Origin of the sequence: Rhodococcus sp. PvR099, assembly GCF_017833315.1 — a bacterium.
Taxonomy (GTDB): domain Bacteria; phylum Actinomycetota; class Actinomycetes; order Mycobacteriales; family Mycobacteriaceae; genus Rhodococcus_G; species Rhodococcus_G oryzae.
Genome location: NZ_JAFIBV010000001.1, coordinates 5391749 through 5505896, shown reverse-complemented (window position 1 = coordinate 5505896; position 114148 = coordinate 5391749). Strand labels below are relative to the sequence as shown.

Annotated in this window: 107 protein-coding genes, 1 pseudogene and 2 riboswitches (2 of these 110 cut by a window edge); of the genes and pseudogenes, 46 read left to right on the top strand and 62 right to left on the bottom strand. The window is 69.0% G+C overall.

Translation table 11 applies throughout. From position 1 onward, the window contains the following. On the top strand, nucleotides 1–356 hold the 3' portion of the coding sequence (locus JOE46_RS25415) for a phospho-sugar mutase (protein WP_374102910.1). 1150 nt of this gene lie to the left of the window's left edge; 356 of the gene's 1506 nt are visible here — the last part of the coding sequence; the start codon falls outside the window, past its left edge; its stop codon occupies nucleotides 354–356. Nucleotides 357–359: 3 nt separating this feature from the next. On the opposite strand, the gene upp is transcribed toward JOE46_RS25415, so the two are convergent. Then, the gene (gene upp / locus JOE46_RS25410) at nucleotides 360–989 is read right to left on the bottom strand and encodes a uracil phosphoribosyltransferase (protein ID WP_209928806.1); all 630 of its coding nucleotides are present in this window, start codon (nucleotides 987–989) and stop codon (nucleotides 360–362) included. Between the two features lie 98 nt (nucleotides 990–1087). Between upp and JOE46_RS25405 the strand changes: the two genes are divergently transcribed. From JOE46_RS25405 to JOE46_RS25385, 5 genes are read left to right on the top strand one after another with little or no spacing between them, the layout of a single operon-like run. Continuing rightward, entirely contained in the window at nucleotides 1088–1411 is a 324-nt protein-coding gene (locus JOE46_RS25405) for a type VII secretion target (protein WP_209928804.1), read from the top strand. Nucleotides 1412–1413: 2 nt separating this feature from the next. Continuing rightward, nucleotides 1414–2631, top strand: a complete 1218-nt coding sequence (locus JOE46_RS25400) for a C40 family peptidase (protein WP_209928802.1) — start codon at nucleotides 1414–1416, stop codon at nucleotides 2629–2631. Next, a complete protein-coding gene (locus JOE46_RS25395) occupies nucleotides 2628–2984 on the top strand; it encodes a hypothetical protein (protein ID WP_097210480.1) in 357 nt (118 codons plus the stop codon). The genes JOE46_RS25400 and JOE46_RS25395 overlap by 4 nt, the downstream gene beginning before the upstream one ends. A gap of 19 nt (nucleotides 2985–3003) precedes the next feature. Next, on the top strand, nucleotides 3004–3309 hold the full coding sequence (locus JOE46_RS25390; RefSeq protein WP_097210479.1) for a YbaB/EbfC family nucleoid-associated protein: 306 nt from the start codon (nucleotides 3004–3006) through the stop codon (nucleotides 3307–3309). Between the two features lie 10 nt (nucleotides 3310–3319). Further along, a complete protein-coding gene (locus tag JOE46_RS25385) occupies nucleotides 3320–4591 on the top strand; it encodes a primosomal protein (RefSeq protein ID WP_209928801.1) in 1272 nt (423 codons plus the stop codon). Nucleotides 4592–4595: 4 nt separating this feature from the next. Here JOE46_RS25385 and JOE46_RS25380 read toward each other — a convergent pair whose 3' ends face one another. From JOE46_RS25380 to JOE46_RS25370, 3 genes are read right to left on the bottom strand one after another with little or no spacing between them, the layout of a single operon-like run. Continuing rightward, nucleotides 4596–5687, bottom strand: a complete 1092-nt coding sequence (locus JOE46_RS25380) for an adenosine deaminase (RefSeq protein WP_209928799.1) — start codon at nucleotides 5685–5687, stop codon at nucleotides 4596–4598. Then, a complete protein-coding gene (locus tag JOE46_RS25375; RefSeq protein ID WP_209928798.1) occupies nucleotides 5684–6985 on the bottom strand; it encodes a thymidine phosphorylase in 1302 nt (433 codons plus the stop codon). The genes JOE46_RS25380 and JOE46_RS25375 overlap by 4 nt, the downstream gene beginning before the upstream one ends. Then, nucleotides 6982–7401: a cytidine deaminase gene (locus tag JOE46_RS25370; RefSeq protein WP_097210659.1), complete on the bottom strand. Its 420-nt coding sequence runs from the start codon at nucleotides 7399–7401 to the stop codon at nucleotides 6982–6984. Before JOE46_RS25370 ends, JOE46_RS25375 begins: the two co-directional genes overlap by 4 nt. A gap of 268 nt (nucleotides 7402–7669) precedes the next feature. Between JOE46_RS25370 and sdhC the strand changes: the two genes are divergently transcribed. From sdhC to JOE46_RS25350, 4 genes are read left to right on the top strand one after another with little or no spacing between them, the layout of a single operon-like run. Further along, nucleotides 7670–8074, top strand: a complete 405-nt coding sequence (gene sdhC / locus JOE46_RS25365; RefSeq protein ID WP_072753666.1) for a succinate dehydrogenase, cytochrome b556 subunit — start codon at nucleotides 7670–7672, stop codon at nucleotides 8072–8074. 1 nt (nucleotide 8075) lies between these two features. Next, nucleotides 8076–8516: a succinate dehydrogenase hydrophobic membrane anchor subunit gene (locus JOE46_RS25360; protein ID WP_077040953.1), complete on the top strand. Its 441-nt coding sequence runs from the start codon at nucleotides 8076–8078 to the stop codon at nucleotides 8514–8516. Between the two features lie 15 nt (nucleotides 8517–8531). Then, nucleotides 8532–10283 (top strand): succinate dehydrogenase flavoprotein subunit, encoded by a 1752-nt coding sequence (gene sdhA, locus JOE46_RS25355; protein ID WP_077040952.1) that lies wholly within the window; start codon nucleotides 8532–8534, stop codon nucleotides 10281–10283. Beyond that, nucleotides 10283–11059: a succinate dehydrogenase iron-sulfur subunit gene (locus tag JOE46_RS25350; protein ID WP_077040951.1), complete on the top strand. Its 777-nt coding sequence runs from the start codon at nucleotides 10283–10285 to the stop codon at nucleotides 11057–11059. The genes sdhA and JOE46_RS25350 overlap by 1 nt, the downstream gene beginning before the upstream one ends. Nucleotides 11060–11111: 52 nt before the next feature. Here JOE46_RS25350 and JOE46_RS25345 read toward each other — a convergent pair whose 3' ends face one another. Next, entirely contained in the window at nucleotides 11112–12227 is a 1116-nt protein-coding gene (locus tag JOE46_RS25345; RefSeq protein WP_097210475.1) for a CapA family protein, read from the bottom strand. A 52-nt stretch (nucleotides 12228–12279) separates the two neighbouring features. Next, nucleotides 12280–13017 (bottom strand): GntR family transcriptional regulator, encoded by a 738-nt coding sequence (locus JOE46_RS25340; RefSeq protein WP_097210474.1) that lies wholly within the window; start codon nucleotides 13015–13017, stop codon nucleotides 12280–12282. A gap of 179 nt (nucleotides 13018–13196) precedes the next feature. Between JOE46_RS25340 and iolC the strand changes: the two genes are divergently transcribed. From iolC to JOE46_RS25315, 5 genes are read left to right on the top strand one after another with little or no spacing between them, the layout of a single operon-like run. Beyond that, nucleotides 13197–14174: a 5-dehydro-2-deoxygluconokinase gene (gene iolC, locus JOE46_RS25335; RefSeq protein WP_280923558.1), complete on the top strand. Its 978-nt coding sequence runs from the start codon at nucleotides 13197–13199 to the stop codon at nucleotides 14172–14174. Beyond that, nucleotides 14167–15060, top strand: coding sequence for a 5-deoxy-glucuronate isomerase (gene iolB, locus JOE46_RS25330; RefSeq protein ID WP_097210658.1), 894 nt, complete (start codon nucleotides 14167–14169; stop codon nucleotides 15058–15060). The genes iolC and iolB overlap by 8 nt, the downstream gene beginning before the upstream one ends. 2 nt (nucleotides 15061–15062) lie before the next feature. Then, the gene (gene iolD / locus JOE46_RS25325; RefSeq protein WP_374102909.1) at nucleotides 15063–16979 is read left to right on the top strand and encodes a 3D-(3,5/4)-trihydroxycyclohexane-1,2-dione acylhydrolase (decyclizing); all 1917 of its coding nucleotides are present in this window, start codon (nucleotides 15063–15065) and stop codon (nucleotides 16977–16979) included. Between the two features lie 34 nt (nucleotides 16980–17013). Continuing rightward, the gene (locus tag JOE46_RS25320; RefSeq protein ID WP_209928795.1) at nucleotides 17014–17919 is read left to right on the top strand and encodes a sugar phosphate isomerase/epimerase; all 906 of its coding nucleotides are present in this window, start codon (nucleotides 17014–17016) and stop codon (nucleotides 17917–17919) included. Between the two features lie 16 nt (nucleotides 17920–17935). After that, nucleotides 17936–18976: a Gfo/Idh/MocA family protein gene (locus JOE46_RS25315; RefSeq protein ID WP_209928794.1), complete on the top strand. Its 1041-nt coding sequence runs from the start codon at nucleotides 17936–17938 to the stop codon at nucleotides 18974–18976. A gap of 14 nt (nucleotides 18977–18990) precedes the next feature. Here the strand turns inward: JOE46_RS25315 and JOE46_RS25310 are convergent, their stop codons facing one another. Then, complete coding sequence (locus JOE46_RS25310) at nucleotides 18991–19737, bottom strand: trans-aconitate 2-methyltransferase (RefSeq protein WP_209928792.1); 747 nt, start codon at nucleotides 19735–19737, stop codon at nucleotides 18991–18993. A gap of 119 nt (nucleotides 19738–19856) precedes the next feature. Beyond that, nucleotides 19857–20444 (bottom strand): TetR/AcrR family transcriptional regulator, encoded by a 588-nt coding sequence (locus JOE46_RS25305; protein WP_097210469.1) that lies wholly within the window; start codon nucleotides 20442–20444, stop codon nucleotides 19857–19859. A gap of 96 nt (nucleotides 20445–20540) precedes the next feature. Here JOE46_RS25305 and JOE46_RS25300 point away from each other — a divergent pair, with 96 nt between their 5' ends. Next, the gene (locus tag JOE46_RS25300) at nucleotides 20541–22214 is read left to right on the top strand and encodes a PQQ-binding-like beta-propeller repeat protein (RefSeq protein WP_209928790.1); all 1674 of its coding nucleotides are present in this window, start codon (nucleotides 20541–20543) and stop codon (nucleotides 22212–22214) included. 118 nt (nucleotides 22215–22332) lie between these two features. Here JOE46_RS25300 and JOE46_RS25295 read toward each other — a convergent pair whose 3' ends face one another. The 4 genes from JOE46_RS25295 to JOE46_RS25280 form a co-directional block, all read right to left on the bottom strand. Further along, complete coding sequence (locus JOE46_RS25295) at nucleotides 22333–22581, bottom strand: helix-turn-helix transcriptional regulator (RefSeq protein WP_097210467.1); 249 nt, start codon at nucleotides 22579–22581, stop codon at nucleotides 22333–22335. Continuing rightward, nucleotides 22571–23413 (bottom strand): ABC transporter permease, encoded by an 843-nt coding sequence (locus tag JOE46_RS25290; protein WP_209928788.1) that lies wholly within the window; start codon nucleotides 23411–23413, stop codon nucleotides 22571–22573. Before JOE46_RS25290 ends, JOE46_RS25295 begins: the two co-directional genes overlap by 11 nt. Next, nucleotides 23410–24339 (bottom strand): ABC transporter ATP-binding protein, encoded by a 930-nt coding sequence (locus JOE46_RS25285; protein ID WP_209928786.1) that lies wholly within the window; start codon nucleotides 24337–24339, stop codon nucleotides 23410–23412. The genes JOE46_RS25290 and JOE46_RS25285 overlap by 4 nt, the downstream gene beginning before the upstream one ends. A 91-nt stretch (nucleotides 24340–24430) precedes the next feature. Beyond that, a complete protein-coding gene (locus JOE46_RS25280; protein ID WP_209928784.1) occupies nucleotides 24431–24736 on the bottom strand; it encodes a hypothetical protein in 306 nt (101 codons plus the stop codon). 112 nt (nucleotides 24737–24848) lie between these two features. Between JOE46_RS25280 and JOE46_RS25275 the strand changes: the two genes are divergently transcribed. After that, on the top strand, nucleotides 24849–26141 hold the full coding sequence (locus tag JOE46_RS25275) for a D-alanyl-D-alanine carboxypeptidase family protein (RefSeq protein ID WP_209928782.1): 1293 nt from the start codon (nucleotides 24849–24851) through the stop codon (nucleotides 26139–26141). A gap of 18 nt (nucleotides 26142–26159) precedes the next feature. Here JOE46_RS25275 and yhjD read toward each other — a convergent pair whose 3' ends face one another. From yhjD to JOE46_RS25205, 14 genes are all read right to left on the bottom strand, one after another. After that, nucleotides 26160–27188, bottom strand: coding sequence for an inner membrane protein YhjD (gene yhjD / locus JOE46_RS25270; RefSeq protein ID WP_097210462.1), 1029 nt, complete (start codon nucleotides 27186–27188; stop codon nucleotides 26160–26162). Nucleotides 27189–27194: 6 nt separating this feature from the next. Next, complete coding sequence (trpS, locus tag JOE46_RS25265) at nucleotides 27195–28283, bottom strand: tryptophan--tRNA ligase (protein WP_245221169.1); 1089 nt, start codon at nucleotides 28281–28283, stop codon at nucleotides 27195–27197. Between the two features lie 42 nt (nucleotides 28284–28325). After that, nucleotides 28326–28805 carry a barstar family protein gene (locus tag JOE46_RS25260; RefSeq protein WP_097210461.1) on the bottom strand — a complete coding sequence of 160 codons (480 nt, stop codon included), beginning with the start codon at nucleotides 28803–28805 and terminating at the stop codon, nucleotides 28326–28328. Beyond that, nucleotides 28805–29200: a ribonuclease domain-containing protein gene (locus JOE46_RS25255; RefSeq protein ID WP_209928780.1), complete on the bottom strand. Its 396-nt coding sequence runs from the start codon at nucleotides 29198–29200 to the stop codon at nucleotides 28805–28807. Before JOE46_RS25255 ends, JOE46_RS25260 begins: the two co-directional genes overlap by 1 nt. Then, the gene (locus tag JOE46_RS25250; RefSeq protein ID WP_209928779.1) at nucleotides 29190–31307 is read right to left on the bottom strand and encodes an MMPL family transporter; all 2118 of its coding nucleotides are present in this window, start codon (nucleotides 31305–31307) and stop codon (nucleotides 29190–29192) included. The genes JOE46_RS25255 and JOE46_RS25250 overlap by 11 nt, the downstream gene beginning before the upstream one ends. A gap of 37 nt (nucleotides 31308–31344) precedes the next feature. Then, entirely contained in the window at nucleotides 31345–32148 is an 804-nt protein-coding gene (locus JOE46_RS25245; RefSeq protein WP_097210458.1) for an exodeoxyribonuclease III, read from the bottom strand. A gap of 36 nt (nucleotides 32149–32184) precedes the next feature. Further along, nucleotides 32185–33237, bottom strand: coding sequence for an NAD-dependent epimerase/dehydratase family protein (locus JOE46_RS25240; protein ID WP_307861337.1), 1053 nt, complete (start codon nucleotides 33235–33237; stop codon nucleotides 32185–32187). Further along, complete coding sequence (locus JOE46_RS25235; RefSeq protein WP_209928778.1) at nucleotides 33222–33473, bottom strand: hypothetical protein; 252 nt, start codon at nucleotides 33471–33473, stop codon at nucleotides 33222–33224. The genes JOE46_RS25240 and JOE46_RS25235 overlap by 16 nt, the downstream gene beginning before the upstream one ends. Beyond that, complete coding sequence (locus tag JOE46_RS25230) at nucleotides 33470–35164, bottom strand: fatty acid CoA ligase family protein (protein WP_209928777.1); 1695 nt, start codon at nucleotides 35162–35164, stop codon at nucleotides 33470–33472. Before JOE46_RS25230 ends, JOE46_RS25235 begins: the two co-directional genes overlap by 4 nt. Continuing rightward, nucleotides 35161–36063, bottom strand: coding sequence for a hypothetical protein (locus JOE46_RS25225; RefSeq protein WP_209928774.1), 903 nt, complete (start codon nucleotides 36061–36063; stop codon nucleotides 35161–35163). The genes JOE46_RS25230 and JOE46_RS25225 overlap by 4 nt, the downstream gene beginning before the upstream one ends. Before the next feature lie 5 nt (nucleotides 36064–36068). Continuing rightward, complete coding sequence (locus tag JOE46_RS25220; RefSeq protein WP_077040928.1) at nucleotides 36069–37118, bottom strand: 3-oxoacyl-ACP synthase III family protein; 1050 nt, start codon at nucleotides 37116–37118, stop codon at nucleotides 36069–36071. A gap of 61 nt (nucleotides 37119–37179) precedes the next feature. Further along, the gene (locus JOE46_RS25215) at nucleotides 37180–37893 is read right to left on the bottom strand and encodes a formyltransferase family protein (protein ID WP_097210455.1); all 714 of its coding nucleotides are present in this window, start codon (nucleotides 37891–37893) and stop codon (nucleotides 37180–37182) included. Beyond that, nucleotides 37890–40910: a non-ribosomal peptide synthetase gene (locus JOE46_RS25210; RefSeq protein WP_209928773.1), complete on the bottom strand. Its 3021-nt coding sequence runs from the start codon at nucleotides 40908–40910 to the stop codon at nucleotides 37890–37892. The genes JOE46_RS25215 and JOE46_RS25210 overlap by 4 nt, the downstream gene beginning before the upstream one ends. Nucleotides 40911–41057: 147 nt before the next feature. After that, nucleotides 41058–42275 carry an NADP-dependent isocitrate dehydrogenase gene (locus JOE46_RS25205; protein WP_097210453.1) on the bottom strand — a complete coding sequence of 406 codons (1218 nt, stop codon included), beginning with the start codon at nucleotides 42273–42275 and terminating at the stop codon, nucleotides 41058–41060. 321 nt (nucleotides 42276–42596) lie between these two features. Here JOE46_RS25205 and hutU point away from each other — a divergent pair, with 321 nt between their 5' ends. From hutU to hutG, 3 genes are read left to right on the top strand one after another with little or no spacing between them, the layout of a single operon-like run. After that, a complete protein-coding gene (gene hutU, locus JOE46_RS25200) occupies nucleotides 42597–44291 on the top strand; it encodes a urocanate hydratase (RefSeq protein ID WP_209928772.1) in 1695 nt (564 codons plus the stop codon). Nucleotides 44292–44301: 10 nt separating this feature from the next. Then, nucleotides 44302–45477: an imidazolonepropionase gene (gene hutI, locus JOE46_RS25195; protein ID WP_209929256.1), complete on the top strand. Its 1176-nt coding sequence runs from the start codon at nucleotides 44302–44304 to the stop codon at nucleotides 45475–45477. Then, nucleotides 45474–46436, top strand: a complete 963-nt coding sequence (gene hutG / locus JOE46_RS25190) for a formimidoylglutamase (protein WP_209928771.1) — start codon at nucleotides 45474–45476, stop codon at nucleotides 46434–46436. The genes hutI and hutG overlap by 4 nt, the downstream gene beginning before the upstream one ends. A gap of 10 nt (nucleotides 46437–46446) precedes the next feature. On the opposite strand, the pseudogene JOE46_RS27160 reads toward hutG, so the two are convergent. The 6 genes and pseudogenes from JOE46_RS27160 to JOE46_RS25160 form a co-directional block, all read right to left on the bottom strand. After that, a pseudogene (locus tag JOE46_RS27160) lies at nucleotides 46447–47346 on the bottom strand (IS5 family transposase). Nucleotides 47347–47620: 274 nt separating this feature from the next. Continuing rightward, nucleotides 47621–48244, bottom strand: coding sequence for a hypothetical protein (locus JOE46_RS25180; RefSeq protein ID WP_209928769.1), 624 nt, complete (start codon nucleotides 48242–48244; stop codon nucleotides 47621–47623). A 5-nt stretch (nucleotides 48245–48249) separates the two neighbouring features. Beyond that, nucleotides 48250–48465 carry a transposase gene (locus JOE46_RS25175; protein WP_209928768.1) on the bottom strand — a complete coding sequence of 72 codons (216 nt, stop codon included), beginning with the start codon at nucleotides 48463–48465 and terminating at the stop codon, nucleotides 48250–48252. 52 nt (nucleotides 48466–48517) lie between these two features. Continuing rightward, nucleotides 48518–49531, bottom strand: coding sequence for a DUF4231 domain-containing protein (locus JOE46_RS25170; RefSeq protein ID WP_209928767.1), 1014 nt, complete (start codon nucleotides 49529–49531; stop codon nucleotides 48518–48520). 102 nt (nucleotides 49532–49633) lie between these two features. Then, nucleotides 49634–51181: a histidine ammonia-lyase gene (gene hutH, locus JOE46_RS25165; RefSeq protein WP_209928766.1), complete on the bottom strand. Its 1548-nt coding sequence runs from the start codon at nucleotides 51179–51181 to the stop codon at nucleotides 49634–49636. 77 nt (nucleotides 51182–51258) lie between these two features. Continuing rightward, nucleotides 51259–52650, bottom strand: coding sequence for an amino acid permease (locus JOE46_RS25160; RefSeq protein WP_209928764.1), 1392 nt, complete (start codon nucleotides 52648–52650; stop codon nucleotides 51259–51261). Nucleotides 52651–52831: 181 nt separating this feature from the next. Then, a riboswitch (SAM riboswitch) is annotated at nucleotides 52832–52949 on the top strand. 135 nt (nucleotides 52950–53084) lie between these two features. Between JOE46_RS25160 and JOE46_RS25155 the strand changes: the two genes are divergently transcribed. The 3 genes from JOE46_RS25155 to JOE46_RS25145 all read left to right on the top strand — a co-directional run bounded on the left by JOE46_RS25155 (nucleotide 53085) and on the right by JOE46_RS25145 (nucleotide 56999). Beyond that, nucleotides 53085–54395, top strand: a complete 1311-nt coding sequence (locus JOE46_RS25155) for a bifunctional o-acetylhomoserine/o-acetylserine sulfhydrylase (protein WP_097210446.1) — start codon at nucleotides 53085–53087, stop codon at nucleotides 54393–54395. Nucleotides 54396–54484: 89 nt separating this feature from the next. Next, nucleotides 54485–55576, top strand: coding sequence for a homoserine O-acetyltransferase (locus JOE46_RS25150; protein ID WP_209928762.1), 1092 nt, complete (start codon nucleotides 54485–54487; stop codon nucleotides 55574–55576). A gap of 262 nt (nucleotides 55577–55838) precedes the next feature. Then, nucleotides 55839–56999, top strand: coding sequence for a homoserine O-acetyltransferase (locus JOE46_RS25145; protein ID WP_097210653.1), 1161 nt, complete (start codon nucleotides 55839–55841; stop codon nucleotides 56997–56999). Between the two features lie 78 nt (nucleotides 57000–57077). Here the strand turns inward: JOE46_RS25145 and JOE46_RS25140 are convergent, their stop codons facing one another. Further along, complete coding sequence (locus tag JOE46_RS25140) at nucleotides 57078–57389, bottom strand: DUF3017 domain-containing protein (RefSeq protein WP_097210444.1); 312 nt, start codon at nucleotides 57387–57389, stop codon at nucleotides 57078–57080. 9 nt (nucleotides 57390–57398) lie between these two features. Continuing rightward, the gene (locus tag JOE46_RS25135; RefSeq protein ID WP_179800460.1) at nucleotides 57399–58259 is read right to left on the bottom strand and encodes a bifunctional methylenetetrahydrofolate dehydrogenase/methenyltetrahydrofolate cyclohydrolase; all 861 of its coding nucleotides are present in this window, start codon (nucleotides 58257–58259) and stop codon (nucleotides 57399–57401) included. A 32-nt stretch (nucleotides 58260–58291) separates the two neighbouring features. On the opposite strand from JOE46_RS25135, the gene JOE46_RS25130 reads away from it, so the two are divergent. Both JOE46_RS25130 and JOE46_RS25125 read left to right on the top strand, forming a co-directional pair. After that, entirely contained in the window at nucleotides 58292–58813 is a 522-nt protein-coding gene (locus JOE46_RS25130) for a GNAT family N-acetyltransferase (protein WP_179800459.1), read from the top strand. A 97-nt stretch (nucleotides 58814–58910) separates the two neighbouring features. Continuing rightward, nucleotides 58911–59300 carry a helix-turn-helix domain-containing protein gene (locus tag JOE46_RS25125; RefSeq protein WP_307861335.1) on the top strand — a complete coding sequence of 130 codons (390 nt, stop codon included), beginning with the start codon at nucleotides 58911–58913 and terminating at the stop codon, nucleotides 59298–59300. On the opposite strand, the gene JOE46_RS25120 is transcribed toward JOE46_RS25125, so the two are convergent. The 5 genes from JOE46_RS25120 to JOE46_RS25100 all read right to left on the bottom strand — a co-directional run bounded on the left by JOE46_RS25120 (nucleotide 59297) and on the right by JOE46_RS25100 (nucleotide 65491). Beyond that, nucleotides 59297–59905 carry a pentapeptide repeat-containing protein gene (locus JOE46_RS25120; protein WP_097210441.1) on the bottom strand — a complete coding sequence of 203 codons (609 nt, stop codon included), beginning with the start codon at nucleotides 59903–59905 and terminating at the stop codon, nucleotides 59297–59299. The two genes, JOE46_RS25125 and JOE46_RS25120, sit on opposite strands and share 4 nt — an antisense overlap. An 83-nt stretch (nucleotides 59906–59988) precedes the next feature. Then, on the bottom strand, nucleotides 59989–60399 hold the full coding sequence (locus JOE46_RS25115; RefSeq protein WP_143548384.1) for a pyridoxamine 5'-phosphate oxidase family protein: 411 nt from the start codon (nucleotides 60397–60399) through the stop codon (nucleotides 59989–59991). Between the two features lie 120 nt (nucleotides 60400–60519). Then, complete coding sequence (locus tag JOE46_RS25110; RefSeq protein WP_245221168.1) at nucleotides 60520–62841, bottom strand: arylsulfatase; 2322 nt, start codon at nucleotides 62839–62841, stop codon at nucleotides 60520–60522. Between the two features lie 303 nt (nucleotides 62842–63144). After that, nucleotides 63145–64275 carry a type I restriction endonuclease gene (locus JOE46_RS25105; protein ID WP_209928759.1) on the bottom strand — a complete coding sequence of 377 codons (1131 nt, stop codon included), beginning with the start codon at nucleotides 64273–64275 and terminating at the stop codon, nucleotides 63145–63147. Between the two features lie 160 nt (nucleotides 64276–64435). Further along, the gene (locus tag JOE46_RS25100; protein WP_209928758.1) at nucleotides 64436–65491 is read right to left on the bottom strand and encodes an AraC family transcriptional regulator; all 1056 of its coding nucleotides are present in this window, start codon (nucleotides 65489–65491) and stop codon (nucleotides 64436–64438) included. A gap of 714 nt (nucleotides 65492–66205) precedes the next feature. Here JOE46_RS25100 and JOE46_RS25095 point away from each other — a divergent pair. The 6 genes from JOE46_RS25095 (at nucleotide 66206) to JOE46_RS25070 (ending at nucleotide 72829) form a co-directional block, all read left to right on the top strand. Continuing rightward, nucleotides 66206–67096, top strand: coding sequence for a TauD/TfdA family dioxygenase (locus JOE46_RS25095; RefSeq protein WP_097210437.1), 891 nt, complete (start codon nucleotides 66206–66208; stop codon nucleotides 67094–67096). A gap of 81 nt (nucleotides 67097–67177) precedes the next feature. Then, nucleotides 67178–67768 carry a hypothetical protein gene (locus JOE46_RS25090; RefSeq protein ID WP_097210436.1) on the top strand — a complete coding sequence of 197 codons (591 nt, stop codon included), beginning with the start codon at nucleotides 67178–67180 and terminating at the stop codon, nucleotides 67766–67768. 193 nt (nucleotides 67769–67961) lie between these two features. Beyond that, nucleotides 67962–69515 (top strand): long-chain fatty acid--CoA ligase, encoded by a 1554-nt coding sequence (locus tag JOE46_RS25085; RefSeq protein WP_209928757.1) that lies wholly within the window; start codon nucleotides 67962–67964, stop codon nucleotides 69513–69515. A 77-nt stretch (nucleotides 69516–69592) separates the two neighbouring features. Beyond that, nucleotides 69593–70528, top strand: a complete 936-nt coding sequence (locus JOE46_RS25080; RefSeq protein ID WP_179800457.1) for an alpha/beta fold hydrolase — start codon at nucleotides 69593–69595, stop codon at nucleotides 70526–70528. Between the two features lie 13 nt (nucleotides 70529–70541). Beyond that, the gene (locus tag JOE46_RS25075) at nucleotides 70542–71870 is read left to right on the top strand and encodes an MFS transporter (RefSeq protein WP_209928756.1); all 1329 of its coding nucleotides are present in this window, start codon (nucleotides 70542–70544) and stop codon (nucleotides 71868–71870) included. A 494-nt stretch (nucleotides 71871–72364) separates the two neighbouring features. Beyond that, nucleotides 72365–72829 (top strand): tRNA (cytidine(34)-2'-O)-methyltransferase, encoded by a 465-nt coding sequence (locus JOE46_RS25070; RefSeq protein WP_097210650.1) that lies wholly within the window; start codon nucleotides 72365–72367, stop codon nucleotides 72827–72829. Here the strand turns inward: JOE46_RS25070 and JOE46_RS25065 are convergent. From JOE46_RS25065 to JOE46_RS25055, 3 genes are read right to left on the bottom strand one after another with little or no spacing between them, the layout of a single operon-like run. Further along, on the bottom strand, nucleotides 72826–73611 hold the full coding sequence (locus JOE46_RS25065; RefSeq protein ID WP_097210432.1) for a trans-aconitate 2-methyltransferase: 786 nt from the start codon (nucleotides 73609–73611) through the stop codon (nucleotides 72826–72828). The genes JOE46_RS25070 and JOE46_RS25065 overlap by 4 nt on opposite strands. Nucleotides 73612–73614: 3 nt before the next feature. Continuing rightward, nucleotides 73615–73851 carry a DUF167 domain-containing protein gene (locus tag JOE46_RS25060; protein WP_097210649.1) on the bottom strand — a complete coding sequence of 79 codons (237 nt, stop codon included), beginning with the start codon at nucleotides 73849–73851 and terminating at the stop codon, nucleotides 73615–73617. 8 nt (nucleotides 73852–73859) lie between these two features. After that, nucleotides 73860–74747: a LysR family transcriptional regulator gene (locus JOE46_RS25055; protein ID WP_077040915.1), complete on the bottom strand. Its 888-nt coding sequence runs from the start codon at nucleotides 74745–74747 to the stop codon at nucleotides 73860–73862. A 91-nt stretch (nucleotides 74748–74838) separates the two neighbouring features. Here JOE46_RS25055 and JOE46_RS25050 point away from each other — a divergent pair, with 91 nt between their 5' ends. Continuing rightward, nucleotides 74839–75927 carry a TDT family transporter gene (locus JOE46_RS25050; RefSeq protein ID WP_209928755.1) on the top strand — a complete coding sequence of 363 codons (1089 nt, stop codon included), beginning with the start codon at nucleotides 74839–74841 and terminating at the stop codon, nucleotides 75925–75927. A gap of 19 nt (nucleotides 75928–75946) precedes the next feature. On the opposite strand, the gene JOE46_RS25045 is transcribed toward JOE46_RS25050, so the two are convergent. Together JOE46_RS25045 and JOE46_RS25040 are read right to left on the bottom strand one after the other, a co-directional pair. Further along, nucleotides 75947–77074, bottom strand: a complete 1128-nt coding sequence (locus JOE46_RS25045) for a hypothetical protein (protein WP_257017076.1) — start codon at nucleotides 77072–77074, stop codon at nucleotides 75947–75949. 195 nt (nucleotides 77075–77269) lie between these two features. Beyond that, entirely contained in the window at nucleotides 77270–77539 is a 270-nt protein-coding gene (locus JOE46_RS25040; protein WP_027501746.1) for a metal-sensitive transcriptional regulator, read from the bottom strand. A gap of 111 nt (nucleotides 77540–77650) precedes the next feature. After that, a riboswitch (TPP riboswitch) is annotated at nucleotides 77651–77747 on the top strand. Between the two features lie 104 nt (nucleotides 77748–77851). Between JOE46_RS25040 and JOE46_RS25035 the strand changes: the two genes are divergently transcribed. The 5 genes from JOE46_RS25035 (at nucleotide 77852) to JOE46_RS25015 (ending at nucleotide 81731) form a co-directional block, all read left to right on the top strand. After that, a complete protein-coding gene (locus JOE46_RS25035; protein WP_245221167.1) occupies nucleotides 77852–78550 on the top strand; it encodes a TenA family protein in 699 nt (232 codons plus the stop codon). Next, nucleotides 78547–79569, top strand: a complete 1023-nt coding sequence (locus JOE46_RS25030; protein WP_373560227.1) for an ABC transporter substrate-binding protein — start codon at nucleotides 78547–78549, stop codon at nucleotides 79567–79569. Before JOE46_RS25035 ends, JOE46_RS25030 begins: the two co-directional genes overlap by 4 nt. Next, nucleotides 79547–80317 carry an ABC transporter permease gene (locus JOE46_RS25025; RefSeq protein ID WP_097210429.1) on the top strand — a complete coding sequence of 257 codons (771 nt, stop codon included), beginning with the start codon at nucleotides 79547–79549 and terminating at the stop codon, nucleotides 80315–80317. Before JOE46_RS25030 ends, JOE46_RS25025 begins: the two co-directional genes overlap by 23 nt. After that, complete coding sequence (locus JOE46_RS25020) at nucleotides 80310–81173, top strand: ABC transporter ATP-binding protein (RefSeq protein ID WP_097210428.1); 864 nt, start codon at nucleotides 80310–80312, stop codon at nucleotides 81171–81173. Before JOE46_RS25025 ends, JOE46_RS25020 begins: the two co-directional genes overlap by 8 nt. Nucleotides 81174–81266: 93 nt before the next feature. Next, on the top strand, nucleotides 81267–81731 hold the full coding sequence (locus JOE46_RS25015; protein WP_245221166.1) for a hypothetical protein: 465 nt from the start codon (nucleotides 81267–81269) through the stop codon (nucleotides 81729–81731). On the opposite strand, the gene JOE46_RS25010 is transcribed toward JOE46_RS25015, so the two are convergent. From JOE46_RS25010 to JOE46_RS24995, 4 genes are all read right to left on the bottom strand, one after another. Continuing rightward, nucleotides 81732–83369 (bottom strand): FAD-dependent oxidoreductase, encoded by a 1638-nt coding sequence (locus JOE46_RS25010; protein ID WP_097210427.1) that lies wholly within the window; start codon nucleotides 83367–83369, stop codon nucleotides 81732–81734. It lies immediately after the preceding gene. An 87-nt stretch (nucleotides 83370–83456) separates the two neighbouring features. Continuing rightward, nucleotides 83457–84287 (bottom strand): DUF4349 domain-containing protein, encoded by an 831-nt coding sequence (locus JOE46_RS25005; protein ID WP_097210426.1) that lies wholly within the window; start codon nucleotides 84285–84287, stop codon nucleotides 83457–83459. A gap of 72 nt (nucleotides 84288–84359) precedes the next feature. Further along, nucleotides 84360–87668, bottom strand: a complete 3309-nt coding sequence (locus tag JOE46_RS25000; protein ID WP_097210646.1) for an error-prone DNA polymerase — start codon at nucleotides 87666–87668, stop codon at nucleotides 84360–84362. 118 nt (nucleotides 87669–87786) lie between these two features. Then, nucleotides 87787–88788: a zinc-binding alcohol dehydrogenase family protein gene (locus JOE46_RS24995; RefSeq protein ID WP_097210645.1), complete on the bottom strand. Its 1002-nt coding sequence runs from the start codon at nucleotides 88786–88788 to the stop codon at nucleotides 87787–87789. 123 nt (nucleotides 88789–88911) lie between these two features. On the opposite strand from JOE46_RS24995, the gene JOE46_RS24990 reads away from it, so the two are divergent. After that, nucleotides 88912–91023: an MMPL family transporter gene (locus tag JOE46_RS24990; protein WP_097210425.1), complete on the top strand. Its 2112-nt coding sequence runs from the start codon at nucleotides 88912–88914 to the stop codon at nucleotides 91021–91023. A 60-nt stretch (nucleotides 91024–91083) separates the two neighbouring features. Here the strand turns inward: JOE46_RS24990 and JOE46_RS24985 are convergent, their stop codons facing one another. Continuing rightward, nucleotides 91084–91572, bottom strand: coding sequence for a GNAT family N-acetyltransferase (locus JOE46_RS24985; protein ID WP_245221165.1), 489 nt, complete (start codon nucleotides 91570–91572; stop codon nucleotides 91084–91086). A 95-nt stretch (nucleotides 91573–91667) separates the two neighbouring features. Between JOE46_RS24985 and JOE46_RS24980 the strand changes: the two genes are divergently transcribed. Beyond that, nucleotides 91668–93647, top strand: a complete 1980-nt coding sequence (locus tag JOE46_RS24980) for an SDR family oxidoreductase (protein ID WP_097210424.1) — start codon at nucleotides 91668–91670, stop codon at nucleotides 93645–93647. A 15-nt stretch (nucleotides 93648–93662) separates the two neighbouring features. Here JOE46_RS24980 and JOE46_RS24975 read toward each other — a convergent pair whose 3' ends face one another. Genes JOE46_RS24975 through JOE46_RS24960 form a run of 4 tightly spaced genes read right to left on the bottom strand, consistent with a single transcriptional unit; the run spans nucleotide 93663 to nucleotide 95948 of the window. After that, nucleotides 93663–93839 (bottom strand): DUF1737 domain-containing protein, encoded by a 177-nt coding sequence (locus tag JOE46_RS24975; protein WP_097210643.1) that lies wholly within the window; start codon nucleotides 93837–93839, stop codon nucleotides 93663–93665. Between the two features lie 29 nt (nucleotides 93840–93868). Beyond that, nucleotides 93869–94756: a sucrase ferredoxin gene (locus JOE46_RS24970; RefSeq protein ID WP_097210423.1), complete on the bottom strand. Its 888-nt coding sequence runs from the start codon at nucleotides 94754–94756 to the stop codon at nucleotides 93869–93871. A gap of 21 nt (nucleotides 94757–94777) precedes the next feature. Further along, the gene (locus JOE46_RS24965; protein ID WP_097210642.1) at nucleotides 94778–95383 is read right to left on the bottom strand and encodes a YdeI family protein; all 606 of its coding nucleotides are present in this window, start codon (nucleotides 95381–95383) and stop codon (nucleotides 94778–94780) included. Between the two features lie 49 nt (nucleotides 95384–95432). After that, nucleotides 95433–95948 (bottom strand): hypothetical protein, encoded by a 516-nt coding sequence (locus JOE46_RS24960; RefSeq protein WP_097210422.1) that lies wholly within the window; start codon nucleotides 95946–95948, stop codon nucleotides 95433–95435. Between the two features lie 24 nt (nucleotides 95949–95972). On the opposite strand from JOE46_RS24960, the gene JOE46_RS24955 reads away from it, so the two are divergent. Continuing rightward, nucleotides 95973–96794, top strand: coding sequence for an AraC family transcriptional regulator (locus JOE46_RS24955; RefSeq protein WP_097210641.1), 822 nt, complete (start codon nucleotides 95973–95975; stop codon nucleotides 96792–96794). A 38-nt stretch (nucleotides 96795–96832) separates the two neighbouring features. After that, entirely contained in the window at nucleotides 96833–97405 is a 573-nt protein-coding gene (locus JOE46_RS24950) for a hypothetical protein (protein ID WP_097210421.1), read from the top strand. 15 nt (nucleotides 97406–97420) lie between these two features. On the opposite strand, the gene JOE46_RS24945 is transcribed toward JOE46_RS24950, so the two are convergent. Genes JOE46_RS24945 through JOE46_RS24930 form a run of 4 tightly spaced genes read right to left on the bottom strand, consistent with a single transcriptional unit; the run spans nucleotide 97421 to nucleotide 102806 of the window. Further along, entirely contained in the window at nucleotides 97421–98164 is a 744-nt protein-coding gene (locus JOE46_RS24945) for an alpha/beta fold hydrolase (protein WP_097210420.1), read from the bottom strand. Nucleotides 98165–98223: 59 nt separating this feature from the next. After that, complete coding sequence (locus JOE46_RS24940; RefSeq protein WP_097210419.1) at nucleotides 98224–100386, bottom strand: copper-translocating P-type ATPase; 2163 nt, start codon at nucleotides 100384–100386, stop codon at nucleotides 98224–98226. Between the two features lie 57 nt (nucleotides 100387–100443). After that, the gene (locus JOE46_RS24935; RefSeq protein ID WP_269588387.1) at nucleotides 100444–102012 is read right to left on the bottom strand and encodes a DNA polymerase Y family protein; all 1569 of its coding nucleotides are present in this window, start codon (nucleotides 102010–102012) and stop codon (nucleotides 100444–100446) included. Beyond that, nucleotides 102009–102806 (bottom strand): hypothetical protein, encoded by a 798-nt coding sequence (locus JOE46_RS24930; RefSeq protein WP_097210639.1) that lies wholly within the window; start codon nucleotides 102804–102806, stop codon nucleotides 102009–102011. Before JOE46_RS24930 ends, JOE46_RS24935 begins: the two co-directional genes overlap by 4 nt. Nucleotides 102807–103016: 210 nt before the next feature. On the opposite strand from JOE46_RS24930, the gene JOE46_RS24925 reads away from it, so the two are divergent. Next, nucleotides 103017–104222 carry a serine/threonine-protein kinase gene (locus tag JOE46_RS24925; protein ID WP_179800456.1) on the top strand — a complete coding sequence of 402 codons (1206 nt, stop codon included), beginning with the start codon at nucleotides 103017–103019 and terminating at the stop codon, nucleotides 104220–104222. A 27-nt stretch (nucleotides 104223–104249) separates the two neighbouring features. Here the strand turns inward: JOE46_RS24925 and JOE46_RS24920 are convergent, their stop codons facing one another. Both JOE46_RS24920 and JOE46_RS24915 read right to left on the bottom strand, forming a co-directional pair. Continuing rightward, complete coding sequence (locus JOE46_RS24920) at nucleotides 104250–104906, bottom strand: response regulator transcription factor (RefSeq protein ID WP_097210418.1); 657 nt, start codon at nucleotides 104904–104906, stop codon at nucleotides 104250–104252. Next, nucleotides 104903–106276 (bottom strand): ATP-binding protein, encoded by a 1374-nt coding sequence (locus JOE46_RS24915; RefSeq protein WP_097210417.1) that lies wholly within the window; start codon nucleotides 106274–106276, stop codon nucleotides 104903–104905. Before JOE46_RS24915 ends, JOE46_RS24920 begins: the two co-directional genes overlap by 4 nt. Nucleotides 106277–106420: 144 nt before the next feature. Between JOE46_RS24915 and JOE46_RS24910 the strand changes: the two genes are divergently transcribed. From JOE46_RS24910 to JOE46_RS24895, 4 genes are all read left to right on the top strand, one after another. Then, nucleotides 106421–107830 (top strand): PspC domain-containing protein, encoded by a 1410-nt coding sequence (locus JOE46_RS24910; RefSeq protein ID WP_097210416.1) that lies wholly within the window; start codon nucleotides 106421–106423, stop codon nucleotides 107828–107830. Next, complete coding sequence (locus JOE46_RS24905; RefSeq protein ID WP_097210415.1) at nucleotides 107823–108038, top strand: hypothetical protein; 216 nt, start codon at nucleotides 107823–107825, stop codon at nucleotides 108036–108038. Before JOE46_RS24910 ends, JOE46_RS24905 begins: the two co-directional genes overlap by 8 nt. Before the next feature lie 32 nt (nucleotides 108039–108070). Beyond that, nucleotides 108071–108967, top strand: coding sequence for an aminoglycoside phosphotransferase family protein (locus JOE46_RS24900; RefSeq protein ID WP_179800455.1), 897 nt, complete (start codon nucleotides 108071–108073; stop codon nucleotides 108965–108967). A gap of 113 nt (nucleotides 108968–109080) precedes the next feature. After that, nucleotides 109081–109485 carry a PspC domain-containing protein gene (locus JOE46_RS24895; protein WP_179800454.1) on the top strand — a complete coding sequence of 135 codons (405 nt, stop codon included), beginning with the start codon at nucleotides 109081–109083 and terminating at the stop codon, nucleotides 109483–109485. 58 nt (nucleotides 109486–109543) lie between these two features. Here the strand turns inward: JOE46_RS24895 and guaA are convergent, their stop codons facing one another. The 3 genes from guaA to JOE46_RS24880 all read right to left on the bottom strand — a co-directional run. Further along, a complete protein-coding gene (gene guaA / locus JOE46_RS24890) occupies nucleotides 109544–111130 on the bottom strand; it encodes a glutamine-hydrolyzing GMP synthase (protein ID WP_097210412.1) in 1587 nt (528 codons plus the stop codon). Nucleotides 111131–111250: 120 nt separating this feature from the next. Continuing rightward, entirely contained in the window at nucleotides 111251–113020 is a 1770-nt protein-coding gene (locus tag JOE46_RS24885) for a GMC family oxidoreductase N-terminal domain-containing protein (protein ID WP_097210411.1), read from the bottom strand. Nucleotides 113021–113150: 130 nt separating this feature from the next. Next, nucleotides 113151–114148: the 3' portion of a GuaB3 family IMP dehydrogenase-related protein gene (locus JOE46_RS24880; RefSeq protein ID WP_097210410.1), read on the bottom strand. Its footprint extends 142 nt past the window's final position; only the last 998 of its 1140 coding nucleotides appear in the window; its start codon lies off the right edge, out of view — the gene reads right to left on this strand; it ends in the stop codon at nucleotides 113151–113153.

Sequence of the window (114148 nt, the reverse complement as noted above, 5' to 3'; positions counted from 1 at the left end):
ACTACGCGGTCGAGTTCGGGGTGCACGCGGGCGACCAGGTGTCGCGGCGGGTCGGGCACCAGGGTGAGCTCGCGGACCTGATGGCCCGCCTGCGTGCCGACCTGCCGCGGTCGCTGGCCGGCGACGTGGTCACCGCCGAGGACCTGCTGGCCCGGCGCGGCGCGCTGCGCACCGACGCGGTCGTGCTGCGCGGTGAACGCACCCGAATGGTGGTGCGGCCGTCCGGAACCGAGCCCAAGCTCAAGTGCTACCTGGAGGTCGTCGTGGACGTCGACGACCGCGCCGGCCTTGACCGAGCGCGGGCCGAGGCCGCGCGCCGACTGAGCGAGCTGCGCGACTACGCGCGCGAACTCTGACGCTCAGATCCAGCGCGGGCCGAACTGTCGGTCGCCCGCATCGCCGAGACCGGGGACGATGTACGCGTCGTCGTTGAGTCCCTCGTCGATGCTCGCGGTGACCAACCGGACCGGGAATCCCGAGTCCTTCAGGGCCGTGACGCCTTCCGGGGCGGCGACAACGCACACCGCGGTGATGTCGGCCGCTCCCCTGGTGACGAGGAGTTCGATGGTGCGCACCATCGAGCCGCCGGTGGCGAGCATCGGGTCGAGCACGTACACCGGGATCCCGGACAGGTCGTCGGGCAGCGATTCGAGGTACGGCACGGGCTGATGGGTCTGCTCGTCACGGGCCATGCCGACGAAGCCGACCTGCGACTGCGGGATCAACGAACTCGCCTGCTCGACCATGCCGAGCCCGGCACGCAGCACCGGCACCAGCAACGGCGGCGTGGCCAGCCGGACCCCGCGGGCGGGTGCGACCGGGGTCTGCACCTCGAACACCTCGATCTCGGCGTCGCGGATGGCCTCGTAGATGAGCATCTGGGTCAGCTCGCGCAGCGCGGAGCGGAAGGTCGGGTTGTCGGTGCCCGCGTCGCGCATCGTGGTCAGCAGCGAGGCGGCGAGCGGGTGATCAACCACATGGGTGTCCATGGCGAAAAGAATATGCGGGGAATTCGCGTCGATGGAACCGGAACGACGTCGGCGGCGTCCAACCATGTAACGCACAGTTCTGACCCCGGGGGAACGACATGAGTGAATTTTCGGCCGTGACCGAGGGCATCCGCGCCTACGGCGCGACGGCCTCGTCGATGGCGGCGCAGGTCGAGACCGCCGCGATGGGGACGGCGGCGGCGGGCCCCGTTCTGCTCGGACCCGCCTTCGGGCTGATCGGCGGCGATTTCGTCGCCGCCTTCGCGACGGCGCACGGCGGCCACGCGGCCGCGCTGACGAACCTCGCGCGGACACTCGGCAGCATGAGCGAGGCCGCGCACGCCTCGGCCGCGGCGTACGACTCCGCGGACCTGGGCGCGGCCACCGGCCTCAGCGCCACGGGCAACGGACTGGAGGCCTGAGCATGATCGGGATCGACCTCCTCGCCCGCCCCATCATCGAACTCGTGGAGACGTTCGGCACCGGCGTGATGCCGTCCGGCGGACCGGCCGATGCCATGAAGATCGCCTCGATCGCGCTGGACTCCGCGTACGCGGTCGGCAAACTCGGCATCGCCGAACTCGGCGGCGTGTGGACCGGTGTCGCGTCCGATGCCGCCGTGGCGAAGGCGGACCAGGCCCAGGCCCAGCAGGTTCAGCTCTCCGACCGGGGCAACGAGATCGCCGGGGTCCTCACGGTCGCGTCCCGCGACGTGAACACCGGGATGGTCGAACTCGAGGGCATCCTGCAGTCGTTCATCTCGGTCGCCGTCGCGGCGGGCCCCACGCTCACCACCCCGCCCGGCCAGATCATGATCATCGCCGCCGCGATCGATCACCTCTCCCGTGGGCTGACGGTCGTTGCCCGCGTCCGTGCCGAGCTGACCGCGCACACCGCGAAGATGACGGCGCTGACCGCACCCGAGCAGTCAACGGATCCCGCGGACCCCGGTGCCGCGCAGGCCCCGATCCGCCCCACGGCATCCGCGGGCGCCGGCACCACTCCCGCGTCCTCGCTGCAGCAGCGCGGCGACGCCTTCAGCGGCTTCGGCAACAGCTTCGGCAACGCCGCCTCGTCCGCCCCGAGCAACGCCTACTCCGGCTTCAGCGGCGCGATGGGTCAGCCCGGACGCGGGCTCGGCGGCGGCAACCCGCTCGGGCGGGGCGCGGGCACCGCTCCCCCCGAGATCGGCAAGGCCCCCACCCGCCAGCGAACCGGCAGCAGCTCGGACCCGCTGGGCAGCAGCGAGGGCGTCGAGATCTTCCTGCCCGACGGCAGCACCGCGATGGCACCGAACCGGGAGGCCGCGGACGCGGTCCGCAACGCGCTCAGCCAGCAGGGCGTGCCCTACGAGTGGGGTGGCACCACTCCCGGCCAGGGCCTGGACTGCTCCGGGCTCACCCAGTGGGCGTACGGCGAAGCAGGCGTGGAGATCCCCCGGCTCGCCCAGGAACAGAACGTGGGCGTCCCGGTGAGCCAATCCGACCTGCAGCCCGGCGACCTCGCCGTCTGGGACGGCCACGTCGCGATGGTGATCGGAAACGGTCAGATGGTCGAGGCCGGGGATCCAGTGCAGGTGAGTTCGGTCCGCACCGAGAACATCGGCATGGGCTTCCATGGCTTCTACAGGCCGACCGAATGAACGCCGACGAGGTCGCGGTCGCGACGGCCGAGGAGGTCGCTGTCGCGACGGTGGGAAACCGCGCGGGAACCGTCACCGTGCGCGCCACCGATCAGGGCATGCCCCTGGCGATCCACATCGACCAGCGCGAACTCCGTTATGGCGGAACGCAACTTGCCGCCTCGATCCTCGAGGTCTGCACGCGCGCCACGGCGGAGGCGAAGGTCCGCAGACGCGCCGACCTGACCGAGCAGGGCGTGCCCGCCGAGGTGCTCGACGCGCTCGGCCTGCCGACCAGGAACGAGTTGGCCGCCGCCGCGTACCAGGAGGACGAGGAAGAAGCCGCCCCCACGAGTTGGATGCGGCAGCTGTGAACGAACGAAGGACAACGCCGTGAACAGCGGACACCAGATGGACCTCGTGGTCGAGCGTGCCACCGGCCTGGCCAACAGCCTCGAGGACGCGCTGCACGACCTCACCCGCGCGCGGGCCCGGGTGACCCACGAATCGGGTCTGGTCAGCGTCGAGGTCGACCAGAACGGCGGGATGAGCGGCCTGTGGATCTCCGAGTCGATCGCCCATGTCGACTCCCGCGAGCTCGCGGCGATGATCACCGCCACCGCGGCAAGGGCAGCCCAGATGGTGGCCGACCGCCGGGAACGGATACTGGCGTCGCTGCAGGCCGCGTTCACCGACTAGGCTGCCAGCCATGGCAGGAGACATCGTCCCGATCCAGCTCGGTCTCACCGATGGTGACCTCGTCACGCTGTGGGCTCCCCAGTGGCGCGAGGGGGACGACGAGTGGGAGGCGTTCCTCGGTCACGACGAGGACCTCTACGCCTTCGAATCGGTCGGCGAACTGGCCGCGTTCACCCGCACCAACTCGGACAACGACCTGGTCGAGCACCCGTCCTGGTCGACGTTGTCGGCCTTGGGGGCCTCCGAGCTGGAACCCGACGAGACGCACGTCTACGACCTGGTCGGCGTGCCCGAGCTCGCCGCGGGGGATCCGGACGCCCTGACCATCGCCGAGCTCGAGGAGACCCTCGAGATGGTGCGCACCATCGGCGAGGTGTGCGAGCTCGACGCCGTCACCAAGTTCTTCGGCGGCCATCCCGTCCTCGGGGCACTGCCCGGCGGGGTGAACGCGTTCGCGGGCCGCGACGGCGAGGAGCTGTGGGTCCAGATCGGCACCGCGGTCGCGAGCGGTTGGGACGACGTGCTCGACGCGATCGATGCGATCGTCGCGACCCCAGAGGTCGACAAGGCCGCCGTCGCGGTCGCCGAGGCCGAAATCCTTGCCGCCGAGGAGAACATCGTCGACGCAGAGGACGCCGCGGAGGAATCCGACGAGGACGAGGACGACCTCGAGTTCATGACGGTCGACCTCGACGACGACACCGCCGACCCGATCGCCCTTGCCGCGGAGGACGAGTCGTTCTGGGCGTCCGTCGGCATCGACCCGATCAAGATCATCACCTCGGGCGCGGAGTACTACACGCTGCGGTGCTACCTCGACGACGATCCGATCTTCCTCGGCAGGTCGGGCCGCATCCTGGTCTTCACCTCGGAGCGCGCGCTGGCCCGCTACCTGGCCGACAACCACGACCACGACCTCGCACAGGTGAGCACCTACTCGGACGTGCAGACCGCGGCGGTCGACGGCGCGCTCGAGATCGAGGTCACCGACGAGAACGTCTACGTGTTGCCGGGCCTCGCGGACGATCTCGCGCAGGGACCCCAGTCGGTCGACGCGGACCAGCTCGACCTCGCGGTCGAACTGTTCACCGACGCAGCCGATTACGCGGACGACGACTCCACCGAGCAGGCTCTCGCCGCATCCACGCCGCTCGGCTGGTACGTCTCGTACACGCTCAACCCCGACCCCACCCGAATGGCACCGAACCCGCCGTTCGACGCCGAATCGGAGGCCTGGCGGGTGCTCGAGCGCGAGTTCGAGGCGCGCCTGCGGGTCGAGTGATCGGCTAGCCGATCAGCACCGCGTAGCCGGGTTTGACCACCTCGTCGATCAGGCGCAGACGCTCGGGGAACGGGATGAACGCGGACTTCATCGCGTTGATCGTGAACCGCTCCAGGTCGCTCCAGCCGTAGCCGAACGTCGTGACCAGCTTCAGCATCTCCTCGCTCATGCTGGTCGCGCTCATCAGCCGGTTGTCGGTGTTCACCGTGACACGGAAGCGCTCCCTCGCCAGCAGGTCGAAGGGGTGCTTCTCCAGGCTCTCCACCGCACCGGTCTGCACGTTCGAACTCGGGCACAGCTCCAACGGGATGCGCTTGTCCCGCACGTAGTTCGCGAGCCGGCCGAGGCTCGCGGTGCCGTCCGAGGCCACGGTGATGTCGTCCGTGATCCGCACCCCGTGGCCCAGCCGATCCGCGCCGCAGAACGCGATGGCCTCGTGGATGGACGGTAGCCCGAACGCCTCGCCCGCGTGGATGGTGAAGTGCGCGTTGCTCGTCCGCATGTACTCGAATGCGTCGAGGTGCCTGCTCGGCGGATGCCCGGCCTCGGCGCCCGCGATGTCGAATCCGACCACCCCGCGATCCCGGAACCGCACGGCCAGTTCGGCGATCTCCCGCGACCTGGCGGCGTGCCGCATGGCGGTGAGCAGACAGCCGATCCGGAGCTCGCGTCCGAGTTCGCGTGCCGCGGCCACACCCTCCTCGAACCCGAGCAGCGTGTGGTGCACCACCTCGTCCAGGCTCAGCCCCGCCTCCAGGTGCTGCTCCGGGGCGAACCTCACCTCGGCGTAGACCACCGAGTCCGCGGCCAGGTCCTCGGCACACTCCCTTGCGACCCGGGCGAGCCCCTCCTGCGTCTGCATCACCGCGACCGTGTGCTCGAAGGTCTCCAGATAGCGCACCAGGGAGCCGCTGCCCGCGGCCTCGGCGAACCACTCCGCCAGCGAGTCGGCGTCGGCGGCGGGCAGGGCGTCGTAGCCGACCTGCTGAGCCAGCTCGAGCACGGTCGCCGGCCGCAGTCCGCCGTCGAGGTGATCGTGCAGGAGTGCCTTGGGCGCGGTCCTGATGTGGGCGAGATCGAGCGGTGTCGGGCTCATGCTCCGACGCTAGACCCGCTCAGGCCGATCCGCTCGAAGACCAGCGGCGTCGACGGCGGCGTGTCGCCGACGCTCCACGCGTCCGCAAGGGCGGCCAGCGCCGGGTCGAACAGCCGCGGCGTGTCGCTGTACAGCGTGAACAGCGGCTGACCAGCGGCGACGGTCTCCCCGGGTTTGGCGTGCCAGCGCACCCCCGCGCCTGCCTGCACGGCCTGACCCTGACGCTCGCGGCCCGCGCCGAGCCGCCAGGCCGCGACACCGACGGCCATGGCGTCGAGCCGGGTCAGCACGCCGGACTCGGTCGCCCGCACGACCTCGTGATGGCGGGCGGTCGGCAGGGCGGCGCGTGGGTCCCCGCCCTGTGCGCGGACCATCGACCGCCAGCGATCCATCGCCCGCCCGTCGCGCAGCGCCCGCTCCGGGTCGATCCCGTCGATGCCTGCCGCCGCGAGCATCTCCCTGGCGAGCGTCAGCGTCAGTTCCACGACATCGGCGGGCCCGCCGCCCGCGAGCACCTCCAGTGACTCCGCCACCTCGAGGGCGTTGCCCGCGGTGTTGCCGAGCGGGCTGTCCATCGCGGTGAGGAGGGCGACCGTGCGGACCCCCGCATCAGCGCCGAGATCGACCATGGTGGACGCCAATTCCCGCGCGTCGTCGAGGTTCTTCATGAAGGCACCGGAGCCGACCTTCACATCGAGCACCAGCGCCCCGGTCCCCTCCGCGATCTTCTTGCTCATGATCGAGCTGGCGATCAGCGGGATGGACTCGACGGTGCCGGTCACATCGCGGAGCGCGTAGAGCTTGCGGTCGGCGGGCGCCAGGCCCGAGCCCGCGGCGCACACCACCGCGCCGACGTCGGGGTCCGACAGGATCGAGTGAATCTCCTCGGCCCCGAGATCGGCTCGCCAGCCCGGAATCGACTCAAGCTTGTCGAGGGTGCCCCCGGTGTGGCCGAGGCCGCGCCCGGACAGTTGCGGGACGGCCGCCCCGCAGGCGGCCACCAGCGGGGCCAGCGGCAGGGTGATCTTGTCGCCGACACCGCCGGTCGAATGCTTGTCCACCGTCGGCCTGCGCAGGCGCGAGAAGTCCATCCGGCCGCCCGAGGCGACCATCGCATCCGTCCATGCGGCGGTTTCCGCCCTGGTGAGTCCGCGGAAGACGATCGCCATGGCCAGCGCCGACATCTGCTCGTCCGCGACCTCGCCCCTGGTGTACGCGTCGATCACCCAGTGGATCTGCGCCGCGCTGAGCTCACCGCCGTCCCGCTTGGCTGTGATGACGGAGACGGGATCGGTCATGACCTCGCCCCTCCGTCCTGCCGCACCCGGTCCAGGTCCTGCGGCCCGAACGCCGCAGGTAAGAGCTCTGCGAGCGGCACGGCTCCGCCGGGAGCATCGACCAGGAGGTCGCCGCCACCGTGCTCGAGCAGTAGTTGCCTGCAGCGTCCGCACGGCATCAGCGTCTGCCCGCTGCCGTCCCGGCAACTGAAGGCGACGAGGGTCCCGCCGCCCGTAGAGTGCAAGTTACTGACCAGTCCACATTCGGCGCACAGGCCGAGTCCGTATGAGACATTTTCCACATTGCATCCGACGACGATTCGTCCATCGTCGACCAGCGCCGCCGCGCCCACCGGGAACCCCGAGTAGGGCGCGTAGGCGGATCTCATGGCGCGATCAGCATTGTCGCGCAACGTTTTCCAATCGATTTGGGCCACGGTGAGCCATCCTGGCACGCCCACTGAATGGATGCAGAAGATCCCCGAGATGGCCCCTCGGGCCATTGGGCAGGCAAACCTAAGAAGGTCGCCACCTCGTCGTACGAACCGCCTCTCGAATTAGTTCCCCGATTGGACGGGGATTACAGTTCAGTCAGTCGGTTCAGGTACACGTCGCGCCAAGGCTGAAAACTCCAGGGTCGTCCCAGATGAAACAGCCAAACGGGGTGCGGCACGTCCACCAAAGACGTTGGAGGCACAGCACTCGATGAGTAGCACGACTGAAGCCGCTCCGGCGAAGGAGCGCACACGGTCGCTATACCGGGGCGACCCCGGCATGTGGTCCTGGGTTCTACACCGGATCACCGGAGTCGCGACATTCTTCTTTCTCTTCGTTCACGTTCTCGACACCGCACTGGTGCGAGTCAACCCGGACACCTACGACCGGGTCATCGAGACCTACAAGAACCCGCTCGTCGGGCTCATGGAGCTCGCCCTGGTCGCGATGGTTCTCTACCACGCACTCAACGGCGTCCGCGTGATGCTCGTCGATTTCTGGTCGAAGGGTCCGCAGTACCAGCGCCCGATGCTCTGGATCATCATCGCGATCTGGTTCGTCGTGATGATTCCCGGCGCCGGTCGCATCTTCTACAACATGTTTGCGGGGCACTGACATGACTGAAGCCAAGACTCTCGGCACGTCCTACGACCGTCCCGCCAGCCTGGAGAACCCGCGTTCGCCGCGCCGCGTCGCGAAGAACAACTTCGAGCTCTACGCCTGGCTGTTCATGCGCCTGTCCGGACTCGCGCTGATCGTGCTGGTCCTGGGGCACCTGTTCATCATGCTGATGGTTGACAACGGCGTGCACCGCATCAACTTCGCGTTCGTCGCGGGTCGCTGGTCCAGCCCGTTCTGGCAGTTCTGGGACCTCACCATGCTCTGGCTCGCCCAGTTGCACGGCGGCAACGGCCTGCGCACCGTGATCGCGGACTACTCGCGCAAGGATTCGACGCGCTTCTGGCTCAACACGGTTCTCGTGGTGTCGATGATCCTGATCATGGGCCTGGGCACCTACGTCATCTTCACCTTCGACCCCAATATCGTCGCGAGCTAGGGGAGCAGAAACTTCATGCAGGAACATCGTTATGACGTGGTCATCGTCGGTGCCGGCGGCGCCGGCATGCGCGCAGCCATCGAGGCCGGCCCTCGGGTGCGCACCGCGGTCCTGACCAAGCTCTACCCCACCCGCAGCCACACCGGCGCGGCCCAGGGCGGCATGTGCGCCGCGCTGGCGAACGTGGAGGAAGACAACTGGGAGTGGCACACCTTCGACACCGTCAAGGGCGGCGACTACCTCGCCGACCAGGACGCGGTCGAGATCATGGCCAAGGAAGCCATCGACGCGGTCCTCGACCTCGAGAAGATGGGTCTGCCGTTCAACCGGACCCCCGAGGGCAAGATCGACCAGCGCCGCTTCGGTGGGCACACCCGTGACCACGGCAAGGCGCCCGTGCGCCGTGCGTGTTACGCCGCGGACCGCACCGGTCACATGATCCTGCAGACGCTCTACCAGAACTGCGTCAAGCATGACGTCGAGTTCTTCAACGAGTTCTACGCGCTCGACATCGCGCTGACGGAGACCGAGGAGGGCCCCGTCGCGACGGGCGTCATCGCCTACGAGCTCTCCACCGGCGAGATCCACGTCTTCCATGCCAAGTCCATCGTGTTCGCCACCGGCGGCTCGGGACGCATGTACAAGACCACCTCCAACGCCCACACCCTCACCGGTGACGGCATGGGCATCATCTTCCGCAAGGGCCTGCCCCTGGAGGACATGGAGTTCCACCAGTTCCATCCGACAGGCCTCGCGGGCCTTGGCATCCTGATCTCGGAGGCCGTCCGAGGCGAGGGCGGCATCCTCCGCAACGCGGACGGTGAGCGCTTCATGGAGCGCTACGCCCCCACCATCAAGGACCTCGCGCCCCGCGACATCGTGGCCCGTTCCATGGTGCTCGAGGTGCTCGAGGGTCGCGGCGCAGGCCCGAACAAGGACTACGTCTACATCGACGTGACCCACCTCGGCGAGGAGGTGCTCGAGGAGAAGCTCCCCGACATCACCGAGTTCGCCCGCACCTACCTGGGCGTCGACCCGGTCACCGAGCTGGTGCCCGTGTACCCGACCTGCCACTACGTGATGGGCGGCATCCCCACCAAGATCCGCGGTGAGGTGCTGCGCAACAACGACGACATCGTTCCCGGCCTGTACGCCGCGGGCGAGTGCGCCTGCGTCTCCGTGCACGGCGCGAACCGTCTCGGCACCAACTCGCTGCTCGACATCAACGTGTTCGGCCGTCGCGCCGGCATCGCGGCCGCCGAGCACGCCGAGAACACCGACTTCGTGCCGCTGCCGGAGAACCCGGCGAAGATGGTCGAGGAGTGGCTCGCGGTCATCCTCTCCGACCACGGCAGCGAGCGGGTCGCGGACATCCGCACCGAGCTGCAGCAGACCATGGACAACAACGCGTCCGTGTTCCGCACCGAGACCACGCTGAGCAACGCACTCAAGGACGTCCGCGCCCTCAAGGAGCGGTACAACCACATCACCGTGCAGGACAAGGGCAAGCGCTACAACAGCGACCTGCTCGAGGCCGTCGAGCTCGGCTTCCTGCTGGAGATGGCGGAGGTGACCGTCGTCGGCGCGCTCAACCGCAAGGAGTCCCGCGGCGGCCACGCGCGCGAGGACTACCCGGACCGCAACGACGCCGAGTACATGCAGCACACCATGGCCTACAAGGAAGGCGACGGTCTGCTCTCCGACATCCGTCTCGACTACAAGCCGGTAGTCATGACCCGCTACGAGCCGATGGAGCGTAAGTACTGATGTCCGCACCCGTTGTAGACAAGGACGCCCCCGCGCTGCCGCCCGTTCCCGAGGGCGCCGTGATGGTGACCCTCAAGATCGCCCGTTTCAACCCCGAGGACGGCGAGGGCCAGCACTGGGACAGCTTCCAGGTCCCGACCCTGCCGACCGACCGCCTGCTGAACCTGCTGCTCTACGTGAAGGGCTACCTGGACGGCACGCTGACGTTCCGTCGCTCCTGCGCGCACGGCGTCTGCGGTTCCGATGCCATGCGCATCAACGGCGTGAACCGGCTCGCCTGCAAGGTCCTGATGCGCGACATGCTGCCGAAGGACCCCAGCAAGACCCTCACCATCACGGTCGAGCCCATCAAGGGCCTGCCGGTGGAGAAGGACCTGCTCGTGGACATGGAGCCCTTCTTCGACGCGTTCCGCGCCGTGAAGCCGTTCCTCATGACCACCGGCAACGAGCCGACCCGCGAGCGCATCCAGTCGCAGGCCGACCGCGCGCGCTTCGATGACACCACCAAGTGCATCCTCTGCGCGTGCTGCACCACCTCGTGCCCGGTGTACTGGAGCGACGGCAGCTACTTCGGCCCCGCCGCGATCGTCAACGCGCACCGGTTCATCTTCGACAGCCGCGACGAGGGTGCCTCGGAGCGTCTGGACATCCTGAACGACAAGGATGGCGTGTGGCGCTGCCGCACCACCTTCAACTGCACCGACGCGTGCCCCCGTGGCATCCAGGTGACGAAGGCGATCCAGGAAGTCAAGCGCGCTCTGCTGTTCGCGCGCTAAGCGATTCAGACACCGAAGGCGCGGTTCCCGGCAACGGGAACCGCGCCTTTTGTCATTCCCTCCCCCGGTCCGGACGGGCGAGGAGGGCGCCGCCGCCTGCCGCGTCCACCCGGGTTCCGAGGTCGCGACCGAGTCCGTCGAGGACCCCGCGTAGCCATTCGGTGTCGGCCGCGCAGGCACGGCGCAGCCGCATCCGCCGAGATTGCATCGGCACGATCCGGAACTCGCGAAGCTCGTGCGTCCCGGCATCGAGAGTGACCAGATACAGCGGCCTGAGGTCGTCGCGGAACCGTTCGTATCCACCGATCCCCTCGTAGTCGTTGATCAGGTCACCGCAGCCGTACAGGATCGGCCTGCCTCGGTAGATCTCGACGGGGCGCGGGTGGTGCGACGAATGACCGTGGACGATGTCGACGCCGCCGTCGACCAGCCGGTGTGCGAATCGCACCTGCGCCCCTGGCACACCGAAACCCCAGTTCGACCCCCAATGCACCGAGGCCACCACCAGGTCGCCTTCGCGGCGCGCCCGCAGCACCCGGTTGATCACGGCGTCGGCGCCGCTGTTCGACAAGTCCGCGAGCAGCGCCAGACCCGGGCGGCCGCCCCTCGCCGCGTCCAGGGGCGAGACACCGGCGGACTCGGCGCCCATCGACCAGATCAGCGCGCGGCCCGCCGCGGTGTGAACCGCAACCGGAGCCCACGCCTGCCGGGCCGTCCGGCCCGCGCCCGCGTGCCGGACACCCGCGCGGCGAAGCGTGCGCAGTGTCTCCTCGAGACCGCGGACGCCGAAGTCCAGGATGTGGTTGTTCGCCAGGACGCAGACATCGATGTCGGCGGCGGTGAGCACCCCGACATTCGATGGGTGCATCCGATAGTTGATCCCCTTGGGCGCGTAGTCCTCGGAGGTGGTGACGGCGGTCTCCAGGTTGATCACCCGAAGGTCGGGCCCTGACTCCTCGAGGACCTTCAGCGCCGCACCCCATGGCCAGTCGTAGTCGACCGGTGCGGCGATCGCGCCGCTCACCCGCTCGGCCAACGAGACATACTCGCGCGCGTCGCGAACGCAGCGCTCCCGCAGCGCAGGCGAGCCCGGACACGGCAGGATCTGGTCCACGCCCCTGCCGGTCATCACGTCCCCGGCGAGGAACAGCGTGATCGTCTCGGCCATTCGTCCATCACCCAGATCCACGGTAGTCACCTCGGACCACCGCGGTCGGCGGCTACCGGTCGACCACGGTCATGTCGAAGTGATACATGGTCGCGCGGTAGACGTGGCTGCCGAATTCCACCACCCGGCCCTCGTCGTCGAACGCGGTGCGGTTCATCGTCAGCAACGGCGCCCTGATCTTCTCGTCGAGCAGCGCGGCCTCGGCCCGGTCGGCGGCCTTGGCCCCGATCCGTTGCCGCGCGAGGCGGATGTGCACCCCGCGGGTGCGCAGCGACTGGTACAGCCCGTGCGTCTCCAGTTCCTCGGGGCCGGGCGCGAGGGCCGCGGGCAGGTGGTTGGTCATCAGCGCGAGCGGCTCGCCGTTGCTCAGCCGCAGCCGGCGGATGGTCGCGACCTCTTCCTGGCCGAGCAGGTTCAGCTCCCGCGCGACGTCCTCGGTCGGCGCGCCGACCCGATACTCGAGCAGCGTGGTGGTCGGGTTCTGGCCGGCCTTGGCGAGGTCGTCGAAGAGGCTGGTCAGCTCGATCGGCCGGTGTACCGGGCCCTGCACCACCTGGGTTCCGACGCCGCGCTTGCGCACCAGCAGCCCCTTGTCGACCAGTTCCGCGATGGCGCGCCTGGCGGTGGGCCGGGACAGGTTCAGCCGCTTGGCGAGATCCAGCTCGTTCTCGAACCGGTCCCCCGGCCCCAGGTCACCGACAAGGATGGCGCCCTCGATCGCCTGCGCCAGCTGGAAGTACAGCGGCACCGGACTCGACCGGTCGAGTTCAACGGCAAGCGGTGCAGCCACTCTCGGCTCCGATCATCGACGGCGACCGCGCCCGTGCGGCCACCGAAAGGCAGGCTGAGGCGAAGATTAACACCAGTCGACCGAAAGTTAGAATGTCAGGACAAATGGTTGACATTCCCCCGCGGAGTGGCGCAGAGTTTGCATCAGAGATCAGTCTCCATCAACGTCGGGAGTCCCTCTTGGCAAACACGGGAAATCGACTGTTCGACGTGCTCGCCATCGGGCGATGCGGCGTCGATCTCTACCCGATGCAGACCGGTGTCGGCCTCGAGGACGCTCAGCTCTTCGGCAAGTTCCTGGGCGGCAGCGCGGCAAACGTGGCCGTCGCGGCGGCCCGCCTCGGCCTCCGCAGCGCGCTGATCTCCGGCGTCGGCAGTGATCCGTTCGGCGCGTTCGTGCGCGCGGAACTCGCCCGCCTCGGTGTCGACAACCGGTACGTCCGCACGGATCAGGAGTACCCGACACCGATCACGTTCTGCGAGGTCTTCCCGCCCGACCGGTTCCCGCTGTACTTCTACCGCCGCCCCGCCGCGCCGGATCTGCAGCTGCGCGCGGACGAGATCGACACCGCGGCCGTCCGGTCCGCGGCGCTGTACTGGTCGACGCTGACCGGCCTGTCCGAACAGCCAAGCCGCGACGCTCATTTCGCCGCGTGGCTGGCGCGGGGCCGCTCTCGGCACACGGTGCTCGACCTCGACTACCGGCCGATGTTCTGGGACTCCCCCGCGGCGGCCACCGCCGTGGCGCGGCGGGCGCTACAACAGGTCAGCGTGGCGGTGGGAAATCTCGAGGAGTGCGAGATCGCGGTCGGCGAGTGCGATCCACGCCGGGCGGCCGACGCGCTGCTCGACCTCGGCGTCGAGCTCGCGGTCGTCAAACGCGGGCCTGCAGGCGTGCTCGCCAGGACGCGGGACGAGACGGTGACCGTGCCGCCCGTCACGGTCGAGGTGGTCAACGGGCTCGGCGCGGGTGACGGCTTCGGCGGCAGCCTCTGTCACGGCCTGCTCGCCGGCTGGCCGCTGGAGAAGACGCTGCGCCATGCCAACGCGGCGGGTGCCATCGTCGCCTCGCGCCTGGAATGCTCCACCGCGATGCCGACCTCGGACGAGGTCGCGGCCCTCGCCGAACAGTCCGCCGTGGGTGCCGTCGATGCCTGACCCGAACCACCTCCCCGCGGGCACCGCCGCCGACGGCCCGTTCGCGCTGGCCATCACCCCGGAGTCGGCGGGCTGGAGCGCGTCGAGCCTGTGGATCCTCGAGCTACCGCCGGGCGGGCGGGTCGACCTCGACTCCGGCGACGACGAGATCATCGTGCTGCCGCTGTCCGGGTCCGCCGCGGTGGGCTGCGAGAGTCGCGAGATCACCCTCGCCGGTCGGCGATCGGTGTTCGACGGACCGAGCGATTTCGGCTACGTGGGGCGGGGACGTCCGTACGCGGTGGGCAGCGTCGACGGCGGGCGCTTCGCCCTGTGCGGCGCGCGGGCGGCAACCGACCTCCCGTTCCGCCACGTCGCGGCGGCCGCGGTCCCGGTCGAGCTGCGCGGCGCCGGGCACTGCAGTCGTCAGGTGCACAACTTCGCGATGACCGACACCTTCGACGCCGATTCGATCCTCGCCTGCGAGGTGATCACCCCGGCGGGCAACTGGTCCTCGTACCCCAGCCACAAGCACGACGAGGACACCGCACACGAGTCCGCACTCGAGGAGATCTACTACTTCGAGTTCGGCGAGACCGGAGGGCGGGCGGTGGATCGGGGCCGTCGCGGGTTCGGGTTCCACCGGGTGTACGGCACGCCGGACCGACCGATCGACGTGCTGGCCGAGGTGCGTACCGGGGACGCCGTGCTGGTGCCGCACGGCTACCACGGACCGTCCGTGGCCGCGCCCGGCTACGACATGTACTACCTGAACGTGATGTCCGGGGCCGGCACCGGGCGGTCCTGGCGGATCGTCGACGATCCCGCCCATGCCTGGGTCAGGCAGACCTGGCTCGGCCAGGACGTCGACCCCCGGCTGCCCATCCCCCGGACCACAGGAGCGTGAGCGTGGCTGAGCGACAGGACGTAGCGAACACCGAAGCGACGGTGCGGCTCTCGGTCGGCCAGGCCGCCGTGCGGTTCCTGGCGAACCAGTTCACCGAGCGCGACGGCGACCGCGTCCGGCTGTTCGCTGGCTTTCTCGGGATCTTCGGCCACGGCAACGTCGCAGGACTCGGGCAGGCGCTGCTGGAGGCCGAGCTCGAGGATCCGGGCCTGATGCCGTACGTGCTCGGGCGCAATGAACAGGCGATGGTGCACACCGCCGCCGCGTACGCCCGGGCGCGCGGCCGGCTACAGACATGGGCGGTGACGACGAGCGTCGGACCGGGCGCGACGAACATGGTCACCGGCGCCGCGCTCGCCACCATCAACCGCCTGCCGGTGCTGCTGCTGCCCGCCGACACCTTCGCCACCCGGGTCGGCGCCCCGGTCCTGCAGGAGCTGGAGCTGCCGTCCAGCGGCGACGTCACGGTGAACGACGCCTTCCGGCCGGTGTCGCGATACTTCGACCGGGTGTGGCGGCCCGAGCAGCTGCCCGCGGCACTGCTCGGCGCGATGCGGGTGCTCACCGATCCGGTCGAGACCGGCGCGGTGACGGTGGCGATCCCGCAGGACGTGCAGACCCAGGCGCACGACTGGCCCGAATCGCTTTTCGCGGAGCGGGTCTGGCACATCGGACGTACCCTGCCGCAGCGCGCCGCGCTGGCGCGCGCGGTCGAGGCCATCCGTGCCGGACACAGACCGCTCATCGTCGCCGGCGGCGGCGTCCTCTACTCGGACGCGTCCGAGTCGCTGGCCCGGTTCGCCGGGCTCACCGGGATCCCGGTGGCGGTGACCCAGTCCGGCAAGGGCGCTCTGGCGTCGGAGCACCCACAGTCCGTCGGTGCGATCGGCGCCACCGGGACCACCGCCGCGAACGAGCTCGCCGCCGCGGCGGACGTGGTGATCGGGATCGGCACCCGGTACACCGACTTCACCACCGCCTCCCGATCCGCGTTCGCCCATCCGGACGTGCGGTTCGTCAACATCAACGTCGCCTCCGCGGACACCGCCAAGCTGTCCGGCGTGAGCGTGGTCGCGGACGCCAGGGAGGCGCTCGATGCCCTCACCGCGGAACTGCACGATCACCGGGTGCCGCAGGAATACCGGATGCGGGCAACCGAATTGGTGACGATCTGGGATGCCGCCGTCGACGCGACCTATCGGTCCACGGGCGCGGGTCTCACCCAGACCGAGGTGATCGAGCTGGTGAACACGCTCTCGGACCCGACGGATGTGGTCGTGTGCGCGGCGGGCTCGCTACCCGGTGACCTGCACAAGCTGTGGCGGGTGCGCGACCGCGCGGGCTATCAGGTGGAGTACGGCTACTCCTGCATGGGATACGAAGTGGCAGGCGGTCTCGGCGTCGCGATGGCATGCCCCGGGCGCGATGTGTTCGTGATGGTCGGCGACGGTTCGTATCTGATGATGGCCACCGAACTGGTGACGGCGGTCCAGGAAGGGATCAAGGTGATCGTCGTGCTGGTCGACAACCACGGGTTCGCCTCGATCGGAGCGCTGTCGGAATCGGTTGGCTCGCAGCGCTTCGGCACCCGATACCGGTACCGGTCGCCGGACGGCCGACTCGACGGCGGCCCGCTGCCGGTCGACCTCGCGGCGAACGCCGCCAGTCTCGGCGTCGACGTCATCTCGGCCCGCACCGCGAGCGAGTTCACCGACGCCGTCAAGACCGCCAAGGCGAGCGCGCGCAGCACGGTGTTGTATGTCGAGACCGACCCGCTGGCCTCCGCGCCGGACAGCCGGTCCTGGTGGGATGTACCGGTTTCCGAGGTCTCGACCCTGCCGTCCGCCCGGCAGGCCCGCGCGGGGTACGAATCCCGCAAGCGGGCCCAGCGGCACCACCTGCGCCCGTCCGAGAGCTGAGAGAGTCGCACCGAGCGGCTGGAGAGGAGCCATGATGAGCGTGATCCGGGTCGGATCGGCGCCCGTCTCCTGGGGTGTGTGGTTCGGTGCGGACCCGCGACAGGTGCCGTACGGGCGGTTCCTGGACGAGGTGTCCGCGGCCGGCTACCGGTGGATCGAGCTGGGCCCCTTCGGGTACCTGCCCACCGACCCGCAGCGGCTCCGTGACGAACTCGGCGCCCGCGACCTCCTGCTGTCCGCCGGGACCGTCTTCGAGCGCCTGCACCAGCCGGGTTCATGGGATGCGGTGTGGGATGCGGTCCGCCGAGTGGCCGCGCTGACGGCCGGGGCCGGCGGGCGTCAGGTGGTGGTGATACCCGAGATGTGGCGCGATCCCGCGACCGGGACCGTGCGCGAGGACAGCCACCTCACCCCGGAGCAGTGGCGCGCCAAGATGTCAGGGGTCGACCGGCTCGGCCGGGCGATGTTCGAGGAGTTCGGGGTGTCGCTGCGTTACCACCCCCATGCCGACAGTCACGTCGGCAGACAGGACGAGGTGGTCCGGTTTCTCGAGGACACCGACCCGAGGTTCGTGAACCTGTGCCTGGACACCGGCCACATCAGCTACTGCGGCGGCGACAACCTCGCGATCATCGGCGACCATCCCGACCGCATCGGCTACCTGCATCTCAAGCAGGTCGATCCGGCCATCGTCGCCAAGGCCGCCGAGCAGGATCTGACGTTCGGCGAGGCCGTCATGCTCGGGGTGATGGTCGAACCGCCGCGCGGCGTCCCCGAACTGCCCCCGCTGCTCGCCGCGGTGGAGAAGCTGGACGTGGACCTGTTCGCGATCGTCGAGCAGGACCTGTATCCGTGTGCGGGCGACGTGCCGCTACCCATTGCCGCGCGCACCCAGAAGTACCTGTCGGGATGCGGTGTCCCGGCTCTCCGGTTCGACTGATCAGGAGGAGCACACCATGTCTGGTACCGAGGGCCTGCGGGTGGCCGTGCTGGGAGTCGGCGTCATAGGGGCCGATCACGTGGACCGGATCAACCGGCGGATCAGCGGCGCGCGGGTCACGGTGATCAGCGACACCTCCGCCGAACGGGCCGCGGAGGTCGGTGCGAGCGCACCGGATGCGCAACTGGTGGCCGATCCGTTCGAGGCCATCGCCGTCGAGGACGTGGACGCGGTCCTGCTCGCCACGCCGAGTGCCGTGCATGCAGAGCAGGCACTCGCCTGCGTGAACGCGGGCAAGCCGGTGCTCTGCGAGAAGCCGTTGGCCACCGACTCCGAGAGCGCACTCGAGATCGTCAGGCGGGAAGCGGAACTCGGTCGGCGGCTCGTGCAGGTCGGGTTCATGCGCCGGTTCGATCACGAGCACCAGCGGCTCAAGTCCCTGATCGATGCGGGCGAGCTCGGCCAGCCCCTCGTGATGCACTGCGTCCATCGGAACCCGGCGGTGCCGCCGCAGTGCGACAGCGCGGCGGTGATCTGGAACTCGGTGGTGCACGAGATCGACGCGACGCGGTACCTGTTGGGCGAGGAGATCATGGCGATCACGGTGCTGCGGCCGACGCCGAGCTCCCATGCGGCGGAAGGACTTCAGGATCCACAGCTGGTGATCCTGGAGACCGAGACCGGCCGGATGGTGGACATCGAGGCCTTCGTCACCAGCGGCGTCGGCTACGAGGTGCGAACCGAGGTCGTCGGCGACCGGGGCAGCGCCATGATCGGCCTCGACGTCGGGCTGGTGCGGCGGACCGACTCCGGACGGTGGGGCGGTCAGATCACGCCCGGCTTCCGGGAGCGGTTCGGGCAGGCCTACGACAGCGAAGTCCAGCGCTGGGTGGACGCCGTCCGGGCAGGCGGCGGATCCGGCGACTGTGTCGACGGCCCCGGCGCCTGGGATGGCTATGCCTCCACCGCGGTGTGCACGGCCGGGATCCGATCGCTGGAGACCTGGGACCGGATCGAGGTGGACATGGTTCCCCGCTCGACCGTCGACGGCTTGTGAGGATCGTCGCCAGGTCAGCCGCGTGTCGCGCTGATCTGCAGCCGAACGTAATCGACGACCGGCTCGGGCAGCCGTTCGGCAACGGCGTGCACGAACGGCCTGCGTTCGTCGTCGGGTAGCTCACGCAGCTGGGCGCCGAGCAGAACGGTGGCGACGAATGCTTCCAGTTGTTCGCCGCGCTCCAGGGTCGCCGGGTCCTCGACCAGGCGGACGTCGATGTCGGTGAATCCCGCGTCCCGTAGGCGATCGGTCGTTTCGGCGGCACCGGCGAAGTTCCAGATCTCGCTGCCGTCGGCGCCGCTCACGGCTCGCAGGGCAGTACGGAATGTCGCGAGGTTGCCTGCGCCTCCCGCCTCGGCGACGAACCTCCCACCTGGCCGCAGCACCGCGGCCACAGTGCGAAACACCGCCGCGTGGTCCGGCAGCCAGTGCAGGGTTGCCACGCTCAGCGCCGCATCCGCCGGTCGCGGCAGGACCATCGGTTCGCGGACGTCCGCATGAAGGACGTCGATTCGATCCAGCTGCGATTCCAGCCGGGTGCGCAGCTCCCGCAGCATCTGCGCGGAGCCGTCCACGGCGATCACCCGGCCTTGCGGGAGCAATCCGAGAAGCCGTTCGGCATCCCGTCCCGTCCCGCAGCCGAGATCGAGAACGGTCTCGCCGCCGTCCAGCTCCAGCCGCGCGATCGCGGCGGCGCCCCACCGCTTGTGCGGCAGCGGTAGCGCGTCGTAGGTTCGGGCGTCCCACTCCAGCAACTCCACAACAGCCCCTCCCTGTTGCCTACATTCCAACACAGTCGAGTCCATTATTTAAGAAATTGAATCCATATATTGGGATGCGATGTAGATCCCCGTGCGCACTTGCCAGGCCCGCCGGCCTCTCAAGCCAGGATGCCGTGCAGCAGCAAGTCCGTCAGCGAGGTGGCGAGGCGTTCGAGGTCGTCGACCTCGCGGATCGACAGTGCAACGATTGCCGCACCCGCCAACGTGTCGAGCAGAGTTCCCGCGTCGATTCCCGGTCGCACCTGCCCAGCCCTTGCCCCGTCGGCGAGGGTCTGCGCGAGGCCTTCGCGGGCCCCCGCAAGCAGGCGCTCGGCCAGGACCTTCTTCAGGGCAGGATCCGACCGCATGTCGCACATCAAGCCCGGGACTGCCTCTCGGGTGACCGGGTCACCGAAAAGCGCCACCGCACCGAAAACCAGTCTCCTGACTTCATTTTCGACCTGATCGTCAGACACCCACTCAGCCGTCAACGGGGGAAACACAGCCTCGTGAACGATGTGAACCTTGGCCGGCCACCGGCGGTAGACGGCGGGTCGACCGACACCGGCGGCCGCCGCGATCGAGTTGATCGTGATATCGGAATAGCCGACTTCGACCAGCAATCGGCGAGTCGCGGAGAGTATCGCGGCGTCGACCGCCGGGTCTTGATGCGGCCCCAACTTGTGCGTAGTGCTTCCCCGCGCCACCCAACTTCCCCCTTGACGTCGATGTGACTGGCGTTACATGCTGTCACGGCTTCAGGCGATACACCATGTAACGCCTAATTGTACGGGAGGTGCTAGTTGCTGAAATCGACATGGATCACTCGCAGGTCCGCGACCGTCCTCGCCTGCGCCGCGCTTGCGGCTACGGGAGTTGGCGCACCGAACGCGGCCGCGGACACACCTGGCATCGATGCGTACTACGCGCAGACCGGCTGGGCGACCCTGCACGGCGACGCCGGCAACCGGAAATCGGTCCCGGTCTCGCCGAGTGATGAGTACAAGTCCGCATGGTCCGGGCTGGCGAACGCTTCGGTGCTCACAGCCCCCGTGGTCGGCCCGGATGGGACGACCTATGTCACCACCGGACTCGGACCGGGTCAATCCAATCTGTACGCGTACGCACCCGACGGAACGCTGAGATGGAAGTCTGCCGAGTGGCAGAACTCCGAGGACTTCGACAGCTGCGCCGTCCTTCAGAGCCCGCTGGTAGCCCGCAACGGCGAGCTCTATGTCAGCGACTGCAATCAGCTGTGGGCGTTCCGCCCGGATGGTCAGGTGAAGTGGAAGATTCCGCTGCCCGATGCGGTCCCGGGCGCCCCCTGGCAGGAACCCGCCCGGGCAACCCCGTTCCGACCACTGGTCACCGCCCAGTTCCTCGCTGACGGCTCCGTCATGGGTGTCACGACGTGGAACAAGGTGGTGGTGGTCGACCCGGCGACCGGAGCGTTGCGGGCACCCGTGACGCAGTTGCCTGCCACCGCGGCGCCGGCGGCGAGCCAACCCCAACCGCCCACTCTCCTCGGCGGCGGACTACTCGATCCCGAACTCAAAGCCCCGGCATGGGAACTGTTCTGGGGCGGCACCATGCCGCAGGCCAACACGCCGTCGGTGTCGAACAAGACCGGCCGGATCTTCACCGTCGCATCGGACATGACGAAGGGGTACGTCTACGGAATCGACTACGCCCCCGGCGCGGACGGTGCGCAGGGCACGATCACACTCGCCTTCAGCGCACCCGTCGGCAGCGGCAGCGGCTCGAGCCCGTCGATCTCGGCGGACGGAAGCGCTGCCTACGTGACCGACAACGCCGGAATCCTCTACGCGGTCGGGGCCAACGACGGGGCGATCCGCTGCACCGCAGATGCCGGCAGTAACGGGGGCTCACCGACCGCAGGTCCTGACGGACACATCTACCTGCTCGGCGATCAGGGCGCGAGCCTGACCTCCTACGATGCTCAGTGCCAACGGCGTTGGAGTGGTGACTATTCGGCGCTCGCGAAAGATGTCCTCCCGGTCAGCCCGACGGTCGGGGAACCCACCTGGAGCGCGGGAGGCCCTCCGACCATCACCCGCGACGGACTGCTCGCACCGATCTCACTCGGCTACAAAGTCCCGCTGGGGCCCGGCCGCGCTCCATTCGTGGCAACAGATTTCCGGCTCGTGAAGATCGACCCAGCGAACGGCATGGTCGAGAAGGTGCTCGCAGCCGAAACCGGCGAGAGCGACGGATTCACGGTGCCGAACACGATGAACGACCTCGTCGTCGCCGGGTACGGCGCGATAGGCACCTCTGCACTCGAACCGGCCCGTGGCGCAATCGATCCGCGGTTGCCTGACGGGCACAAGATGCCCCCGCTCCGCGGTGGGATCGAGGCCTTCCTCCCCGCCGGCGCCCCAGGGGCCGGATCCTCGGGATCGAGTGGCTCCTCCAGTAGTTCAGGACAAGGCATCGGCAGCGTTTTCGGGAGCTGAGCACCGATACGTACGGAAGGACTCGTCGGCAAACACAGAGGACCTCGCGGCCGGTCTGGCGCGGGGTCCTCTGCGCTGACGATGTCCTGCATCGACGCCATCGTTCGTGGCTTCTGTGTCAAGAATCGGCGACTGCGGCACCCGACCCCAGACGGGGAAAGGGCTCCGTGGAGAACACGACCTCCACCGCCACCTCGAAGTACGCCGCGATCCGCAACGCCAGGTGCAGGCTGGGGCTGTATTCGCCGCGCTCGAGGTAGCCAACGGTCTGATAGTGGACCCCCAGCGCCTCGGCCAGTTCCCGCCGCGAGATGCCCCGCTCGGCGCGGAGCATCGCGATGCGGTTGTAGATGACCTCAGAAGGCACGCTGCATCGCCTTGTCCCGCCGCTCGGCCATGCTCGATCCTGATTCGTGACGCGCCATGCGTCGCAACACTACCGGCGCGATCATCAGGCCTACGACGGCCCAAACACCCAGCACCGCCGCGGTCTCGAGGTGCCGCCAGGACTGGCCGATCTCGATTGCGACCGCCTCCTCGGGCAGCAGCGCCGAGCGCATGCCGAGGCCGAGCCAGTACATCGGGAAGAACTGGCCGACGGCCTGCAGCCAGCCCGGCAACGCGGTGATCGGGTAGAAGATGCCCGAGATGGCGATCAATCCCATCAGCGGCATCGTCAGCAGAAATGCCGTCCGCGTGTCGAGCACGCTGCCCAGGATCGCGCCGAATGGCAGCACGGCCAGCAGCCCCAAGGCCACCACCCACACGAAAGTCACCACCGCGCCCGGTCCGGACAGCGAGGAGCCACCGATGATCACCATGCCCACCCCGAGCACGACAACCACCTGCACGATCACCGACCCGGCGGAGGCCACGATCTTGCCGACGAAGTAGCCGGTCATGCCCCGCGGCACCGCCTTGGCGCGCAACAGCGTCCCGTCCTCGCGGTCCAGCACCAGCACGTTGAGCAGGGCATACATGCCGTTGAACGCGATGATGCTGCCGAGCAGACCCGGCACGGCCAGCTCGGCGACGGACAGCCCGCTGTCGCCGTACATACGGCCACGCAACAGGAACAGTACGGCGAGCGCGATTGCGGGCGTGAGGAACTGGCCGATCAGGTCGGGGCCGTTGGTGTACAACTGCCGCAGTTCGATGCCGCCGCGGGCGAGACCGGCGCGGGTGGCAGTGGCGTTCATCGGGTGACCTCCGCGAGGGTGTGGACGGGCTCGGTCGCTTCGCCGGACTCGGCGCGCTTGACCAGGGTCATGTAGGTGTCTTCCAGCGAGGCTCGGCGCACCTCGAGGTCGGCGATGCTCTCGCCGTGCTGCTTGAACAACTCGTGCACGTACTTGGTCGACTCGGTGGTGGTGTGGACGAAGCGCCGACCGTCGACGGTCCAGCTCACCTGGGCTTCGCCTGCGATCGACCGGGAGAGTTCGTCGGGTGAGCCGTCGGCGATGATCCGGCCGCCGGCCAGGATCAGGATCCGGTCGGCCAGGATCTCGGCCTCGTCGAGGTCGTGCGTGGTCAGCAGCACGGTGGTGTCCTCGAGGTCGGCGAGCCGGTGCACCAGATCGTGGAAGTCGCGCCGTGCCGCCGGGTCGAAGCCCGCGGTCGGTTCGTCCATGAACAGCAACTCGGGCCTGCCGACGACGCCGATCGCCACGTCCAGCCTGCGCCGTTGACCGCCGGACAGCGTGGAGATCTTGGCGTCGGCCTGCTCGGCGAGGCCGACCAGCTCGATGAGGTCGTCGGTGTCCCACGGGCGTTGGACCCGGTCGGTGGAGAAGGGGCGGTAGTACGAGCCGAGATGGGCGAGCAGTTCACGCACCCGCCACTTCGCGTGATCGCGCCAGGACTGCAGCACGACGCCGATCCGAGCGCGCCACTGTTCGTCGCCCTGTTCGGGGTCGACACCCAGGACCGCGACGCGGCCGGCCGAGCGGCCACGGAAGCCCTCCAGGATTTCGATGGTGGTGGTCTTGCCCGCCCCGTTGGGGCCGAGCATGACCAGCACCTCGCCGCGCCGTGCCTGGAATGTCACGTCACGCAGAACCTCGTTCGTGTCGTACTGCATTCGCAGCGTGTCGACATCGAGAACAACCCCATTGTGCGAAGTCATGAACCCTCCCTGTCATCGGTCTTCGATGATTTGTAGCATACCTACTACATTTCAGGGCAGCAATGCTCCACCACTACGGTGTCAAACGCGTTTAGGAGGCTTCGTCCCGGAGCGACCGCTCCCTCGCCTCCTTGGCGCGTTCGACGAAGGCGGCGAAGGCCGGGATCTGCGCGGCAGGCACCCTGAACGGCAACACCTGGAACGGAATGCTCACCCCCGTGGTCTGGAGCCTCACCTTCCAGTCCTCCCCCTTGGGGACGACGTGCACCTCGAGGAGCTCCGCGTGCACGAAGAAGATCCCCGGTGCGAATCGGGGCGTCGCGATGGTGACGATGTCGCCGTCGAGCGTCAGCAGAATGTCCCCGTCGATGCGCACCCGGTGCCGGTTCGTGGTCATGACGCTCATTCGAGCACGACCACGGCCGGCACGGCCGCTCTCGACCCGATTCGATCACGGGCCGGTGTGGAAACTTGGACCCCAGCACCGGGTCGAATACCCTGCATCCTCGATGAACGCGCCCGCACGAGCCCTGACCGCACTGGCCGCCGTCGCCTCGATCGCCCTGGTCGGCGCGCCGGCGGTCGCGCAGCCCTCCCCCATGCCGCCGGATTCGAGCACGACCACCACCACGCCGTTCACCACCCCGAACACCGACCACTGCCCGCAGCGAAACTCCCCGCCGCAGGCCATCGATCTCTCCGAGGTGCCTGCCCCCGGACAGACCGCGCCCGCCGCGCTACCCGTCCCCGCCCGGCCGGTCGGTGGCGCCCGCCTCGGCGAGTGCGGCGCCATCGCTCCCGACGGCGCACCCGGTCTGCCCGCCGAGATCTCCGCGACCGGGTGGGTGCTCGCCGACCTCGACTCGGGCGCCGTGATCGCGGCCAAGGACCCACACGGGCGCTACCGCCCCGCGAGCACCATCAAGGTGCTCCTCGCGATCCTCGCCCTGCGCGAGCTCGACCTCGACACCACCGTCACCGCCACCGCCGACGACGCGAACGCCGAGGGCAGCGCGGTCGGCCTCGGCAAGGACGGGCGATACACCAACCGCCAGCTCATGCAGGGCCTGGTGATGGCCTCGGGCAACGATGCCGCGCACGCGCTCGCCGCGCAGCTCGGCGGCGACGAGCGCACCGTGGAGAAGATGAACGAGCTGGCCCGCTCGCTCGGCGCCCTCGACACCCGCACCGCCACCCCGTCCGGCCTGGACGGGCCCGGAATGTCCAGCTCCGCATACGATCTCGCCGTCATCTTCCGTGAGGCCATGCGGGACAAGACCTTCGCCGATTTCATCCATACCGAGTCGGTACCGTTCCCTGGATTCCCGAAGGACCCCACCGACCCGGAGGACAAGGACCACCCCGGGTTCACCCTCGCCAATGACAACAAGCTGCTCTACAACTACGACGGAGCACTCGGAGGCAAGACCGGGTACACCGACGATGCGCGGCAGACCTTCGTCGGTGCCGCCGAACGCAACGGCCGAACGCTCGTGGTGACCCTGATGGCGGGTGACGTCAAACCGATTCGCCCGTGGGAACAGGCCGCCCGACTCCTCGACTACGGTTTCGCGCTCCCGGCGTCGGAAACGGTCGGCACCCTCACGGACTCGACCGAGGCGCAGACAGTCGCACCGGTGACCCTGGCCGCACCACCGTCCAGTCCGGTCGGCGGTCCGATCGCCGCGGCCGCGCCTGCGGACTCCAGCCCCGGGTTGTCGAGAACAGCTGTCGCGGTGGTCGGTTCGGCAATCGTCGGCATGCTCCTCGTCGCGGCCGCGCGGCTCCGACGTCGGCGCTGACCGGGCCGAGACCGAAGGTCAGTCGCGGCGCCTGCGCCGACGAATCAATCCGCCGAGTCCGACCGCGGCCGCCGCGCCCACCCCGACCAGGGCGAGGGCCTCGGACATCGTCGGCCCCCTCGCCGGCGCCTGCTTCACCTCGATGATCGCCGGATCCGGCGGCGGCACAAACGCCTTCACCTCGTTCTCGTGCGCCGTCGCCGCCCATGCCGTGGAGAAGAGCACCAACCTCGCAGTGAAGTAGATGAACACCAGGAGGCCGATGATCGGGCCGAAGGCGGAGCCCGCCGGACCGTTGGTGACCGCCTTCAGGTAGATCGCGCCCAGCCGCTTGAACAGCTCGAACCCCACCGCCGCGAACAACGCCGCCTTTGCCGCACTGCGCAGGGTGATGGGCTCGCGGGGCAACCGTGAGATGACCCAGACGAACAGTGCCCACGTCGCCACCACTGCGAGCAGGCTCGACAGGACCCGCACCAGGGTGCCCACCCAGCCGATGTCGTCGATGCCGAGCCATCCCAGGACCCGCCCGGTGGTGCTGCCCTCACCGATCACCGACAGACCGACCGAAACGATCAGGGCCAGTACCAGACCCACCAGCTTCGCGAGGTCCTTCAGCTTGGTCCGCAGGAACCCTGCAGTGGGATGGCGCTGGTCCCACATCGCGCTGAGCGCCTCGCGCAGGTTCGCCATCCAGCCCAGGCCCGAGTACGCAGCGACGACCAGACCGATGACACCCACCGTGGTGCGTGCGGCGATCGCGGCATCGATCAGCTGGTTGATCTGGACGCCCAGGTCTCCCGGCATCGCCTTGCTGACCGCATCGTGGATCGTGGTCAGCAGCTCGGGGTGTCCGACCAGGATGAAACCGGTGACCGCGAAGCCGACCATCAACAGCGGGAACAGCGCGAACACGCTGAAATAGGTGATCCCGGCCGCGAAGTAGTCGCCCTTCTGCGCCTGGTACCGCCCGCCCGCACGGATCAGGTGATCAAGCCACGGCCGCGTCGCACGGAGACGCTCGAGAAGCGCTTTGACGTCCGGCACCGCGGATCACCCCTTGTACTTCAGGAACCCCACCTTGTCATAGACCGTCGCCAGAGTCCGCTCGGACACCTCGCGGGCCCGTTGCGCGCCCGCATCCAGGATGCGGTCCAGCTCGGCCGGGTCGGCCATGTACGCGTCGACCTTCGCGCGGAGCGGGGTCACGAACTCCACCAGTACCTCGGCGGTATCGGACTTCAGGTCGCCATAGCCCTTGCCCTCGTAGCCCTTTTCCAGGTCCTCGACGCTGGTGCCGGACAGTGCGGACTGAATGGTCAGCAGGTTGCTCACGCCCGGCTTGGTCTCCCGGTCGAAGCGGATCTCGCGCTCGTTGTCGGTGACGGCGGACTTGATCTTCTTCGCCGACACCTTCGGGTCGTCGAGCAGATTGATCAGTCCGGCGGCCGACGCCGCCGACTTGCTCATCTTCGACGTGGGGTCCTGCAGGTCGTAGATCTTGGAGGTGCCCTTGATCATCTGCGCCTCGGGGATCACGAACGCCTTGCCGAACCGCGTGTTGAACCGCTGCGCCAGGTCACGCGCCATCTCCAGGTGCTGGCGCTGGTCCTCGCCCACCGGTACCCGCTGCGGGCGGTACAGCAGGATGTCGGCGGCCATCAGCACCGGATACGTGAACAGGCCCACCGTCGCGGACTCGGTGCCCTGCTTGGCGGACTTGTCCTTGAACTGCGTCATCCGGCTGGCCTCGCCGAAGCCGGTGATGCAGTTCAGCACCCACGCGAGCTGCGCGTGCTCGGGCACCTGGCTCTGCACGAACAGCGTCGACCGATCCGGGTCGATGCCGAGCGCCAGCAGCTGGGCGGCGGCGATCTTCGTGCGGCGCCGCAGCTCCTTGGGCTCCTGCGGGACCGTGATCGCGTGCAGGTCGGGAATGAAGTAGAAGGCGTCGAAATCATCCTGCAGGGGCACCCACTGCTGCAGCGCCCCGAGAAAGTTGCCGAGATGGAACGAGTCGGCGGTGGGCTGGATGCCCGAGAGCACCCGCTGGCGGGCGGCGGTGCCGGGCGCGGCGGGGGCGGTGTTCACCGGGGCGGTGTCCGATGACGGTGCGGACGGCGACGATGCGGAACTCGACATGGCCCCGATCCTTTCATGCCCGGTCACCCACCTGGAATTCGATTACGGCTCCACCCACGCGAGCTCCCCGCCCGCCGACGTCCAGCGGCGGGCCAACGCGCTCGCCGACGGTCGATCCGCCTGCAGGATCACCCGCAGCAGACCGTCGGTCCGGTCCTTCGCGCCGTCCTCGACGGCGTCGACGAACCAGCCCAACTCGCCGGGCTCGTCGGCCAGCAGGTCCGCCGCGTCGCGGATCATCAGCACCAGTCCCGGCGACTCGCCCAGCCAGTCGTCGGCGTCGCGCAGGCACTCGTCGAACGCGTCCTTGTTGGCACCGAAGTAGTACGGGAACTGCAGGGCCGCGGCGAATTCGTCGAACAGGGCGTCGGTCGTCCGCATCTTCGGGGCTCGCACCACCCGCACGGTGTAGCCGCGCTCGGAGAGCGCGTAGGCGAGGGTGTCGCCGACCGGCGCGGTACCGGTCAGCATGCCCGCCACCGGACCGGTTCGATCGGTGATGAATCCGTCCACCGTTGTCATCAGCGCATCCTCACAAATGTCGTGTAGTGATCACCGGTGTACCAGGCCGAACCGTCACTGCCGGTGACGATGCGCTGCGCGTCCCTCGGTTTTCCGCGCTGCTTCGGGTTCACGTCCCACTCGCGGTAACCGACCGCCCGACCCCACCCATCCGTGGTGGGCAGTTGCCGCTCCCTGTTGCCGAAGCGGTCACCGCCCTTGGTGCCCGGCGCCACGGCCGAGTCCGGCCAGGTGCCCTCGTCGATCATCTGCAGGGTCGCGACGGCTGCCGCGGGAACCCCGGTCTGCGCCGACGAGCCCGATTTGTCCTGGCCGGTGGTCAGCAGCAGTGCCGCCACGATGGCGACCAGCACCAGCACCGCCGCGGCGATCACACCGCGGGACCTAGTGGACATTGACCCGCTCCCTCAACCGGACCATCGACGCGGGCGCCCACCAGTTGGCCTCGCCCATCAGCTTCACCAGCGCGGGCACCAGCAACATCCGGACCACGGTGGCGTCGATGATCAGCGCGACGATCATCCCGACCCCGATGAACCGCATCACGGACAGGTCGGAGAGGGTGAAGGCACCGGTCACCAAGATCAGCAGGGTCGCGGCCGCGGTCACCACCCGCCCCGTCTTGGCCGCGCCGATGCGCACCGCCTCCTCGGTGGTCGCCCCGGCCCGCCGCGCCTCGACCATCCGCGAGATCAGGAACACCTCGTAGTCGGTGGAGAGACCGAAGACCATCGCGATGATCAGTACGACCATCCCCGAGATCAACGGTCCAGGGGTGACGTTGAGCAGGCCCGCCAGGTGGCCGTCGTAGAAGATCCAGGTGAGGATGCCGAAGGTCGCGCCCAGGCTCAACGCCGCCATCAGCACGGCCTTGATCGGCAGCACGATCGACCCGAACGCGAAGAACATCAGCACCAGCGTCGCGATCACCATCACCGCGATCATCACCGGCAGATAGTGCAGGACCGAATTCACGCTGTCGACCGACAACGCGGTGATCCCGCCGAGCAGCAACTCGGTGCCCGCGAGCGCCTCGATCTCGTCGAGTCTGCGGACCGTGTCGACCGCGGCGACCGAGCGGTCCGGGTCCTCCAGAACCGCGCGGACCGCGACCATCCCATCGGCGGTACCCACGGTGATCGCCTGCTGGACGCCGTCGGTCGCCCCGATCGCCGCGATCACCTCGGTGACCGCCGCATCGTCGGGTGGCGCGCCGTCCTCGCCGCGGATCACGACGGTCGCGCCGCTGCTCGCGATCGGGAACTGCGCGGTGAGCTGCTCCACCGTCGTGCGCGTCTCGTTGCCCGGCGGCAGCGCTGTGTGGTCCACATCGCCGAAACGGGTCCCCAACAGCGGCAGCGTCAACAGCAACAGCACGGTCACGATGGTGACGGCGATGACGACCGGCCTTCGCATCACGGCGGTCGCGAGCGCGCCCCAGAAACGTTGCGCGCGAGCCTCACCCCGCTCGAACGCCCCGCGGCGCCAGGTCAGCGCGTCGATCCGAGGGCCAAGGATGGCGAGCAGCGCGGGCAGCGCCGTCAACGAGAGCACCGCGGCCAGCGCGACCGCGGCCATCGCGCCGAACCCGAGCGATTTGAGCATCTGCTGCGGGAACACCAGGGTGCCCGCGAACGCACACAGCAGCAGCACCGCGGAGAACGCGACCGTGCGGCCCGCGGAGGCCATGGTCCTGGTGACCGCCTCGTCGGTGCCCGCGCCTGCCGCCAACTCCTCGCGATAGCGGCTGACGATGAAGAGTCCGTAGTCGATCGCCATGCCGAGCCCGAGCAGCGAGGCGATGTTCACCGAGAACACGCTGACCTCGAGGAACATCGAGAGCAGGCGCAGCGCGGCCAGCGCGCCGAACATCGAGAGCGCGCCGATCGCGACCGGGATCGCCGCGCCGACCAGCCCGCCGAAGACCAGCACCAGCACCAGCAGGGTGACCGGCAACGAGACCATCTCCGCGACCACCAGGTCGCGCTTGGACTCCTTGTTGACCTCGTCCGCGATCGCGCTGAACCCGGACAGCTCGGTCGACACCCCCGGCACGGTCAGCTGCGGTTCGAGTTCCGTGAACGACTCGATCCGCTCGCTCTCGCTGCCCGCCACGAAAACCACTGCCAGCGCGGTGGATCCGTCGGCGCTGCGCAGCAACGACCGGATCGGGCCCGTCGCGCTCCAGTAGTCCTCGATCGGCTCCGCCAGCAGGCCCCGATCGACCTCGGCGAGCCGGGCCGACACCGCGGGGCCGATGTCGTCGACGGTCTTACCGTCGGGGGCACGGTAGATCGCGACGATGTCCGGGCTGCGGATCCCGAAATGGTCGGCCAGCAACTCGTCGACGAGCGCCGCCTCACTGGACGGGTCGATGTCACCGCCCTGGCTGAGCCGGTCCAGCACACCGGATCCCCACAGGCCCCCGAGGAGCATGGCGCCGACCACGACCGTCAGCACGGCCCAACGGCGCCCCAGCACGAACGATGTCCACCGCGTCACGGTGGAAGACTAGCGGTATCGGACTGGCGGTATCGGACTAGCGATACTGGACGGTGACCGGCGCGTGGTCCGACCACCGCAGGTCGTAGGACGCGGCCCGCTCGACGACGGCCTGCTTCGCCCGCTCGGCGAGCACGGGCGTCGAGACCTGGTAGTCGATCCGCCAGCCAGAGTCGTTGTCGAATGCCTTGCCGCGGTAGGACCACCAGGTGTAGGGACCCTCGAGGTCCGGGTGCAGCCGGCGCATCACGTCCACCCAGCCGAACTCGCCGAACACCGAGCCCATCCACTCGCGCTCGTTCGGCAGGAAGCCGGAGTTCTTCTTGTTTCCCTTGTGGTTCTTCAGGTCCAGCTCGGTGTGCGCGATGTTCCAGTCGCCGCACACCACCACGTGCCGGTCCGCCCGCTCGGCCGCCGCTGCCGTCGCGGCCAGATACGGTCCGAAGGATCCGAGGAACCGTTCCTTCTCCACCTGCCGCTCGGTCTCCACCTCCCCGGAGGGGAGGTACAGGCTGGCCACCGTGAGGTCGTCGAAGTCGGCCTCGATGTATCGCCCGGCCTCGGCGAACTCCTCGTCCCCGTGCCCGATCCGCACCGCGTCCGCCTGCCTACGCGACAGGATCGCCACCCCGTTGCGGCCCTTGGCCGACGGCTGGGCGGAGGCCAGGTGCCAGCCGGCCTCGAGGGCAGCGGCCAGGGTGGTGGCGAGTTGCTTGTCGTCGGCGCGGGTCTCCTGCAGGCAGATGACGTCCGCCTCGGTGGACTCGATCCACTCCAGCATGCCCTTCTTGGCTGCGGCGCGGATCCCGTTGACGTTGACGGTGGTGATGATGTGCGGCACGGGTAGGAACCGTAGCCCAACCGGCCGACAGCGCCGCTATCGCAGCGGGGCCGCCAGCGCCTCGAGTCCGCCCTGCTCGTCCACCCAGTCCTTGAAGGCGGCGAGCCCCTTGTCCCGGTCCACCACCGGCCGGTAGCCGAGGTCGCGCCGCGCGGCGCCGGTGTCGAAGGTCGCGCTGCGCGTCATCAGCGCGATCACGTACCGCGACAGCGGCGGCGACCAGCGCTTCGCGATGTAGGGCACCCGCCAGATCGCCTCCGCGACCGTCACCACGGCGGCCAGCACCCGAGGGTTGGGTCTGCGGCTGGGCGGGGCGAACCCGAACATCCGTGACACCACCCCGACGAACTCCCACACGTTGGTGGTCTCGGCGTCCGCGATGTAGTACGGCCTGCCCCCGACCTGGTCCGAGCCCGCGGCCCGCACGCACGCGTCGACGATGTTGTCGACGTGGCAGAGCGAGGCGTAGACGTCCTTGCCGCCGGAGATGTCCGGCAGGGAGCCCTCGGATGCCTTCGCGAGCAGCCGGACGATCGGACCGGACCGGTCGCCCGCACCCCAGATCGCCCGCGGCCGCAGCGCGCAGGTGATCAGGTCGGGGCCGTTCGCCTCCAGCACGAGCCGCTCGGCGGCGGCCTTCGTCTCGGAATACAGGTTGAGGTACCTGCTCGGGTACGGGACCGACTCGTCGACGTCGATCTGATCGCCGCCGTCGTACTCCATCAACGCGCTCGGGCTGGAGATGAACACGAAGCGCGACACACCGTTTCGGCGGGACGCCTCCAGCAGGTCGACGGTCGCCTGCACGTTCTCTTTCCAGAATTGTTCGCGGACACCACGTTCGTCCACCCTCGCGGCGCTGTGGAACACCACGTCCACTCCCCGCGTCGCCTCGAACAGGGAGTCACGGTCGGTGAGGTCGCCGTAGACGAGGGTCAGCTTCGAGGTGTCGCCGAGATCGGTGAGGTTGCTGCTGCGGCGCACCAACACGGAGACGTCCATCTCGCCGTCCGCGACCAGTCGACGGGCGAGTGCGCCACCGAGGAATCCGCTCGCACCGGTCACCAGTGCCCTCACTGGGTCCGCCACCAGGTCGCACCGAGCAGCATCGTCATCGCGGCGATCTTCACATCCGAATGCCCCCGTGCGCGGCCTTCCTTCAGTGCGGCCGGGATCTGCGCGGCGTGCGCTCCGACACTGAGCACCACGTCGATCCACCACAGCGCCCGCGCGACACGGTTGCCGGAGGGCCGGATGAGCCCGGCCACCAGGTAGATCCATCCCAAGACCGGGATGACACGCAGCAGCATGACCTTCGTATTCATCGTTCCGCCTTCACCAATTGCGATGCCGCCCAGACCGTCAGCTTCTCGCGCCCGATCTTCGCGTTGTGCCGGATGTCGACCGGGAAGCCGGGATGGAAGAGGAAGTCGTGGATTCGATCGGTGGTGTGGCTCTGTCCCCCGAGCTCACGCAGTTCCTCCTCGATCCGCGCCCGTTCGCTCTTCCTGACCCCGGGCATCAGCTCGACACAGAGCACCGGGCGGGTGTCGCTGTCACCACGGACACCGACCAGCGCGGTCCGGAACACCTCCGGGACCGTGTTGAAGATCTGCTCGCACTGGACGGTGAACAGCGCTCCGTCCGCGGTGCGGACCCGCTGACTCTTGCGCCCGCAGAACCAGATCCGGCCACCCTCGTCGATCCAGCCCAGGTCGCCCGTCCGGTGCCAGGTACGGTCGCCGTCCCTGATCTTGCCGAGCGCGTTCGCCGCCTCCGGCCACGCGTAGCTGGTGCTGACGTTCGGCCCGGCCACCACGATTTCGCCGATCCCACCCGCGGCCGTCTCGTCGGACCTGGTGGGGATCGGCTCGTCGGTGATGCCGACGACCCTCGCCTCGAGGCCGAGCGCCGGTCGCCCGATGCACGTTCCCGCGCCTGCGTGGGCCCGGGCGACGAACTCCCCGAGCAGCTCGCGTGACTCGATCGCCGACATCGGCAGCGCCTCCGTCGACCCGTAGCCGGCGATCACCTCGGCCTCGGCTGGCAGGATCGAGCGGAGCGCCGCGATGGCGTGGTCCGGCACCGGCGCGCCACCGGAGTAGATGGACCGCACGGACGGCAGCCGCACGTCGTGCGTCTGCGCGTACCGCACCAGCGGAACCAGCACGGCAGGCGAGGCGAACATCGTCCGTATGTCGAACCGGTGGATCGCGTCGACCACGCGCGCGGGATCCGTCGAGCCCACCTCCCCCGGCACGATCGGCGGCAGCACGCAACGGGATCCGAGCATCAGGTCGAGCACCCCGAAGATCGGCAGCGTGATCAGGGACGTCTCGGGCGGCACCCGCTTGCGGGCGTCGTCAACCTGGTCCAGCATCGCGGCGAGGTTGCCGTGGGTGAGGTTGACGGCCTTGGCGGGGCCGGTACTGCCCGTGGTGAAGGCGATCATCATCACCTCGTCGGCCGGTGCCTCCTGGCTCGCGGCCACCGGCCGGTCCGGCGTCCGGCCCCAGGCCCGAAGGGAATGGCCGCCCCACAGCTTGCGCCCGACGGTGACCTTGACCCCCACCGTCGCGAACGACGAACGGAACACCAACCGCAGCAGGTGCGCCTTCGAGATGCCGATGAACGCCTGTGGGGAAACGGATTTCAGGCAGGTGAGCATCGGACGCAGACCCATGCCCGGGTCGATCACGACGGGCACAGCCGCCACCTTCAGCAAACCGATCATGATGGCGTAGAACTCGGGCCCAGGGGTGACCAGCAGCAGGGTTCGCACCCCGCGCCGGATCCCGATCTCCTCGAACCGCTGGGCGAGCAGATCGGACCAGTCGTCGAGCTCCCGATAGGTCAGCCGACCGTACGTCGGCACACCCGCCTCGCCCTTGCCGTCCGGTGAGATCACCGCCTCCAGATCCGGGTGCGCCCGCGCGATCGCCCGGATCCGTTCCACCGATCCGCAGTGCGCCGCCGGGCGGGCGGGAACAGCGGTCGTGGTCGTCGCCCTGCTCACGCCGTCGGTGCCAGCCGGTACACGGTGGCGGCCGCGCTCGGCCCGGCGCCCGCGGCCACGAACAGCACGGTGTCGTAGCCGGCCAGGATCGCCTCGTCCACCTGGTGATACGCCGCCGTCAGCGCGGCGGTGTGCGCGTCACCCTCGACCACACCGCTGCCGAGCACCGCCTCCGGTGCGATACCGAGCTGCGCGGCCAGGGCGGCCGGGAACCCTGCGGTCGGCCGCGAGCTGATCAGCGCGGTCCGAGACAGGTCCAGCCCGCCCTCGTGCGCTCCGATCGCCTTACCCGCCGCGACACCTGCCACCTCGAGCAGACGCTCCTCGAACCCGTCCTCGCGCTCCACGGTCACCAGCGAGCGACCGTGGACACCCATCTCGGCGATATTGGCGAACCCCCTCGTCGCCGGGGTCCCCTCCAACTCCGCGACGTGCACGGGGCCGAATCCCGATGGGGTGTCGGTCTTCTCGAGCAACATCGCCGCCCCCGCCGTGACGAACGGGAAGTCCGCGGCGGGCCTGCGTCGCTGGAGCGAGGGGTGGGTGTCCCCGGAGACGACGAGAACGTACTGCGCACTGTCGGTTTCGAGAAGGGCGGTCGCCACCTGCACCGCGTTGAGCACACCACAGGCCCCGTTCATCAGGTCGAACGAGAACGACCTGCTCACGCCCTCCGGATACTCGAGGCCGATGCCCGCCTCCCGCTGGATGAGCGCCGCGATCGCCGGCTCGAACAGGTTCGAGTCGCGGTAGACGCCGGTGTTGATGAGCACGCCCACCTGCTCGGGCTCGACGCCTGCACTGCTCATGGCGCCGCGCGCCGCGCGAGCGGAATGCTCGATGGCGCTCGTCGTCGCGGTGGCCACGCTCATCCCGGTGGACTTGATCGAGATACCCATGTTGCTCAGACCTCCAGGGACGTGATCGTGGCGGACACGTAGCCGGTCACGATGCCGGATGCCGCAGGAACCATCAGGATCTTCGATCCCTTCGGGACCGCCTTGTCCTTCAGATGGTCGTGCAGCACGATGAAATGCGAAGTGCTGGAGGTGTTGCCGTACTTCTCCACCACGTTGAGCGCGGGCGGCATCGGGGTGCCGAACTCCTTCTCACCGAGCGCGTTCATGTACACGACGGCCGAGGCGCCGAACTGGTGGTGGATGACGAAGTCGAACTCCTCGTCGGCGAAGGTCTGGCCGCGGGCAGCGAGGAACTCCCGCTGCGCGTTCGTCCACAGCAGGAACCGTGATTCGTTGTGCATCTTGCGGTTGTCGGTGTACAGCGCGATGCCCGGCGACTGGTCACTCGGCATACCCATGCACAGGTCGGAGTACTCCGACGCCGTCATCAGCTCGATGTAGTCGATCTTGTCGGCGTCGTCGACGGATCGGTCCATGATCACGGCAGCGCCCGAATCACCCACGGACAGCGAGGCGAACTGCAGGTCGTACTTCTCCGAGATCTCGCGCACCGCGGTCTCCGAGATCGGGGTGATGTGCTCGCCGCTCACGACCATCCCGTTGCGGACCGCGCCGGAGCGGATCATCCGGTCGAGCACGTAGACGCCACTGAGCATCCCCGCGCAGGCGTTGGACAGATCGAAATGGATGGCGCCCTTGACGCCCAGCTCCTTGCCGAGCATCGACGCGAAGGACGGCTCCAGGTACATGAAGTCCCTGTCCTTGCTCCGCGAGATCGAGGTCGAGATGATCACGTCGAGATCGCCCGCCTCGTAGCTCGAGCGGGACAGCGCGTCACGGGCGGCGTTGCAGGCCAGCGTGAACGAATCCTCGTAGTTGTCCGCGCTGGAGTCGTACACCCGGCGGTCCACAACTCCCGTGATCGCCTGCAGATCGAAGCTCGGCGGCACGGCGAGCTTGGCGAGCAGGTCCTTCGTGCTGAGTACCGCGGACGGGAGGTACGCGCCTATCGATTCGAACCTCGACTGGGTCATCTTGGATCCTCTTGGGGGTCGGTAGATCTGGCTGGTGGTTCAGCGTTCTCTTGGTGGAGCGTCACATCAGTGCGGCGGCCTCGAGATCCGGCACGGCGCCGCCTGCCGCCGCGGCCGCGATCGCCGGGTAGCGAGGAGCAAAGACCCCGAGCGCGGTTGCCCGCTCGAAGTTCGCGTCGCCGCGGTGCCCCGGCAGCTCGCGAATGCTCGCCGCACCGTAGTAACCGCCGGGGACGACGGCTGCGGGCGCCGACGGTGCCGGCCCGGTCATCACCGCGTCCAGGCTCCGCTCGAACAACTCGTGGCAGGCGCGCAATCCGTTCATCATGACATCCTGGAAGCGGTCGTCGGGTGCGATCGCGAACCGCTCGACGTCGACCACAGCTCCGGTGTCGATGCCGGAGTCGACCCGGTGCAGCGTCGCCGCGTACTCGTCGCGGCCCTGGAGAATCGCGTGCACGATCGCGGCGGCGGGCAGTCCACGGAACTCCGGCAAGGGGCCGTTGTGGATGTTGTAGATCCGCAGGTCGGAGTTCACGAGCGCGGGACCGAAGATCATGGGGTTGTTGATCGACCACACCACCGAGTCGGTGCACGCCTCCGCAAGCACTGCTGCCTCGGCGTCGACATCGGTGGTCTCGAGGTGCGCTAGTCCCTCGAGCCCAGCAGGCGCGGCATCGCCGGGCCCGGTGCACACCAGGTCAACCGTGAAATCCGATGCGGACGCGAATCGCGCAGCGCGCCAGAGCAATGCGCCGCTTCCCACCAGGATCATCCGAGCTCCCCCGCCCGCTTCGCATAAACGGCGGCGGCGCACACCCTGCCGAGGGTGAGCTGGTGCACCAAGTCCTCGAGCTCGGCGACGAACGCCGCTTCGCCTGCGCGTCCGACCACCGTGCGCGAGACCTGCGAGAGCATCTCCACCGACGCCAGTGAATCCCCGCCGAGGGCGAAGAAATCCGAATCCGCGCGCAGGGTGCTCACATCGACCATGAGGACCTTCGCCCAGATCGCGGCGATCTCGTCCTCGATCCGCCGGTCGGGCTCGGCCGATCCGGGGCCCTTCGCGGTGTCGGTCGCCTGCTCCGGGATCACCGCGTCGGCGACGCTCAGTCCCGCGCTGTCGAGCTTCCCGTTGGCGGTCAGCGGAATCGCGTCGACGATGTGGATCTCGGCCGGGATCATGTACGTGGGCACCTTCTGCGCCAGGAAGTCCCGGAGCTGCTGTGCATCTGGCGCGTCCGTCTCGCCAGCGCCCACCACGTACGCGGCCAGGACGTTGTCGCCGCGCTCCGCGCGCCGGACCGCCGCCACCGCGGCCCTGCCGACCAGGGGATGCTGCTCGATGGCGGCCTGGACCTCGCCGGGCTCCACGCGATTGCCCCTGATCTTCACCTGGCTGTCGACGCGACCCGCGAACTCGAGCGCACCGCCGGGAAGTCGGCGGCCGAGGTCACCGGTCCGATAGCACCGTTCGCCCGTGGACAGGGTGACGAAGCGTTCGGCGGTGACGTCCGGCCGGTTCAGGTAGCCGCGCGCCACCTGGGGGCCGCCGAAGTACAGCTCACCGATCTCTCCGTCGGGCACCGGCAAGCGATCCGGGTCGAGCAGATGAACCGTGGTGTCTGCGGCAGGCCCACCGATCGGTACCGGCTGGGGCGCGGCCGACGGCTCGTCGTCGAGGACAAGGGCGGTACACACGATCGACATCTCCGCGGGCCCGTAGCTGTTGAGCAGCCGGCAGTCCGGGCCGAACAGTTCGCGGGCACGCGCGGCCAGCGGCCCGTGCAGCGCCTCGCCTCCGATGCTGACCGCCCGCATCCCCACCGGCCGCAGCTCCAGCCGGACCATCACTTCCAGCAGGCTCGGCGTCACCATCATCGTGTTCACCGTGGAACCCTCGAGCATCTCCGACAAGACCAGGTGATTGATGTCGTCCGGCACCAACACCACCGCACCGCCGCTGAGCAGCGGGAGCAGCAGCGCCGCGCACGCCATGTCCGCCGCCTGCGTGTGATAGTGCGCGTAGCGGGTCTCGGGCCCGAGCCGGTACCAGTCGGTGGCCGAGCGCATCAGGTTCACGATGCCCCGGTGTTCGACCTGGACGCCCTTGGGCCGTCCCGTCGAGCCCGAGGTGTAGGTGACGTAGACCAGATCGTCGGCAGTGGCGAGGTCCGGCAGCTTGTCGGCGCCGGAATGGGGCAGGTCGTCGACCACCAGGACATCGGTTTCGCCGAACGCGGCCCGCCCCTTCGACGCCCGCTCGGTCACGCAGTCGCGCACACCGGAATCCGCGAGGATTCCGAGAATCCGCTCGTCCGGGTGCTTGGGGTCGAGCGAGAGAAAAGCGGCGCCCGCCTTGAGGATTCCCAGATGTCCCACCACTGCGTCGAGCGACCGACGCGCCAGCACCGCGACGACGTCGCCGTGCCGCACACCCCGGCCGCGCAGTTCCGCTGCCACCACGTCGGCACGGGCGTCGAGCTCCGCATAGCTGAGCTGACCGTCCGGGCCGATCGCGGCAGGCGCGTCCGGCGCGCTCCGGACCAGGCCGTCGAAGATGCTCGTCACCGTTCGCCCCGGCCCGGGGGCCTGTGCCCCGATCGGCCCCGGCTGCACCTGGGCTCCGAGTGCGGTGGCGATATCGTCCAGCAGTCGCTCGAGTCGAGACGCGATCCCCGCACCGTTGCGGCAGGAGACCACGAGTTCGGTTCGCCCGCGAGCCTCCAGCACCGCGATCGAGAGCGGCACCATGCCCGTGTGGACCGGCAGGCCCCACACCTCGGTGGCGGCGAATCCGGGAAAGCTCAACTCGTCGAGATCGACTGTCCCCGTATGGGAGACGATCGCCGACACCAGGTTTCCCCCGGTACGGGTGCCGATGGACATGCCGGCGCGCAGGATGGACCGTGCCATCCACACCGGCATCTGCTGCAGCCCACCGTTGTTCATCTCACCGAGCTCGCGGGACTCCACCATCCCGCGCAGCAGTTGGGCATGGATGCGCGACCAACCGTCCCCCGGCGTCGCGTCGAGGAACAGCGGCAGCGCCAGGTTGGCCGTCGACCGCAGGTCCTTGTCGTGCCGACGCAGATCGACGGGGACCATGATCCGGGTCTTACCCCCGACCGCAGCCGTGATCAGCTCGGCGATCCGGGCGACCACCGCGGGCGAGGTTCCCTCCACGGTTCGCCTGCGCCAGAGGAAGTCCGACTCGCCGGGGGCCGGGCGGGCCCGCCCGAACGGCGAACGCGCGGTGGGGATCAGCGCGGTCGGCTTGCCGTCGATCCCGAGCGACTCGACGAGGCCGTGGTCGGCGATCGCGTCCCGCGCGCCGACCGTCCGATCGCCGCGCAGCAGGCGGAACACCTCGGCAGCCCACAGATGCAGGCCCTTTCCGTCCATCACGCCATGAAAAGCCCTGAACACCAGAATATTCCGAGTGTCTCCTAGCAGCAGGACCTCACAGGTCGGTCCATGCTCCGGGTCGAGCGGACGACTCAGCATCGGATGGTCGTCGAGCGGGGTGTCCACCAACGAGTGTTCCGTTGCCACCACCACGGGGGGCGCGATGCGGCTGTCCACCCATCGCTCGCCGCGCCGCACGAGCCGGGCACCGGGGCAGGATTCGGACGCGCCCGCGACCGCGACCGCGAGGTCCCGCTCGTCGACCGAGCCCGTCCCCTGGATCACCAACTGGATGGCGAAGGGAGGGGCAAGCGTCTGCATCGCCAGATACAGACGCTCGGTGGGTGAGATCAGTCGTTCGAAAAGGGGCACAACGGAAGACAACGTCGCTCCTAGCCAGGGGGGTGCCGGAATAGTATCGGTTCGACGGTGACTCTGCATGGGGTTGCTCGAGTCGGTCCCTGACAAACAAAAAGTGGGACCCGCCCCGACCTGGGGCTGGTCCCACTTTCCGACTCCCTGCGGCCTCCGCTATCGGCTGGCCTTCTGCATGTTCTCGTCCAGCGCACCGAGGAACTCCTCGGTGGTGAGGTAGCCCTGGTCGCCGCCGACGAGGGACGCGAGGTCCTTGGTCATCTGACCACCCTCGACGGTCTTGATGACGACGTCCTCGAGCTGCTGCGCGAACGCGATCACCTCGGGGGTGTTGTCCAGCTTGCCGCGGTGCTCGAGACCCCGGGTCCACGCGAAGATGGACGCGATGGGGTTGGTCGAGGTGGGCTTGCCCTGCTGGTGCTGGCGGAAGTGCCGGGTGACGGTGCCGTGCGCGGCCTCCGCCTCACAGGTCTTTCCGTCCGGCGTCAGCAGCACCGACGTCATCAGTCCGAGCGAGCCGAAGCCCTGGGCGACGGTGTCCGACTGGACGTCGCCGTCGTAGTTCTTGCATGCCCAGACGTAGCCGCCCTCCCACTTGAGTGCGGAAGCCACCATGTCGTCGATGAGGCGGTGCTCGTAGGTCAGGCCCGCCGCGTCGAACTCGGACTTGAACTCGGTCTCGTAGACATGCTGGAAGATGTCCTTGAACGCGCCGTCGTACGCCTTGAGGATGGTGTTCTTCGTGGAGAGGTATACCGGGTAGTTCTGCTGCAGGCCGTAGTTGAGCGAGGCCCGCGCGAAGTCCGTGATGGACGAGGTGAAGTTGTACTGCCCCTGGACGACGCCGCCGCCCTCGGGGAAGTTCACCAGCTCGTGCTCGATCGGCTCGCTGCCGTCCTCGGGCGTGTAGGTGATCATCACCTTGCCGGGACCGGGCACCTTGAAGTCGGTGGCGCGGTACTGGTCACCGAACGCGTGACGGCCGATGATGATCGGCTTGGTCCAGCCCGGAACCAGTCGCGGAACGTTCGAGATGATGATCGGCGCGCGGAAGATCGTGCCGCCGAGGATGTTGCGGATGGTCCCGTTGGGGGAACGCCACATCTTCTTGAGGCCGAACTCCTCGACGCGAGCCTCGTCCGGCGTGATGGTGGCGCACTTGACGCCGACGCCGTGCTTCTTGATCGCGTTCGCGGCATCGATCGTGACCTGGTCATCGGTCTTGTCGCGGTACTCGATACCGAGGTCGTAGTACTCGAGATTCACATCCAGGTACGGATGGATCAGTTTGTCCTTGATGAACTGCCAGATAATGCGGGTCATCTCATCGCCGTCGAGTTCGACGACAGTGCCTTCAACCTTGATCTTGGACATGTGGTATTCGCGTCCTCCTAGGAAGTTTCCCCTGGTCACACGGCTCGGGCCCCGCTTTGTGAGCGAGACCACGAACGACTCAATCAGTAATCTATACAACCCGTGCGAACCGGGTCGATCCGCACCAAACAAGACGAGCGTACTGCTAAGCGACTCGGACGCAACCGCTGGCCCGGCCCCGGCGAACCTACCGATCGGTAGCTTTGCGCAGCTCAAGCGCGGATTCGGGCCGTGACCTCGGCGCCGATTCCGCCGAACTCTGGCCAACCCGGTTCCGACGGAGTGTGATGAGTGGGCGGACGTCATCGAGGGGAGATCGAGATGACCGAACGTGCCGACGCCGGTCCACGACCGGTCCGCGCCCCGCGCGGCAACACCCTGACCTGCCGGGGGTGGCAGCAGGAGGGCGCCCTCCGGATGCTGATGAACAACCTGGACCCGGAAGTGGCCGAGCGCCCCGACGACCTGGTCGTCTACGGCGGCACCGGCCGCGCCGCCCGCAACTGGGCGTGCTTCGACGCGATCGTGCGGACGCTGCGGACGCTGGCCGACGACGAGACGCTGCTGGTGCAGTCGGGCAAGCCGGTGGGGGTTCTGCGCACCCACGAATGGGCACCGAGGGTCCTGATCGCCAACTCCAACCTGGTCGGCGACTGGGCGAACTGGGAGGAGTTCCGCCGGCTCGAGGCGCTCGGCCTGATCATGTACGGCCAGATGACCGCAGGCTCCTGGATCTACATCGGCAGCCAGGGCATCCTGCAGGGCACCTACGAGACGTTCGCTGCGGTCGCCCGCAAGCTCGCGGCCTCTGGTCGGTATGAGCACAGAGGGGGCTCGCTGACAGGCACGATCACCCTGACCGCCGGGCTGGGCGGCATGGGCGGGGCGCAGCCGCTGGCGGTGACCATGAACGGCGGTGTCGCGATCTGCGTCGAGTGCGACCCGGACCGGATCAATCGCCGCATCGCGCATCACTACCTCGACGCGAAGACCGAGAGCGTCGAATCGGCGCTGGAGATGGCCGTCCTCGCCCGCCACGAGCGCCGCCCGCTGTCGATCGGACTGCTCGGCAACGCGGCCGAGGTGGTGCCGCGACTGCTCGCGATGAACGCGCCGATCAACATCGTCACCGATCAGACCTCCGCGCACGACCCGCTGAGCTATCTGCCGGTCGGGATCGCCGTCGAGGACTGGCACAGGATGGCCGAGAAGGACCCCGACTGGTTCACGACCGAGGCCCGCGAGTCCATGGCCGCGCACGTCGAGGCCATGGTCGGGTTCAAGGACGCGGGCGCCGAGGTCTTCGACTACGGCAACTCGATCCGCGACGAGGCGCGGCGCGGCGGCTACGACCGGGCGTTCGATTTCCCCGGCTTCGTGCCCGCGTACATCCGCCCCCTGTTCGAGGAGGGCCGTGGCCCGTTCCGCTGGGTCGCGCTGTCCGGCGACCCCGCCGACATCGCGGCCACCGACAGGGCCGTCGTCGACCTTTTCCCGGACGACGAACACCTGCGTCGGTGGATCACACTCGCGGGCGAGAAGGTCCGTTTCGAGGGCCTGCCCGCGCGCATCTGCTGGCTCGGCTACGGCGAACGCCACCGGGCCGGCCTGAGATTCAACGAGATGGTCGCGTCCGGCGAGGTGTCCGCGCCGCTGGCCATCGGCCGTGACCACCTCGACGCCGGCTCGGTGGCGTCCCCGTACCGGGAGACCGAGTCGATGGCCGACGGATCGGACGCCATCGCCGACTGGCCGCTGCTCAACGCGCTGGTCAACACCGCGTCCGGGGCCTCGTGGGTGTCCATCCACCAGGGCGGCGGAGTCGGTATGGGACGGTCCATCCACGCCGGCCAGGTGTGCATCGCCGACGGCACCGAACTGGCCGCGCGCAAGCTCGAGCGGGTGCTCACCAACGACCCGGCCACCGGCGTCATCCGGCACGTCGACGCCGGCTACCCCGCCGCGGCCGGGGTGGCGGCCGCCCGCGGCCTGCGCGTCCCGATGTGGGAGGGCTAGTGCCGTGAGCATCAGCCCCTGGGTGGTCGTCGACAACATCGGCACCCTGGTCACCAACGACCCGGAGGCCGGCGAGGGCAGGCTCGGGCTCATCCGTGACGCCGCCGTGGTGCTGGGTGACGGCGTCGTCCAGTGGGTGGGCGCACGCGCCCACATCCCGCAGGGCAGCGCGGACGCCAGCGTTGACCTCGACGGCCGGGCCGCGCTGCCCGGGTTCGTCGACAGCCACGCGCATCTTGTCTTCGGCGGCGAACGGGCCGAGGAGTTCGCCGCCCGGATGGCGGGCACCGCCTACGCCGCGGGCGGCATCCGCACCACCGTCGCGGCAACCCGCGGCGCGACGGACGCCGAGTTGAGCGCGACCGCCGCGCGACTGGTGGCCGAGTCCGTCCGCTCGGGCACCACCACGATCGAATGCAAGTCGGGATACGGGCAGTCGGTCGTCGACGAACTGCGGAGCCTCGAGGTGGCCGCGGAGGTCACGCCCGAGACGACGCTGCTGGCCGCGCACCTGACTCCGCCCGAGTTCGAAGGCGACACCGATGCGTACGTGCGGATGGTGTGCACGGAGATGATCCCGGCGTGCGCGCCGAACGCCAGGTGGATAGACGTGTTCTGCGAGACAGGGGCATTCGACGAGCACCAGTCGCGGGCGGTGCTCGAGGCGGGCATCGCCGCCGGCCTCACGGCACGGGTGCACGGCAACCAGCTCGGCCCCGGCCCCGGGGTCCGACTCGCCGTCGAGCTACGCGCCGCCTCCGTCGACCACGTGAATTTCGTGACCGGCGAGGATGTCGAGGCGCTGGCATCGGGCGAGACGGTCGCGACGCTGCTGCCGTGCGCCGACTTCTCCACCCGCAACCGGTATCCCGACGCCAGGACCCTGCTCGATGCAGGCGTCACCGTCGCGCTGGCCTCGGACTGCAACCCCGGCACGAGCTACACGACCAGCATTCCGCTGTGTATCGCCCTTGCGGTACGCGAGATGCACATGAGTCCGGACGAGGCAGTCTGGGCCGCGACGGCGGGCGGCGCCGCGGCGCTGCGGCGCAACGACATCGGACACATTCGGGTCGGGGCCAGGGCCGACCTGATCGCGCTGGACGCGCCCACGCACCTGCACCTGGCCTACCGGCCGGGTGTGCCGCTGGTCCACGAGGTGTGGAAGGACGGGTACCGACGATGACGAAGGTGGACCTCATTCCCGGCGCCTGGTCGGGACGCGACGACGGCCCCGGCCCCGAGCACCTGCGCTGGCATTCGGCGATGTCCGCTTTCCATGCCGACATCGCGCCGGGGGCAACCGTTCTGGTCGGCTTCCGCAGCGACGAGGGCGTACGGCGGAACCGAGGCCGACCGGGGGCCGCGAGGGGTCCGACCGCCCTGCGCCACGCGCTGGCGTCGATGGCACTCGCGGCGCCGATCCGGGTGTTCGACGCGGGCGATGTGGCGGTCGCCGTCGGTCACCTCGAGGACGGGCAGCGGCGGCTCGGCGATGTGGTGGCCGGGCTGCTCGACGCAGGCCATTTCGTCGCGGTGCTGGGCGGCGGGCACGAGGTCGCCTACGGAAGCTATCTCGGGCTGTCGACCTCGGCTGCGGGCATGTCCGGCGCGCGGCTCGGGGTGCTGAACCTGGACGCGCACTTCGATCTCCGCGACGATCCCGCGCCGAACTCCGGGACACCGTTCCGGCAGATGGCCGACGCCGAGGCGGAGCGCGGTCGGCTGCTGAACTACGCGGTGCTGGGCATCGCGCAGCCGAGCAACACCGCGGCGCTGTTCACGCGCGCCGTATCACTCGGCGTGCGGTACCTGCTCGACGACGATTGCGGCACGGCGAACCTGCCCGCCGTGGAGTCGTTCGTCGACGAGTTCCTCCGGACGGCCGACCTGGTGCACCTGACCATCGACCTGGACGTCCTGCCCGCGTCCGTCGCACCCGGCGTCAGCGCCCCCGCGGCGTTCGGGGTGCCGCTCGAGGTGATCCAGCGGGTGTGCGACATCGTCGCGCGTAGCGGCAAGCTCGCAGTGCTCGACATCGCGGAGCTCAATCCGAAGCTCGACTTCGACAACCGGACCGCACGAACCGCGGCGAGGCTGATCCATCGCGTCGTCACCTGGCGGGCGCCGCCGGCCGAGGCCTAGGGCGTGTCTCCTAATCCGCAAGCTGCTTGAGCCAGATACAAACTGCTGAGAGCATCACGCTGGCTCGGTATGTGAGTGCGAGTTTGTCGTAGCGGGTGGCCAGGGCTCGCCACTGCTTGAGGGCGGCGAAGGATCGCTCGACGACGTTGCGGCCCTTGTACTTCTCGGCATCGAAGCTGACCGGACGGCCACCACGACTGCCTCGCCGGAGGCGATTGCGCTTCTGGTCGTCCGGTTCGGCGATCACCGCCTCGATGCCCCGTGCGTGCAGCAGGGTCCGGTTGGTTTTCGACGAGTAGGCCTTGTCGCCGAGCACCGCGTTCGGCCGGGTCCGGGCCCTGCCTGGCCCGATCCGTGGCATGGACAGTTCCTTCATCAGCAGCGGAAACACCGGAGAGTCGCCGGCCTGACCTGGCCCGATCAGCAGGACCAGGGGCCGGCCGTTGCCATCGCTGAGTTGGTGGATCTTCGTGCCGAGCCCTCCGCGGGACCGGCCCAGGGCGTGGTCAGCGGGCTCGGTCCGCAGGTTCGTGTAATTCGACAGATCCCCCTGTACCGCGTGGGAGGTTGGTGCCGTGCTGGTGGGCTCGACAGATCGTCGAGTCCACCGAGACGGTCCAGTCGACGAGTACGCTGGCGTCGGCGTGGGTCAGGAGTGCGGCCAGGATCGTGTCCCAGGTCCCGTCGCCGGCATAGCGCCGGTGACGCTTCCAGATCGTCTGCCACGGACCGAATTCGGCCGGTACGTCGCGCCACGCGATCCCTGCCCGATACCTGTACACGATCCCCTCCACGACCCGACGGTTGTTGCGGAATGGGCGCCCCGCGCACCGTTAGAGGACAGCAGCATCGGTTCGATCAGCGACCACTGGGCATCAGTGAGGTATTCGGTCCGAGACACGATGCCCAGTGTCGCCGACTCCGGTGACACTATTTAGGAGGCATGCCCTAGTCCTTCATCGGTAGTGAGTCGTCGATTCGGGAAGCTGAGTGGGAACCGGAAGTACAACCACACGCAGTGGCTGATGATTTCACTTGGAACCGGTGCACCTTGTACGAGGGCGTCGGGGTGGTCACGACACGGATCCTGCCAACCGCCCGGTCAGCTCGCCTACGTGACAGTGCCGTTTGACGGCCCAGTGCAAGTGTTTCCGGCGGTGATGGACACGGCGCGACCTACACGGTCAACACCAGCAGCCGCCGAACGACGAGGTGTGCTCGTCGGTCTCGATCGACTCCTCGCGCACCACGGTGGACCCGCCCCGCGGGTCGAAGTGCAGCACCGAGCTCACCGGGTCATGCCGGATCCACACGGCCACCGACAGCGGATGCCCCGGGCGGAAAATGTAGGAGACCAGCTCGATCTCGCCCGGCTTCCCGAGGCTGCGGACATCGGACACCGCCGCCCGTATCCGCGGCCCCGACAGATCCGCCGCGGCGAACGCCGTCTCGCCCGGATGCAGGTCGGTGATCGAGTCCATGTCCTCCACCTCGCCGTCGCGCACCCAGTAGAGGTGAAGCAGACCGTCGGCGGCGACGGCCTCGACGGAGATGAGGTTGGAGGTGACGTCCATTCGCCGAATCGGCAGCCCGCCGAGTTGGGCGCGCACCACGTCCAGTTCCGAGTCCAGCCGCGGCGAGGAGAACAGGTCCTCGAGCGACGTGCCACTCAACGCCCGGCTGATCCGACCCGGCGCGTCGACGGTTACGGCGATCACCGCGCTGAACGCGACGGTGATCGCGACAGCAACGGCCGCGATGTACTTCACCCGATAGGGCGGGCGAGGTGCGCCCGATTCGCTTTCCATGCCGCTCACCTTCCGTCTCCCGCGTATCGAGTCATCGTCTGCCACGGCCCGAATTCGGCAGGCACGTCACGCCACGGCACACCGACCCGGTACCGATAGACGATGCCCTCGACGACCTGGCGGTTGTTGCGGAACGGACGTCCACCCTGTTCGCCGACAGACGGCGGCAGCGGCTCGATCAACGCCCACTGGGCGTCGGACAGGTACTCAGTACGTGACACGACGCCCAGTGTCGCTGATCTGATCTTGCTACTGCCAGTTGGGAGACACGCCCTAGTCGACGTCGGGTCTTCGCTCGGACCACTTGGCCATCCAGCTCGCGTTCTCCGCCGAGATCGCGCCCTCACAGTCGTCGACGAAGGCCTTCCACGCGGCCGGGTCGGTGGGCGATCCGCTTGTCCGCCACTCGTTCACGCGCCTGCCCAGCCGACCCGCACAGGCGGAATAGCTCATCGCGAGGTAGTCGTACCTGCTGCCGGCCCGGTGAGCCGCAACCGCTCCCCCGAGCGTCGTCAGCACGGCCACCCAGGGTGCGAGGCCGGATGACGGTTGGTCACCCGCCGAAGTGTCGGCGTCGCCGGCGAGAACCGTGACAACGGCGGCGACGCTCGCGGTCGCCACGCTCAACCCGAGCGCCACCCGTCGCAGGCGCCGGGCCCGCCCCGCGTACGCGCAGGCCCTGGGTCGGTAGTACTCGGTGATCTGACTCTGCACCCGATCCCGGACGTAGTCCCCCGGTGTCATCGGTCCAGGAACCACCGCGTCGCGGACCTCCGCGTCGTCCTCGCCGAACTCGGCGAACTCGGCGAACTCGGCGAACTCGGCGACAGAGGCCAACAGGTCCTCGACGGCCTCCTCGATCTCCGCGACCTCCGCTGCCAGTCGCGCGGGCGCGTCCGCGCCGTCGAAGGGAACCGCCCCGGCCCGAAACCTCAGCACCAGTTGCTTGATGCCCTCCGAGGCGGCCCGAGCCCTGGTCCAGCGACGGACCGCGTCGGGCGTGAGCAGGAAGGCCGTCACGACGGCCGCGATGGCCAGGCACACCGCGCCGAACGCCGCCACCGGGACCCTGGCCACGTCGGCCGTCCTCAGGAAGGTCGCGGTCGACGTCGCTGCGATCGCGCCCGCGGCGCCGAGGTAGAGCACGGCCGCGCGGGCGATGTCGATACGCCTCTTGAGACGGTCGGCCACGAGGGACCAGCGAACGCGTGTCACCCAGATCGAGGCGACCAACGCTTCCTCATCGCTCGTCGCGCGCTCGGTCGGCACGGCGCGGGAAACAGCCATGACGACCACCTCGTTCACAACGACTCGGGTCCGCCCGCATACCCATGCTGTGCCCCGGCGCCGTGCAGGTCACGGGTAGTCGGCTACCCGATCCCGGTCGACTCAGGCGAGGTCCCCGACCAGCATCTCGGCGCTGCGCAGCAGCGCACCCGAGGCCGCCAGCTCGACGGCGGCCCCGATCTCGGGGGCGAGGAACCGGTCCGGGCCGGGTCCGCCGACGCGGGCCCGGATCGCGTCCCGCACCGCGGCGGTCGCGGGCGACGGACGCAGCGGGGCCCGCAGGTCGAGCCCGCGCGCCGCGGTGAGCGCCTCGATCGCGAGCACCCGGGTCAGACCGTCGATCGAGTGGCGGAGCTTGCGCGCGGCCGACCATCCCATCGACACGTGATCCTCTTGCATGGCCGAGGACGGGATCGAGTCAACGCTCGCAGGCGACGCCAGCCGCTTGAGCTCCGAGACGATCGCGGCCTGGGTGTACTGCGCGATCATGTGCCCGCTGTCCACCCCCGGATCGTCGGCCAGGAACGGCGGCAGCCCGTGGCTGCGCGCGGTGTCGAGGAAACGGTCGGTGCGGCGCTCACTCATGCTGGCCAGGTCGGCGATGACGATCGCGAGGAAGTCCAGCACGTAGGCGACCGGCGCCCCGTGGAAGTTGCCGTTGGACTCGACCCGGCCGTCGAGGGTCACCACCGGGTTGTCGATGGCGCTCGCGAGTTCGCACGCCGCGACCCGTTCGGCGTGCGCGAGGGTGTCCCTTGCGGCGCCCGCGACCTGCGGCGCGCACCGCAGCGAGTAGGCGTCCTGGACCAAGGGGCAGTCGGGGGTGGCGTGGCTGGCGACGATCTCCGAGCCCGCCAGCAGCCGGACCATGTTCGCCGCCGCCGCGGCCTGTCCGGGATGCGGCCGCAACGCCTGGAGATCGGCGGCGAACACGCGGTCCGTGCCGAGCAGCCCCTCGACGCTCATCGCGGCGGTGATGTCGGCCAGCGGCAACAACCGGCGCAGGTCGTCGCAGGCGAGCACCAGCATGCCGAGCATCCCGTCGGTGCCGTTGATGAGCGCGAGGCCCTCCTTCTCCTCGAGGGCCAGCGGGTAGATCCCCGCCGCTGCCAGCGCATCGGCGGCAGGCAACTGCTGCCCCGCGGCGTCTCGGACCAGGCCCTCCCCGGTCACCGCGAGCGCGATGTGCGCGAGCGGTGCGAGGTCGCCCGAGCAGCCGAGGCTACCGAATTCGGGGACCACGGGCGTGATCCCGGCCGACAGCAACGCGGCGTAGGTGTGCGCCACCGCGGGTCGTGCGCCGGTGCGCCCGGTCGCCAGCGTGGCCAGGCGCAGCAGCATCATCGCGCGTACCACCTCGCGTTCGACCTCCGGACCGCTCCCCGCGGCGTGCGAACGGATCAGGCTGCGCTGTAGCTGGGCCCGCAGGTCCGGCGGGATGTGCCGGGTGGCCAGCGCGCCGAAACCGGTGGACACGCCGTACACCGGACCGAAGTCCCTCGCGAGCGCCTCGATGTGCGCCCTGGTCGCCGCCATGGCCGAGACGGCCTGATCCGACAGTCCCACCGCGGCGTCGGAACGGGCCACACGCAGCACCTGGCCTGGCGTCAGGGGGCCGACGCCGACCAAGACCGGTCCGGGACTGTCCACCGCGGGCTCCTCCGTCGGGAAGCGAGCTGCTGCTCACATCCTCCCGCCGAATCGGGCGCGGCGCAGGGGAATCGCCGTCAGGACGGCTGATGCACGAGTTCCGGCTCCGATTCCGGCTGCGGACGGACGAAGCGGAAGTAGGCGAGGGTGAGCAGGATCAGCCACACGGCCCCGACCACCAGCGCCACCCTGGTGTCCGCGGAGAAGGCGAGGACGACGATCACGAAGACCAGGAAGGCGATCGCCAACATCTGCCCGTACGGCCAGAACGGCACCGGGAACTTCAGCTCCGCCGTCTCCTCCGCGCTCATCCGGCGCCGCGACCGGTATTGCGACAACAGGATCATCAGCCAGACGAAGATCGTGGCGAAGGTGGCGATGGAGGCGATCACGAGGAAGACGGACTCCGGGATCGCGTAGTTCAACAGCACCCCGACCAGCAGGGCCACGATCATGATGACCACCGTCATCCACGGCACGCCGTTGCGCGAGACCCGCCGCATGATCGCGGGCGCCTGCCCGCGTTGCGCCATGCCGAACATCATCCGGCCTGCGCCGAAGATGTCGCTGTTGATCGCCGACAGCGCCGCCGTGATCACCACGATGTTCAGCACGGTCGCGGCGGGGCCGATGCCGAGGCCCTCGAAGATCTGCACGAAGGGGCTGCCGTCGGTGCCGATGCTCTGCCACGGGTTGATCGCCATGATCACCGCAAGTGTGAGCACGTAGAACAGCATGATCCGGATCGGCACCGTGTTGACCGCGCGCGGGATGGTCCGCTCGGGATCCTGCGCCTCGCCCGCGGTGACACCGATGATCTCGGTCCCGCCGAAGGCGAAGACGACGATCGCGAAGCAGCCGACGAAGCCGCCGAAGCCGGTCGCGAAGAACCCGCCCTCGGACCACAGCTGGCTGATCCCCGTACTGGTGTCGTGGATCCCGAAGCCGAAGATCAGGATCGCCACACCCGCGGCGATCATCGCCACGATCGCCGCGACCTTGATCAGCGTGAACCAGAACTCGAGCTCGCCGAACACCTTGACGCTGAGCAGGTTGATCGCGCCGATGAAGAAGACGATCGCCAGCACCCAGATCCACCGCGGCACGTCGGGGAACCAGAACCCCATGTAGACGCCGAATGCGGTCACGTCCGCGAGGCAGACGACGATCATCTCGAAGGTGTACGTCCACCCCGTCATGAACCCGGCCAGTGGCCCGAGGTGCTTGCTCGCGTACTCGCCGAAGGAGCCCGACACCGGATTGCTCACGGCCATCTCGCCGAGGGCGCGGAGCACGATGTACACCGCCAGGCCACCGATCAGGTAGGCCAGCAAGACCGACGGACCGGCCTGTTGGATCGCCGCGGCGGAGCCGTAGAAGAGTCCCGTCCCGATCGCGGAGCCGAGTGCGATGAACCGGATGTGCCGGGCGGTGAGACCTCGGGTCAGCGCCGTGGCGGCGGCTTTCACTATCGGTCTCCCTGCGAGGTACTCGAAACTCGGGCGATGCCAAGAACTTGATGATGGCGACCAGGAGCCTAGCCCTGTAATGCAGGTCACCCGCCGTCGCCGTGTCTCGCAGGGGCCTCGGTCACACCGAAACGCCGCCCTAGCTGTCGACCGTTCGATCCGAGCCGCTAATATCGAGGGCGGTCATGAGTGCCAGCATCAAGCCCCGGCTAGCTGGTCGGCAACCCTCCATCCGCGGTGGGGTGCCCCGGGTGATGACCGGGTTGTCCGAGAAACAGTTCGGATGACAAGCGCGGGTCCGTCGGGACGGACCCACAAACCGGGCCACGACCCACCGGAGGTTCACCATGTGTTGTTGTCGCAGATAGGACCCACTCTTGCCCCCTGGCGCCTGAGCTGCGCCGATCTCCCCAATTTCTTGGAGTAGACAACACATGAGCGAGAACACCCCCGTCACCGACCCGACCGCGGCCTGGAGCTTCGAGACCAAGCAGATCCACGCGGGCCAGACGTCCGACGCGACCACCAACGCCCGCGCCTTGCCGATCTACCAGACCACCTCGTACACGTTCAACAACACCGATCACGCGGCGGCACTGTTCGGTCTGGCCGAACCGGGCAACATCTACACCCGGATCATGAACCCGACCCAGGACGCGGTCGAGCAGCGGATCGCCGCGCTCGAGGGCGGTGTCGCGGCACTCCTGCTGGCCTCGGGTCAGGCCGCGGAGACCTTCGCCATCCTCAACCTGGCCGAGGCAGGCGACCACATCGTCTCCAGCCCGCGCCTGTACGGCGGCACCTACAACCTCTTCCACTACACGCTGCCCAAGCTCGGCATCACGGTCAGCTTCGTGGAGGACCCCGACAACCTCGAACAGTGGCGTGCGGCCATCCAGCCGAACACCAAGGCCTTCTTCGGCGAGACCATCTCCAACCCGAAGAACGACGTCTTCGACATCCCCGGTGTCTCGGCCGTGGCGCACGAGAACGGCATCCCGCTGATCGTGGACAACACGGTCGCCACCCCGTACCTGATCCGGCCGCTCGAGCACGGCGCGGACATCGTGGTGCACTCCGCGACGAAGTACCTCGGCGGCCACGGCACGGCGATCGCGGGCGTCATCGTCGACGGCGGCAACTTCGACTGGACCCAGGGCAGGCACACGAACTTCACCACGCCCGATCCCAGCTACCACGGCGCGGTGTTCGCGGACCTCGGCGCGCCCGCGTTCGCGCTCAAGGCCCGCGTGCAGCTCCTGCGCGACGTGGGCGCAGCGGTCTCGCCGTTCAATGCCTTCCTCATCAGCCAGGGCCTGGAGACGCTGAGCCTGCGTATCGAGCGGCACGTCGAGAACGCCCAGCGGGTCGCCGAGTTCCTGCAGGCCCGGCCCGAGGTCACCTCGGTCGCCTATGCCGGCCTGCCCTCCTCGCCCTGGTACGAGCGCGGCCAGCAGCTCGCACCGAAGGGTGCGGGCGCGATCGTGGCGTTCGAGCTGGCCGGCGGGGTCGACGCGGGCAAGAATTTCGTCAACGCCCTCACCCTGCACAGCCACGTCGCCAACATCGGCGACGTGCGTTCGCTCGTCATCCACCCCGCCTCCACGACGCACTCGCAGCTGACCCCCGAGGAGCAGCTGGCATCGGGCGTGACCCCGGGCCTGGTGCGGCTCGCCGTCGGCATCGAGGGCATCGACGACATCCTGGCCGATCTCGAGGCCGGTCTCGCGGCGGCGGCATCTTGACAGTGCGCTCCGAGTCAGACGCCCGTTCGGCGCGGCCTTCGCGGGGAGCCCGACCGGCCCTCGCGGGGTTCCCGCCGCCGAACGGGCGGTTGACGGGCATCGGTATCGGCGCACTCCGACTGGAGAACGGCGTCGTCCTGCCCGATGTCACCCTCGCCGTGCAGGCCTGGGGTGAGCCGAACGCCGACCTCGACAACATCGTGCTCGTCGAACACGCCCTGACCGGCGACTCACACGTCTCCGGTCCCGTCGACGACGAGCACCCGTCGCCGGGCTGGTGGAACGGCATGATCGGCCCCGGCGCCCCCATCGACACCGACGAATGGTGCGTACTGGCCACCAACGTCCTCGGCGGCTGCCGCGGCACCACCGGTCCCGCCTCGCTCGACCCGGACGGCCGGGCCTGGGGATCACGCTTTCCGGAGATCTCCATCCGCGACCAGGTCGAGGCGGAACTCGCGCTCGCAGACGCGCTGGGCATCGACCAATTCGCGGCGGTGGTCGGCGGCTCGATGGGCGGCATGCGGACCCTCGAATGGACTGTCGGCCACCCCGACCGCGTCCGGTCCGCCCTGATTCTCGCGGTCGGGGCGCGGGCGACCGCGGACCAGATCGGCACCCAGACCACCCAGATCGCCGCGATCACCGCCGACCCCGACTGGCAGGGCGGCGACTATCACGGCACGGGACGGGTGCCACGCGCCGGACTCGGGATCGCCCGACGGATCGCGCACCTGACCTACCGCACCGAGGACGAACTCGACACCCGATTCGGCAACGCCACACAACCAGGCGAGGACACCTGGCAGGGCGGCCGCTACGCGGTGGAGAGCTACCTCGAGCACCAGGCCGACAAGCTGGTCGCCCGCTTCGACCCCGGCACCTACGTGCTGCTCACCGAGGCGATGAACCGTCACGACGTCGGCCGCGGCCGCGGCGGCATCGAGGCCGCACTGGCCTCCACCCCCGTCCCTGTCATCGTCGGCGGCGTCGACTCCGACCGGCTCTACCCACTGCGCCAGCAGGAGGAACTCGCCCAGCATCTGCCCGGGTGCGACGGGCTTCGCGTGGTGAACTCCCGCTACGGCCACGACGGCTTCCTCACCGAGGCCGAATGGGTCACCAAGCTGCTCGGCGAGACCATGGCGCTGGCCCGGGCGGGCCGTAGCTCCGCTGAATAGGGCGAATCTCGCGGGGCCGTACGGATGGACTGTCGGCCACCTCACCGAGGCCGAACGGGTCACCAAGCTACTCCGCGAGACCGCTGGCTCTGGCCAAAATCGACAGCATCGGGGCCGCGGGCGGCCAACCCGGATTCATGCCAGCGAAAAGTTTCCGGATTGCCCTCATCCTGGACGCTTGATCGATAACATTCCCGCCGTGTCAACACCAACGATCAACCTCAGCACCCCCGTCGAGCAGCTCGCGACCGACGCCACCGTGATGGCGGTCACCGCTGAGTCGGTCACCCGCAGCGTCGTCGCGTTTCCACCGACGAACGGGTGTCTGACCGAGATCCGCATCGGCACGCTCCAGCTGGAGGGCGGTGGTGTCCTCCCGGACGTCACCGTCGCCCTGCAATGCTGGGGCACCCCCAGCCCGGAGCTCGACAACATCGTGCTCGTCGAGCACGCCCTGACCGGCGACTCGCACGTCACAGGGCCCGCCGACGACGAGCACCCGTCGCCGGGCTGGTGGAACGGCATGGTCGGCGCCGGTGCCCCCATCGACACCAACGAATGGTGTGTGATGGCCACCAACGTGCTCGGCGGCTGCCGCGGCACCACCGGACCGAGCTCGCTCGCACCCGACGGAAAGCCATGGGGATCACGCTTCCCCCTGATCTCCGTCCGCGACCAGGTCGCGGCCGAGGTCGCCGTGGCCGACGCGCTCGGCATCAGGCAATTCGCCTCCGTCGTCGGCGGTTCGATGGGCGGCATGCGCGTCCTCGAATGGACGATCGGCCACCCCGACCGCATCGGCTCGGCCCTTGCCCTTGCGATCGGTCCGCGCTCCACCGCGGACCAGATCGGCGGCCAGACCACCCAGATCGACGCCATCACCACGGATCCGAACTGGCAGGGCGGCGACTACTACGGCACCGGCAGGAGCCCGGATTCCGGGCTGAGCATCGCCCGCCGGTTCGCGCATCTGTCGTACCGCGGCGAGGAGGCCCTGGACCTGCAGTTCGAGAACGCGGCACAGCAGGGCGAGGACATCTGGCGCGGCGGCCGGTTCGCGGTGCAGAGCTACCTCGAGTACTGCGCGGACAGGCTGGTGTCGAGCTTCGACGCCGGCTCCTACGTTGCGCTCAGCGAGGTCGTCTGCCGATATGACGTCGGTCGCAACCGCGGCGGGATCGCGGCCGCGCTGGCGTCGACCCCGGTCCCGGTGGTCGTCGGGGCCATCGACTCGGACCGGATCATGCCGCTGCGCCATCTCCAGGAGATGGCGGACCTGCTGCCGGGCTGCGCAGGCCTGCGGGTCGCGCGGTCCGACGCCGGGCACGACGGCTTCCTCACCGAGGTCGACTGGGTCACCTCGCTGGTCGACGAGACCTTGACGCTGGCCAGGGCCAGCAGGGTGAACACCGCAGTGGCGTGATGCGGTGCTGCCGCCGTGACGGCGGCAGCACCGCGCTCGCGGCGCCCGCAACCACGGGCGCCCCGATCAGGGCACCCCTCAGTCGGTGCCCAACGGATCGATCGAGACCGCCAGCCACACGATCGCGGCGCCGACCGCGGTCAGCGCCCCCACGTCGAAGCGCTGACCCCGGACCGCGAGCAGCCCAACCCGCTCGGTGGGCAGGCACAGCCGGAATCCGGCGGCCAGCAGCGTCGCCAGCCCGAATACGAAGGCACCGCGACGCCATCGGTCGGCGAGCACGAAGACCACCGCGACGAGCACCACAGTGAACACCGCCAACAGGGGCAGGTTCTTACGAGCGAAGCGCACCCAACGGTTCGCCGTCGGTGCGGACGTCTGAGCGGTCATCGCCGGGTTCTACTCGGAGCCCGCTGCGAGCCGCTCCGCGCGCTCCACGACGTTGGTCAGCAGGAAGGCTCGCGTCAGCGGCCCGACGCCGCCCGGGTTCGGTGAGATGAACCCCGCGACCTCGCGGACGCTGTCGTCGACATCACCGCGCAGACCGTCGGCGGTCCGGCTGACACCCACATCGAGCACCGCGGCGCCCGGCTTGACCATGTCCGCGGTGATCAGTCCCGGAACCCCGGCCGCCGCGACGATGATGTCGGCGCGCTCGACCTCGGCCGCGAGGTCCTTGGTTCCGGTGTGGCAGAGGGTGACCGTGGCGTTCTCGCTGCGACGGGTCAGCAGCAGACCGATCGGCCGGCCGACGGTGATGCCACGGCCGACGACCACCACGTGCGCACCGTTGATCGGCACCTCGTAACGACGGAGCAGGTGCACGATGCCGCGGGGGGTGCAGGGCAGCGGTGCCTCCTTGCCCAGCACCAGCCGGCCCAGGTTCACCGGGTGCAGCCCGTCGGCGTCCTTGCCCGGGTCGATCCGCTCGAGCGCGGCGTTCTCGTCCAGGTGCTTGGGCAGCGGCAGCTGCACGATGTACCCGGTGCACTCGGGGTTGGCGTTGAGCTCGTCGATGGTGGCCTCGAGCTGGGCCTGGGTGATGTCGGCGGGCAGGTCGCGCCGGATCGAGGTGATCCCCACCTTGGCGCAGTCGTTGTGCTTACCGCGCACGTAGGCGGCGGATCCGGGGTCGTCGCCGACCAGGACGGTGCCCAGCCCGGGCGTGATGCCCTTTGCCTTGAGCGCATCCACTCGGGCTTTGAGATCGATGAAGATCTCGTCGCGGGTTGCCTTGCCATCCAGGATCGTCGCAGTCACGGCCACCATTGTTTCAGGTATGACTGGATGGCATGGCAACGACTCCCGAACAGGCACCCGATCTCGTCGGCCCGAGGGTGGTGCTGACCGCGATCCGCCCCGAACACCGCGACCGGCTGCGCGAGATCCACCGCCAGCCCGACGTCCGCAGATGGTGGCAGATTCCCGACGACGACTGGCCCGAGGTCGAGGAGCCGGACACCGTCAAGTACACCGTGCTGGAGGACGACCAGGTCATCGGCTTCGCCCAGTGGTACTGCGAACCGGACCCCGACTACCGGCACGCCGGGCTGGACCTGTTCCTCTCGTCGGGGACGCAGGGCCGGGGCCTCGGCACCGAGGTGGTGCGGGTCATCTGCGCTCATCTGATCGATGACCACGGGTTCCACCGGCTGGTCATCGACCCGAAGCTCGCCAACACCCCCGCGATCGCCTGCTACCGCAAGGTGGGCTTCAAGGACGTTGGGGTGATGCGCGAGTACGAGAAGAACAAGGAAGGCACCTGGGACGACGGGCTACTGATGGACTTGCTGGCGCGCGAGTTCGTGCGCTGAGGCGCAGGGCCCGTCAGCCCTCGGGGTACAAGACGGGCTTCAGCTCCGCCCAGGTCCGTCCGGCCGTCAGTAAGCGGGTGTCGGCGACTTCCTGCTCGTGCTGCGCGAGGCGCATTACGGCGTGACGCGATTCGATGAGATGCGGGCGGACCTCGAGATCCCCCAGGCCGCGTTGAGCTCGCGATTGAAGGGGCTCGTCGACGAGGAGCTGCTCGAGCGGCGGCCCTATCAGGAGGAGGGTTCGCGCACCAGGGACGAGTACGTGCTCACCCCCAAGGGCCGCGCACTGTTACCCGCCCTGATCGCCTTGATGCAATGGGGCGACCGCTACGCGAGCACGGGCGGCGCTCTCCGGTTCCACCATGCCAGGTGCGGCGGGACCGTGACCTCTCGTCTCGTATGCGACTGCGGGCATCTCGCCGAACCGGCGGACCTGGTTGCCATCGCGACCGAGGACGCCGACATCGCGGCGGACGGGAGTCGCTAGGGCTCGACGATCAATCCGTGCGCGGCGGCCATCGCAATCGCCTGCGTCATCTCGATCTTCGCCTGGTCCAACTTGGCACTTGTCCACAGCGCGGCGTCGACGTGCGCACCGCGCAGGTCCGCACCCTCGAGCCGGAGGCCGCTGGTGCGGGCGCCGAACAGGTCGACGGACTGCAGCACGGCCTGCCGCAGGTCGGCATCGACGAGGTTGGCCTCGCGCAGTCGACAGTCGGTGAGGTTTACCCCGCGGAGGTCGGCCTTGCCGAGCGAGGCGAGCGTGAAGTCCACCTCGTCGAACTCGATCGGCCGGATGCGGCAGTCCTGGAAGTTGGAACCGAGCAGGCTGGAACTCCGGAACACGCTGTGCCACAGCCGCGTCCGAGTGAAGGTGCAGGACCGGAACGCCGTCACGGTGTGATGCGAACCGGACAGGTCCGCGCCGGTGAAATCGCAGTCGGTGAACACCACCCGTTCCGTGCGCAGCTCACTCAGGTCCGCGTCACGGAAGTTGCAGCCGGTGTAGTGCCGATCCTGCCAATTCTGACGCGGCAAACGCGCGTCCGAGAAGTCCTCGCCGACGAATTCCTCGGGGTGTTCCGATGCCATGTGGCCATCCTGCCCCCACCCAGCGACGCGGCGGTGCGGCGGTGGCCGCCTGCCCGCCGCACCCGGTCTGCTACTCGGCGCCGTCAGGCCGGAGGCGTCAGGCGCACCCGGGTCGGCGTGATCCGCAGTTCGGTGCTGTAGATCCGGTCGATCTCCTCGACCGTGGTCCCCAGCTCGCCGGTGATGCTGGCCTCGTACTTGTCGAGGTAGGCACGCAGGCCGCTCGACTTCTTGTTCGGCGTCGCCGACGCGGTGCCGTTGATGACGACGATGTCGGCGCCGTGCGGGTCGGAGTTGAAATTCAGGGTGACCGTCGGTCGCTCGGCGATGTTGTGCACCTTCCGCGATCCAGGGGCGCTGAACACCACCAGATCGTCACCGTCCGGCACGAACCAGACCGGGTTCGGTGCCGGCGCTCCGCTGTCGGTAACGGTGGTCAACCAGGCGATGTGATCCTCTGCGATGTGGCGACGAGCCTCGGGCGGCATGTCCATGTCGGCCTCCAATCGGGGTCTGTCTCGACGATACGACCGATCGGCGGCCCGGGGCGCTGAACGGCCCGCCACCTGTACCCGGGATCAGTAGGGATTCGCTATGCCCCCCTATCTGACCGCTCAGATGTATTCGACCAGCATCTTCTCGATGTGGCCGGTGAACGGGAACGGCGCCCGGTCGTAGTAATCCAGAGACACCGGCGAGCCGAGACAGGTGCCGATGTCGAGGCATTCGTTGGCGGTGAAGATCAGGGGCACACTGATCGGGACGATGCCGTCGGCGACCTGTTCACCATCGACGCAGACGGTGATGTGCAGCGGCCCGCCGGGCCGCGGTTCGGTGAATTCGGTGATTGTCTCGATTGTCTTCCTGCCGGTGGTCACTGCGGTCGCCGACCGGATCTTGGTGCGCATGAGGATGAACAGGTTGTACTCAAAGCAGAGGTACCCGTCGTCGAGGTAGCAGGTCAGTCCGCCGCCGGCGCCGCCGAGCGCGTAGAGGACACCGTCCGCCTGGTCCGGGATGCTGACTTCGAGGGTGACGCGGTTGTTCTTGTTGCCCAACGCGGGGGCACAGAACTCGGGCATCCGAGTGATGGGCCCGGGGAACTCCCACCGTGTGTAGGGCGGGGTGATGCGTTGGTCCGGGTGCAGGACCGGCACCCACAGTCCGCCGCCGATCGGGAGTGCGTGGTTCTTCGCCGCTTCGATCGCGAAGATCTCCTTAAGCTGGGCGAGTTTGTCTGGGCGTTGCGCGGCGAGATCGTGGTTCTGGGTGAAGTCGTCGTCGAGGTGGTAGAGCTCCCACACGTCGTCGTCGGGGGTCCAGTCGGTGATGCCTGGCGGCAGGCCGGGCAGCCACGGCACTCGCGGGCCGAATGCCGACGCCATCCAGCCGTCGTGGTAGATGGCGCGGCTGCCCATGACCTCGAAGTACTGCGTGCGTTTGCCGCCGGGCGCGTCGCGGTCGAGGAGGGTCTCCGCGAAACCGGCTCCGTCGAGGGGGTCCTGCGGGAATCCGTCCACCACCCGGGGCGGGGCGATCCCCACGATGTCGTAGATGGTGGGGACGATGTCGTTGCAATGCAGGAAGCGGTCGCGTGGCACCGGGTCGGGGGTGATGGTCGCCGGCCAGCGGACCGCCAGCGGGTTGCGGGTGCCGCCGAGGTGTGAGGCAAGCAGCTTGAGTCCCTTGAACGGCGTGCTGCCCGCCCAGGCCCAGGCGGCGTGGTACTGATTCTCGGTCTTCGGGGACCCCAGCGCGTCGAGTCCGCCTAGTTGGTCGAGCGCGGCGATGTGCTGCGCCGCGGTGGTGGGGATGCCGTTCTGGGCGATCAGTTCGCAGATGGTCCCGTTCTGTCCCTCGCCGGAGGATCCGTTGTCGCCCCAGATGTAGAAGACCAGGGTGTTCTCGCCATATCCGAGCCGGTCCACCTCATCGACGAGGCGACCGACCTGGACGTCGCAGTGTTCTGCGAACCCCGCCGCGACCTCCATCAGCCGCCGCTGGAACGGTTTCTCGTCGTCGGGGATGTCGTCCCATCCCGCCATGTCCGGGTGCCGTTCGGTCAACTCCGCCTCGGGTGGGATCCATCCCTTGTCCTTGGCCCGTGCGAAGACCCGCTGCCGGTAGGCGTCCCAGCCGTCGTCGAACTTGCCCGCGTACCTGTCGGCCCAGTCCTTCATGATGTGGTGCGGCCCGTGTAGGCAGCCGCTCGCCCAGTACAGGAAGAACGGCTTGTCTGCGTCGAACGCCTTGTGTTTGCGCAGCCAGTCGATCGCGTCGTCGGCGAGGTCCGCGCTCAGGTGGTAGCCCTGTGCGGGGGTCTTCGGGGGCGCGACGAGGGTCGTGTTGCGGACCAGGTTGGGTTCGTACTGGGAGGCCTCCCCGGCAAGAAATCCGTAGAAGTAGTCGAAGCCCAGCCCGGTCGGCCAGTTGCCGAACGGACCAGCGGCGGTGGTCTCCTCCGCGGGGGTGTTGTGCCATTTGCCGAACGCGGCGGTGCTGTAGCCGTAATGCCGCAGGACCGTCGCGGCGGTGGCGCTGGAGCCGGGAATGTGTCCGGAATAGCCGTCCCAGTCGTTGGCCAACTCGGCGATCTGGCCGTTGCCGACGCGGTGGTGATTGCGGCCGGTCAGCAGGGACGCCCTCGTCGGCGAGCACATCGCAGTCGTGTGGAATCGGTTGTAGGACACCCCCTCCGCGCAGATCCGGCTCAGGGTGTCGGTGCGGACCTCGCCACCGAAGGTGTCCGGCAGTCCTGGTCCGGCGTCGTCTATCAAGACGATCAGCACGTTGGGTGTGTCTTCGGGCAGTCGGCGCACCTTCGGTCGTGGCCGATATGTCGATTCCTGCATCGTGCGTCCGGCGATGCTGCCGGGTGGGGGTGGTGGGAACGGCAGCGTGTCGCCACCGGGGATTGGATCGGCGATGATGCCCATCGTTATGCCTTCCGAAGGCCTACCAAGATCGCCGCCGTGACCCAGCCGGCAGCGCCGTCTGACACAAACAATCACAGCACGAATCGGTCCATCCCGCGATCATCCTTTCCCGACGGAGGAACTTCGCCGGCGCGTCCCGATCATCGGCCGTTGGCGGAACTCGCTGACCAGCACCGTCCCGGTAGCCCCGTCCAGTGAAGATCTTTATCCCGGGGCGGCGATCGGGACACCTGGGTCCGTGAACGGCCCGCCACCGACGTGGCACCGACCGAACCCGAACGGTTGGTGCCACGTCCCATTTCCTCAGCTGACCGGAGTCAGTTCACCCTGACCTGCATACTCGCGGATGACGGTCCTGATCTGCTCGGCAACGTTGTAGATGTCCACGACAGATCCGATATCGTGCCGAACTCCGGCCTTGTTGCCACCCTCGAAGGTCATCACGTACTTCACGCTCTTGCCATTCAAGTACAGGCGGATGATCGGCTTCCGGTTATTGTCGTCGAGCAGGACCGCGAAGTACGTCTTGGCGTCCCGGTGGACGATCCGCTGCGGAGCGACCTCGGAAACAGCAATAGCCCGAACGATGTTGAACCCTTCGAGTTCCTCGTCGGTGGTCGTGATATCGGGATCCGGGGCACTGCCAAGTACTGCCTCGGCTTCCGCCACAACCGATTCTGCCGGCGCGGGAGCCTCTACCCCGTCAAAGCTGGGCGCATCGCCTCCGAGTGCATTCTTGAGCCGGTCATTCACCTGGTCACCGATGTACTGACTGGTGGCCTTGGTGACCAAGGGCCGGAACTGTTCCACAACCTTTTGAGTGGCCTTACCGTCGTAGGCCCGCGACACGAAGTACTTGATCCAATCGTCGCTGGGGTTCTTGACCTCACCTGCCAAGACCCGTTTGATCATGCCGATGTACTTGAGCTCCTCAGCTGCGTTGACCACCGAATCCAGGTCGAACGACTCCTTCGACAGCTTCTGCATCTCGGGGATCAGAGTGCGGTCGATGTCCAGAAGGTCGAAGACCAGGAACGGCTTCGCATCCATCACATTGGGGGCATCGCCATCGGTGTACACCTGGTACACCTGACCGTTCGTCAGGATCGCAATACGCGCCTGAGTGACCGCAAAGTACCGGAACAACTGAGACGCATGGTTCACGTTCAGCGGCTCGCCGACTTTCTTGCACTCGACCAGCATCCGAACTTCGCCGTTCTTCAGAATGGCGTAGTCGATCTTCTCGCCACGCTTCACGCCGACGTCGGCGACGAACTCCGGGACCACTTCGCTGGGGTCGAAGACGTCGTAACCGAGTACCGATGAGATGAACGGCATGATGAAGGCATTTTTCGTCGCCTCCTCGGTCTCGATACCGGCCTTCTTCTCGCGGATCTTTGTGGCTAGGGCGTTGATGCCCTCGGCGAAACTCATCCGGACTCCCCTGGTCGACGTGCAACGGATGCTAACCCAGGGCAAGAACTTTCACTGCCGAAGCAGCACCAGACAGCGCTCTCCGCCCGCCTGCAGTTTCTATCGATACCAGCGTCCATCGCGCTCGACTCCATTCCCCACTATGCGCCACCACGAAGTGCTATCGTGCGGCCCGCCATACCGTCGGGCTGGATCCGAACTCAGTTCGAAACCATCGCGAGAACGCGGAGAGTTCGGAAAATCCAAGCAGTCCTGCGATATCCGTCAGGGAGCGCGCCTGCTGGGTGACATACTTTTGGGCCAACTCCGCCCGGGTGGTGTTCACAATCTCCGAGAATGACGTGTTCGATCGAGCAAGAAGTCGATGTACCGTGACGCGGTTGACTCCGAGGGTCTTCGCGACGTGTTGCAATGAGCACCGACCGGTCGGAAGAGTCGTCTCGATCAATTCACGGACGCGATCGAGGTCACCGACTGGGCGCGGGCTAGCGATCGTATCAATATAATCCTTCGCGAATGATTGAAATAGCGGGTCATACTGACTGTTCAGGATATCCAAATCGCACGCATGGAATTCAAACCCATTGAAATTATTGCCAAATTGGACCGAGTTGCCCAAGGTTCGAAGGTGAAGGGTCCGGGCGACCGGCGCGGCGTGCGTAAAGCAAATGATTACCGGATTCCAATTTTTGCCGACAACGATCCTGATTAGACGGACAAGCGCCCAAACAGTCATCTCAGAAAACTGCCTGTATACGCCATCGGGGCGAACGTCGAAGCCAACCCGGACCTTCGCGATGCCGTCCGCTTCCGCGATTCGGATACTGATGGCCTCGCTGCGAATGTGCTGGTAATTGCCGAGCAGCATCAGAACGCCACGCATATCCGGTTCGCCCTGCGCGGCGACGCTGATCGGACCCAAATTGGTCATCTTGCGATTTTCAGCCAGACGAATTCCAAGATCCTCGAGGCCCGTTGCCTCCGCAGATCGCTCGAGCAGTTGAGTGGCTGCGTCGATGGCGATCCACTGATTCGGCATAGCCAGATCAGCCGCCTGGAGTCCTACAGACCTCAGCAATGGAAGTGGGTCAACTTTCCGAGACCGAATGAAATCCAGATAGCCGGTCAGAGCGGCATTGCGAACAAGCAGTGTCATCGCGGCGTCTTTCCGATAATCGTCGAACGGCAGAGTGCCTTCGCCTTCAGTCTGATCCACGGAGTTGCCCTATTGCGGCACAATAAGAGAGTTGCCTCCTGCGATGGGATTATGCGACTTCGAAGGTTCACGTATTGGCAGTCGAGAGTACCTCGTGGATGCGATTGTGGATAGCCTTGATTTGCCGCGCCGAGCGCGTGACGGCCTGTGACCGTTGGCGGATAGGCAGATACCGGTCCCCAAGCAGTGAACCTTGCAATCGGGATCTGCCTTTCCCTCGACAGATCGGCTCCCACAGGCCGAGGCTGGACGGGATACAGCAGGCCACTGGGCATGCCAGGACTTCGATGGCCATCAGCCATGGCATGGGACAACCACCACCTCCAGCAAGCCTGCCATGACAATCTGACCAGGATCTGAAGCTGCGATACCGCGGGCACTCAGTGAACTCGGTGTCCGTGAACTCGGTGTCCGTCGCGTTCATATCAACCTTTGGGCGCCGGAACTGCCGGCGATGCCACAGCGCTGATCCGCTAGGCCGCCCGAACCCGCCGTTCGTCGCGGGCGAGGTCCGCGCCCCGAGCAATAGCGCGTCAAGCGAGATGCAACACGAGGTCAAATTCTAATCGCGACTGACCGCTACAGTTTCGACATCTGAAGCTGCGAATCCACCCATTGTTGGCCCGCAACTGATGAGCATCCAGCCGGCGATCCCGGCATCACAGGCCAAGCTGAAAGATTATCCCGCCGCCTGAAATCGAAGGAGTCACGTCCATGCACAACGCCGTCAAAGTCGAGGAATCAGCGCAATCCGAGAAGCCCCTGATCCAAGTGAAGCAGTTGACACGTCACATCGGTGCCGAGCTGTTTGACGTACAGATCCCGGACATCACTCGCAACGATGCGCTCTTCGCCGAACTGAGGACGCTCCTCCTCAAGCACAAAGTGCTATTTCTCCGAAATCAGGAAATCACACGTGCCGAACACGTAGAGCTTGCGAAGAAGTTCGGATCGCTCGAAGACGGACACCCAAACACCGATGCTGACTCGGGTGTGGTTCTCCTGTACAAAGATAATTCAAGCGAGGGGCACTACGAGAACGCCTACCATAGCGATACCAGCTGGCGCGAGCACCCCTCCATGGGCTCCGTCCTCCGTTGCGTGGAAAAGCCAGAAGTCGGTGGCGACACCATTTGGGTCAACATGGTCGAGGCGTATCGGGAGCTTCCGGATCACGTCAAGGATGAGGTGCGGTGCTTGCGTGCCCGGCACAGTTTTGAGGCAGTCTTCGGTGCCGCTAAGCCACTGGAAGAAAGACACCAGCTGCGAGACCGCTTTCCCGATGCCGAGCATCCGGTTGTGCGCACGCATCCCGATACGGGGGAAGAGATCCTCTATGTGAATGTTTTCGCCACGCACTTCACCAATTTCCACACCCCGGACCGCGTGCGTTACGGCGCAGATTACTCACCCGGCGCGAGCGATTTGCTCAACTACCTGAAAAGTCGGGCGGCGATTCCCGAGTATCAGGTCCGTTGGACCTGGACGAAGGACAGCGTCGCGATTTGGGACAACCGATCCACGCAGCACTACGCGGTGCAGGATTACTGGCCGGCAGTCCGGAAAATGGAGCGCGCGACAATCGCGGGCGACAGGCCATTCTGAGACCTCCCCTTCTGAGGTATTCGCTGCAGGCTGGACACAACCAGAGTGCATACCCATTTTCAGCTTCTGAAAGGAATCACAATGAGCAGGTTCGACGTCACCAAGACAAATATCGCGGTCGCGCAGCTGATCGAGCGGACCGACAACCCGCGGCACAAGTACCTGCTGCATGCTTACAACCGGCACCGCAACCTCGAGGTCGCAGGCCGCTGGGAGGAGATCTTCGCGCCCGACATGATGGTCGAGAACCCTGTCTACAACTTCAACACCTTTGGACGCACGATCAGGCTCGAGGGTGCCGACGCGATCAAGAGCATCTACAGCGAATGGGCTGGCACCGGGGAGTGCATCTTCTACGTCGAGCACGAAAAGATCGCTGTCGGCGACAACCTGATCTGCACCGACTTCGTGCTCTACCAGCAGACTCCAGGATCCTCGCTGGTGGCTGAGGGTATCGACGTCGACCCGCAGGCGACCTACCTGATGAAGAACCGTCAGTACATGAACTGGCCCTACGACGACGAGGGCCGCCTCATCGGTGAGGACGTGTGGGAGGTCGACGCATCGACCCGGGAGTACATCCGACTCGCCCCTTCCGAGGTGCTCACCTGTGCACAGTCGGCGCCCCTGCTCGAACACCTGATCAAGCCGCTGCCGCACCGACCCTTCTAGGGGATTCCTCGTCTACGCCCGCCGGAGACCGTGCCGCCGCCACCGGCGTACCACTTCCTCAGGCGCCCGCGCAGACCTGCCCACACCCGGCGGCCCGGCGTTGACATGGTGACCGCCGGGCCGCTCGTGCGCCGCCGCGGGCCGACTGAAGACACCGCCGGCGGAAGCGCCAGCCAGCCAAGAGAGACGCCACATGCTGAATATGTCCATGTTTCTAGAAGATTCCGCCCGGCGGTACCCGGACCGTGACGCGATCGTCCACGGCGAACGGCGGTTCACCTACGCCCAGGTCGACGCCGCCTCGAACCAGGTAGCCAACCTGCTCGTGTCACGCGGGATCCAACCCGGCGACAAGGTGGCGCTTTCCCTCCCGAACGTGCCGTGGTTTCCGATTCTCTACTACGGAATTCTCAAGGCCGGCGCGGTTGTGGTGCCGCTGAACGTCCTGCTCAAGGGTCGTGAGATCGCTTATCACCTGGCCGATTCGGATGCCAAGGCGTATTTCTGCTTCGAGGGCACATCGGACCTGCCGATCGCCGAGTTCGCCCGGGAAGGCTACGAATGGACCCCGACCTGTGAGGATCTGTTCGTAATCAGCGCGGACGATGTGCCTGTCACCGGGGGCAGCACCACTCTGGCGCAGGCGTTGGCGGACCAACCCACTACATTCGCGAGTTCGCTACGGGAGGCCACCGATACCGCGGTGATCCTCTACACCAGCGGCACCACCGGCCGGCCCAAGGGCGCCGAGCTCACTCACTCGAACATGGTGCTCAATGCGCTGGCGTCAAACCGCCTTTTCGACTCCCAGCCAAGCCGGCACGACACGCATTTGACCGCGCTACCGCTCTTCCACACCTTCGGTCAGACCGTGAACATGAATGCGGCGTTTTCGGTGGCCGCGACGTTGATCCTGTTGCCGCGGTTCGACGCCAAGTCTGCCTTGCAGATCATGAACGAACAGACCGTGACTGTCTTCGCCGGCGTACCGACCATGTACTGGGGTTTGCTCGATATTCTCGGCACGCTCGACGACGGAACCGACGTGGAACGAATCGCGCAGAATCTGCGCAAGGCGATCTCCGGCGGAGCGTCGATGCCGGTAGAGATCCTCAAGCAGTTCAACGAGCGATTCGGGGTCCAGATCCTCGAGGGTTACGGACTCTCGGAAACGTCACCGCTTGCGGTGTTCAGCGATTCCGAGCGCGACGCCCGATCAGGGTCGATCGGCACGCCGATATGGGGCGTGCAGGTCCGATTGATCGATACCGATTGGAACGTTCTCACCGGAGCGGACGTGGTGGGAGAGGTCGCAATTCGTGGCCACAACGTGATGAAGGGCTACTACAACCGGCCCGCGGCCACCGAGGAAGTGATGCGCGACGGCTGGTTCCGGAGTGGGGACCTAGCCCGCCGCGACGAGGACGGCTTCTACTACATCGTCGACCGGGCCAAGGACATGATCGTGCGGGGTGGTTTCAACGTCTACCCCCGGGAGATCGAGGAGGTGCTCATGGCGCACGAGGCGGTTTCGCTGGCGGCGGTGGTCGGAGTACCACACGAAAGTCATGGCGAGGAGGTCAAGGCCTTCATCATCCTCGACAAGGATGCGGATATCTCCGAAGGTCAGCTGATCGACTGGACCAAGACGCAGATGGCCGCCTACAAGTACCCGCGGCAAATCCAGTTCGTGACGTCGTTGCCGATGACCGCCACAGGGAAGATTCTCAAACGCAGCCTCGCCTAGTTGCGTATTCACATCCGACTGCGCCGGCACTGGTGGCCCATCGCGAAATGCGACCCGGGACGGCAGCCAATTACCTGATGATCACTGGCCCGATGGGGCAACGCTACCTGGAGAAGACAATGCTTGAAGAGATGCAGATTGTGGTAGGAGACGTCCGGTCGCCGGTAAAGACCAACTGCCACTTGGGTTCCGAGGAGGTCGTGCTCTTCGTGCACGGAAATCCCGGTTCGGCCGGCGACTGGGATCCGATTCTGATGAAAGTCGCAACATTCGCTCGGGTGATCGCCCCCGACATGCCAGGCTTCGGCGACGCCGAGCGCCGAGCGGATCAAGCTTACGACGTGCAGTCGCAGGCAGCACACCTCGACGGCATCGTCAAGCAGTTCGGGGTCAAGCGTGCGCACCTGGTCCTCCACGATTTCGGGGGTCCGTGGGGGCTCGCCTGGGCCGCCGCTCATCCGCAGCAGGTAGCCAGTGTCACGATCATCGACACCGGGATCAACAGGGACTCGCATTGGCACGGGTTCGCTCGTCTGTGGCGAACCCCGTTCGTCGGCGAACTGGTGCAACTGCTGATGACCAGGCAGGTCAACCGGGCGATAATCGGGCGCAAGAACCCCGCCTTGCCCGAGAATTGGCTGAACCAGATTGCGGACCACGCCGCCCCGGGTGGTACCAAACAGGCAGTGCTCCAGATGTACCGGTCGATGGATCTTTCCGTCCTCGAGAGCAGTTTGACGGGCCCGCTACGAGATCTGGAAGTTCCGGCGCTCGTGGTGTGGGGCGCGGACGATCCCTTCTTCCCCGTCGACTTTGCCCGGCGGCAGTTGGAGAGCTTCCCTGGCGCGCAGGTCGCAATCGTGCCTGGGACTGGGCACTGGCCCTGGCTGGATGCGCCCGACAAGGTCAACGAAATTGTGTTGCCGTTCCTTCATGCGCAGCTCGGCGATGCCTCATCCGATGCGGCTGGCGCCACGTGCCGCGACCTGCCCGAGGCCACGATCGGCCACTAGTTTAGGAGCACCAATGGGACTGCGTGCCCAATCCCCCGAACACCTGGCCGGCGCTCCCTTCGTCGGGCCGGGCGCCCGGTCGACGAGGTATCCGTGGATCGTCTTCGCCCTCACCTTCGGTCTGCTGCTCGCGGACTACATGTCCCGGCAGGTTCTCAGCGCCGTCTTCCCGTTCTTGAAAACCGAATGGGCTCTGTCTGATTCCGAGCTCGCCTCGCTTTCCAGCATCGTGGCGCTCATGGTCGGCCTCCTCACCCTGCCGCTGTCGTTGCTGGCCGACCGGTTGGGCCGGGTCAAGAGCCTGATTCTCATGGCGGTTCTCTGGAGCATGGCGACATTGTTGTGTGCGGTGGCCACCAGCTACGAGCAGATGCTCGGCGCCAGGTTCCTCGTCGGAGTGGGCGAGGCCGCCTACACCAGCGTCGGCATCGCGGTCGTGCTCAGCGTCTTCGCCCCCCGATTGCACGCCACCCTCAGCGGGGCCTTCATGGCCGGCGGATCATTCGGGTCGGTCATCGGTGTCGCACTCGGCGGGATCATCGCCGTCCACCTGAGCTGGCGTTGGTCATTCGCTGCCATGGCGGTCTTCGGTTTGGTCCTGGTGGCGCTGTACCGGGCACTGATCACCGAACGCAAACTCGCCCAGCATGCCGCCGACGACTTGCACCAAGCCACTGCTGCGACACCGGCGAGGTACCGCGCGCCGGTCTCGAGCCTGTTCACCAATCCAGCGGTCCTGTGCGCATACATCGGCGGTGGACTGCATCTGTTCACCGCCGGAGTGTTGCTGTCATGGCTCCCAAGCTTTTTCAACCGCTATTACGGCTTCGCCCCTGCCAACGCCGGGGTGATGGCGTCGATCTTTGTGTTGCTCGTCGGCAGCGGAATGGTGATCTGCGGCATCATTACTGACCGCGTCGGTCGTATCGACACCAGCCGCAAGTGGACCGCCGCGATTGTCTTCTGCATGATCTCGCTCGTATTCCTGACGGTTGGATTTCGCGTCGGTACCGGGGCCGCTCAAATGGTCCTTGTCGGAATCGGCGCCTTCTTCTCCGGTGGGGCGTCCGGCCCATCCGCGGCGATGGTAGCCAATCTCACGCACTCCTCTGTCCGAGCCTCCGCAATGGGTACGCTCGCCGTTTCCTACAACCTGCTGGGAATGGCACTGGGACCATTCGTCGTCGGTGTCCTCGCCGACCGCGTAGGACTGCTCGGGGCTATGCAACTCACCCCGCTGGTCTACCTCGGTGCGATCGCCGCGCTGGTCGCCGGCAAGCGTCTCTACCCTGCAGGCGTGCGAAAGCTCGCCGCACTGAGCACGGAAATACCACGTCCGTGAAGTGAACTTCCCGCCCCACGTGGAGCAGACATCGTCGGCGTCGTCGGCAGATCCCGTTCGTCGTCAGCGCCCATCACCCCGGCCGGACGTCGGGCCGGCCGGCGCATGATCGGGCTATCGTCGCTACCGGCTGCGCGATGAGTTGCCCCAAGGTTCCGGGCCAGTGCGAGCAGTTGGCCACCAGAGTCTTGGGTGAGTACCTCTGTCAACCAATCCAGTCCGCGTGAAGCCCAGTCGGGCCCGCCATTGGTGATCACCGCCCTCGACTTCGAGGACGGCGTCATCACATTGGGCTCGGAATCGATCCGGCGAAAGAGACGAGATCATTCGCTGGCGACTTGGTGGCCATACGCGCGTGCCGACCCACCACTGCATGATTCTCTGTCATGGTCGATAGGTGAGGTCGACTCATCCGCGGCCCGCGACGACCGCAGCTGCCGACATCACGACCGTTGTTCATGGGCGGTGCGACATGCGAGTACCGTACCGATGTTGTGTTCCGATTGATGTTCCACGAGCCTCGCATCCCACCGAATACCGGCAACGCGATCCGACTTGTCGCGGGCACCGGGTGCGAGCTGCACCTGGTCGGTCCGCTCGGCTTCGACCTGTCCGAGCCGAAGCTGCGCCGGGCGGGCCTGGACTACCACGACCTGGCCTCGGTGACCGTGCACGAGAACCTCGAGGCGGCGTGGGCCGCGCTGGCACCCGAGCGGGTGTACGCGTTCACCGCGCACGGGCAGACCTCGTTCGCGGACGTCGAGTACCAACCGGGCGACGTGCTGCTGTTCGGCCCCGAGCCGACCGGGCTGTCGGCAGAGGTGCTCGCGGACCCGCACGTCACCGCCCAGCTGCGGATCCCGATGGTCCCGGGCAGGCGCTCGCTCAACCTGTCCAATGCCGCGGCCGTCGTCGTGTACGAGGCCTGGCGCCAGCACGGCTTCGCGGGCGGGAGCTAGCGTGGCCCGGTCGCCACGGCGAACGCCACCCGCATCTGGGTGAACCGGAACAGGCCGGGACCGCCCGAGACCTCCTCGTAGGCGCGCACCACGTCGTCGACGAACCGCGGCACCCGGTCTTCGTCCAGCCGGGCGGTCCAGGCCGCGAAACCCACCGCGCACCAGCGGGAGAACTCGTCCCGCGATCCGAAGTCCCAGTCGAGATCCGAGGTCCGCAGGTCGGTCACGACGAGGCCGGCCGACGCGGCCAGCTCCGGATAGGCGGCAGGGTCGACGTGGGTGAACGGCGCCTCGAACTCGGCGAACGAGGCGGCCCACGCCTGCTCCCGGCACACGCGCATGGCCACCGACTCGAGGCTCGGCCGCTCGCTCGCGCACACCATCTGGATGATCCCCCGCGCGCTGGGGTGCGCGGCGCGGGCGATGCCGGCCAGCGCCCGGCGCTGCTCGCTCACCCAGTGCAGCGCGTTGAACGAGACCACGACGTCGAACTCGTCCTCGAACGGCAGCTCGCGCGCGTCCGCGACGAGGAAGGTCGCGGACGCCCCATCGGGCACCGGCCTCGACCGGGCCTTGTCGATCATTTTCGCCGAGACGTCGACACCGACCACCGACCCCCGCGGCAACCGCCGGGCCAGGGCGAGCGTGATGAACCCGTCGCCGCACCCGACGTCGAGCAGACGCTCGGTGCCGGTCAGCTCGAGACCGGACAGCGACCTCTCGGCCAGCGTCCGCTGCAGGCCACTGACCTCTGCGTACCCCTCACCGTCCCATTCGGACACGGGTCAATCCTGCACCTCGAAGCGCTTGTGGCGGGAGGTTTGCCCGGATATCAGCCGCACAGACCTCTTCGGCAGGCCCAGATGCGCGGCGAGCAACTCCTCGGCGGCCTTGTTGGCCTTGCCCTCCACCGCCGGTGCGCGCACGTACAGCAGCAGGGTGCCGTCCTCGAGGACCTCGACCAGCGGCCCCTTCTTGCTGTTCGGCTTGATCTGCGCGGCGACGACGCGGGGTCCGGACACCGGCGCCCTCACCCCGCCGCGATGTCGAGGAAGTCGCGGGCGGGCCCGCGCAGGCCGCGATCAGCGGACCACACCGCGAGCAGCCGGCGCGGCAGCCGAAGGCCCTGCACCTCGACGGACACCAGTCGTCCGTCCGTCAGGTCCGCCGCCACCGCCAGCGAGGACACCACGGCGGGCGCGTTGCCCGCGACGACGGCGGCCTTGACCGCCGTGCACGAGGTGAGCTCGAGCAGCGGGTCCACGCACCCGGGTACGGCGTTCTCGAGCGTGTTCCTTGTCCCCGAACCGAACTCGCGCTGGATCAACGGTGTCCTGGCGAGTTCGATCGGGGTGATGGGCGCCGCGCTCGCCCACGGGTGCCCGGGAGGGACGACCACCACCAACTCGTCGCGCGCCACCTCCCGCGCATGGAGTCCGGCCGGCACGTCCGGCCCCTCCACGAAGCCGAGGTCCGCCTCCCCCGCCAGCACCTGTGCCGCGACGTCGGTCGAGTTCAGCAGCCGCACCGAGGTCACCACGGTCGGGTTCTTGCGCCGCATGGTCACCGTCCAGCCCGGCACCAGGTACTCGGCGATCGTCATGCTCGCCGCCACCGTCAGGTTGGCCTCGCGCTCGCCGCGCAGCGCCGAGATCCCCGACGCCAGCTCCTCGGCGGCGGCGAGCGTGCCCGCCGCCCACTCCAGCACGAGCCCGCCCTCGTAGGTCGGGGTGACGCCGGTGGTGGCGCGGTCGAACACCCTGATCCCGAGCAGCCGTTCGGCCGAGCGGATCCGGGCGCTGACGGCCTGTTGGCTGAGTCCGTGTTCGCGACCCGCGGCCCCCATGCTGCCGAGCCGGGCGACGGAGACCAGGACGTCGAGGGCGGCGAGTTCGGGGACACGCGGGGACAACGGCATACCAACAGAATAGGCCGCCACAACCTGAAGTTGTGACAAGCCAACCACAAGCCGTCTACCGGCGCCGACGTCCGGACGGCAGTCTTTAATCATGCTCACGACCGCCCCCGCCCCCGCCACAACCGCCCGCCGCAGCCCCGCGTTGGCGCACCTGACGCCGAACTGGTTCGCGGTGGTGATGGGCACCGGGATCATCGCGGTGGGCGCGGCCTCGCTCCCGGTAGATCTGCCGGGCCGCGACTCGATCGCGCGGGGGTTCTGGGTGCTGGCGACCGCCGCGTTGCTGCTGCTCTCGGTCGCATTCGCGACCCACTGGGTGCGCCATCGCGAGCAGGCACTCGGCTACGCCCGCAATCCGGCGATGGCGCCCTTCTACGGCGCACTGCCGATGGCCGTGCTGACCGTCGGCGCGGGCACCGCGGCCGTCGGCACCGAGATCTTCGGCCCGTCCGCCATCGTGGTCGCCGCGGTCCTGTGGGCGCTCGGCACCGTGGCCGGGGTCACCGCGGCCGTCGTCGTGCCGCCGCGCATGTTGTCCGGCGGCACTCCCGGTCCCGTGTGGCTGATGCCGGTGGTGCCGCCGATGGTGTCCGCCACCACCGGGGCCGCGCTCATCCCCCACCTGCCGGAGGGCCAGGCCCGGCTCGCCATGCTGATCGGCTGCTACGCCCTTTTCGCGATGGCCCTGACCGCGGCCGTCGTGACGATGGCGGTGGTGATCCGGCATCTCGCCCGCACCGGGCTGCCCGCCGTGCAGGCCATCCCGACCATGTGGATCCCGCTGGGCATCATCGGGCAGTCGATCGCCGCCGCGAACCTGCTCGGACGGGTCTCCGACACCACGGTCTCGTCCGGCGCGGCCGCCGGGCTCCGCGCGTTCGGCATCGCCTACGGCACCGCGATGGCGGGTGTGGGCGCGCTGGTCCTCGGCTACGCGTGTCTGCTCACCGCACGGGCCGCGGGCCACGGGCTCCGGTTCTCGATGAGCTGGTGGAGCTTCACCTTCCCGCTCGGTGCCTGCGCCGTCGGCGCGGGAGCGCTGGGGATCGCAACCGATTCCGTTGCCGTCCAGTGGTTTTCCGTGGCCCTGCTCGCATCGCTGCTCGCCATCTGGGCCGTGGTCGCCGCGAACACCGCGCGCGGGGTGTGGACGAGGGCACTGTTCGTCCCCGCCCCCTGAGCCCCGCCGTCGCGCGGCGTCAGAGCAGGAACACCAGCACCGCACCGATCAGGGCGACCGCCGCGATGAGCGCGAGCGCGCCGGCCAGCATCACCGGCCTGCCACCTCCCGAGGGTGCATCCGCGTCCGCGTCGCCGTCGGGATCTGCGTCCGCGTCGCCCTCCCGAACGGCCTGGATCGCCCCGACCGCGGATGCGGTGAGCAGGCTCGAACGTTCGTGGGCGTCGGTCACCTCGCGCACCGAACCCGGGATCGCGCTGATCACCTCGGTGACGTCATACGACGGCGGCAGGCCGATCCGTCGGATCGCCATCGCCGGGGTCTGGAATCCGGCGGCCAGGATCGCCGCACCCAGCGCGGCGGCCTGCTCCGGACCCGGGCCCACCACGCTGTGCACGCCGAGCCGGTCGGTCAGCGCGGTCGCGACGCCCTTCATGGCAACCGTGTCCCGCGCCACCAGTCCGTCCCCGGTCACGATCACGGCGTCGAGGTTCGAGGGCAACCACCCGAAGGCCCCGAGCGCGGTGGAGAGCTGCGCGGTCGGCGACGTCCCGCTGCCCGCGGGGAACCGGAAGGAGCGACCGACCAGGACACCCGAGCGCACCAGGCTCACGGTCGTTCCCGCGTCGTCCGCGTGATACGTCCCGATCAGCTGGCCCGGTGTCTCCGCGACCTCGGATTCGAACCAGGCACACGTCGCCTCGGCGTCGGACACCAGCGTGATCTGCGGCATGCCGCCGTAGTCGAGCGATTCGCGGAGGTCCGCCACGGACTCGGAATCCCAGTTGGACGGGTAGGTCGCCCAGACGTGCGGCGTGCCGCCGTCCCGACCACCGTGGTCCGGCAGCGGCTCACACTCGTGCAACAGGCTGCTGATCGCCGTCGCGACCACGTCCTCCGCCCGATAGCGGGTGCCGTCGCTCGCCGCGACCCCCTCGGGGTCGCCCACTCTCGACAGGAACCCGGACAGCGTGTGCTCCGTCCCACCGTCCTGTCCGACACCGCCGAGCACGGTGCTCCCATCCGAGCCAACATGCAGCACCGTGTCGCGGACGATGACTATGGGGTCCGGGGTTCCCACGCCGTTCGACGCGATCACCGTGTGCGACACGATGCTGCCCACCCTGAGCCCAATTCCCACGGACACGCCAACACCTCATTCGGTATGAACAGATCACCGCCCGCGCGCCGAATCATTCAGCGCGCGGCCGGGTTACATCTTGCTATGCCGACGTTCAGGTGGGCGTTGCGACACGACGGCAAGAGCGCCCGGTTCCCATTTCTTTACGACGCCCGAGCGGGCGTTCGGGGTCCGGCGGACCGCCGGTGGCGCGGCCAGGCGTCAGGCCAACGCCAGGAAGAGCTTCTCGAGCTCCGCCTCGGTCATCGGCTCCTGGTTGTCCCGGTTGGTTCCGGACAGGCAATCGCGCAGGCCGGTAGCGACGATCTTGAAGCCGGCGCGGTCCAACGCACGCGAGACCGCGGCGAGCTGGGTCACCACGTCCTTGCAGTCGCGGCCGCTCTCGATCATCGAGATGACGCCCGCCAGTTGGCCCTGCGCGCGCCGCAGCCTGTTGAGCACCAACGCGATGCTCTCCTCGTCACCCGTCATTGCGCCACTCCCTGCTCTCACGTCCGGATCCGTCGACTCCAATGGTACCCGCCGGGGTATGTGAACGCGGGCGGGTGCGGCCCTGGCCTGCACGGATGCTAATGTCAGCCGTGTTGAGACACGGGGTGCTCCGCAAGTCGCGGGGCTGAGAGCAGACCCGAGAACCTGGCCAGGTAATGCTGACGAAGGGATGTCATGGTTTCGCATACGCCCACCACGGGGGGCACCGCTGGCGACTGCTTGCAGGTCGCTCGAAACAACACCGCTGGCGACTGCTTGCAGGTCGCTCGAAACAACACCGCTGGCGACTGCTTGCAGGTCGCTCGAACTGACCGCTTCACCGAACACCTCTGGGATCACACCAAGGCGCTGCGCGTCGCGATCGACGAGTTGGAGTTCCTGCGCCGTCTGGGCGACGGCAGCCTGCCGCTGGATGTCTTCCGCTTCTACGTCGAGCAGGACTCGCTGTACCTGAGCGGGTACGCCAAGGCGCTGGCCGTCCTCGCCTCGCGGGCACCCGACCCGGCGTCCGCCGCCTTCTGGGCCACCTCCGCCGCCAGCGCGGCCGTGGTCGAGACCTCGCTGCACGAGGACCTGCTGTCGGGCGGTGTGCTGCCGCCCGCCGAGCAGGAAGCCCGCCACTCCCCGACCTGCCTCGGCTACGTCTCGTACCTGATCGCGGCGGCGGCCACCGAGCCGTACCCGGTCGCGGCGGCGGCGATCCTGCCGTGCTTCTGGATCTACGCCGAGGTCGGGCGCGACCTGGCCGCGAGCGCGGCGAAGGTGCTGGCCGCCGATCCCGGACATCCCTACGCGCAGTGGGTGTCCACCTACGACGCCGAGGAGTTCCAGACGGCCGCGGCGACCGCCCGCACCCTGGTCGACGCGGCCGCGGCCGCCGCCACCCCGGGCGAGCGCGAGGCGATGGTCGAGGCGTTCACCGTCGCGACGCGGTACGAACTCCTGTTCTGGGACACCGCGCTCCACCCGCAGCCCTGGCCCGCGCCGTGAGCGCCCGGATCCGCCGCGCGCTCGCGGGCGCCGTCGTCGCGCTGTCCTCGCTGTCGTTGCTCACCGCGTGTGGCTCCGACACCGATTCCGGGGAGACCATCCGGTTCGCCCTCGACTGGACCCCGAACACCAACCACACCGGGCTCTTCGTTGCGCAGCAGCAGGGGTACTTCGCCGACGCCGGGCTGGACGTGGAGGTGTTGCCGTACAACAACACCGCGGTAGACACCCTCGTCGACGCAGGCAACGCCGAGTTCGGGATCAGCACCCACGACGCGTCGACGTTCTCCCGCGCCTCCGGCGCGCACACCATCTCTGTCCTGGCGCCGCTGCAGCACTGGGCGACCGCGATCGGCGTCCGCGCCGACCGGGCCGACATCGTCAGCCCCAAGGACCTCGACGGCAAGACCTACGCCGGGTTCGGCGATCCGGGAGAGAACGAGACGCTCCGCCAGGTGATCCGAAACGACGGCGGCACCGGCGATTTCAACTCGGTCACCCTCGGCACGTCCGCGTACGACGCCGTCTACTCGGGCAAGGCCGACTTCACCGTCTCGTACTTCGCATGGGAGGGCATCGAGGCCGAGCACGCGGGCACCCCGATGCGGTACTTCCGCTACACCGACTACGGGTTCCCCGACGCCTACGCCATCGTGGTCGACGGCAACGAGGACTGGCTCGCATCGCACCCCGAGCAGGCCCGCAAGTTCGTCCAGGCGCTACAGCGGGGCTACCAGTTCGCCGCTGACAACCCGGACGAGGCCGCGAAGATGCTCGTCGAGGCCAACCCGGGCGCCTTCAACGACGAGTCACTGGTGGTCGAGAGCCAGCGGATGCTCGCCTCGCAGTACATGAAGGACGCGGCCGGGAAGGTCGGCACCCAGACCCTGCCGCAATGGGCAGGCAACTCCGAATTCCTCTACCAGCACGGACTGCTCGCCGGCCCGGACGGCAACACGTTGACCACCGAACCCGACTGGTCGACGTACTTCACCAATGACTACCTCGGCCCTTCGTAGACTGACCCCCGCCCTGGTGGTGGTGGCGGCGCTGGTCGTCGCCTGGCAGATCTATGTCGATGTCAGCGGGATCCGTCCGCAACTGTTGCCGTCACCGGTGCGCGTCGCGCAGCAGGGCTGGGGGCACCGCGAGGAGATCGCCGTGCACGCGGGCGCCACGCTGACGGTGACCCTGATCGGGTTCTCGGTGTCGCTGGTCCTGGCGTGGGCGCTGGCGATCCTGGTGGATTTCTCGCCGTGGTTGCGCCGCGCGTTCGTGCCGTTGTTCGTGGCCTCGCAGACGCTGCCGATCATCGCGATAGCCCCACTGATGATCATCTGGTTCGGGTTCGGCCTGCTGCCGAAGGTCCTGGTGATCGCGCTGGCCACCTTCTTCCCTATGGCGATCGGGCTGATCGAGGGGTTCGCCTCGACCGAACGGGAGGCAGGCGCGTTGCTGCGCAGCATGCGCGCCACGCGCTGGCAGGTGTTCCGGTACGTCCGGCTGCCGTCCGCGCTGCCGCGGTTCTTCACCGCGCTGCGAATCGGCATCACCTACGCCGTCGTCGGGGCGGTGTTCGCCGAGTACGTCGGGGCCAGTAAGGGACTCGGCATCTACATGAGCCTGCAGAAGAACTCGTTCCGTACCGACCTGGTGCTGGCGGCGGTGCTGATCACCGCCGTCATCAGCATCGCCCTCTACCTGCTCACGTTCGCGGTGGAGCGGGTCGTTGCCCCGTGGTCCCGGATGGAGCACGGCCATGGCTGAGGCACGGGGATCGAGGATCTCGCTCGAGGCGATCACCAAGTCGTATCCGCTGCCCGGGCGCGGCGGCGGTGCCGCCCATCGACTCGGCGGCGGTGCCGCCCGTCGACACGGCACCGGTTCGCGCCTCGTGCTGGACCGGGTGTCCTTCGACGCCGCCCCAGGCGAGTTCGTCTCCGTCATCGGCCCGAGCGGCTGCGGCAAGAGCACGGTGTTCAACATCCTCGCCGGGCTGGACTCGCCGGACTCGGGCCGGGTGCTGGTCGGCGACGGGGCCGCGTCGGGAACCCCGCACAGCGCATACATGCCGCAGAAGGACCTGCTGTTCCCGTGGCGAACGGTCCTCGACAACACCGCGCTCGGGCTCGAGGTGCAGGGGATCGACAAGCGGGAGGCCAGGCGCCGCGCCCGCGAGCTGTTCCCGATCTTCGGCCTGTCCGGGTTCGAGGACGCCCGCCCGTTCCAGCTGTCGGGCGGGATGCGCCAACGAGCCGCGATGCTGCGCACGGTCGTCCAGGACCGCGAGCTGCTGCTGCTCGACGAGCCGTTCGGTGCGCTCGATTCGCTGACCCGCACCGAGATGCAGGACTGGCTGCAGCAGGTGTGGCAGCGGTACCGGTGGATGGTCCTGATGATCACGCACGACATCCGTGAGGCGGTCTACCTCTCCGATCGGGTGATCGTGCTGTCGGCCCGGCCCGCCACCGTGCGCCGGGAGGTGCGGGTGAACCTGCCGCGGCCTCGGGAGCTGTCCGTCGTCACCTCGCCGGAGTTCGTCGCTCTGGAGCAGGAGCTGCTGGAGGTGCTGCACGAGGAGTCGCGCCGCGCGCTCGCCGAACAGGAGTCCGCGCCTCGATGACCCGCGGGCCTGGCGCCACCGACGCGCTGCGGCCACACTGGAGTTGAATCCCGGGTCGACGACGAGCCGGGGCGACACCGCAGGAGAATTGCCATGGGTAGCAGGGGACCGTTCGGCATCGATCCGGAAGACATCGAGCGCATCGCCCGCGAGGCCAGTGCGGGACTGCGCGACGCGGCCGAGAAATTCGGCAGGTTCCTCGACGATGCGGGCATCCCCTACTCGCACTCGTTCAATGTGGGAACCAGCACGTCGTGGCCCCGACCGCGGCCGGAGACCACGGGTGATGCCGGCGACGGCGTGTGGGCCATCTACACCGTGGACGAGGACGGGTCCGCCCGGGTGGACCAGGTGTTCGCGACGGAGCTCGAGGCACTGCGGATTCACAAGAACAACACCGACCCGAGGCGACTGGTGCGGTTCCTGCCGTACGGGGTGACGGTGAGCGTGCTCGACGAGGACACCGCCGATGCCTCCGACTCCGCAGCCTCGGCAGACTCCACGGACGAGCCCCCGACCGGCGACACCGGCCGGGCACCCACCGACGACGAGAGCTAGCTAGACCAACTCGGCGACTGGCGTCCGCCCGGCCTGCCAGGTGCGATAGCCGCCGTCCAGGTTGCGCACCCTGCGCCCGAGCTGACGCAGCAGCTGGGTCGCCGTGTGGCCGCGCTGGCCGACCTGGCAGACCGCGATCAGCTCGCCCTCCGGCAATTCGGCTGCGCGCGAGCGCAACTGGTCTAGCTCGATGTTGACCGCGCCGGGGATCGAGCCCAACGCGAACTCGGCAGGGGTGCGCACGTCCACCAGCACCGCACCGGCCTCGACCAGCGCGGGCAGCTCGTGCCACTGCACCGTGGTGGTGGTGCCGGTGCGCAGGTTGTCGGCGACGTAGCCGAGCATGTTCACCGGGTCCTTCGCGGAACCGAACTGCGGCGCGTATGCCAGTTCGAGGTCCGCCAGTTCGGCGGCGGTGAGGCCGCCGACCATGGCGGTGGCGATCACGTCGATGCGCTTGTCCACACCGTCACCGCCGACGCCCTGGGCACCGAGGATCGCGTCGGTGTCCGGGTCGACGAGCAGCTTGAGCGACATGCCCTGCGCGCCCGGGTAATAGCCGGCGTGCGACTGCGGGTGTGTGTGGATGGCCCGATACCCGCGGCCCGCGGCGCGCAACCGCTTCTCGTTCCAGCCCACCGCGGCCACCATCAGCGAGAACACCCCGACGATCGCGGTGCCGACAACGGGACGCGCCCTCACCGGCCTGCCCGCGATCACGTCCGCGACCAGCCGGCCCTGCCGATTCGCGGGGTTCGCCAGCGGGACCAATCCGGCGCCGCCGGTGAGCGCGTCGGTCTTCTCGACCGCATCGCCGACCGCGTAGACCCCCGCCGCGGAGGTGCGCATGCTCTCGTCGACCACGATGCCGCCGCGGGGCCCGATCTCGATGCCCGCGCCGACGGCCAGCGCTGTCTCCGGCCGCACGCCGATCGCCATCACGACGATGTCGGCCGGGACCAGCCTGCCGTCGGCGAGGGTCACGGCGTCCGCGCCGATTCCGGTCACCTGGGTGCCGAGCTCGAGCCGGACGCCGTTGCCGCGCAGCTCATCCGCGACCGGCGACGCCATCTCGGGATCGAGTGGGGCCAGCACCTGGTCGGCCAGCTCGACGACGGTGACCTCGAGTCCTCGGCGTCGCAGGTTCTCGGCGAGTTCGACGCCGATGAACCCGGCCCCGACGATCACCGCGGTGCGGGCGTCGGCATCGAGCGCGCCGACCAACCGGTCCACGTCCTCGACGTCGCGCAGGACCAGCGCGCGCCCCACGCCCTCGATGTCGGGGACGATGGGGCTCGCGCCGGGGCTGAGCACCAGCGAGTCGTACGGCTCCACGGTCTCGTCGCCGGTCCGCAGATCGCGGACGGTGACCGTCCCGGCGACGGGGTCGACTGCGACCACCTCGCTGCGCACCCGGACGTCGAGCCGGAACCGGGCGGCAAGGCTCTCCGGGGTCTGCAGCAGCAGCGCCTCCCGGTCCTCGATCACCCCTCCCGCGTAGTAGGGCAGCCCGCAGTTCGCGAACGACACGTGCGCACCGCGCTCGAAGACGACGATCTCCGCCTCCTCGTCCAGGCGACGCAACCTGGTCGCGGCGGACATACCTCCGGCGACCCCACCCACGATGACGACCTTCACTGCGACTCCTCTCAGTCGACCCAAATTATACCCCCTAGGGTATCTGTTCGGCCGTGGACGTGACCGGCCACACCGGGACGCCGGGGGTCAGCGCCTGCGTACCAGCCGCACGACGGCGTACCCGACGAGGACGACCAGCGCGGCGAAGCCAATCCAGGGGACGGCCCGGCCGAGGAAGACGATCAGTCCGTGCAGCGCGGACAGCAGCGCGTGCCACCCGGCCACGACGCCGTCCAAGAAGCTGTCCGGGTCCGCGCTGTCCGGCCCGTCGGTGGTGATGTCGATCGAGATGGTCGCGAGCTCGACCTGGTCGGACAGCGCGCGCCGCTGCGCGACGAGGCTGTCGAGTTCCGCCTGCCGCTCCGCGAGCGCGTTCTCGGCTTCGATCAGATCCGCAGTGTTCGCGGCGGTCACGATCAGCCCCTGCAGTCGCGTGACCGAGGCCTGCAGGGCACCGATCCGCGCGTCGAGATCCTGGGTCTGCATGGTGACATCGCTCTTGCTGACGCTCACCCCGGTCACCTCGCCGAGGTCCGAGATCTCGTCGAGGGTGGCGGTGAGGCGGTCCGCCGGGATCCGAACCGTCAGCGAACTGCTCGGCTCGGTGTCGTCGGTCCGCGGCCGCTCGGTCCGGTCGTCGACCCGTCCGCCCGCATCCTCGACGATGCGCACGACGGCATGGCCGGTGTCGACGGGATCGGCCGAAGTGAGCGAGACCGTGCCGGTGGTGACCTCCTGACGTTCGGCGAGGCCCTCCGCGGGCGCCGGGGCGAGCTTCGCATCGGGTGCGGTGCCGGCATCGGCACCGGCCGCGAGCGACGACTGCGACTCGGACTGCGACTGCTCGGGTTCGCCGCCACTGCACCCCGCCAACAACGCGATCAGGATCAGGATCGTGGCGAGCGCGGGAGCCTTCATACCGGGATGCTAAGCCGGTGGGCGCCGGCGGACGGAACTCCGACACGCCGCTCGGCGATCACTCGGTTCGGTTCACCGGAAATCCCTCGACCTGCCCGTCATCCGCAGGTCCATCCGCTGCAGCCGGTCCGCCACCACCGTCACCGCACCCTCCGCGTTCTGCACCTTTCCTCGGACCAGCAGCGCGGGCGCGGTGTGCGCGAGCGTGCGGTATCGGGCCCACAGCCCCACCGAGCAGACCACGTTCACCATCCCCGTCTCGTCCTCGAGGTTGATGAAGGTGACTCCGCCCGCGGTGGCCGGGCGCTGGCGGTGGGTGACCGCTCCCCCGACCAGCACCCGGTCGCCGTCGGGCACCGCCAGCAATCCCGATGCCGGGGTCACGCCCAGCGCCTCGAGCTGGGGGCGCAGGAACTCGGTGGGATAGGAGTCCGGCGAGACCCCGGTCGCCCACACATCCGCGGCTGCGAGCTCGACGTCGCTCATCCCGGGCAGGGTGGGCGCGACGGTGGAGGCACCCATGCCCGGCAGCCGGCCCGGCCGCTCCCCCGCGGCCGCCCCCGCCGCCCACAGCGCCTGCCTGCGCGACCCGGAGAAACAGCCGAGCGCGCCCGCGGTGGCCAGCGACTCCGCCTGCGGGGTGGTCAGTTCCACCCGACCGGTCAGGTCGAGCAGAGAGGTGTAGGGACCGCCCTCGCACCTGGCCGCCACGATCTTCTCCGCCAGTGCCGAACCGATGTGCCGCACCTCCCCGAGACCCAGCCGGACCTCCAGTCCGTCGCCCTCGAGCGTGGCGTGCGCCAGGCTGGCGTTCACGTCCGGCCCGTGCACCCGGACCCCGTGCCTGCGGGCGTCGGCGACCAGCGACTGCGGGGAGTAGAACCCCATCGGCTGGGCCCGCAGCAGGCCTGCGCAGAAGGCCGCCGGGTGGTGCAGCTTGAACCAGGCCGAGTAGAACACCAACGCGGCGAAGCTCTGCGAATGGCTTTCCGGGAAGCCGAAATTCGCGAAGGCGTACAGCTTCTCGAAGATCCGGTCCGCCACCTCCCCTGTGACGCCGTGCAGTTCGCGCATCCCGTCGTAGAACCGGCCGCGCAGCCGTTCCATCCGCTCCGGCGACCGCTTGGACCCCATCGCCCGGCGCAACTGGTCGGCCTCGGCCGCGGTGAACCCGGCCACGTCGACCGCCATCTGCATCAGCTGTTCCTGGAACAGCGGCACCCCCAGGGTCCGCGCCAGGGCCTTCTCCAGCGACGGGTGATCGTAGGTGACCGGCTCGATCCCGTTGCGGCGCCGGATGTACGGGTGCACCGAGCCGCCCTGGATGGGCCCGGGACGGATCAGCGCCACCTCCACCACCAGGTCGTAGAAGTTGCGCGGCTTCAGTCGCGGCAGGGTGGCCATCTGGGCGCGGGATTCCACCTGGAACACGCCGACCGAATCGGCGCGCTGCAGCATCTCGTAGACCGCCTCCTCGGACAGGTCCAGCCTGGCCAGATCCACCTCGAGATTCTTGTGCTCGGCGACCAGGTCGATCATGTAGTGCAGCGCGGAGAGCATGCCGAGCCCGAGCATGTCGAACTTGACCAGCCCCACCGCCGCGCAGTCGTCCTTGTCCCACTGGAGAACGCTCCGGTTCTCCATCCGCGCCCATTCCACCGGGCACACGTCGGCGATCGGACGGTCGCAGATCACCATGCCGCCGGAGTGGATGCCGAGATGCCGGGGCAGGCCCTCGATCTGGCCCGCGAGCTCCAACACCGCGGGCGGGATGTCGGTATCGGTCTCCTGAGAGACGCCGGTCCATCGGCTGACCTGCTTGCTCCACGCGTCCTGCTGGCCCTGCGAGAAGCCAAGTGCCCGAGCCATGTCCCGCACCGCCATCTTGCCGCGGTAGGTGATGACGTTCGCGACCTGCGCCGCATAGGCGCGGCCGTAGCGGTTGTAGACGTACTGGATCGCCTCCTCACGGCGATCCGATTCGATGTCGACGTCGATGTCGGGTGGGCCGTCTCGTTCGGGCGAGAGGAACCGCTCGAACAGCAGCTTGTTCCCGACCGGGTCGACGTTGGTGATGCCGATCGCGTAGCAGACGGCCGAGTTCGCCGCCGATCCCCTGCCCTGACAGAGGATGTCGTTGCGGTGGCAGAAGGACACGATGTCGTGCACGACGAGGAAATACCCCGGGAACCCCAACTGGGCGACGATCGTCAGCTCGTGCTCGATCTGCCGATAGGCGTCTGGCCGCTGCTCGGGGGTGCCGTAGCGCCGCCGGGCGCCCACCATCGTCAGTTCGCGCAGCCAGCTGTTCTCGTCGTGCCCCTCGGGCACCTCGAACGGCGGTAGCTCGGGCGCGATCAGCCGCAGGTCGAAGGAACACTCGCGGCCCAGCTCGACCGCGCCCGGCACCGCGGTGGGATGCGCGGCGAACAGCCGGGACATCTCCGCCCCGGACCGCAGGTGCGCGCCGCCGGTCGGCCCCAGCCATCCGGCCGCCTCGTCCAGGCTCTGCCTGGCGCGGACCGCCGCCATCGCCATGGCCAGGCGTCGGCGCGGCGGACCGGCGAAATGCGCTGCGGTGGAAGCGATGACGGGCAGCCCCGCCGCCCTGGCGAGCTCGGCCAGCGCACCGTTGCGTTCATCGTCCTCGGCCACGCCGTGGTGGGTGAGCTCGACGGCGACCCGGTCCCTGCCGAACCTCTCGATCAGTCCGCGCAGCTCCGCCTCCGCCGCCGAGGCGCCCCCGGAGTCGAGCGCCATACGCACGTGCCCCTTGCGACAGCCGGTGAGAATCTGCCAGTGCCCACCCGCCGCCTCGGTCAGCGCGTCCAGGTCGTAGCGCGGCTTGCCCTTTTCGCCGCCCGCCAGGTGCGCCGCCGCGAGCTGCCGCGACAGCCGCCGGTAGCCCTCCCGCCCGCGTGCCAGCACCAACAGATGAGTGCCGCCCGGGTCCGGCGTCCCGGTCCGCGAACCGGCCGAGTCCGCATCGTGTGACGGCAGGGACAATTCGGCACCGAAGACGGTGCGCATGTTCAGCTCCTTGGCCGCCTCCGCGAACCGCACCACCCCGTAGAGCCCGTCGTGGTCGGTCAGCGCGATCGCCTCGAGCCCCAGCCGGACCGCCTCCTCTACCAGTTCCTCGGGCGGGCTCGCGCCGTCGAGAAAGCTGAAGGCCGAGTGCGCATGCAGCTCCGCGTACGGCACGGTCGGCGTCTCGTCCCGGGAGATCGGGCCGGCGCGGTACTCGCCGCGCTTGCGGGACCAGGCCGGGCTGTCGCTGCCGTCGCCGGGGTACATCGCCTCCGGCGGGTTCCGTCCCGGCCTGCCGGAGAGCACCCGCTCCATCTCCGACCATGTCGGAGGCCCGTTTCCCCAGCCCATCGCGTTCACCTTCCCTGCGCATCCGGCCGCCGGGGATTCGGCGTCGGAGCCCGAGCGGGGAAGTCGCATCGAACGTGTGTTCTATTATGGTCCGAGCCGGGCGCAGGAGTCAACCGGCTCACACGATGAGCACCGCCGCGCCGGTCACCCGACCCTCCTTCAGGTCCGACAGCGCCCGGTCGGCCTCGTCGAGCGAGTACCCCATCGCACTGACCAGCAGCCGATGCGTCCCCGCGAACTCAAGGAACTCGCGGGCGTCGGCGCGGGTGTTGGCCGTGACCGATCGCAGCGTGCGCTCCTGGAACAGGTGCCGCTGATAGTTCAGTGGCGGGATGTCGGAGAGGTGGATGCCCGCGACGGCCAGCGTGCCGCCCCGATCCAGGGCGGCCAGCGCGGTCGGGACCAGCTCACCGACCGGGGCGAAGAGGATCGCCGAGTCCAGCGGCACCGGCGGCGGATCCGCGGCACCGGATGCCGAGGAGGCGCCGAGCTCGAGCGCCAGCTCCCTGGCCCGCTCCCCCCTCGTCATCACGTGGACCTCGGCGCCCCGAGCCAGCGCGACCTGAGTCGCGAGATGGGCGCTGCCGCCGAAGCCGTAGATCCCCAGTCGCCCGCCCTCCGGGACGTCCGCACACGTCAATGCCCGGTAGCCGATGATCCCCGCGCACAGCAGGGGCGCCAGTTCCTCGTCCAGGTAGCCGTCGGGCAGCCGGTGCGCGAACGCCGCGGGCACGGTGGCGAACTCCGCGTACCCGCCGTCGACGTCCCACCCCGTGTACCGCGAGTGCGGGCAGAGGTTCTCCCGACCCCGGCGGCAGTACCGGCACTCGCCACAGGTCCGCCGGAGCCACCCGATCCCGACCCGGTCGCCGAGGCCGAAGTCCGAGCCGGCCTCGTCGCCCCACCCGACCACCTCGCCCACCACCTCGTGGCCGGGCACCACGTGGCTGCGATGGACGGGCAGATCGCCCTCGGCCACGTGCAGGTCGGTGCGGCAGACCCCGCACACGCGCACCCGCACCAGCAGCTCCGAGGGGCCCGGTTCCGGCACCGGCAACTCGGCGAGCTCCACCGGCTCGCCGCGCATCGGCCCGGGCTCGCGGACCCGCCATCCCGACATGAGATCCGGAATGCCCATGGGTCCACTCTCCGCGTTTCGACGGTCGGACACCAGGGGAAGTCCCGCGCAGGCCATCGGTAGAGTCGGGGCGCATCCGACCCCCCCGATCCGAGAGAGTCCTACATGACGCGCTGGGCCAAATTCGTCGTCTCCCGGAAATGGTGGGTCCTGATCCTGACGGTGCTCGCCGTGCTGATCAGCGGACTCTGGGGACTCGGGGTGTTCAGCAAGCTCAGCCAGGGCGGCTATATCGACCCGAACAGCGAAGCGGCACAGGTCAGCTCGCTGGTCAACGAGAAGTTCGGCCCGCAGGCACCGGACATCGTCGCGATCTACACCGCGCCCGAGGGCAAGACCCTCGCGGACATCGGCCCCGAGGTCGAACAGAACCTGGCGGCCTTCCGCGACCAGGTACCCACCCTCGCCACCGCCTCGTACTGGTCCGTCGACCCGAACACCGCGAAGCTGATGACCTCGAACGACGGCACCAAGGCCCTCGCGACGATCTCGATCGACTGGGACGCGGGCGCGGAGTTCACCGAGCTCGACAAGATGACCGCGGCACTCACCCCGCCCGGCATCGACACCGAGTTCGCGGGCGGCACCGTCGTCGGGTACTCGTTCAACGTCCACCTGCAGCAGGACCTGGTGCGCGCGGAGGCCATCGCGCTGCCGATCACCCTGCTGCTCCTGGTGGTCGTCTTCGGCACCGTCACGGCCGCGGCCGTGCCGGTGTTCGTCGGAATGCTCGCGGTGCTCAGCGCGCTGGCGATCCTGCGGCTGCTCACCACCGTCACCGAGGTGAGTTCGTTCTCGATCAACGTCGCCTCCCTGCTCGGCCTCGGCCTGGCCATCGACTACGGCCTGTTCATCGTCAGCCGCTTCAGGGAAGAACTGGCCTCTGGCACCGAACCCGGTGCCGCGGTGCGCCGCACGGTCGACACGGCCGGCCGCACCGTGATGTTCTCCGGATTGCTGTTGGTCTGCGCCTTCGCGGGCATGCTGGTGTTCCCGCAGGCGGTCATCCGTTCGCTCGGCTTCGGTGCGATCGCCGCCGTGACCGGGGCCGCGGTGCTCTCCCTCACCGCGGTGCCCGCGCTGCTCGCGGTCCTCGGCCACCGGATCAACTCGCTCGCGTGGCGGCGCGGAACCGTCGAACGCGGCGAGGAGCGGGCCCGCAAGTTCTGGGGTGGCGTGGTCACCAAGGTGATGCGCAGGCCGGCCACGGTGGCGGTGACCATCACCGCGGGCCTGCTGCTGCTGGCCGCCCCGCTGTTCGGCGCGAGCCTCGGCGAGGTCACCTACACCGCCCTGCCGCCGAACGACCCGGCCCGCACCGCGGCAGACACGCTGTCCACCGAGTTCCCCACCACCGGTGAGGCCGCGACGGTGATGGTGCGCGGCGAGAACGGGGCGCCGCCCACCACCGCCCAGCTCAGCGAGGTCGGCGCGCAGGTGCGGGCCGTCGACGGTGTCGCCGCGGCGCGGATGGTCGCGGCGGCCGACGATTTCGCGGTCCTGTCCGCGACCTACGCCGAGGGGGCGACCCCGGGCCAGGTCGTCCGCGATGTGCGGGCCATCCCGGCCCCGGCGGGCGTCGACGTGTTGGTCGGCGGCGGCGCCGCCCTCGTCGACGACGGCAACGACGCGGTCACGGCGAAGCTGCCCCTGATGCTCGCGATCATGGTCGGCTCGACCCTCGTGCTGCTGTTCCTCGCGTTCGGGTCGGTGGTCCTGCCGATCAAGGCTGTGGCGATGGCCGGGCTGAGCATGGCCGCCACGTTCGGCGTGCTGACCTGGATCTTCCAGAACGGTCACGGCGCCGAACTGCTCGACGTGACCCCGGCTCCGCTCGAGGCGACCTTCGTGGTCCTGATCCTCGCGGTGGTGTTCGGCCTCTCCACCGACTACGAGGTGTTCCTCATGTCGAGGATGGTCGAGGCGCGGGCGAACGGGGCGACCACCGAGGAGGCCGTGCGCTTCGGCGCCGAGCGGACCGGCCGGATCGTGACCACAGCCGCGGCGCTGCTGATCATCGTGACCGGCGCCTTCACCATCTCCGGGCTGTCGATCATGCGGTTCCTCGGTGTCGGCATGATCCTGGCGCTGATCATCGACGCGACCGTGGTCCGGATGCTGCTGGTCCCGTCGCTGGTCAAGCTGATGGGCGAGGCGAACTGGTGGGCGCCGGCCTGGATGCGCAAGCTGCACGAGAAGGTCGGCATCGGGCACTGATCGGAAGGCGGGCACCGTGACCGGTACACCGGTGGTGCCCGCCGACCCGTCGACATGCGTTCAGGGCACCCGCTTGGCGAGATGAACCAACGCGTAGCCGCCAGGAGTCGGCGTGCGATGGGTTTCCTCATATCCGAACCGGGCGTAGAGCCGGAGGTTGCCCAGGCTGCGCTCCCCCGTGAACAACCGAATATCGGTCACCGACGCGGGCAGGTGCTCCTCCACGATGGTCAGCAGGCGACTGCCCAACCCTCGTCCCTGCACATCCGGGGCTACGACCAGCCTGCCCAACTCGGCGACATTCGGCTCCACCGACGAGACGCGGAAGCGAACGGCGGCCACGAGGCGATCGGCCTCATCGCGTAGACCGACTGCCGTGACACCGGGTTCGGAGAGTTCGCTCGACAACTCGCCGAATGACTGAGTCAGCGGAGGTAGATCCAGATCGTGGTGGGCCTGGGCCTCGGTCACATAGGCGGCACGCTGCAGGGTCAGCAACTCACCCGCCGCCCCCACCGTCAACCGCACCACCGATTCCATGGACTCCATGGAATCCACTTTTCCAGGTGCCGACCATCACCCCTTCCACAAGTTATTACTTCGGAGTAAGTTAACCGGCGTAGCCCTATGTAGGAGGAGAGCTGATGTCGACCTACATCGTGACCGGCGGGACCGGGTTCCTCGGCCGCAACGTGCTCGCGCTGCTACTGCGCCGCGACCCCGACGCCCAGGTGCACGTACTGGTGCGACCGGCCTCGATGGCCCGGCTCGAGCGCCTGGCCGCCGACTGGGAGGGCGGCGACCGGGTGCACCCGCTGATCGGCGACCTCACCGAGCCCGGGCTCGGCCTCGAGGCCACACCGCCCGCCGCCGACCACCTCCTGCACCTCGGCGCGATCTACGACATGACCGCGGGCGACGAGCAGGCGAGCACCAACGTCGAGGGCACCAGGTCGGTCATCGAGCTCGCCCAGCGGACCGGCGCCACCCTGCACCACGTGTCCTCGATCGCGATCGCAGGCGACTACAAGGGCACGTTCACCGAGGACGACTTCGACCTCGGCCAGGGCTTCCCCACGGCGTATCACCGGACCAAGTTCGAGGCCGAGAAGCTCGTGCGCGAGGCCCCAGGGCTGACCTGGCGGGTGTACCGCCCCGCCGCGGTCGTCGGGGATTCGACCACCGGCGAGATGGACAAGATCGACGGGCCGTACTACCTGTTCCCCGCCATCGCCGGGCTCGCCAGGCTGCCCTCGCGACTCCCGGTTGCGGTGCCCAGCCTCGGCGCCACCAACCTGGTCCCCGTCGACTTCGTGGCCAAGGCCATCGTCGCGCTGATGCAGGCACCCGGCCACGACGGCGAGGCCTTCCACCTCGTGAACCCCGAACCGCAGCCGATGCGCGAGGTGTACGCGGCCCTGGCCCAGGCCTCCGGCGCCCCGCATCCGGTGGCCGACCTGCCCGGCGTCGTCGCCGCCCCGGTGATGCGACCGCCGTTGCGCACCGTCAAGGCCGCCAGGAACGTGGTGCTGGGCCGGCTCGGCATCCCGCCGGTCATCCTCGACCACCTCACGCTGCCCACCACCTTCGACTCCGCCAAGACCCAGGAGGCGCTGCGCGGTACCGGGATCACCGTGCCGCCCTTCGGTTCCTACGCAGGCACCCTGTGGTCCTACTGGGAACGCAACCTCGACCCTGCGCGCAACCGCCGGTCCGGCCTGCTGGCAGGCAGGCACGTGATGATCACCGGCGGGTCGTCGGGGATCGGGCGCGCCTCGGCGCGCGCGGTCGCCGCCAAGGGCGCGACCGTGCTGCTGCTGGCCCGCGGTGCGGAGGAACTCGAGGCCACCGTCGCCGAGATCCGGGCCGAGGGCGGCACCGCGTTCGGGTACCCCTGCGACATCACCGACGGGGAATCGGTCGACCAGACCGTCAAGACCATCCTCGACGAGCACGAGCACGTCGACATGCTGGTCAACAACGCCGGCCGATCGATCCGACGCAGCGTGTTCGCCTCCACCGACCGGCTGCACGATTACGAACGCACCATGGCCGTCAACTACTTCGGCGCGGTCCGGCTGGTCCTGGCGCTGCTCCCCCAGATGCGCGAGCGCGGCTTCGGGCATGTCGTGAACATCTCCAGCGCCGCCGTGCAGAGCCATACGCCCCGGTTCTCCGCCTACGTCGCCAGCAAGGCCGCCCTCGACGGATTCACCGACACCATTGCCTCCGAGACGCTTTCGGCCGGCATCACCTTCACCACCATCCACATGCCGCTGGTCGAAACCCCGATGATCACGCCGTCGGGGAAGGCGAACATCGGCAAGGTCATCAGCCCGGAGAAGGCCGCGGCGATGGTGGTTCGCGGGTTGATCGAGCGCCCCAAGCGGATCGACGACCCGCTGGGCACCCTCGGCGAGTACGGGCAGCTGTTCGCGCCCGGCGTCAAGGACCGGGTGCTGCACCGGATGTACCGGGCGTTCCCGGACTCCCCCGCCGCCAAGGGTGTGACCGAGAACGGCGGCGCCGTCCCCGTCGCACCGCCCGCGGCGAAACCGAGGCATTCCACCGTCTCGAAGGTGGGACGACGGATCGCCCGCGTGGTGCCCGGCACCCACTGGTGACGCGGGGCGATCGGGCTAGCGCGGACGGATCAGCGCCTGCGCCACGATGACCCGATCGCCGTCGAAGGTGACGGCGGGCGATCCGTGCAGGTCGTAGCCGGCGTCGAGGGCGGCACTGACCCGCAGACAGAACTCGGCGTCGTCGGGCCCGGTGAGGACGCGGTATCGCGGCAGGTCACTGTTCTCGGCCATGCACCCCAGTGTCGCAGGGACCGCGGCGATCACGAGGCAAGCGGCCGGACCGATTCCGCGACCAGCGCGACGACGGCCTTCGACGCGGCGCCACAGCTCGGTGGGCGTGCCTCCAGTTCGGTCCGCGACAGCTCGACCACCCAGGCCCGGCCGTCACGGTGGCGGACCACCGGCAGCACGCCGGACTCGTCCACCGTGAGGTCCGAGGCGCTCGCCGAAACCTGCTCCCGCACCGCGATTTCTGCGACCTGGCCGGCCGAGTCCCAGCAGCTGCGGCCGCGCAGCCCGTCGAGCTGGACCTCGCCGCGACCGGCCGCGAGCACCGCCTCGACGCTCTGTCGCGCGCCGAGCCGTCCGTAGGTGTACCCCGTCGGGAGCAGGATCATCGACGGCGCGAACCGGTGACCGCCGGTGTGCGAGCACTCCCACACCGAATCCCCGAACCGCGCGGACAGTTCCGCCGCGATCGGCCTGCCGAGCACCGCGCAACACTGATCGCGCTTGCCGTGCGCACACACCAGGGTCACCGGGTCGGTCACCGGACGCCCGATCCCCGGCGCCGAGGCGGGCAGCTCGAGATCGAGGTCCAGCAGTGCGGCCGGATCGGCCACCTCCAGCCGCTCGCACCAGGCACCGGACGGATCCGACCGCCCGATCAGCACGGTGCGCCTGGCCGGCGGGGCCGTGGCCCGGCCCGGCCTGCGGATCAGCAGCAGTCGCACGCCCGCGGCCTCGGTCCGTCGTTCCAGTTCCGCGGACAGCTCGGGCCCGAGTGCCTCACCGCCGAGCACGTCGCGGCCCCAGGCGCCGGGGTGTTCGAGACACAGCCAGCCGGTGACGCGCGCCGCGGTCCCTGCAAGCGGCTCGTCCGTCGCGGAGAGCGCGGAGCAGGTCGGCGTGGGGGCTGGGGCGGTCACCCGACCATTGTGCCCGCGGCGTCACCCATGGATCTTCTTGCCCTCGGCGAACATCTGCACGAACTTCTCGATCCGGCGGGCGCGGGTCTCCGGCTTCTTCGCCTCCTGCAAGCGGTAGCAGACCGCGTAGCGGTTGACCTTGTTCAGGGTGCCGAAGAACTCCTCCGCCGCGGGGACCAGTGCCAGCGCCTCCAGGAAGTCCTGCGGCACGGTCGCGGTGGACTGCGCCTCGTAGGCCCGCTCCCAGCGGCCGTCGGCCCTGGCTGCCTCGATCTCCGCCAGCCCCGACGGCTGCATCAGGCCGTCGGCGATCAGCCGCTCGGCCTTCTCCCGGTTCCGCTTGGACCACGGGCTGCGCCTGCGCCGGGGGGTGAAACCGCGCAGCGAGAAGTCGTCGTCGCACTTGCGGGCCTGACCGTCGATCCAGCCGAAGCACAGCGCGACCTCGACGGCCTCGTCCCAACTGGGGCTGGTCTGGGCCGACCCCTTCTTCGCGAACTTGAGCCAGATGCCGGGTGAGCTGTCGTGGTGCGCGGCCAGCCACTCGCGGAAGCTCACCTGGTCCGGGAAGTGCTCGATGCTGCGTTCTGCGGGGCGAGCGGAGCGACGGGGGGTGTTTCCAGCCATGGTTCCAACGTAGGCGGCGACCACGACAGGGTCTTGAACAAACGCGCCGCTATCGGCGGCCAGTCGCCATGCCCGCCCACACCCGCACGAAGCCCTGCGACAGGTACGCGAGGGTGCCGAGGCTCAGCACCCACTTGGTGATGCTGACCGTCGACGTCGCGCGCACCACCGGGTCGGTGATGCGGTCGCGGTGGTCGAGCAGGTACAGGTCGACCACGTTCTCCACGTAGTCCGCGGCCGCGGCGACGACCGGGGCCGCGTACAGCGCGCGCCGGGTGGTCGGGGACAGATCGGAGAGCTGGCCGAGCCGCTTGGCACCGGTGCACAGGGCGACCCCGTAGATGACCGGATGGATCATGTCCGGCCCGAAATGACTGCGGAACCGGGCCGTCTCCGCCTCGTCCATGCTGTCGAGGACGGCCCGATAGGAGCCGGCGGACATCGCGGTCTGGGTCTTGAGGAGCTTGGGCCCTGCGGGGCCGAGCAACCGCGCGATGTTGGCCTGCGAGAGCAGATATGCGGCGGACCAGCCGATGAGCTTGCCGTCGAGCGCAGTCAGTGTCATATCCCGATCGTAGGATCGATGGCGATGACCGAATCGACCCCACCCCACGGCACACCGGAGGCGGTGCTGCACCCCGACGAGGCCGCCGAGCGCTTCACCGTCGCACGGCGGCACCCACGAGAGTCACTGGCGCCCTTCGTCGAGTACATCTGGATCGTGCACTGGGCGGTCGACGGCACCCACGAACAGCAGGTGCTCCCGCAGCCGAGGATCCACCTGGCCGCCGAGGAAGGCCGACTGCTCGTGCACGGGGTGAGCCGCGATCCGTTCAGCCGAAAGCTGATGGGAACCGGGCACGTGATCGGCGTGGCGTTCCGGGCGGGAGGGTTCCGTCCGTTCCTACGGTCGAGCGTCGGCGCGCTCGAGGGCACCGTGCAGCCCGCTGGGGACCTCCTCGGTCGGGGCGACGGCCCGGTCGCGGCCGCGGCGCTCGACACCGTCGACGACGACGAGATGACCGCGCTCGTCGAGGACTACCTCGAAGCCCTACGGCCGGAACGCGATCCGTCCGCTGAGCGCGTCGCCGCGCTGATGGACCGGATCGAGCACGACCCGAGCATCCACCGGGTCGACGAGGTGGCCGCGCTGGCCGGGATGAGCGTGCGCAGTCTGCAAAGGATGTTCACCGAGTACGTCGGCATCGGGCCCAAATGGGTGATCCAGCGTCACCGCCTGCTCGACGCCGCCGAGCAGGCGCACAGCGGACACCCCGTGGTGTGGGCGGAGTTGGCGGACCGGCTCGGGTACAGCGACCAGGCGCACCTGATCCGCGCGTTCACCGCGGCGGTCGGGACCCCACCCGCCACCTACGCGAGACAAGCCGGGAGCTGGCGGCCCCGCGGGTAGGCTCCGGTTCGGGTCGGGCCGACGACGGGGGGCTGCGGATGCGGCAGTGGTTGGCGACGTTCTGGGATCGGCCGCCGGGATGGTCGCTGCTGGCCACCACCGCGCTGGTGTGCGGGGCGGCGTTGTGGGCGTTCACCTTTCCTACGCCGAACAGCTGGATCCTGATCCTGTTCTGTCTCTGGCCCGCGGCGCTGATCGCGATCTGCTGGACCGCCAAGACCGCGACCTTCCTCGCGCGCCGCAATCCCTGGTCCCCTTGGATCCTCGCGGTGCCCTTGGTCGCGCTGATCAGCGCCGCGCTGCTCGTTTTCGACGCACCACTGCAGGCGCGCTGGCAGTTCTCGCAGTCGGACTTCGCGGCGTCCGTCGAGGAGATCCGGTCCGGCGCCAACCGGAGCGACTTCGACGGCGGGATCGGCGGTTACGACATCCGGGACGTGCGCACGCACGGGGACAACGTCTACTTCGTGGTCTCCGACAGCGGCTTCCTCGATGACGACGGTGTGGCCTATCTGCCGGACGGGGAGCCCACGACGCCCGACCCGGTGGGCGAGGGCGTGCAGGTCTGGCACCTGCGCGGCCCCTGGTATTCGTTCAGTGCGGGGTGGTGACCCGGCGGCAGGCGATCAGTCCGCGAGGAACGCCGTGACGGCGGCCTCGAACTGGTTCGGCCGGTCGCGGTGCACGCTGTGGCCGACCTTGATGGTGATGGCCTCGCACCGCGAGATGGCGGCCGTGGCAGCGGCCAGCCGGTCCGGATCGACCATCCCACCCGGACCGCCGCTGATCACGAGGGTCGAGGCGGTGATCCCGGGCAGATTCTGCCACCACACCGGGTTCGGTTCGCGGAACTGGGCCAGCGCGCTGCGGGTCATCGACCGGTCGAACGCGAGGACCGCACGCGGGTGTCGGACCACCCCGGTCACCGCGTGCCAGAGTTCGACCGGCGTCGGCAGCCTGCTGCTCATCCGCCCCAGCGTCTCCCCGGTCCGGAGCGGGAGGGGCGCCTCCTCGAGAACCAGCCGCCGCACCAGGTCCGGGCGCGCCTGCGCGACCAGCGAGGCCGTGTGCCCGCCGAGCGAGTGCCCGACCAGGTCCACCCGTTCGAGCCGGAGGTGGTCGCACAGATGCAGGAGGTCGTCGCCGAACTGGGGGAACAGATAGGACGGTGCGTGCGCGCTGCGGCCGTGGCCACGCAGGTCGAGGGTGACGACCCGGCGCCCACGGCCGACCAGGGTCCTGGCGAACCGGTCCCAGGTGTGACTGTCGCCGCCCATGCCGTGCACCAGGATCACCGGAACCGGGTCGGCGCCACCGGAATCGCGAAAGGAGAGCTCGACGTCGTCGGCGGTCGTGGCGGTCATCAGCATCACCGTGCGCAACCGCCCTTCGCAGCCTCGGCCATCTCGTCCGAGGCCACGTGGTGAGGTTACCCAGGCCGCTTCGCGAGGACAGCCGAGGGCCGCAGGTCCAGCCGCCGCAGCAGCTGCGCGTTGATCGCGACGACGACCGTCGAGGCCGACATCAACAGCGCCCCGACCTCCATCGGGAGGGTGAACCCCCACGGCGCGAGCACCCCGGCCGCGAGCGGCACCGAGATCAGGTTGTATCCCGCCGCCCAGCTCAGGTTCTGGATCATCTTCCGGTAGGTCGCACGGGAGAGTTCGATCACCGACAGCACCGAGCGGGGGTCGTCGCTGGCGAGCACCACACCCGCGGACGCGATGGCCACGTCGGTGCCCGCACCGATCGCGATCCCCACGTCGGCCTGCGCCAGCGCGGGCGCGTCGTTGACGCCGTCCCCCACCATCGCGACCTTGCAGCCCGCGGACTGCAGGGCCTTGACCTTGGCACCCTTGTCCTGCGGGAGGACACCGGCGAAGACCTCGTCGATTCCCAGTCGCTGCGCGACCGACTGAGCAACCGCCTCCGCGTCCCCGGTGATCATGGCGACGTGCACGCCACGCTCGTGCAGGTCGTCGATGGCCTGCTTCGATTCGGGACGGATCTCGTCGGCGAGGGCCACGGCCCCGGCGACCGCACCGTCTCGGATCACGTGCAACACGGTCGAACCCTGGCCGGACCATTCGTCGGCCTGCGTCAGGGCGGCGAGGCCGTGGCTCGCGAGCATTCCCGGTCCACCGACGCTGACCTCCGCGCCCGCGACGGTGCCGGTCACCCCCACCCCGTTGCGCGCGTGGAAGGCGGTTGCCGCCCGTACGGCGAGTCCGCGCTGCTCGGCGGCGGCGACGATGGCCCCGCCGAGGGGGTGCTCACTGTCGCGCTCGACGGCGGCGGCCAGCTCGATGACCTGGTCCTCGGTGTGCCCGGGCGTCGCCGCGACGGAGACGACGGCGGGCTCCCCCTTGGTAAGAGTGCCGGTCTTGTCGAACAGCACGGCGTCGACCGTGCGCATCGACTCGAGGGCCCTGCGGTCCGTGATCAGCACACCGGCGCGGGCCGCCCGCTCGGTGGCGATGGAGACGACCAGCGGGATCGCCAGGCCGAGCGCGTGCGGGCAGGCGATGACGAGAACGGTGATGGTGCGGGTGACCGCGGATTCGGGGGCGCCGAGGATCAGCCAGGCGACGGCGGTGAGCACCGCGGCGCCGAGCGCGAACCAGAACAGCCAGCCCGCGGCCCGGTCCGCCAGCACCTGGGCCCGCGACGACGAACTCTGCGCCTCGCTCACCAGCCGCTGGATACCTGCGAGCGCGGTGTCGTCCCCGACCGCGGTGATCTGCACGCGCAGAGCCGAATCGGTGGTGACCGTGCCCGCGACGACCCGGTCGCCCGGCGCGCGGCGGACCGCCGCCGACTCACCGGTGATCATCGACTCGTCCACGTCGGCCGCGCCGGAGACGACCGTTCCGTCGGCCGGGATCCGGCCGCCGGGCCGGACGATGACGAGGTCGCCGGCCGTCAGCTCGGAGGTCGGCACGGTGACCGGCTCGTCGCCGTCGAGCCGCTCCGCCTCGTCCGGCAGCAGTGCCGCGAGGGATTCGAGTGCGCTCGACGCCTGCCCCAGCGAGCGCATCTCGATCCAGTGCCCGAGCAGCATGATCACGATGAGGAGCGCGAGCTCCCACCAGAAGTCCAACTCGTGGTTCAGGATTCCGAGGCTCGCGCCCCAGGACGCGACGAAGGCCACGGTGATGGCCAGCGCGATCAGCAGCATCATCCCGGGCTGGCGGGCCTTGATCTCGGCGACCGCGCCCGTGAGGAAGGGTTTGCCGCCCCAGACGTACATCACCGTGCCGAGGACCGGCGAGATCCAGGTGACGGGTCCGCTGTGCGGCAGCCTGTACCCGATCAGGTCGGCGAACATCGCATTGGCGAGCACAACCGGAACGGCGATCGCGAGCATGATCCAGAACAGCCGCCGGAACTGCCCGACGTGGTCGCCGTGACCGGCGTGGCCCGCGTGACCTTCCTGGCCGCCATGGCCGCCATGGCCGCCATGACCTTCGTGGCCGTTGCGGCCGTGATCGTGCACCTTGTGGCCGCCGACGACGGTCGCCTGATCGTGTCCGCGCCCCGCATGTTCGGCGGGTGCCCGATGTCCGGCATGAGTTCCGCGACCCGAAGCCATGACCCGACGATATACCCATAGGGGGTACCCTGCAAGGTGGCGAACAGCACCCGGACCTCACTCGTACACGCCCTCCACGGTCCAGACCCCCTCGGCGCAGATCAGCAACAACGCCCTCGGCTCGTCCAGCAGCACCTGCGCCCTGGCCGCCCGCTGTGCCGCCGCCGGATCCCACCAACGCTCGTCCACCGGCCACGGCCCCGCCCAGCCCTGCAGCTCCCACTTCCGCCTGCCCCAGCGCAGCCGGACCGGCGCCGCGCTGAACGCACCGCGCTCGGTGACCAGCACGGCCGCGCCGTCCGCCCCCTCCAACGCCACCCGCGGCCGGCCCGACAGCACGGCCGAGGGCGACGGTTCGGGCAGCCGCCCAGGCCAGGGCGCGGAGGGGTCCGCGGCCGGTCTCAGCTCATCCCCGAGAGGCAGCAGGGTGACCCGCTCGAACGGCCCCCTGCCGCCGCTGAGCACCGCCACCTGAACCGCATCACCCCCGAGCAGACCCTGCACGCGCACCAGCGCCCGCCTGGCCCGCTCGTCCTCGGCGCCGACCCCGCCCCACAACCCCAGTTGCAGCGCGCCCGCCGCGACCACCTCCACGGGCTCGAGGCGCAACACCTCGATGCCCGCCGTCGGCCGCGACTCGCTGCGTCCGGTGAGCCAGCCGTCCAGCTGCCAGCGCACCCGGTCCGCCGTGCCCTCGGGCGTGAGCGGTTCCGCGCACCGCCAGGTCCGCGAAAGATGTTCCCCGTTACCAGTGCTCGCATGGACCAGCAGCCTGGTGCACGCGACCGACGCGGCGGACAGCTTGGCGTGCAGCCGCTCGGCCAGTGCCCGCCCCGCGAAGGCAGCCACGTCCACCCGCTCGATCGGTGGATCACAGCGCTGTTCGACGTCCAGGTCCGGTGGCAGCCGCCGTGCCGATGGCGGACGCTCGGGCTCCCCGCGCGCACTGCGGTGCGCCGACACCGCATCGGAACCGAACCGGGACGCCACCGCCACCGGGGTCAACGCCGCGAAGTCGCCGATGGTCCGCAGCCCCAACCGTTGCAATAGATCGACCAGGTCCGCGCGCCCCTTCGCCGCCAGGCTCGGCTCCGCGGCGAGCTCGGCCACCGGGATCGGGGCGAGGAACTCGGCACCCTCTCCCGGGGGGACCAGAGCGGCCCTGCGGGCGGCGATCACCGCGGTGGACAGCTCGTCCGCGATCCCCACCTGACACTCCACCCCCGCCGCCGAGGCCTCGTCGATCAGCCGCTCGGCGGCGGCGGGCTCGGAGCCGAAATAGCGGCTGACCCCGCGCGCGGCGAGCACCAGCAACCCAGGCCGCAACACCTCCACGCCCGGCGCCACCGCATCGATCGCCGCGGCAACCGGCTCGAACAGCCGGGCGTCCCGGCCCACGTCGACCACGAACACGTGCAGCCCCGGGCAGCGCCCCTGCGCCTCCCTCTTGCGCAATCCCCTGCGCACCCCCTCCGACCGCGCCGTCGCCGAGCAGGCCACGACACGATTTCCCAGCGTCACCGCGACGGGTTCCGTCGGGGGCAGATCAGCCGCCGCCGCGGCCGCGATCGCGGGCCAGTCGGGACACCAGAGCGCCAGCACCCGCGCGGATTCACCGGGGGTCACAGCGACACCGCTTCCTGGAACGCCCCTGGCTGCCGCACCGTCTCCGCCGTCCACTCCACCCGGCCGCGAACCGGCCGCAGATCGAGATGGGTGGTGCGGGGCTGGAACGCCCGACCCCTCGCGCTGACCGCCAGCCGCAGCGCGCGCAGCCGCCCGCGCCCCAGTTCGGCGCCCTGCCCCATCCCGTCGTAGCCGCACACCCTTGCCTCGAGCCGGACCTCCGCGCCGTCCCAGTGCCCGTCCGTCACCACCAGGGTCGAGCCCTTGCTCCGCGCCCTCGCCACCACCGCACGCGCCCGCGAGGGCGGCACCGCGAGCCCGCCGAGACCCAGCACCACCAGGTCCAGCCCGTCGAGCAGGACGGCCGCGACCTCCACCGGGTCCGGGCCCGGGTCCGGGATCAACGCGAGCCTGCCGAGCTCGGCCCCCATCTCCGTTGCGGCCAGCAGACCCAGCCGGGGCAGGCCGATCACCGCCGCGTGACCGCCGGCCTCGGTCACCGAGGCGAGCAGGCCGAGCAACAACGAGCCCGCCCCCGACACGGACACCACCGAACCCCGCGCCAGCCCCCCGCGCGGCAGCAGCGACGCCAGCGCGGGAGGAACGGGGAGGATGCCCGCGGACCCGGCGGGCTGCGGGAGCCCCTGGTCCTCGGCCGGCTGCGGCACGGGCCGGGCCGCAACCGATTCGCCCCGCGCGGGCACGGCAGCCATCCGGCGCCGGAGCTGCTCGAGCCGTTCCTGCCTCGACAACCCGGCCAGGTCCGACCGTCCCGAATCGGCCACCTCGGACATCGCACCAACCACCGACACCACCGTCTCCCACCTTTGCTCCACCGCCGTCACGGCCGGTCGATCACCCACGGGGAAGACGCGGTTATCGAACACGCATTCGAACTCTTCTCAGTAAAGACCCTCCTCCCGACATCCGTCAAGACGAGGGGAAACCGCCAGTTCAGCGTCCGCTCGAGACGTCCGGTCGCGCCCTCCACTAACCTCTCGGATGTGACGGAGCAAGAACAGTCGAAGCGGATCGCCGGACCGGATTACCTGGTGGCGGGCCGCTACCGACTGCGCTCCAAGCTGGGCAGCGGCGGCATGGGCGCGGTCTGGCTGGCACAGGACACGCTGCTGCACCGCGAGGTCGCCATCAAGCAGGTCACCTCGACGGCCGGGCTGACCGAGGAGGCCGCGCAGGAGATCCGGGCGCGGGCCATGCGCGAGGGCCGGATCGCGGCGAAGCTGTCGCACGACCACGCGATCGCCATGTACGACGTCGCACTCGAACACGGCGACCCATGGCTGGTCATGGAGTACCTGCCCTCACGCAGCATGGCCCAGGCCCTCAACGTCACCGAGACACTGCCGCCGCTCCAGGTCGCACAGATCGGGGCCCAGGTGGCCGACGCCCTTGTCGACGCGCACGAGGCGGGCATCGTGCACCGCGACATCAAGCCGGGCAACATCCTCATCGCCGATCGGGGGCGGGCGGCGGGCACGGTGAAGATCAGCGACTTCGGGATCTCCCGGGCCAAGAGCGATGCCACCCCCACCCAGTCCGGCGTGATCACCGGCACCCCGGCCTATTTCGCGCCTGAGGTCGCGCGCGGGGGCGATCCCACCGAGGCCTCGGACGTGTTCTCGCTCGGTGCAACGCTGTACACGGCCACCGAGGGACAGCCGCCGTTCGGGATCGACGAGGACTCCATCGCCCTGTTGCACCGGGTGGCGAAGGCGGAGATCATGCGGCCGGTCAAGAGCGCCGAGATCACCGACGCACTGCTGCACATGCTCGAGCCGGACCCCTCCCGCAGGCCCACCATGAGCGAGGCCCGCGATCTGCTCGCCTCGCTCGCGGCAGGCGCGGGCGGCAACCTCTCCTATGTCCTCGACTCGCCGCTGTTGGAGGCCGACGGCACGGTCCCGTTCTGGGCCAGGCGCGGCGCCGCGGGCGGGCAGGTGCGCCGCTCGAACCGGCTTCCCACCAGCACCATCGCGGGCCTGCCCGCGGTCGACCAGAACGTCCCGCTCGGCAATGTCCCCCGCCCCGGACCCCGGGTGCCCGGGCCGCCGAGCCTGGCCGTGAACCCGGCGGCCCCTGCGCCGTCGCGCCGGTCCGTCCCCACCCCGCCGATGGCGCTCGTGCTGACGCTCATCGCGATCGCCGCCATCGCCGTCGTGGTCCTGACCATCGCGCTGATCACGATGTGACCGGCCGGTCGACGGACTCGCTTCGAGTCAGTCGATCTGACGCCGGTGCGCCCACCGGGTGAGCGCGTTCCTGTTGGACTGCTGGGTCTTTCGCAGCACGTTCGAGGCGTGGGTCTCGACCGTCTTCACCGAGATCACCAGGTCCTCGGCGATCTCGCGGTAGGTGTACCCACGGGCGAGCAGCCGCAGCACCTCCAGCTCACGCGGGGTGAGCGAGTCCAGCTCGGGATCGAGCGGCGGCTCCGGGGCGGCCGACTTCCCCGTGAAGGAGTCGAGCACGAAGCCCGCCAGACGGGGTCCGAACACCGCGTCGCCACCTGCAACCCGGCGTACCCCGTCCGCGAGCTCGGATCCGGAGATGGTCTTGGTGACGTAGCCACGAGCGCCGGCCCGGATCACCGCGATGACGTCCTCCGCCGCATCGGACACGCTCAGCGCCAGGCACACCGGCCCCGCCGCGATGCCACCGAGCACGGCCACCCCGCCGCCGTCCGGCATGTGCACGTCCAGGAGCACCACATCGGGTGTCGTGGCGTTGATGCCCGCGATCGCCTCGGCCACCCCGCCCGCCTCGCCGACGACCTCGATATCCGGTTCCGATCCGAGCTCGGCCCGCACCCCGGACCTGAACACGGCATGGTCGTCGACCAGAAATACGCGATACGCGGTGGTGGGGGTGCTCACCTGGGCTGCTCCTCGGGACGGGACTGGGGATCGGACTCGGGCTGGATCTCGGGATGCGGCATCAGCTGTCGCGACCACTCTAGAACAGCGGCCTCCTCGGCCGTGGGCCCCGCGCCCTCGTCGCTCGGAGGCCCGTCGTGCCCATTGCCGTTGCGGGGCATCTGAATCCGTACCTCGGTCCCGCGTCCCACCGTGGAACGCACCTCCACCACGCCGCCACGGCGTTCGATCCGGGCCCGGATCGACTTGGCCAGGCCCTGCCGATCCTCCGGCACCGCGTCCACATCGAAACCGGTACCGCGGTCGCGCACAAACACATTCACCTCGTCGGCCTCCGCCTCGGCGAACAGGTCGACATTCGTCTCGCCGGAATGCTTGGCGGCGTTGACCAGTGCCTCGCGGGTGGCGCCCAGCAAGGCCGTGATGCTCTCCTTCGACAACCCGGACTCGGCAGGGCCGACGTCGAGCCGGACATCTCCGACGGTGACCGGGCGCACCGTGATGCCGTGCTGGTCCTCGACCTCACCCGCGATGGTCCGCAGCGCCTCGGCCAGGCTGGCGTGCGCGGCCTCCCCGCCGTCGAACAGCCACTTGCGCAGCTCGCGTTCCTGGCCGCGCGCGAGGCGTGTGACCTCCTGCGGTCGGTCGGCCTGCTTCTGGATCAGCGCCAGCGTCTGCAGCACCGAATCGTGCAGGTGCGAGGCGATCTCCTCGCGCTCCTCGTTCCGGATCCGGGCGGCCCGCTCGTCACCGAGATCCCGCCACATCCGCAGCCACAGCGGCACGGTCAGCAGCCCGGCGCCGATCAGCGTCACCAACACCGCCAGCAGCGACGACCGCAGCGAGTTCAGGTCGACCCGCGCGATCACCACCACGCCGAGGCCGATCACGATGAGGCTGGCACCGCCGAGCACCCGCGCCCAGGTCAGCACCGTCGGCCGCTGTGGCAGCCCGAGCGCCGAACGCGGCCCGCCCGAATCGAACTCGCGCCACACCAGCGCAGCACCGACGGCCACCACGATCACCGGGGCTATCACCGACGCCGCGCTGCCGCTGAACAGCCAGGCCAACGACGCGGACAGCGCCAGTCCGATCACCGCGAGCCCGAGGGCCCGGCGTCGCTCGACGGGGCTCGGCGGCTCGGTATCCGAGCCGGGAGGGGTGAAGATCCACAGCAGCCCGTAGGCGACGATGCCCGCCCCGGCCAGCGCGGCGAGGAACACGAACGCCACCCGCACCTTGAGGACGTCTATGCCGAGATGGTCGGCGATCCCGCCCGCGACACCACCGACCACCCGACCGCCGACACGGCGCTCGAGGCGGGAGTAGGGCGCCTCTCCGGTGGGGAGGGCACGCGGGACCGGCTGCACAACATCGATGGTGGCACGCCGACCGCCCGACGCGCATCAGGGTCCGACCCTGAACCGACCGCGGGCACCCCGACCTGGTCCCCGGCGAAAGATCAGGGTTTCTCCCGATGTGCACGGCGGCCTGCGCCGACGACGATTGTCATCATGAGCAATCCGAACTTCCAGGAACAGCTGCACGAGTTGTGGCGCACCCGTCCGGTGCGGTTGCCCAGGCAGGGGCCGATCGCGGGCGTCGCCGCGGGAATCGGCCACCGCTACCGCGTGGATCCCGTGCTGATCCGGGTCGCCTTCGCGGTGTCGACCGTCTTCGGCGGGGTCGGCATCGTCCTCTATCTCGCCGGCTGGCTGCTGCTCCCCCAGGCGGGCGACCAGACGTCCGCGGCGGAATCGCTCGTCGGCCGCGGGCACAGTTCGGAGTCCGGCACCAAGACGGTGGTGCTCGCTGTCGCGCTGATCATCGCGCTAAGCACGCTCGGTCCCGTCGGCGTCGGGGCGGGCGGCTCCGGCCTGATCAGCCTCGCGCTGATGCTCGGCGGCCTGTGGCTGCTCTACCAGCGCACACCGGTGCCACCGGGGCTGCCCGCGGATGCTCATCCGGCGACCGCTCACCCCGGCGCGATGTTCCCGCCGAGCCCGTTCCCGTCGACCACGTTCCCGTCGACGACGCCGTACACGGTCGGCGCGTACGCGACGCTGCCGCAGACCTACGAGCCCTCCACACCGCCCACCGCCCCGACGCCGGAGCCGGCAGCGGCAGCACCCGCCGACGCGGCCGAGGCCGCCGCAGCTCCAGCTCCCGAGGCAGCTGCTGCTCCCGAGGACATGGCCGCCGCTGCCGGCCCGGGCGCGAGCACGGACACCGGCGCGGTCACGACCGACGTCCCCCAGCCGCCGGCCTGGGACCCGCTCGGCGTCGCCCCCTTCGCGTGGGATCTCCCCGAGCCCACCCCGCCCGCACCGCCCGTGCTCCCGAAACCACCGAAGTCCCGCCTCACCACCACGGTGCTCGGCCTGGCCATCATCGCGGCCGCGGCCACATGGGCGGTCAGCTCGGCCACCAACGCGGAGTGGCTGACCCCCGCCCGGATCGGGGCCGTCGCGCTCGCCGTGATCGGCATCGGGATGCTCATCGGGGCCTTCCTGCGGAGGGGCTACGGACTGCTCGTCGTGACCGGTCCCCTGATCGGCTTCGTCCTGTTGGCCTCGCTGATCGGGCCCATCGACTGGAACGCCGAGAACATGGGCGACAAGACCTGGACACCCACGGCCGCCGACCTCCAACCCGAATACTCGGGCCGGATGGGAGATTTCACGCTCGACCTGCGTTCCGTCCAGCTCGACAAGGACAGAACGGTGGACGTGGACCTCAACTTGGGTTCGTTCACGGTTCTCGTCCCCCCGAACATGGACGTGAAGAATACGTGCTCGATGGCGTTCGGGGAGGCCAACTGCCTGCCCGAGGGCATCAACGGTGGGGCCGACGGAACCGGCGGCCCCGTACTGACACTCAACATGGACGGAACGTTCGGAGAGATGCGGGTGGATCGTGGCTGAGAACACCGAAACCACAGACAAGGCGGGGCGCCGCCCCTCGGCACTGCTCTTGCTCTCGGGACTGGCCGCGCTGCTGGTCAGCGTGTGGGCCCTGATCGGGCCGTTCCACTTCGAATCCCTCGGCGACGCCCAGTTCCGGTGGATCGTCGTGATCGCCGCGGTGGTCGCCGGATTGATCCTGGTCTTCGCCCCCGGCCGTCGTAAATAGTGCAGGCGATCCCCGACTCCTACGGCGCCCGGGTGCGTTCCTACGCCCCGGACGCCGAGGAGTGGTTGCGGCGACTGCCCGGGCTGATCGCGCGCCTGCTGAACGAGTGGGGGCTCACCAGGGACGGCTCCCAGCTCTGGCACGGCAATGTCGCCGTCGTGATCCCGGTACTGCTGCCCGACCGCACGCCTGCCGCGCTGAAGGTGTCGTACCCTGCCGCCGAGTCCGCGAGGGAGTCGGCGGCACTCGCGCGCTGGGACGGCAGCGGCGCGGTCCGCATGCTGCGCGCGGACCCCGACGAGCAGGCGATCCTGCTCGAACGCCTGGATCCGACTCGGTCGCTGCTGAGCGTGCCGGTGCCGCAGGCGATCCCGATCTGGGGCGAGCTGATGCGCGGACTGTCGATCATCGTGCCGGACGGCGAGTTCGACACCCTGCCGGACCTGGCCGCGCGCTGGGAGGAGGAACTGCCGGACCTGTGGCGCCGCCTCGGCAGGCCGTGCTCGCAGTGGCTCATCGAGGATGCCGTCGCCGTGTGCCGGGAGCCGGCGGGCAGTGCGGTACTCGTCCACACGGACCTGCATTTCGAGAACATCCTCGCGGGCCCGGACGGCTGGCGGGCCATCGACCCCAAGCCGCTGTCCGCGGTCGGTGAGTTCGCGGTCGCGCCGATGCTGTGGAATCGCTTGGCGGACTTGGACGGCAGGCGCGGCGCGGGACTGCGGACACGCTGTGACGCCCTCGCCGACTCCGCAGGGCTCGACAGGGAACTGGCCCGGCGATGGTCGATCGCGCGCGAGGTGGACAACCATCTCGACTATCTGAGCAACGGCGAGGCCGCAGACGCGCAGCGTTCGTTGTGGGTCGCGACCGCGCTGTCCGGGCGCGAGGACCCCCATGTCGACCCGGCCGCGCTGGCCGCACCCTGAGACGCCGGAGCGGAGCCTGCGCAGCGACCCTGACACGGCCCCGAGTCCTCCCGACGAAAGATCGGGGTGCTTCCCGATGGTGCGCGCCGCGGCCGGTCGACAGTATTGATCACATGATCACGAACGAGACCGCGACGCCGAAAAGCACTTTCCTCCAGGACCTTCCGCAGCGACTGCCCGATGAGGGACTGATCGCGGGCGTCGGCGCCGGGATCGCACGCCGACTGAACGTGAGCACGACGAGCGTCCGGCTGGCCCTACTGCTCTCGCTGCTGTTCGCCGGCGCGGGTGTCCCCGTCTACCTCGCCGCCTGGCTCCTCATGCGAAAGCCGGACGAGACGAGGTCGATGGGCGAGTCGCTGCTCAGCACGGATACCGGCGAGTCCAAGACCATGCCGATCGTGCTGGCCACCGCGACCGTCATCACCGCGGTCGGCTGCGCCCTCCCGGTCGGCGCGGGCCTGCTCGGTATGATCGCACTGGTCGGCGGCTACCTGTACCTGGACGGCCGGAAATGACTGTGCGCGTGTTGCACCCCGGTCGGGGTGCAACACGCGCACAGGGCGGCGGAGCCGCCTACTCCCACTCGATGGTGCCCGGCGGCTTGCTGGTCACGTCCAGCACCACCCGGTTCACCTCGGCCACCTCGTTGGTGATGCGGGTGGAGATCCGCTCGAGCACGTCGTACGGCAACCGCGTCCAGTCCGCGGTCATGGCATCCTCACTGGAGACCGGGCGCAGCACGATCGGGTGACCGTAGGTGCGGCCGTCGCCCTGCACACCGACACTGCGCACGTCGGCGAGCAACACCACCGGGCACTGCCAGATCTGCCCGTCCAGGCCCGCGGCCGTCAGCTCTTCGCGCGCAATGGAATCCGCCTGGCGCAGCGTCTCCAACCGGTCCTGGTCGACCGAGCCGACGATACGGATCGCGAGGCCGGGGCCGGGGAACGGCTGCCGGGCGACGAGCTCCTCCGGCAGGCCGAGCGCGCGGCCGACCGCACGGACCTCGTCCTTGAACAGCAGCCGCAGCGGCTCGACCAGCTTGAACTGCAGGTCCTCCGGCAGACCGCCGACGTTGTGGTGACTCTTGATGTTCGCGGTGCCGGTGCCGCCGCCGGACTCGACGACGTCCGGGTACAGGGTGCCCTGGACCAGGAAGTCGACGGTCTCGCCGTGCGCGGCGCTCTCGCCGAGCACCTCGGAGACCGCGCCCTCGAAGCTGCGGATGAACTCGCGGCCGATGATCTTGCGCTTGGTCTCCGGATCGGTGACGCCCTCGAGCTCACCGAGGAAGGTGTCGACCGCGTCGACGGTGATCAGCTTCGCGCCGGTCGCGGCCACGAAGTCCTGCTGGACCTGCTCGCGCTCGCCCGCCCGCAGCAGGCCGTGGTCGACGAACACACAGGTGAGCTTGTCGCCGATCGCGCGCTGGACGAGCGCCGCCGCCACCGCGGAATCGACGCCGCCGGACAACCCGCAGATCGCCTGTCCGTCGCCGACCTGCTCGCGGACCTGCTCGATCAGCGACTCGGCGATATTCGCGGCGGTCCAGCTGGACGGGATGCCCGCGATCTCGTGCAGGAAGCGGCTCAGCACCTGCTGGCCGTGCGGGGAATGCAGCACCTCGGGGTGGTACTGGACGCCCGCGAGGCGCCGGGCGCGGTCCTCGAACGCGGCGACGGGCGCGCCCGCGCTGGTGGCGGTCACCTCGAAGCCCTTGGGCGCATCGGTGACCGCGTCGCCGTGACTCATCCACACCGGCTGGGTGGTGGGCAGGCCCTCGTGCAGCACGCCGCCGTCCACGCTGAGCTGGGTGCGTCCGTACTCGCGGGTTCCTGTGTGGGTGACGGTGCCGCCGAGCGCGCCCGCCATCGCCTGGAATCCGTAACAGATGCCGAACACCGGGATGTCATGGTCGAAGAGCCGGGCGTCCAGCTGCGGGGCGCCTTCCTCGTACACGCTCGACGGTCCGCCGGAGAGGATCACCGCGAGCGGCTTGCGCTCGACGATCTCCTCGATGGTCGCCGTGTGCGGGACCACCTCCGAGTAGACGTTCGCCTCCCGCACCCGGCGAGCGATCAGCTGCGCGTACTGCGCCCCGAAATCGACGACGAGAACGGGCTGCTGCTGAGCTGGGCCGGAGTGCTGGGTATCTGCCACGTGGCCAGTCTAATCGGCCCAGCTCCCCCGCCCCGCGCACCCCATCACCGGCTACGCCTGCCCCGAACGCAGGAAGCCCCCGACCGCACGAGTCGGGGGCTTCCTGGAGTCGAACGGCGGTCAGGCCGCGCCGGTTCCGGTCTTCTCCTGAGCGGCACCGCCGCTGCCCTCATGAGCGGCACCGCCGCTGCGGATCTCCACGATGGGCAGCACCAGAGCCGCGGGGGCGCTCGCAGGAACCACCGGACTGTTGGGCGCGATCGGGTTGATCCGCCGGTAGCCCTCGCCCTGCGCCGGACGCAGATCCTGCTCGCCCTTGTTCGGCCACAGCGACGCCGCACGCTCGGCCTGCGCGCTGATCGTCAGCGACGGGTTCACACCCAGGTTCGCCGACACCGATGCCCCGTCGACCACGCTCAGGGTCGGGTAGCCGTACACCCGGTGATAGGGGTCGATGACCCCGTGCTCGCGGTCCGATCCGATCGCGCAGCCACCGAGGAAGTGTGCGGTCAGCGGGATGTTGAAGATCTCGCCCCAGGTGCCACCCGCGATGCCGTCGATCTTCTCCGCGATCCTTCGGGTGGCGTCGTTGCCCGCCGGGATCCAGGTCGGGTTCGGTTCGCCGTGACCCTGCCTGCTCGTGACCTTGCGGCCGAAGACACCGCGCTTGGTGTAGGTGGTGATCGAGTTGTCCAGGTTCTGCATGACCAGGGCGATGATGGTGCGCTCGCTCCAGTTCTTCACCGTGAGCATGCGCAGCATCTGCATCGGGTTCTTCGCGACCACGCCGAGGAATTTCACCCAGCGCGGAGTGGTGCCACCGCCGTCGGTCATCAGCGTCTGCAGCAGACCCATCGCGTTCGAGCCCTTGCCGTAGCGCACCGGCTCGATGTGGGTGTCCGCGGTCGGGTGGAACGAGGAGGTGATGGCGACGCCCTTGGTCAGGTCCATCGCCGGGTCAACCTTCAACTTGCCCGCGCCGACGATCGATTCGGAGTTGGTGCGGGTGAGTTCGCCGAGCTTGTCGGACAGGCGTGGCAGCGAGCCGCTGTCCTTCATCTCGTGCATCAGATGCTGGGTGCCCCAGGTGCCTGCGGCGAGCACGACATTCTGCGCGGTGTAGGTCTTGTGGTTCTTGCGGATCTTGGCGCCGGTGCGCCGGGTCACCACGTCCCAGCTGCCGTCGGAGGCCTCGTGCAGCCCGGTCACCGTGGTCATCGGGATGATCGTGGCCCCGGCCTTCTCGGCGAGGCCGAGGTAGTTCTTCACCAGGGTGTTCTTCGCGCCGTGCCGGCAGCCCGTCATGCACTCGCCGCACTCGATACACCCGGTGCGGTCCGGGCCCGCGCCACCGAAATAGGGGTCCGGGACGGTCTTGCCCGGCTCGCCGAAGAAGACGCCGACCGGGGTCTGGATGAAGGTGTCGCCGACGCCCATGTCCTCGGCCACCGACTTGATGACCTCGTCCGCGGGGGTCATGTGCGGATTCTGCACGACACCCAGCATCTTGCGGGCCTGGTCGTAGTACGGGCTGAGCTCGTCGTGCCAGTCGGTGATGTCACGCCACTGCGGGTCCTCGAAGAAAGAGGCAGGCGGCTTGTAGAGGGTGTTGGCGTAGTTCAGCGATCCGCCGCCGACGCCTGCGCCCGCGAGGATCAGCACATCGCGCAGCAGGTGCACGCGCTGGATGCCGTAGCAGCCGAGCGCGGGCGCCCAGAGGAACCGCTTGAGGTCCCAGCTGGTCTTCGCGAAGTCCGCGTCGGCGTACCGACGGCCGGCCTCGAGAATGCCGACCCGGTACCCCTTCTCCACCAACCGCAGCGCCGTCACGCTGCCTCCGAAGCCGGATCCGACGATCAGGACATCGAAGTCCGTTGCACGCTTGCCCATCTGGACACCTCCACCATGAACCTGGATTAGTTACTCGTCAGTATGCACCGGATCCCTGTGACCGATGCCACAAGGGTTGCCTAAGTGTAACGACAGGTATCAGGAACAGGCAGAATGCCGCCGATGACGGTCAGGCACGCACCGTCAGGCCGACCTTCTGGAACTCCTTGAGGTCCGAGTAGCCGGACTTCGCCATCGAGCGACGCAGTCCACCGACCAGGTTCAACGAACCGTACGGATCGGCCGACGGTCCGGTCAGAACCGTGTCGAGCGACGGGCGGTCACCGAAGGCGACCGGCAGCAGTGCGCCACGCGGCACAGACGGATGCGCGGCAGCCGAAGGCCAGTACCAGCCGCCGCCCGGCGCCTCCGCCGCGACCGCGAGGGGCGCACCGAGGACCGCGGCGTCCGCGCCACAGGCGATGGCCTTGGCCAGGTCGCCCGAGGTGGTGATGTCGCCGTCCGCGATGACGTGCACGTAGCGCCCGCCGGTCTCGTCGAGGTAATCGCGACGCGCGGCCGCGGCATCCGCGATCGCGGTGGCCATGTGCACCCCGATGCCCAGCACCTCGCCGGTGGTCGTGGCGCCCTCGGTGGAGCCGTAGCCGACGATGACACCCGCGGCACCTGTGCGCATGAGGTGCAGCGCCGTGCGGTGATCGCTCACGCCGCCCGCGATCACCGGGACGTCGAGCTCGGAGATGAACGTCTTGAGGTTCAGCGGCTCGCTCTCGCCGTGCGCGACATGCTCGGCGGAGATGATCGTGCCGTGGATCACCAGCAGGTCGATCCCGGCCTTCACCAGCTCAGGCGTCAGTGCGCGCGCGTTCTGCGGGCTGACCCGGACCGCGGTGGTGACACCGGAGTCGCGCACCTGCGCGACGGCCGCCGCGAGCAGGTGCGGCTGGATCGGCGCCGCGTGCAGCTCCTGGAGCCGGGCGATCGGTGCGTCCGGGTCCTCGTCCGTCTCGGCGAGGTGCACCAACTCGGCGAGCTTCGCGTCGACGTCGGCGTGCCGACCCCACAGGCCCTCGCCGTTGATCACGCCGAGCCCACCGCGCTTACCGAGCTCGATCGCGAACGAGGGCGAGACCAGCGCGTCGGTCGGGTGCGCGAGGACCGGGATGT

Excerpts from the sequence above, each read along its gene's own strand:
- JOE46_RS25050 (WP_209928755.1), top strand. The coding sequence starts at position 74,839 with ATGCTCACGACCGCCCCCGCCCCCGCCACAACCGCCCGCCGCAGCCCC.
- JOE46_RS24955 (WP_097210641.1), top strand. The coding sequence starts at position 95,973 with ATGACCGAATCGACCCCACCCCACGGCACACCGGAGGCGGTGCTGCAC.
- JOE46_RS25400 (WP_209928802.1), top strand. The coding sequence starts at position 1,414 with ATGATCGGGATCGACCTCCTCGCCCGCCCCATCATCGAACTCGTGGAG.
- JOE46_RS25005 (WP_097210426.1), bottom strand. The coding sequence starts at position 84,287 with ATGAAGGCTCCCGCGCTCGCCACGATCCTGATCCTGATCGCGTTGTTG.
- JOE46_RS25085 (WP_209928757.1), top strand. The coding sequence starts at position 67,962 with ATGCTGAATATGTCCATGTTTCTAGAAGATTCCGCCCGGCGGTACCCG.
- JOE46_RS25225 (WP_209928774.1), bottom strand. The coding sequence starts at position 36,063 with ATGGGTATCTCGATCAAGTCCACCGGGATGAGCGTGGCCACCGCGACG.
- JOE46_RS25220 (WP_077040928.1), bottom strand. The coding sequence starts at position 37,118 with ATGACCCAGTCGAGGTTCGAATCGATAGGCGCGTACCTCCCGTCCGCG.
- JOE46_RS25180 (WP_209928769.1), bottom strand. The coding sequence starts at position 48,244 with ATGGAAAGCGAATCGGGCGCACCTCGCCCGCCCTATCGGGTGAAGTAC.
- JOE46_RS24940 (WP_097210419.1), bottom strand. The coding sequence starts at position 100,386 with ATGGCTTCGGGTCGCGGAACTCATGCCGGACATCGGGCACCCGCCGAA.
- JOE46_RS25120 (WP_097210441.1), bottom strand. The coding sequence starts at position 59,905 with ATGGCATCGGAACACCCCGAGGAATTCGTCGGCGAGGACTTCTCGGAC.
- JOE46_RS24930 (WP_097210639.1), bottom strand. The coding sequence starts at position 102,806 with ATGTCCGAGGTGGCCGATTCGGGACGGTCGGACCTGGCCGGGTTGTCG.
- JOE46_RS25020 (WP_097210428.1), top strand. The coding sequence starts at position 80,310 with ATGGCTGAGGCACGGGGATCGAGGATCTCGCTCGAGGCGATCACCAAG.
- JOE46_RS25215 (WP_097210455.1), bottom strand. The coding sequence starts at position 37,893 with ATGATCCTGGTGGGAAGCGGCGCATTGCTCTGGCGCGCTGCGCGATTC.
- JOE46_RS25290 (WP_209928788.1), bottom strand. The coding sequence starts at position 23,413 with ATGAACGCCACTGCCACCCGCGCCGGTCTCGCCCGCGGCGGCATCGAA.
- JOE46_RS24995 (WP_097210645.1), bottom strand. The coding sequence starts at position 88,788 with ATGTCGGGATGGCGGGTCCGCGAGCCCGGGCCGATGCGCGGCGAGCCG.
- JOE46_RS25395 (WP_097210480.1), top strand. The coding sequence starts at position 2,628 with ATGAACGCCGACGAGGTCGCGGTCGCGACGGCCGAGGAGGTCGCTGTC.
- JOE46_RS24965 (WP_097210642.1), bottom strand. The coding sequence starts at position 95,383 with ATGGCTGGAAACACCCCCCGTCGCTCCGCTCGCCCCGCAGAACGCAGC.
- JOE46_RS25315 (WP_209928794.1), top strand. The coding sequence starts at position 17,936 with ATGTCTGGTACCGAGGGCCTGCGGGTGGCCGTGCTGGGAGTCGGCGTC.
- JOE46_RS24910 (WP_097210416.1), top strand. The coding sequence starts at position 106,421 with ATGAGCAATCCGAACTTCCAGGAACAGCTGCACGAGTTGTGGCGCACC.
- JOE46_RS24990 (WP_097210425.1), top strand. The coding sequence starts at position 88,912 with ATGACGCGCTGGGCCAAATTCGTCGTCTCCCGGAAATGGTGGGTCCTG.
- JOE46_RS25260 (WP_097210461.1), bottom strand. The coding sequence starts at position 28,805 with ATGACAACGGTGGACGGATTCATCACCGATCGAACCGGTCCGGTGGCG.
- JOE46_RS25130 (WP_179800459.1), top strand. The coding sequence starts at position 58,292 with ATGGCAACGACTCCCGAACAGGCACCCGATCTCGTCGGCCCGAGGGTG.
- JOE46_RS25375 (WP_209928798.1), bottom strand. The coding sequence starts at position 6,985 with ATGACCGATCCCGTCTCCGTCATCACAGCCAAGCGGGACGGCGGTGAG.
- JOE46_RS25025 (WP_097210429.1), top strand. The coding sequence starts at position 79,547 with ATGACTACCTCGGCCCTTCGTAGACTGACCCCCGCCCTGGTGGTGGTG.
- JOE46_RS25055 (WP_077040915.1), bottom strand. The coding sequence starts at position 74,747 with ATGCCGTTGTCCCCGCGTGTCCCCGAACTCGCCGCCCTCGACGTCCTG.
- JOE46_RS24975 (WP_097210643.1), bottom strand. The coding sequence starts at position 93,839 with ATGGCCGAGAACAGTGACCTGCCGCGATACCGCGTCCTCACCGGGCCC.
- JOE46_RS25110 (WP_245221168.1), bottom strand. The coding sequence starts at position 62,841 with ATGGGCATCATCGCCGATCCAATCCCCGGTGGCGACACGCTGCCGTTC.
- JOE46_RS24885 (WP_097210411.1), bottom strand. The coding sequence starts at position 113,020 with ATGGGCAAGCGTGCAACGGACTTCGATGTCCTGATCGTCGGATCCGGC.
- JOE46_RS25115 (WP_143548384.1), bottom strand. The coding sequence starts at position 60,399 with ATGGACATGCCGCCCGAGGCTCGTCGCCACATCGCAGAGGATCACATC.
- JOE46_RS25350 (WP_077040951.1), top strand. The coding sequence starts at position 10,283 with ATGTCCGCACCCGTTGTAGACAAGGACGCCCCCGCGCTGCCGCCCGTT.
- JOE46_RS25280 (WP_209928784.1), bottom strand. The coding sequence starts at position 24,736 with ATGACCACGAACCGGCACCGGGTGCGCATCGACGGGGACATTCTGCTG.
- JOE46_RS25075 (WP_209928756.1), top strand. The coding sequence starts at position 70,542 with ATGGGACTGCGTGCCCAATCCCCCGAACACCTGGCCGGCGCTCCCTTC.
- JOE46_RS25040 (WP_027501746.1), bottom strand. The coding sequence starts at position 77,539 with ATGACGGGTGACGAGGAGAGCATCGCGTTGGTGCTCAACAGGCTGCGG.
- JOE46_RS25255 (WP_209928780.1), bottom strand. The coding sequence starts at position 29,200 with ATGTCCACTAGGTCCCGCGGTGTGATCGCCGCGGCGGTGCTGGTGCTG.
- JOE46_RS25145 (WP_097210653.1), top strand. The coding sequence starts at position 55,839 with ATGGCGGTCACCGCTGAGTCGGTCACCCGCAGCGTCGTCGCGTTTCCA.
- hutU (WP_209928772.1), top strand. The coding sequence starts at position 42,597 with ATGACCGAACGTGCCGACGCCGGTCCACGACCGGTCCGCGCCCCGCGC.
- JOE46_RS25235 (WP_209928778.1), bottom strand. The coding sequence starts at position 33,473 with ATGAATACGAAGGTCATGCTGCTGCGTGTCATCCCGGTCTTGGGATGG.
- JOE46_RS24985 (WP_245221165.1), bottom strand. The coding sequence starts at position 91,572 with ATGGAGTCCATGGAATCGGTGGTGCGGTTGACGGTGGGGGCGGCGGGT.
- JOE46_RS25090 (WP_097210436.1), top strand. The coding sequence starts at position 67,178 with ATGAGCAGGTTCGACGTCACCAAGACAAATATCGCGGTCGCGCAGCTG.
- JOE46_RS25105 (WP_209928759.1), bottom strand. The coding sequence starts at position 64,275 with ATGAGTTTCGCCGAGGGCATCAACGCCCTAGCCACAAAGATCCGCGAG.
- JOE46_RS24895 (WP_179800454.1), top strand. The coding sequence starts at position 109,081 with ATGATCACGAACGAGACCGCGACGCCGAAAAGCACTTTCCTCCAGGAC.
- JOE46_RS24950 (WP_097210421.1), top strand. The coding sequence starts at position 96,833 with ATGCGGCAGTGGTTGGCGACGTTCTGGGATCGGCCGCCGGGATGGTCG.
- JOE46_RS24945 (WP_097210420.1), bottom strand. The coding sequence starts at position 98,164 with ATGCTGATGACCGCCACGACCGCCGACGACGTCGAGCTCTCCTTTCGC.
- JOE46_RS24980 (WP_097210424.1), top strand. The coding sequence starts at position 91,668 with ATGTCGACCTACATCGTGACCGGCGGGACCGGGTTCCTCGGCCGCAAC.
- JOE46_RS25170 (WP_209928767.1), bottom strand. The coding sequence starts at position 49,531 with ATGGCTGTTTCCCGCGCCGTGCCGACCGAGCGCGCGACGAGCGATGAG.
- JOE46_RS24960 (WP_097210422.1), bottom strand. The coding sequence starts at position 95,948 with ATGACACTGACTGCGCTCGACGGCAAGCTCATCGGCTGGTCCGCCGCA.
- hutG (WP_209928771.1), top strand. The coding sequence starts at position 45,474 with ATGACGAAGGTGGACCTCATTCCCGGCGCCTGGTCGGGACGCGACGAC.
- JOE46_RS25380 (WP_209928799.1), bottom strand. The coding sequence starts at position 5,687 with ATGAGCCCGACACCGCTCGATCTCGCCCACATCAGGACCGCGCCCAAG.
- JOE46_RS25080 (WP_179800457.1), top strand. The coding sequence starts at position 69,593 with ATGATCACTGGCCCGATGGGGCAACGCTACCTGGAGAAGACAATGCTT.
- JOE46_RS25405 (WP_209928804.1), top strand. The coding sequence starts at position 1,088 with ATGAGTGAATTTTCGGCCGTGACCGAGGGCATCCGCGCCTACGGCGCG.
- JOE46_RS25345 (WP_097210475.1), bottom strand. The coding sequence starts at position 12,227 with ATGGCCGAGACGATCACGCTGTTCCTCGCCGGGGACGTGATGACCGGC.
- trpS (WP_245221169.1), bottom strand. The coding sequence starts at position 28,283 with ATGTCGAGTTCCGCATCGTCGCCGTCCGCACCGTCATCGGACACCGCC.
- JOE46_RS25000 (WP_097210646.1), bottom strand. The coding sequence starts at position 87,668 with ATGGGCTGGGGAAACGGGCCTCCGACATGGTCGGAGATGGAGCGGGTG.
- JOE46_RS25015 (WP_245221166.1), top strand. The coding sequence starts at position 81,267 with ATGGGTAGCAGGGGACCGTTCGGCATCGATCCGGAAGACATCGAGCGC.
- JOE46_RS25140 (WP_097210444.1), bottom strand. The coding sequence starts at position 57,389 with ATGACCGCTCAGACGTCCGCACCGACGGCGAACCGTTGGGTGCGCTTC.
- iolB (WP_097210658.1), top strand. The coding sequence starts at position 14,167 with ATGCCTGACCCGAACCACCTCCCCGCGGGCACCGCCGCCGACGGCCCG.
- JOE46_RS25360 (WP_077040953.1), top strand. The coding sequence starts at position 8,076 with ATGACTGAAGCCAAGACTCTCGGCACGTCCTACGACCGTCCCGCCAGC.
- JOE46_RS25275 (WP_209928782.1), top strand. The coding sequence starts at position 24,849 with ATGAACGCGCCCGCACGAGCCCTGACCGCACTGGCCGCCGTCGCCTCG.
- upp (WP_209928806.1), bottom strand. The coding sequence starts at position 989 with ATGGACACCCATGTGGTTGATCACCCGCTCGCCGCCTCGCTGCTGACC.
- sdhA (WP_077040952.1), top strand. The coding sequence starts at position 8,532 with ATGCAGGAACATCGTTATGACGTGGTCATCGTCGGTGCCGGCGGCGCC.
- JOE46_RS25205 (WP_097210453.1), bottom strand. The coding sequence starts at position 42,275 with ATGTCCAAGATCAAGGTTGAAGGCACTGTCGTCGAACTCGACGGCGAT.
- JOE46_RS25285 (WP_209928786.1), bottom strand. The coding sequence starts at position 24,339 with ATGACTTCGCACAATGGGGTTGTTCTCGATGTCGACACGCTGCGAATG.
- JOE46_RS25320 (WP_209928795.1), top strand. The coding sequence starts at position 17,014 with ATGAGCGTGATCCGGGTCGGATCGGCGCCCGTCTCCTGGGGTGTGTGG.
- JOE46_RS25095 (WP_097210437.1), top strand. The coding sequence starts at position 66,206 with ATGCACAACGCCGTCAAAGTCGAGGAATCAGCGCAATCCGAGAAGCCC.
- JOE46_RS25385 (WP_209928801.1), top strand. The coding sequence starts at position 3,320 with ATGGCAGGAGACATCGTCCCGATCCAGCTCGGTCTCACCGATGGTGAC.
- sdhC (WP_072753666.1), top strand. The coding sequence starts at position 7,670 with ATGAGTAGCACGACTGAAGCCGCTCCGGCGAAGGAGCGCACACGGTCG.
- JOE46_RS25155 (WP_097210446.1), top strand. The coding sequence starts at position 53,085 with ATGAGCGAGAACACCCCCGTCACCGACCCGACCGCGGCCTGGAGCTTC.